General features: G+C 31.7%; 104 protein-coding genes, 1 pseudogene and 5 riboswitches (1 of these 110 running past the window's edge). Of the genes and pseudogenes, 88 read left to right on the top strand and 17 right to left on the bottom strand.

Annotated elements, in window-relative coordinates; genetic code table 11:
• The 16 genes from J2Z44_RS07325 to J2Z44_RS07255 form a co-directional block, all read left to right on the top strand.
• Positions 1-118 carry the end of a fumarate hydratase gene (locus tag J2Z44_RS07325; RefSeq protein ID WP_021285470.1) on the top strand. Its footprint begins 725 nt before the window's first position, so only the last 118 of its 843 coding nucleotides appear in the window; its start codon lies beyond the left edge, outside the window; it ends in the stop codon at positions 116-118.
• Between the two features lie 25 nt (positions 119-143).
• The gene (locus J2Z44_RS07320; protein ID WP_021285471.1) at positions 144-701 is read left to right on the top strand and encodes a Fe-S-containing hydro-lyase; all 558 of its coding nucleotides are present in this window, start codon (positions 144-146) and stop codon (positions 699-701) included.
• A gap of 170 nt (positions 702-871) precedes the next feature.
• A complete protein-coding gene (gene citD / locus J2Z44_RS07315; protein WP_021285472.1) occupies positions 872-1,135 on the top strand; it encodes a citrate lyase acyl carrier protein in 264 nt (87 codons plus the stop codon).
• A gap of 11 nt (positions 1,136-1,146) precedes the next feature.
• Positions 1,147-2,019 carry an HpcH/HpaI aldolase/citrate lyase family protein gene (locus tag J2Z44_RS07310; protein ID WP_021285473.1) on the top strand — a complete coding sequence of 291 codons (873 nt, stop codon included), beginning with the start codon at positions 1,147-1,149 and terminating at the stop codon, positions 2,017-2,019.
• Between the two features lie 167 nt (positions 2,020-2,186).
• Positions 2,187-3,725 (top strand): citrate lyase subunit alpha, encoded by a 1,539-nt coding sequence (citF, locus tag J2Z44_RS07305; RefSeq protein WP_209649455.1) that lies wholly within the window; start codon positions 2,187-2,189, stop codon positions 3,723-3,725.
• A 281-nt stretch (positions 3,726-4,006) separates the two neighbouring features.
• Positions 4,007-5,050: a [citrate (pro-3S)-lyase] ligase gene (citC, locus tag J2Z44_RS07300; protein ID WP_021285475.1), complete on the top strand. Its 1,044-nt coding sequence runs from the start codon at positions 4,007-4,009 to the stop codon at positions 5,048-5,050.
• 16 nt (positions 5,051-5,066) lie between these two features.
• Positions 5,067-5,624 carry a citrate lyase holo-[acyl-carrier protein] synthase gene (gene citX, locus J2Z44_RS07295; protein ID WP_021285476.1) on the top strand — a complete coding sequence of 186 codons (558 nt, stop codon included), beginning with the start codon at positions 5,067-5,069 and terminating at the stop codon, positions 5,622-5,624.
• A gap of 136 nt (positions 5,625-5,760) precedes the next feature.
• A complete protein-coding gene (locus J2Z44_RS07290) occupies positions 5,761-6,318 on the top strand; it encodes an RNA polymerase sigma factor (RefSeq protein WP_209649454.1) in 558 nt (185 codons plus the stop codon).
• Positions 6,319-6,334: 16 nt separating this feature from the next.
• A complete protein-coding gene (locus J2Z44_RS07285) occupies positions 6,335-7,288 on the top strand; it encodes a DUF4652 domain-containing protein (protein WP_021285478.1) in 954 nt (317 codons plus the stop codon).
• 675 nt (positions 7,289-7,963) lie between these two features.
• Positions 7,964-8,095, top strand: coding sequence for a hypothetical protein (locus J2Z44_RS21795; protein ID WP_021285479.1), 132 nt, complete (start codon positions 7,964-7,966; stop codon positions 8,093-8,095).
• Positions 8,096-8,122: 27 nt separating this feature from the next.
• On the top strand, positions 8,123-8,356 hold the full coding sequence (locus J2Z44_RS07280; protein ID WP_021285480.1) for a hypothetical protein: 234 nt from the start codon (positions 8,123-8,125) through the stop codon (positions 8,354-8,356).
• Positions 8,357-8,413: 57 nt separating this feature from the next.
• Positions 8,414-8,767, top strand: coding sequence for a hypothetical protein (locus tag J2Z44_RS07275; RefSeq protein ID WP_209649453.1), 354 nt, complete (start codon positions 8,414-8,416; stop codon positions 8,765-8,767).
• Between the two features lie 134 nt (positions 8,768-8,901).
• A complete protein-coding gene (locus J2Z44_RS07270; RefSeq protein ID WP_021285482.1) occupies positions 8,902-9,099 on the top strand; it encodes a hypothetical protein in 198 nt (65 codons plus the stop codon).
• 342 nt (positions 9,100-9,441) lie between these two features.
• Positions 9,442-10,746 carry a tetratricopeptide repeat protein gene (locus J2Z44_RS07265; protein WP_209649452.1) on the top strand — a complete coding sequence of 435 codons (1,305 nt, stop codon included), beginning with the start codon at positions 9,442-9,444 and terminating at the stop codon, positions 10,744-10,746.
• Positions 10,747-10,959: 213 nt separating this feature from the next.
• Positions 10,960-11,271, top strand: coding sequence for a thioredoxin (gene trxA, locus J2Z44_RS07260; protein ID WP_021285485.1), 312 nt, complete (start codon positions 10,960-10,962; stop codon positions 11,269-11,271).
• Positions 11,272-11,425: 154 nt separating this feature from the next.
• A complete protein-coding gene (locus J2Z44_RS07255) occupies positions 11,426-12,295 on the top strand; it encodes an NAD(P)/FAD-dependent oxidoreductase (RefSeq protein WP_209649451.1) in 870 nt (289 codons plus the stop codon).
• A gap of 402 nt (positions 12,296-12,697) precedes the next feature.
• Here J2Z44_RS07255 and J2Z44_RS21790 read toward each other — a convergent pair whose 3' ends face one another.
• Entirely contained in the window at positions 12,698-12,829 is a 132-nt protein-coding gene (locus J2Z44_RS21790; RefSeq protein ID WP_278245318.1) for a hypothetical protein, read from the bottom strand.
• Positions 12,830-12,885: 56 nt separating this feature from the next.
• Positions 12,886-13,890: a hypothetical protein gene (locus J2Z44_RS07250; RefSeq protein ID WP_021285489.1), complete on the bottom strand. Its 1,005-nt coding sequence runs from the start codon at positions 13,888-13,890 to the stop codon at positions 12,886-12,888.
• Positions 13,891-14,250: 360 nt separating this feature from the next.
• On the opposite strand from J2Z44_RS07250, the gene cdaA reads away from it, so the two are divergent.
• The 18 genes from cdaA (at position 14,251) to glmS (ending at position 33,716) form a co-directional block, all read left to right on the top strand.
• Positions 14,251-15,099: a diadenylate cyclase CdaA gene (gene cdaA, locus J2Z44_RS07245; protein WP_209649450.1), complete on the top strand. Its 849-nt coding sequence runs from the start codon at positions 14,251-14,253 to the stop codon at positions 15,097-15,099.
• A complete protein-coding gene (locus tag J2Z44_RS07240; protein ID WP_021281238.1) occupies positions 15,069-16,322 on the top strand; it encodes a CdaR family protein in 1,254 nt (417 codons plus the stop codon). The genes cdaA and J2Z44_RS07240 overlap by 31 nt, the downstream gene beginning before the upstream one ends.
• Entirely contained in the window at positions 16,312-17,913 is a 1,602-nt protein-coding gene (locus tag J2Z44_RS07235) for an NAD(P)/FAD-dependent oxidoreductase (protein WP_021281239.1), read from the top strand. Before J2Z44_RS07240 ends, J2Z44_RS07235 begins: the two co-directional genes overlap by 11 nt.
• Positions 17,914-18,292: 379 nt before the next feature.
• Complete coding sequence (gene buk, locus J2Z44_RS07230; RefSeq protein ID WP_209649449.1) at positions 18,293-19,381, top strand: butyrate kinase; 1,089 nt, start codon at positions 18,293-18,295, stop codon at positions 19,379-19,381.
• A gap of 22 nt (positions 19,382-19,403) precedes the next feature.
• The gene (gene ptb, locus J2Z44_RS07225) at positions 19,404-20,309 is read left to right on the top strand and encodes a phosphate butyryltransferase (RefSeq protein WP_021281241.1); all 906 of its coding nucleotides are present in this window, start codon (positions 19,404-19,406) and stop codon (positions 20,307-20,309) included.
• 15 nt (positions 20,310-20,324) lie between these two features.
• Positions 20,325-21,395, top strand: coding sequence for a butyrate kinase (gene buk / locus J2Z44_RS07220; protein WP_021281242.1), 1,071 nt, complete (start codon positions 20,325-20,327; stop codon positions 21,393-21,395).
• Positions 21,396-21,440: 45 nt separating this feature from the next.
• Complete coding sequence (locus J2Z44_RS07215; protein WP_021281243.1) at positions 21,441-22,118, top strand: nucleotide-binding protein; 678 nt, start codon at positions 21,441-21,443, stop codon at positions 22,116-22,118.
• A gap of 308 nt (positions 22,119-22,426) precedes the next feature.
• Complete coding sequence (locus tag J2Z44_RS07210; RefSeq protein ID WP_021281244.1) at positions 22,427-22,636, top strand: 4Fe-4S dicluster domain-containing protein; 210 nt, start codon at positions 22,427-22,429, stop codon at positions 22,634-22,636.
• An 18-nt stretch (positions 22,637-22,654) separates the two neighbouring features.
• The gene (locus J2Z44_RS07205) at positions 22,655-23,725 is read left to right on the top strand and encodes a 3-methyl-2-oxobutanoate dehydrogenase subunit VorB (protein ID WP_021281245.1); all 1,071 of its coding nucleotides are present in this window, start codon (positions 22,655-22,657) and stop codon (positions 23,723-23,725) included.
• Positions 23,725-24,474, top strand: coding sequence for a thiamine pyrophosphate-dependent enzyme (locus J2Z44_RS07200; RefSeq protein WP_021281246.1), 750 nt, complete (start codon positions 23,725-23,727; stop codon positions 24,472-24,474). The genes J2Z44_RS07205 and J2Z44_RS07200 overlap by 1 nt, the downstream gene beginning before the upstream one ends.
• 1 nt (position 24,475) lies before the next feature.
• A complete protein-coding gene (locus tag J2Z44_RS07195) occupies positions 24,476-25,006 on the top strand; it encodes a 2-oxoacid:ferredoxin oxidoreductase subunit gamma family protein (protein WP_021281247.1) in 531 nt (176 codons plus the stop codon).
• 230 nt (positions 25,007-25,236) lie between these two features.
• On the top strand, positions 25,237-25,518 hold the full coding sequence (locus J2Z44_RS07190) for a DUF1294 domain-containing protein (RefSeq protein WP_021281248.1): 282 nt from the start codon (positions 25,237-25,239) through the stop codon (positions 25,516-25,518).
• 239 nt (positions 25,519-25,757) lie between these two features.
• The gene (locus J2Z44_RS07185; RefSeq protein WP_021281249.1) at positions 25,758-26,549 is read left to right on the top strand and encodes a bactofilin family protein; all 792 of its coding nucleotides are present in this window, start codon (positions 25,758-25,760) and stop codon (positions 26,547-26,549) included.
• A gap of 191 nt (positions 26,550-26,740) precedes the next feature.
• Entirely contained in the window at positions 26,741-27,364 is a 624-nt protein-coding gene (locus J2Z44_RS07180) for a YhbD family protein (RefSeq protein ID WP_021281250.1), read from the top strand.
• Between the two features lie 254 nt (positions 27,365-27,618).
• On the top strand, positions 27,619-28,956 hold the full coding sequence (locus J2Z44_RS07175; RefSeq protein WP_021281251.1) for an MFS transporter: 1,338 nt from the start codon (positions 27,619-27,621) through the stop codon (positions 28,954-28,956).
• A gap of 61 nt (positions 28,957-29,017) precedes the next feature.
• Positions 29,018-29,371, top strand: coding sequence for a hypothetical protein (locus J2Z44_RS07170; protein WP_021281252.1), 354 nt, complete (start codon positions 29,018-29,020; stop codon positions 29,369-29,371).
• A 430-nt stretch (positions 29,372-29,801) separates the two neighbouring features.
• Positions 29,802-31,151 (top strand): phosphoglucosamine mutase, encoded by a 1,350-nt coding sequence (glmM, locus tag J2Z44_RS07165; RefSeq protein WP_021281253.1) that lies wholly within the window; start codon positions 29,802-29,804, stop codon positions 31,149-31,151.
• A gap of 738 nt (positions 31,152-31,889) precedes the next feature.
• The gene (glmS, locus tag J2Z44_RS07160) at positions 31,890-33,716 is read left to right on the top strand and encodes a glutamine--fructose-6-phosphate transaminase (isomerizing) (protein WP_021281254.1); all 1,827 of its coding nucleotides are present in this window, start codon (positions 31,890-31,892) and stop codon (positions 33,714-33,716) included.
• Between the two features lie 114 nt (positions 33,717-33,830).
• Here glmS and J2Z44_RS07155 read toward each other — a convergent pair whose 3' ends face one another.
• Entirely contained in the window at positions 33,831-34,337 is a 507-nt protein-coding gene (locus J2Z44_RS07155; protein WP_021281255.1) for a spore coat protein, read from the bottom strand.
• Between the two features lie 180 nt (positions 34,338-34,517).
• On the opposite strand from J2Z44_RS07155, the gene J2Z44_RS07150 reads away from it, so the two are divergent.
• The 3 genes from J2Z44_RS07150 (at position 34,518) to J2Z44_RS07140 (ending at position 36,543) form a co-directional block, all read left to right on the top strand.
• A complete protein-coding gene (locus J2Z44_RS07150) occupies positions 34,518-35,024 on the top strand; it encodes an RNA polymerase sigma factor (RefSeq protein ID WP_021281256.1) in 507 nt (168 codons plus the stop codon).
• Positions 35,015-35,626 carry a zf-HC2 domain-containing protein gene (locus J2Z44_RS07145; RefSeq protein WP_021281257.1) on the top strand — a complete coding sequence of 204 codons (612 nt, stop codon included), beginning with the start codon at positions 35,015-35,017 and terminating at the stop codon, positions 35,624-35,626. The genes J2Z44_RS07150 and J2Z44_RS07145 overlap by 10 nt, the downstream gene beginning before the upstream one ends.
• A gap of 158 nt (positions 35,627-35,784) precedes the next feature.
• Positions 35,785-36,543 (top strand): AAA family ATPase, encoded by a 759-nt coding sequence (locus tag J2Z44_RS07140; RefSeq protein WP_021281258.1) that lies wholly within the window; start codon positions 35,785-35,787, stop codon positions 36,541-36,543.
• A gap of 181 nt (positions 36,544-36,724) precedes the next feature.
• Here the strand turns inward: J2Z44_RS07140 and J2Z44_RS07135 are convergent, their stop codons facing one another.
• Positions 36,725-37,213 carry a C-GCAxxG-C-C family protein gene (locus J2Z44_RS07135; protein ID WP_021281259.1) on the bottom strand — a complete coding sequence of 163 codons (489 nt, stop codon included), beginning with the start codon at positions 37,211-37,213 and terminating at the stop codon, positions 36,725-36,727.
• A 428-nt stretch (positions 37,214-37,641) separates the two neighbouring features.
• Here J2Z44_RS07135 and J2Z44_RS07130 point away from each other — a divergent pair, with 428 nt between their 5' ends.
• The 8 genes from J2Z44_RS07130 (at position 37,642) to J2Z44_RS07095 (ending at position 47,203) form a co-directional block, all read left to right on the top strand.
• A complete protein-coding gene (locus J2Z44_RS07130; protein ID WP_021281260.1) occupies positions 37,642-38,592 on the top strand; it encodes a TDT family transporter in 951 nt (316 codons plus the stop codon).
• Positions 38,593-39,045: 453 nt separating this feature from the next.
• Positions 39,046-40,746, top strand: a complete 1,701-nt coding sequence (locus J2Z44_RS07125; RefSeq protein ID WP_021281261.1) for a methyl-accepting chemotaxis protein — start codon at positions 39,046-39,048, stop codon at positions 40,744-40,746.
• A gap of 248 nt (positions 40,747-40,994) precedes the next feature.
• Positions 40,995-41,798 (top strand): class I SAM-dependent methyltransferase, encoded by an 804-nt coding sequence (locus J2Z44_RS07120; protein WP_021281262.1) that lies wholly within the window; start codon positions 40,995-40,997, stop codon positions 41,796-41,798.
• A gap of 427 nt (positions 41,799-42,225) precedes the next feature.
• On the top strand, positions 42,226-42,489 hold the full coding sequence (locus J2Z44_RS07115) for a hypothetical protein (protein WP_021281263.1): 264 nt from the start codon (positions 42,226-42,228) through the stop codon (positions 42,487-42,489).
• A gap of 158 nt (positions 42,490-42,647) precedes the next feature.
• Entirely contained in the window at positions 42,648-43,370 is a 723-nt protein-coding gene (locus tag J2Z44_RS07110) for a response regulator transcription factor (RefSeq protein WP_209649448.1), read from the top strand.
• The gene (locus J2Z44_RS07105; RefSeq protein WP_209649447.1) at positions 43,360-44,376 is read left to right on the top strand and encodes a sensor histidine kinase; all 1,017 of its coding nucleotides are present in this window, start codon (positions 43,360-43,362) and stop codon (positions 44,374-44,376) included. The genes J2Z44_RS07110 and J2Z44_RS07105 overlap by 11 nt, the downstream gene beginning before the upstream one ends.
• An 87-nt stretch (positions 44,377-44,463) precedes the next feature.
• Positions 44,464-45,225 (top strand): ABC transporter ATP-binding protein, encoded by a 762-nt coding sequence (locus J2Z44_RS07100; RefSeq protein WP_021281267.1) that lies wholly within the window; start codon positions 44,464-44,466, stop codon positions 45,223-45,225.
• On the top strand, positions 45,215-47,203 hold the full coding sequence (locus J2Z44_RS07095) for an FtsX-like permease family protein (protein ID WP_021281268.1): 1,989 nt from the start codon (positions 45,215-45,217) through the stop codon (positions 47,201-47,203). The genes J2Z44_RS07100 and J2Z44_RS07095 overlap by 11 nt, the downstream gene beginning before the upstream one ends.
• Before the next feature lie 82 nt (positions 47,204-47,285).
• On the opposite strand, the pseudogene J2Z44_RS07090 reads toward J2Z44_RS07095, so the two are convergent.
• A pseudogene (locus J2Z44_RS07090) lies at positions 47,286-48,947 on the bottom strand (APC family permease).
• Between the two features lie 823 nt (positions 48,948-49,770).
• On the opposite strand from J2Z44_RS07090, the gene J2Z44_RS07085 reads away from it, so the two are divergent.
• From J2Z44_RS07085 to J2Z44_RS07035, 11 genes are all read left to right on the top strand, one after another.
• The gene (locus tag J2Z44_RS07085) at positions 49,771-50,394 is read left to right on the top strand and encodes an HAD family hydrolase (RefSeq protein WP_021281899.1); all 624 of its coding nucleotides are present in this window, start codon (positions 49,771-49,773) and stop codon (positions 50,392-50,394) included.
• 324 nt (positions 50,395-50,718) lie between these two features.
• Positions 50,719-52,062, top strand: coding sequence for a DUF5667 domain-containing protein (locus J2Z44_RS07080; protein ID WP_209649446.1), 1,344 nt, complete (start codon positions 50,719-50,721; stop codon positions 52,060-52,062).
• 1,219 nt (positions 52,063-53,281) lie between these two features.
• Positions 53,282-54,511, top strand: a complete 1,230-nt coding sequence (locus J2Z44_RS07075; protein ID WP_021283552.1) for an alpha/beta hydrolase-fold protein — start codon at positions 53,282-53,284, stop codon at positions 54,509-54,511.
• 155 nt (positions 54,512-54,666) lie between these two features.
• Positions 54,667-56,097, top strand: coding sequence for a serine hydrolase (locus J2Z44_RS07070; protein ID WP_021283553.1), 1,431 nt, complete (start codon positions 54,667-54,669; stop codon positions 56,095-56,097).
• 1 nt (position 56,098) lies between these two features.
• Entirely contained in the window at positions 56,099-57,034 is a 936-nt protein-coding gene (locus J2Z44_RS07065) for an aminoglycoside phosphotransferase family protein (protein WP_021283554.1), read from the top strand.
• Positions 57,035-57,038: 4 nt separating this feature from the next.
• Positions 57,039-57,839: a GNAT family N-acetyltransferase gene (locus J2Z44_RS07060; RefSeq protein WP_021283555.1), complete on the top strand. Its 801-nt coding sequence runs from the start codon at positions 57,039-57,041 to the stop codon at positions 57,837-57,839.
• Between the two features lie 256 nt (positions 57,840-58,095).
• Positions 58,096-59,160: a serine hydrolase domain-containing protein gene (locus tag J2Z44_RS07055; RefSeq protein WP_021283556.1), complete on the top strand. Its 1,065-nt coding sequence runs from the start codon at positions 58,096-58,098 to the stop codon at positions 59,158-59,160.
• Between the two features lie 475 nt (positions 59,161-59,635).
• Positions 59,636-60,835, top strand: coding sequence for a hypothetical protein (locus J2Z44_RS07050; RefSeq protein WP_209649445.1), 1,200 nt, complete (start codon positions 59,636-59,638; stop codon positions 60,833-60,835).
• Between the two features lie 14 nt (positions 60,836-60,849).
• Positions 60,850-61,641, top strand: a complete 792-nt coding sequence (locus tag J2Z44_RS07045) for a hypothetical protein (protein WP_021284090.1) — start codon at positions 60,850-60,852, stop codon at positions 61,639-61,641.
• Positions 61,634-62,482, top strand: coding sequence for a hypothetical protein (locus tag J2Z44_RS07040; RefSeq protein WP_021284091.1), 849 nt, complete (start codon positions 61,634-61,636; stop codon positions 62,480-62,482). The genes J2Z44_RS07045 and J2Z44_RS07040 overlap by 8 nt, the downstream gene beginning before the upstream one ends.
• 20 nt (positions 62,483-62,502) lie before the next feature.
• Positions 62,503-63,150, top strand: coding sequence for an ABC transporter ATP-binding protein (locus tag J2Z44_RS07035; protein WP_021284092.1), 648 nt, complete (start codon positions 62,503-62,505; stop codon positions 63,148-63,150).
• A gap of 176 nt (positions 63,151-63,326) precedes the next feature.
• Here the strand turns inward: J2Z44_RS07035 and J2Z44_RS07030 are convergent, their stop codons facing one another.
• Positions 63,327-63,899 (bottom strand): 5-formyltetrahydrofolate cyclo-ligase, encoded by a 573-nt coding sequence (locus J2Z44_RS07030; protein WP_021284093.1) that lies wholly within the window; start codon positions 63,897-63,899, stop codon positions 63,327-63,329.
• A gap of 503 nt (positions 63,900-64,402) precedes the next feature.
• Here J2Z44_RS07030 and J2Z44_RS07025 point away from each other — a divergent pair.
• From J2Z44_RS07025 to J2Z44_RS07010, 4 genes are all read left to right on the top strand, one after another.
• Positions 64,403-66,493, top strand: coding sequence for a methyl-accepting chemotaxis protein (locus tag J2Z44_RS07025; RefSeq protein WP_342591471.1), 2,091 nt, complete (start codon positions 64,403-64,405; stop codon positions 66,491-66,493).
• Between the two features lie 217 nt (positions 66,494-66,710).
• A riboswitch (Fluoride riboswitch) is annotated at positions 66,711-66,769 on the top strand.
• Between the two features lie 55 nt (positions 66,770-66,824).
• Complete coding sequence (locus J2Z44_RS07020; protein ID WP_021284096.1) at positions 66,825-68,009, top strand: cation:proton antiporter; 1,185 nt, start codon at positions 66,825-66,827, stop codon at positions 68,007-68,009.
• 207 nt (positions 68,010-68,216) lie between these two features.
• Positions 68,217-68,783 (top strand): TetR/AcrR family transcriptional regulator, encoded by a 567-nt coding sequence (locus tag J2Z44_RS07015; RefSeq protein ID WP_021284097.1) that lies wholly within the window; start codon positions 68,217-68,219, stop codon positions 68,781-68,783.
• A 280-nt stretch (positions 68,784-69,063) separates the two neighbouring features.
• Complete coding sequence (locus J2Z44_RS07010) at positions 69,064-71,793, top strand: YhgE/Pip domain-containing protein (RefSeq protein ID WP_021284098.1); 2,730 nt, start codon at positions 69,064-69,066, stop codon at positions 71,791-71,793.
• 143 nt (positions 71,794-71,936) lie between these two features.
• On the opposite strand, the gene J2Z44_RS07005 is transcribed toward J2Z44_RS07010, so the two are convergent.
• A complete protein-coding gene (locus J2Z44_RS07005; RefSeq protein WP_209649443.1) occupies positions 71,937-74,228 on the bottom strand; it encodes an ATP-binding protein in 2,292 nt (763 codons plus the stop codon).
• A gap of 253 nt (positions 74,229-74,481) precedes the next feature.
• Positions 74,482-74,665, top strand: a riboswitch (cobalamin riboswitch).
• A 237-nt stretch (positions 74,666-74,902) separates the two neighbouring features.
• Here J2Z44_RS07005 and J2Z44_RS07000 point away from each other — a divergent pair.
• The 24 genes from J2Z44_RS07000 to J2Z44_RS06885 all read left to right on the top strand — a co-directional run bounded on the left by J2Z44_RS07000 (position 74,903) and on the right by J2Z44_RS06885 (position 102,812).
• Positions 74,903-76,402, top strand: a complete 1,500-nt coding sequence (locus J2Z44_RS07000; protein WP_021284103.1) for a cobyric acid synthase — start codon at positions 74,903-74,905, stop codon at positions 76,400-76,402.
• Between the two features lie 31 nt (positions 76,403-76,433).
• Entirely contained in the window at positions 76,434-77,393 is a 960-nt protein-coding gene (gene cbiB, locus J2Z44_RS06995) for an adenosylcobinamide-phosphate synthase CbiB (RefSeq protein ID WP_021284104.1), read from the top strand.
• A gap of 130 nt (positions 77,394-77,523) precedes the next feature.
• Positions 77,524-77,697: riboswitch (cobalamin riboswitch) on the top strand.
• Positions 77,698-78,030: 333 nt separating this feature from the next.
• Positions 78,031-79,152: a pyridoxal phosphate-dependent aminotransferase gene (locus J2Z44_RS06990; protein ID WP_021284107.1), complete on the top strand. Its 1,122-nt coding sequence runs from the start codon at positions 78,031-78,033 to the stop codon at positions 79,150-79,152.
• A gap of 41 nt (positions 79,153-79,193) precedes the next feature.
• Entirely contained in the window at positions 79,194-79,832 is a 639-nt protein-coding gene (locus J2Z44_RS06985) for an NAD(P)-dependent oxidoreductase (protein WP_021284108.1), read from the top strand.
• Positions 79,822-80,709, top strand: a complete 888-nt coding sequence (gene hemC / locus J2Z44_RS06980; protein ID WP_021284109.1) for a hydroxymethylbilane synthase — start codon at positions 79,822-79,824, stop codon at positions 80,707-80,709. Before J2Z44_RS06985 ends, hemC begins: the two co-directional genes overlap by 11 nt.
• Entirely contained in the window at positions 80,702-82,165 is a 1,464-nt protein-coding gene (gene cobA, locus J2Z44_RS06975; RefSeq protein WP_209649442.1) for a uroporphyrinogen-III C-methyltransferase, read from the top strand. The genes hemC and cobA overlap by 8 nt, the downstream gene beginning before the upstream one ends.
• Positions 82,166-82,363: 198 nt before the next feature.
• Positions 82,364-83,332: a porphobilinogen synthase gene (gene hemB, locus J2Z44_RS06970; protein WP_021284111.1), complete on the top strand. Its 969-nt coding sequence runs from the start codon at positions 82,364-82,366 to the stop codon at positions 83,330-83,332.
• Between the two features lie 9 nt (positions 83,333-83,341).
• Positions 83,342-84,817 (top strand): cobyrinic acid a,c-diamide synthase CobB, encoded by a 1,476-nt coding sequence (locus J2Z44_RS06965; protein WP_021284112.1) that lies wholly within the window; start codon positions 83,342-83,344, stop codon positions 84,815-84,817.
• A gap of 5 nt (positions 84,818-84,822) precedes the next feature.
• The gene (locus J2Z44_RS06960) at positions 84,823-85,449 is read left to right on the top strand and encodes a precorrin-8X methylmutase (RefSeq protein ID WP_031271652.1); all 627 of its coding nucleotides are present in this window, start codon (positions 84,823-84,825) and stop codon (positions 85,447-85,449) included.
• 149 nt (positions 85,450-85,598) lie between these two features.
• Positions 85,599-86,744: a cobalt-precorrin-5B (C(1))-methyltransferase CbiD gene (gene cbiD, locus J2Z44_RS06955; RefSeq protein WP_021284114.1), complete on the top strand. Its 1,146-nt coding sequence runs from the start codon at positions 85,599-85,601 to the stop codon at positions 86,742-86,744.
• Positions 86,745-86,752: 8 nt separating this feature from the next.
• A complete protein-coding gene (gene cbiE / locus J2Z44_RS06950; protein ID WP_021284115.1) occupies positions 86,753-87,355 on the top strand; it encodes a precorrin-6y C5,15-methyltransferase (decarboxylating) subunit CbiE in 603 nt (200 codons plus the stop codon).
• A 156-nt stretch (positions 87,356-87,511) separates the two neighbouring features.
• Positions 87,512-88,078: a precorrin-6Y C5,15-methyltransferase (decarboxylating) subunit CbiT gene (gene cbiT, locus J2Z44_RS06945; protein ID WP_021284116.1), complete on the top strand. Its 567-nt coding sequence runs from the start codon at positions 87,512-87,514 to the stop codon at positions 88,076-88,078.
• A 16-nt stretch (positions 88,079-88,094) separates the two neighbouring features.
• On the top strand, positions 88,095-88,778 hold the full coding sequence (locus J2Z44_RS06940) for a cobalt-factor II C(20)-methyltransferase (protein WP_021284117.1): 684 nt from the start codon (positions 88,095-88,097) through the stop codon (positions 88,776-88,778).
• Between the two features lie 104 nt (positions 88,779-88,882).
• A complete protein-coding gene (gene cobM / locus J2Z44_RS06935; RefSeq protein ID WP_209649441.1) occupies positions 88,883-89,662 on the top strand; it encodes a precorrin-4 C(11)-methyltransferase in 780 nt (259 codons plus the stop codon).
• The gene (cbiG, locus tag J2Z44_RS06930; protein ID WP_021284119.1) at positions 89,643-90,776 is read left to right on the top strand and encodes a cobalt-precorrin 5A hydrolase; all 1,134 of its coding nucleotides are present in this window, start codon (positions 89,643-89,645) and stop codon (positions 90,774-90,776) included. The genes cobM and cbiG overlap by 20 nt, the downstream gene beginning before the upstream one ends.
• A gap of 340 nt (positions 90,777-91,116) precedes the next feature.
• Positions 91,117-91,833, top strand: coding sequence for a precorrin-3B C(17)-methyltransferase (cobJ, locus tag J2Z44_RS06925; RefSeq protein WP_209649440.1), 717 nt, complete (start codon positions 91,117-91,119; stop codon positions 91,831-91,833).
• On the top strand, positions 91,830-92,594 hold the full coding sequence (locus tag J2Z44_RS06920; RefSeq protein ID WP_021285752.1) for a cobalt-precorrin-6A reductase: 765 nt from the start codon (positions 91,830-91,832) through the stop codon (positions 92,592-92,594). The genes cobJ and J2Z44_RS06920 overlap by 4 nt, the downstream gene beginning before the upstream one ends.
• 83 nt (positions 92,595-92,677) lie before the next feature.
• The gene (locus tag J2Z44_RS06915; RefSeq protein WP_021285753.1) at positions 92,678-93,181 is read left to right on the top strand and encodes an ECF transporter S component; all 504 of its coding nucleotides are present in this window, start codon (positions 92,678-92,680) and stop codon (positions 93,179-93,181) included.
• A gap of 20 nt (positions 93,182-93,201) precedes the next feature.
• On the top strand, positions 93,202-93,999 hold the full coding sequence (locus tag J2Z44_RS06910) for a sirohydrochlorin cobaltochelatase (RefSeq protein WP_021285754.1): 798 nt from the start codon (positions 93,202-93,204) through the stop codon (positions 93,997-93,999).
• A 195-nt stretch (positions 94,000-94,194) separates the two neighbouring features.
• Entirely contained in the window at positions 94,195-95,268 is a 1,074-nt protein-coding gene (cobT, locus tag J2Z44_RS06905) for a nicotinate-nucleotide--dimethylbenzimidazole phosphoribosyltransferase (RefSeq protein ID WP_021285755.1), read from the top strand.
• Positions 95,269-95,537: 269 nt separating this feature from the next.
• Positions 95,538-95,727: riboswitch (cobalamin riboswitch) on the top strand.
• Between the two features lie 112 nt (positions 95,728-95,839).
• On the top strand, positions 95,840-98,176 hold the full coding sequence (locus tag J2Z44_RS06900) for an anaerobic ribonucleoside triphosphate reductase (RefSeq protein ID WP_021285756.1): 2,337 nt from the start codon (positions 95,840-95,842) through the stop codon (positions 98,174-98,176).
• A gap of 73 nt (positions 98,177-98,249) precedes the next feature.
• Positions 98,250-98,744: an anaerobic ribonucleoside-triphosphate reductase activating protein gene (gene nrdG / locus J2Z44_RS06895; RefSeq protein WP_021285757.1), complete on the top strand. Its 495-nt coding sequence runs from the start codon at positions 98,250-98,252 to the stop codon at positions 98,742-98,744.
• An 824-nt stretch (positions 98,745-99,568) separates the two neighbouring features.
• Entirely contained in the window at positions 99,569-101,224 is a 1,656-nt protein-coding gene (locus tag J2Z44_RS06890; protein WP_209649439.1) for an ABC transporter ATP-binding protein, read from the top strand.
• A complete protein-coding gene (locus J2Z44_RS06885; protein WP_021285760.1) occupies positions 101,208-102,812 on the top strand; it encodes an ATP-binding cassette domain-containing protein in 1,605 nt (534 codons plus the stop codon). Before J2Z44_RS06890 ends, J2Z44_RS06885 begins: the two co-directional genes overlap by 17 nt.
• Positions 102,813-103,013: 201 nt before the next feature.
• Here J2Z44_RS06885 and J2Z44_RS06880 read toward each other — a convergent pair whose 3' ends face one another.
• The 5 genes from J2Z44_RS06880 to J2Z44_RS06860 form a co-directional block, all read right to left on the bottom strand.
• Positions 103,014-103,844, bottom strand: coding sequence for an energy-coupling factor ABC transporter ATP-binding protein (locus J2Z44_RS06880; protein ID WP_021285761.1), 831 nt, complete (start codon positions 103,842-103,844; stop codon positions 103,014-103,016).
• A gap of 15 nt (positions 103,845-103,859) precedes the next feature.
• The gene (cbiQ, locus tag J2Z44_RS06875; RefSeq protein WP_021285762.1) at positions 103,860-104,627 is read right to left on the bottom strand and encodes a cobalt ECF transporter T component CbiQ; all 768 of its coding nucleotides are present in this window, start codon (positions 104,625-104,627) and stop codon (positions 103,860-103,862) included.
• Positions 104,620-104,952, bottom strand: coding sequence for an energy-coupling factor ABC transporter substrate-binding protein (locus J2Z44_RS06870; protein ID WP_021285763.1), 333 nt, complete (start codon positions 104,950-104,952; stop codon positions 104,620-104,622). The genes cbiQ and J2Z44_RS06870 overlap by 8 nt, the downstream gene beginning before the upstream one ends.
• Position 104,953: 1 nt before the next feature.
• Positions 104,954-105,694, bottom strand: a complete 741-nt coding sequence (locus J2Z44_RS06865) for an energy-coupling factor ABC transporter permease (RefSeq protein WP_021285764.1) — start codon at positions 105,692-105,694, stop codon at positions 104,954-104,956.
• 279 nt (positions 105,695-105,973) lie between these two features.
• Positions 105,974-106,165, bottom strand: a riboswitch (cobalamin riboswitch).
• Between the two features lie 528 nt (positions 106,166-106,693).
• Entirely contained in the window at positions 106,694-106,957 is a 264-nt protein-coding gene (locus J2Z44_RS06860; RefSeq protein WP_021285765.1) for a late competence development ComFB family protein, read from the bottom strand.
• Positions 106,958-107,275: 318 nt separating this feature from the next.
• Between J2Z44_RS06860 and J2Z44_RS06855 the strand changes: the two genes are divergently transcribed.
• On the top strand, positions 107,276-107,986 hold the full coding sequence (locus J2Z44_RS06855; protein ID WP_021285766.1) for a superoxide dismutase: 711 nt from the start codon (positions 107,276-107,278) through the stop codon (positions 107,984-107,986).
• A gap of 127 nt (positions 107,987-108,113) precedes the next feature.
• Here J2Z44_RS06855 and J2Z44_RS06850 read toward each other — a convergent pair whose 3' ends face one another.
• A complete protein-coding gene (locus J2Z44_RS06850) occupies positions 108,114-108,881 on the bottom strand; it encodes a SagB/ThcOx family dehydrogenase (RefSeq protein WP_021285767.1) in 768 nt (255 codons plus the stop codon).
• Between the two features lie 373 nt (positions 108,882-109,254).
• Between J2Z44_RS06850 and J2Z44_RS06845 the strand changes: the two genes are divergently transcribed.
• Together J2Z44_RS06845 and J2Z44_RS06840 are read left to right on the top strand one after the other, a co-directional pair.
• Entirely contained in the window at positions 109,255-109,689 is a 435-nt protein-coding gene (locus J2Z44_RS06845; protein ID WP_021285768.1) for a GyrI-like domain-containing protein, read from the top strand.
• An 8-nt stretch (positions 109,690-109,697) separates the two neighbouring features.
• Positions 109,698-110,093: a YkvA family protein gene (locus J2Z44_RS06840; RefSeq protein ID WP_021285769.1), complete on the top strand. Its 396-nt coding sequence runs from the start codon at positions 109,698-109,700 to the stop codon at positions 110,091-110,093.
• A 198-nt stretch (positions 110,094-110,291) separates the two neighbouring features.
• On the opposite strand, the gene J2Z44_RS06835 is transcribed toward J2Z44_RS06840, so the two are convergent.
• From J2Z44_RS06835 to J2Z44_RS06820, 4 genes are all read right to left on the bottom strand, one after another.
• Complete coding sequence (locus J2Z44_RS06835; RefSeq protein WP_209649438.1) at positions 110,292-112,793, bottom strand: DUF3298 and DUF4163 domain-containing protein; 2,502 nt, start codon at positions 112,791-112,793, stop codon at positions 110,292-110,294.
• Between the two features lie 200 nt (positions 112,794-112,993).
• A complete protein-coding gene (locus J2Z44_RS06830; protein WP_021285772.1) occupies positions 112,994-113,779 on the bottom strand; it encodes an ABC transporter permease in 786 nt (261 codons plus the stop codon).
• A gap of 1 nt (position 113,780) precedes the next feature.
• Complete coding sequence (locus tag J2Z44_RS06825) at positions 113,781-114,419, bottom strand: ABC transporter ATP-binding protein (RefSeq protein ID WP_021285773.1); 639 nt, start codon at positions 114,417-114,419, stop codon at positions 113,781-113,783.
• Positions 114,420-114,435: 16 nt separating this feature from the next.
• Positions 114,436-114,744: a PadR family transcriptional regulator gene (locus J2Z44_RS06820; protein ID WP_021285774.1), complete on the bottom strand. Its 309-nt coding sequence runs from the start codon at positions 114,742-114,744 to the stop codon at positions 114,436-114,438.
• A 308-nt stretch (positions 114,745-115,052) separates the two neighbouring features.
• Here J2Z44_RS06820 and J2Z44_RS21785 point away from each other — a divergent pair, with 308 nt between their 5' ends.
• Positions 115,053-115,184, top strand: a complete 132-nt coding sequence (locus tag J2Z44_RS21785; protein ID WP_021285775.1) for a hypothetical protein — start codon at positions 115,053-115,055, stop codon at positions 115,182-115,184.
• Positions 115,185-115,343: the final 159 nt, after the last annotated feature.

The raw sequence follows: 115,343 nt of genomic DNA, 5'->3' as shown, positions 1-115,343 counted from the left end.
TGGAAGAACAACAGCTTTAGCTGTAAATATTGAAACTTATCCAACTCACATTGCAGGACTTCCTGTAGCAGTAAATATAAATTGCCATGCTACAAGACATGCAGAAGCAGAGCTTTAATATTAAATAAGGGGGACAATAACCTATGGAAAAAAGAATAACTACACCACTTACAGCAGAAAAGGTTAAAGACTTAAAAGCTGGAGACAGTGTGCTTTTAAGTGGTACAATTTATACTGCAAGAGATGCAGCACACAAAAGATTAGTAGAATTATTAGAAAAAGGTGAAGAACTTCCAATAGATGTTAAGGACTCAGTAATTTATTACGTTGGACCAACTCCAACAAAGCCTGGAATGACTTTTGGTTCAGCTGGTCCAACTACAAGCTATAGAATGGATGCTTACACTCCACAACTATTAGAAAAAGGCTTAAAAGGAATGGTTGGAAAAGGTTTAAGATCACAGCAAGTAGTTGAGTCAATGAAAGAAAACACTGCTGTTTATTTTGCAGCTATAGGTGGAGCTGCGGCTTTAATTGGAAAGTGCGTTAAGGCTTCAGAAATGGTTGCTTATGAGGATTTAGGAGCTGAAGCAATAAGAAAGCTTCAAGTGGAAGACTTACCACTAGTTGTGGTTATAGATAGTGAAGGAAACAACCTTTACGAAATGGGAAAAGAAGCTTATCTACAAAGCAGAAAATAATAAATTTAATTAGTAGTAGTTTAATATTTGTGTAAGGATTTAGTAAACAAGGTAATCATGCCATGTAAACTAAATAATAGGCACTAAGTAGATATTTTTAAGGAAATTAACAATTACTTATAGAGGAAAACTTATAAGTAATTGAACAATTGAAATACTGAGGTGATAATATGGAAATCAATAAGATTTCAAAGGCAGGAACAGTAGAATCAAATGATATATATATTGTTATGATGCCAAACCCTGAGGGTGGAATAGAGCTTGAGCTTGAAAGTATTGTAATGAAACAATTTGGTGAAGAAATAAGAAGAGTAATCCTTGAAACTCTAGAAAATTTAGAAGTTAAAAATGCTATAGTAAAAGCACAGGACAAGGGCGCTCTTGATTACACAATTAAAGCAAGAGTAGAAACTGCTGTTAAGAGAGCACAGTAGGAGGTTTTAAAATGAAAAAATTAAGAAGAACAATGCTTTTCATGCCAGGAAACAATCCAGGGATGCTTCAAAATGCAGGAATTCTAGGTGCAGACTCTATAATTCTAGACCTTGAAGATGCGGTAAGTCTTACAGAAAAAGATAGTGCTAGAATATTAGTTAGAGAAGCTATAAAAAATGTAGATTATAGTGATGTAGAAGTAGTAGTTAGAGTTAATCCATTAACTACTGAATATGCTCGTGAGGATATAAATGTAATTGCAAGAGTAAAGCCAGATGCTCTTATGATTCCAAAAGCTACTGAAGAAGAGCTTATGGAAATTAATTCAATGCTAGATAAAATTGAAGAAGAAGAAGGCTTTGAAAAAGAAAGCATAAAACTTATACCACTAGTAGAAAGTGCTTACGGAGTAGAAAATGTTTATAACATAATTAAAGCTTCTAAAAGAATTGTAGGAATACTACTTGGTGGAGAAGACTTAACTTCTGATTTAGGAATAAAGAGAACTAAAGAAGGAGAGGAAATCTTCTACGCTAGAAATAAGGTAGCTGTAGCTTGCAAAGCAATGAAAGTAGATGCTATTGATACTCCATTTACAGATACTAATGATTTTGAAGGCTTAGAAAAGGACACAAGAAAAGCTAAGTCTCTTGGAATGACAGGAAAAGCTTCTATAAATCCAAGACAAATAGATACAATTCATTCTGTATATGCCCCAACTAAAGAGGAAATAAGACATGCAGAAAGAGTTTTAGAAGCTATGGAAGAAGCTAAAAGAGAAGGTAAGGGAGTGTTTTCTCTAGACGGAAAAATGGTAGATGCTCCAATTATCAATAGAGCTAAAACTACTATAGATCTTGCTAAAGTTCTAGGATTAATTTAGAGTAATTGAAGCTAAACTTTAGAAGATAGATATGAAGAAATTTTATGGCAGATGTGTAATTCAAGTCATATTTAAATTTAGTTGCTTTATAACTGTAAAAATTAATTACTAAATTTAAGAGCACATGTCTGATATGAATAGCAAAAATGCAAATTTGAGGTGAGATTATGAAAAACCTATTAGGAAGAGAACTTCCAGAATATATAGAAGGCTACGGAGATGTTAACCCTTTTGAAGGTGCCTTTAGTAATATGGAAAGCAAGGCAAAACAAGCTGTCATGGTTAAACCAGTAACTCCAGGAGATCAAAAGCTATATAATTCCCTTGAAGAAGTTTTAGATAAAGTAGAACTTAAAGATGGAATTACAATCTCCTTCCATCATCATTTAAGAAATGGAGATCATGTTCTTAACATGGTGGTAGATGCCATTGCAAAAAGAGGAGTTAAAGATATAACTGTAGCAGCAAGTTCCATATTTCCTGTGCATTCACCATTGGTTCAGCATATAGAAAATGGTGTTGTAACTAAAATAGTTGCTAACTATATGTCTGGTCCTGTAGCAAAGGCAGTATCCATGAGAAGATTAAAGTACCCAGCAATAATGCACACTCATGGTGGAAGAGCTAGAGCTATAGAAAGCGGAGACCTACATATCGATATAGCCTTTATTGCATCACCGACCTGTGATGAATATGGTAATATTAGTGGTCTTTTTGGAAAGTCAGCTTGTGGAGCTTTAGGCTATGCAGTGCCAGATGCAGAGTATGCAGACACTGTAGTTGCAATAACTGATAACTTAGTACCATATCCAAACTGTCCAATAGAAATAAATCAAACTTACGTTGATTATGTAGTTAAGGTTGAATCTATTGGAGATCCAAAAGGAATCGTTTCAGGAACAACTCAAATAACTAAAGACCCAATTGGGCTTAAAATAGCAAAAATGGCTACAGACGTAATGATGGCTTCTGGTCTTGTTAAAGAAGATATGTCCTTTCAAACAGGAGCAGGTGGAATATCTCTAGCTGTGGCAGCAGAACTTAGAGAAATAATGAAAAAGCAAGGTATAGTAGGAAGCTTTGCTTCAGGTGGAATCACTGGCTACTTAGTAGATATGTTCAGAGAAGGTTTATTTAGAAACCTATTTGATGTACAATGCTTTGACTTAAAAGCAGTTGAATCCTATGCATCTTCTCATAAACATATGAGAATGTCAGCTTCCATGTATGGAAACCCACACAACAAGGGAGCTTTAGTCAATAACCTTGATATAGTAATTTTAGGAGCTACAGAAATAGATACAAACTTTAACGTAAACGTAACTACAGCTTCTGATGGAACTATAATGGGAGGTTCTGGTGGACATAGTGACACTGCGGCTGGAGCTAAGCTTAGCATTATTGTAACTAAGCTTACAAAGGCAAGACTTCCAATTATAAAGGATAAGGTTACAACTGTGACTACTCCAGGTGAGAGCATAGATGTAATTGTTACTGAAAGAGGAATAGCGGTAAATCCAAGAAGACAGGATTTAATCCAAAAATTAAAAGCTACAAATCTTCCAGTAATGACTATTGAAGAGCTTAAGGAAGTAGCTGAAAAAATCACAGGAACTCCAAAAGCTATAGACTTATCTGATGAGGTTGTAGCAGTTGTAGAATACAGAGATGGAACAGTAATAGATGTAATTAAAAAACCACTATAAACTAAAAATTATAATAAACTGTCTTAGAGAAGTTAGAGATGCAATTGTTGTACTAACTTCTTCAGGACAGTTTTTTTCTTTTCATAAGGCATCTGAAAATAAAACACCATTCATGGTTAAGATTACCTTCCTGTGTTATAATATTACTAATCATTACCTATATTATGTAGTAGTGGACTTTTAATTAGAAAGTTAAAAAGTAAGTAAAAGTTCTAAGGGTGTAATATTCTTAAAGGAGTTTATTAAGAGAGTACCCGTACAAAAGTTAGGAGAGTTAGTGTATGTACAACTTAAATGTAGAAAAAGTTAACTTAAAGAATGAAAAAAATGTTGAAGAAGTTAGAAGCTTTCTAAAAAGCTTTAATTTAGATTTAGATAATGATGTGGATTATACAGTAGTTATAAGACAAGAAGAGGACATTAAGGCTACTTGTTCTAAGGCAAAATCAGTTTTTAAATGTTTTGCTATTAGTGAGGAGTTAAGAGGAGAAGGAGTTACTGCTACTTTAATAAATGCTCTAAATGATAAGTTATTTGAAGAAGGAATGTATCATAGCTTTATTTTTACAAAGCCAGAAAATCTTGAAATCTTTCAAGGGGTTGGCTATAAGGAAGTAGCTAGTGTTAGCAAGGTTACCCTTCTTGAAAATGGAGTATATAACATAGAAAGTTACTTAAACAAACTAGGGAAAAAGTATGATATTTTAGGGGAAAAGCAAAGAGCTGCTATGGTGGTAAATTGTAATCCCTTAACTTTAGGTCATCTTTATTTAATTGAAGAGGCATCAAGAAACTGCGAAGAGCTTTTAGTTTTTGTAGTAGAAGAAAATAAATCTCTATTTCCTTTTGAAGTAAGATATAAGTTAGTTAAAGAAGGAACTAGCCACCTTAGTAATGTAAAGATTATTGAGGGTGGAGAATATATAATTTCCTCAGCAACCTTTCCATCCTACTTTTTAAGAAGGAAAGATCAGGTTTTAGAAGGATATACCTCTTTAGATGCTACTATTTTTGGTAAGCATTTTGCAAATAAATTTAATATAAAGAAAAGATTCGTTGGAAATGAGCCATACTGTGAGGTAACCAGTTCTTATAATAAAGCACTGCATAAGGTACTTCCTAAGTATGGAATAGAAGTAACTGAAGTGTATAGAAAAGAGGAACTAGGGCTTCCAATTAGTGCTTCAAGGGTAAGACGACTTATAAAAGAAGATAATTTGGAGGAAGTAAAAAAAATAGTACCAAAGGTTACTTATGACTTCTTATTAACTGAGGAAGGAAGAGTTATTAGGGAGAGAATCAAGTTATCAGATTCTCCTCATTAACTAGTGATGATATATAATGAAAATAGAACACTGTAAGAAAGAAATTAAGGATTATTATATAAATTGTAAAGAGGAAGAGGTATTTAATAAACTGCTCTATGCACGTGAAGAGAGAGCAGATTTAATAAGAAATTTAAGTGAAAAGTATAAAAAAACTGTTATATGCATAAGAGCAAATTATCCAGGTTTATATAAAATAAATGAAGAGTCTATAAAGATTGTAGCCACCCTACTAGAGGAAGCTAAGGAGGTCTTTAAGGGAAGTATAACTTATGATTTATATAATATTACCTATGAAGGGCCAATCGCTATACTTATAATAGATAAGACTTCAAAGGAAGTGAAAAGGGGAGCTGTTAAAATTGAAGAACTTCATCCTCTAGGAAGGTTAGCTGATATAGATGTGTATGATGAGTTAGGAATTGGAATTAGCAGAGAAGAAGTGCAAATAGCAAGAAGACGATGCTTCCTATGTGAAAATGAAGCACACTCTTGTGTCAGAAGTAAAGCACACAGGTTAGAAGAAATAAAAGACTATATTAATAAAATAGTAGAAGGATACGGTAAGGAATAAATTAGTATTATTTTTGATTTAAGTTGATATTAACTTACAAAAATGTAGAAAAGTGAAGAATTTAAATTTTTTAATTATTTTTGTGAACTTTTATAAAGTTTGTTTCGTATTAATTATATAAAGAGGGGTACAGAGAATGGTGGGTATGAAAAGTGACATGTTACTAGAAGATATTAGGCTGGTTGATAAAGTATTACAAGGTGACATAGAAAGCTTTAATAACCTTGTAAATAAATATGAAGTTATGGTCTTAAGATTTGTATATAATATGATAAAACAAAAGGAAGCAGCAGAAGATATTACTCAAGAGGTTTTTATAACTATTTATAATAAATTAGAAATGTATGACAGAAAGCATAGTTTTTCTAATTGGATATTACAAATTTCAAAAAACAAAACTATTGATTATATTAGAAAAAACAAAAAGGTCTATGAGGGAAATATAGATGAGGCTTATGACTTGTCATCTCAGGATATGTCCCCACAAGAGAGTGCAGAATATAGAGAGGTTAAAAATAGTGTTAAAGAATATATAAAAACTCTTGAAGATACAGATAGGCAGATACTTATGCTAAGGTACACTGAAAATTTAACTTTTACAGACATAGCAGAAATATTAGGACTTACTGAATCTACTGCTAAAAGAAGATATTATAAAATAAGAGAAAACTATAAAAGCTTTTCTAAAAAGTAAGAGAGGTGAGAAAGGTATGAATTGTAATGAGTGCAAAGATAGAATTATTGAGTATATAGATGGCACCTTGTCAGAAGAAATGGATTATGAAATAAAAAAACACCTTTTAGAATGCGAAAGCTGCAGTAAATATTATGAGGAAGAAATTTTAATTGATAAAGCTTTTAATGAAGAGCTTAAACTGGAAAATATGAATTTTAATAGTTCTAGAAATAAAATTATGGCTTCAATCGACAGAGAAAAGTATAACAAGGGAGGACTTAAGATTATGAAAAGAAAAAGCAATTATGGGAAGGGTATTGCAATAGCAGCAGTATTTTTTCTTCTAGGTTTCTTAACACCAATGGCCACAAAATATTTAGGAAGTGGTGCAAATAAAGAATCAGCTTCATTACAAACAAAGCAGGCTACTGATGTTGCAAAACCAAGCAAAAATGAAAGTACTGAAAGTATAGTAAATAATGAAGTAACTAATATAACAAGTGATGCTAAAGTGCAAGATAGAGAAAAAGTAGATAAGTATGATATGACAAAAGTTCCAATGGATACAAAAATAGAGTTCAATTCTACTTGGAAGATTGCTAAAAATTTAGAAGCAACTATAGAAGGCAAAGGAAACAATGCTCAAGAAGAAGGTATAGGTACAATATTTATAAAAGATAAAGATAGTAATACAATGTATAAGTATGCTATTAAAGATGATGGAAAACAAAGCTCACCACTGTTAATAAACTGGTATGATGATGAGAATTTAATAGTTGTTAATGGTTTAGGCTATGGAACATTAATAAATGGCGTAGAAGTTCAGTTGATTAATGTGAAAACTGGAGAAGAATATTTAGTTTATAAAGTTCAAGGAAGCAATGAAAGAATTAAGTCAGTAGTAAGAGAAGGAAATCAGTTAAAAATAACAAAGGCTATGTATGATGATGCTATGAATAGCTATAAGGAACAAGTAGATACACAATAATAGTAATATAAAAGCAATTAAAACCCCGTGAAGCTAAAAAGGAAAGCTTCATGGGGTTTAATCTTAATTAGAAGTAAGTTTTAAAAGCCTTTTGTAGATAACTTCTTAGAAAAAGTCTAACTTATTTATGATAAGTTTTATTAATACTAGAAAAGTCTTAATGGAACCAAGGTAGGTTCTGACATTAGTTCTATGTAGTATAGACTTTCAGGGGTTAAAAAAATTGAATAAATTTATCCATTAGTTATAAGTTCAGTCTCCTAAAAGGTTCCTTAAATTGAGAAAGATATCCATGAATTTAATGAGATAATTTACATATTTAACCTATGGCTTCAATAAATGAGAAACGTTAATAAGGTTAAACTGAGTTGCTTTAATTTGAGTATAAAAGTAAAATTATAAATAAAAGTGTCATAAATATAAAAAATATAGGAATATAAACAACGAGGAAAAATATGCAATAAAATAATTTGGAATTACGTTGCGAAAATGTGTTTTATTAAGTATAATAATTGTATAATCTAGTGAAATTTAAATTTGCCATGTTTTTAAAGTATAATTGAAGAATTTTATTTGGGTGAGAGTTAGTTTTTTCTAAAGTTACTTTAAAAAATAAGATTGTGCATTGTTTAATTCAGTATGAAATACATTTAAGGGGTAGGCGGTTGAGGGAGAATGGGACACATAACGTTTAAGTGTTTAATTACAGTAGCTGCGATTTTGATGATTATAATAGTAGCTTTTTTAACATCGAAGGAGCATACTAAGAAAGAAAAAAATGGTCAAAAAGAAAGTATAGAAGAATAACTTTATCGGAGCTGTTGTTAAATTTTAGTGACAACAGCTCTAATTGTAGCTATCGAATTTATCTTTTGCCTTTTATCGGCCCTTGATGTTTTTGGAGCAGAGAATTTTATTTATAGTTTATCAGTATTTGTTGGGATTTTATCCTTATATCCAACTATACAAACCAGCAGAAAAATGGGGCTTAGGTATAAGAAGATTAGGGAAGTTCTAGGGGATAACTTTTACTTATATTTTAATTGTAAGGATGGCGACAAATATTAAACAATCAATTTAATAAAAAGAAATAAAATTCTCATGTATTTTTAGGGGGATCTTGGGATGAGTTTTATTATAATAATGCTAGTTTTGTTAAATTTATGGGCACTAATTACAAAGGCATCTGTAACACTTGTGTTAGTGGTAGTTGGTCTATCAATTGGTCTTTTTAGAGGTACTAGATCTGAAAAGTTTAGGGATGTATTTAACTTGCACAAATTCTCTTACAAATTAGAAAGTAAGGAAAATAAAGTGGAATTCCTAGGTGCTTTTTTAGTAAGTTTTTTAACATATCAAAGTGATTTTTTTCTCGATAAGTTTTATGTGTTAAATTTTGTTTTGTTCATAGCTTTTGGGCTATTTATGTATAGGTTTTTATTTTTTAATCTTTCAAGTTACTTTAAGAAGATGAATTAAAATTAAACTAAATAAGTTATAAGATAATATTGCTTTAACATGGGGAAATCCAGAAGTTTGAAAGTGGCTTTAAAGGCCGTAGTGAATTTAAAAAGCTCATATTGGGTTAAAAATCAAAAAGAGAGGGGTATATTATGAAAAAAGTATTATCATGTTTGGTATTTATATTCATAGCAATAGGGTGTTTTTATTTTGCGTTTCAGTATGATGTAAGTGCTGCCCTAGGAACAACTCTAACAATAGTTGGAACAATAGCTTTAGGTATAGGAATTTACAGAAGCTGGCGCTGCGGAATTTTTAAGGATGTAGTAGATATTTTATTCCACTTATAAAGTGAAATCGATTTTTGATGAAAACAAGGTTGTAGATGGAGTAATTACAATTAGATTCAAATAAAGAAAATAAAATGTTAAAATAATACCTTAATGTCTCACCTAAATATTAGGTGAGTTTTTTATTATATAAGGAATTCAACTTTTTTATCCGAAAAAGTACCTTAAATGACTTGTATTTACCGTGTTTCAGAGGTGTGCAAAAAGTGTAAGTAATCGCAAGCTATTTAAAAGAGCGTATGAAAACACGCATTTGTTCTGCGAAATTTTCAATATATCTTTTATTGTCAAAATTTGATATATTATATAAGTGAGATTTTATTATTTTTAGGTGGTGAATTTATGGAGAAAACAAAAAAGTACTATGCAAAAGCAATGGAATACTATTGTGATGGATATATTGAAAAGGCTTTGGAGTATTGTGAAAAAAGCTTATTTATATCCAGGGATTATTCACCAGCCTTAAATTTAAAAGGATTAATACACTATGTTAAAGGAAATTTAGAAGAAGCCCAAATGACTTGGAGAATTAACTATAAGCTGAACGGTGATGGAATTTCTAAAAAATATTTAGACGACAGTAAAAAGGATAAGGAAATTCTGGAACTTTTTACTCAAGGGGTAAGTTTATACAAAGAAATTAAGATTCATCAAGCCCTAGAACTATTTAAGGGATGCGAAAAATCTCATTTTAATGTACTAAACCTTTGGAATTATTTAGCTTATTGTTATATGAAGTTAGGTGAATATGATAAATGTAATCATTATATTAATGAGATTTTAAAAATAGATAAGTCTAATGATATGGCATTAAACACAAAAAAAACTTTACAAGATATTGGAGTTATAAAAAAGGAAGTTAACAGCAGAAAAATATATATGGCATGTCTTATTGGAGTTTTATTGATAGTTTTAACATTTGTTTATATTAATAGAGATATGATAAAATCATTAAATATATTAGATAAATTTACCAAAATTAAAGTAGAACAAAACAATATGAGTAGTGACAGTAATAAATCTATAGGAGGTTCTGAAAACTCTTCTAATAGGGACAATGTTAGTGAGGAATTTAAGGAAGAAGCACCTAAGCTGCATCAGGATGAAAGTAATGCAGCTAAAGAAATACAGCCATCCTTTAACTTTGAAGCAGTGCAAAGGGACTTAGAAGGCAATAACTATGAATTATTATTAAATTACTTAGAAACCTATAATAAGGAAAGTCTCAACTTAAATGAAAAAGCTTTATTAATAAGAGTTGAAGAGAAAATCAAGGCTTCTGGAGTAGACCATTTCTACAATTTAGGAATGGATGCTGTGAAAAATAATGATTATAAGCAAGGCTTGGTGAACTTTAATAAAGTATTTAAATATAGTGAGGAAAGTTACTTAAACCCCCATATGACTTATATGTTAGGCTTTTGTTATGAAAAGATCTATGATGTTGAAAATGCCAATAAGTATTATGAGCTTTACCTAAATAAATATAGTAAAGGAGACTATTTTGAGGCAGCCCTTTACAGCTTAGCTATAATAAATAAAGATATAGACAAAGAAAAATCTAAAAAATATGCAAATGTGCTGGCCAATGAGTATCGTGACTCCCAATACAATAATACAATTATTAAAAGCATAATAAATCAGTAATATTTGCTTAGTATTTTAATATAATTTTAGAACAAAATAATATTAATAAATTAGCTTTAAATAGTCCTATATAAGAATAAGTTTATATTAATAAAAAAGGATTATATGCAAAATAGAGCCATATCCTAGAGCTTTATAAACAAGGCTAATTTTCATAAATAAATGAATTTGCTCATTATTTATTTTATAATTTTACAGGAGGTATATGTTACTATGATAGAATTAAGAGATATCAACTTTAAAACTGAAATTGCTAATTTTGATAAACCAGTGGTAGTAGATTTTTGGGCTCCATGGTGTGGACCATGTAAAATGGTGGCTCCAATTGTAGAGGAACTTTCAAATGAAATGGGAGAAATCATATTTGCAAAGGTTAATGTAGATGATAATCCACTTATAGCTCAAGAATTTAGAATAGCAAGCATACCAACTCTAATGGTGTTTAAAAATGGAAATCCAGTAGAAACTATGGTAGGTTTTAAACCAAAAGAGCAATTAAAAGCGTCATTACAAAAGTACGTATAAAATATACCACCACTTAATACATTTAAGTGGTGTATTATTTTACTGATAATTAAAGTTAAGGTTATAAAGACTAAAAATACTAACATTATACATAGTGCAATTGGGAATACTAAAAATTATTTAAAGGAAAAAATATATAATAGTAGGTGAGATAATGGAAAAGAGATATGATGTAGCAATTATAGGTACAGGACCGGCGGGGCTTGAGGCAGCTATCAACTGTAAGATAAGAAATAAGAGTGTAATTATATTTGGAACAAATAATTTAAGTACTAAGCTTGCTAAAGCCCCAAGAATAGATAATTATTTAGGCTTACATGGAATAAGTGGAAATGACTTAAAGGAAAAGTTCCTAGAACATATTAATAGTATGGATATTTCCATAACGGAAGAAAGAATTAATGCAGTATATGCCATGGGAGATTATTATGCGCTTATGGTAAATGAAAAAATGTATGAGGCTACTACTTTAATTTTGGCCACTGGAATTGAGTACACTAAGCCATATATAGGAGAAGAAGAGCTTTTAGGTAGAGGTGTGGGCTATTGTGCAACCTGTGATGCACCACTTTATAAAGGAAAAGATGTAATAATTATAGCTCAAGGGGAAAGTGGAGAAGACGAAGCTAACTACGTAAAGGAAATCTGCAATAAGCTTTACTATGTACCTCTATATAAAGGGAACTATAACTTAAATGAAGGAATAGAAATTATAAAGGGAGTTCCAAAGGAAATAAGAGAACAAGGGGATAAGAGAGAAGTGATACTTTCAAATGAAACTTTGTCAGCGGATGGAGTATTTATTTTAAGAGATACCATATCTCCAAAGCAATTGGTTGCGGGTCTTGAAACAGAAGACGGACATATAAAAGTAAATAGAGACATGTCCACAAATTTAAAAGGATGCTATGCTGCAGGAGATTGCACAGGAAGACCTTATCAATATATTAAAGCAGCAGGGGAAGGCTTAGTAGCAGCTTTAAGCGCAGTTTCTTATATTGATAACTTAAGCAGAAATAAATAATATAAGGGGTTAAGACCAATATTAAAGAGAATGAAAAATAGAATTATCTATAGAAGATGCAATACATTTATTCCATTCTATAGATTATAAGAAACTAATATTTTTAAAGCATTGGGAAACAATAAACTCCTAGTGCTTTTTTTACTCTTAGACTTGAAGTTTTTAACTCTAAGATCAAAATAGGAGCTGAAACCTTTTTAGCAGGATAACTACTAAGAAAGAATATATAAGGTTTAAGAACATGTAAAAAAAATTAGCCTATAACGTCTTCAGAATAAACATAATCCAGGCAAGTAAATGAAAAATAAAAATAAAATAAAGCAAAATAAAAGCTATGATACTAAATTATCATAGCAAGGATTACAATATGAGTTTATAAAAGTGTTTTTGAGAGTAATCTATTTAGGGCATATAATTCATTACTTGAAGTCGACCAGTATTAAATCTGTTTAGCGTGTCAGGTTCAAGGGATGGTATACCTGCAAAACCAACAATAAGCAACAAACCAATTATTAATTTTTTCATAAAACTCATCTCCTCTTTCACTTCATATAGTGCCCTAATTTTTAAAAGTAATACATAAAATTTTATTATTGTTTGCTCTTTTTAAACTTTTCATAGTCTTTTAAAAAGCCCTTATGTTTAACGGCTACTTCACTATATAATTTTTTAGAATTCACATATAAAGTATCTAAGAATTCTTCCTTAGCATCTCCATTAATATTGTGAACACTCTCTGTGGCAAGGGCATATTTAGTATTTTTTAAGTAGTCATAGTACTGGTCAATTACAGCATTAAAGGATCTGTAAAGCTCTAAGGTGTCATTAGGAATCACCATGCCTTCAAGAGATTTTTTAATCGTTTCAAAAGTAGTTATATTTCTATCTATATTAGAAATTGTAAGCTCGTAACTAACTTGATTTTTTCTTGCCTTTAAAGCTTCAGGATAGTAGTCAACTTTATTATTTTGAAATAAGGTATTAAGTTCATCTATCTTTGTTATAAAACTACTGTACTGGTCAACTTTAATTTCTGCTTGTTTTAAAAGATTATTAGAGGTTCTACAGTATTTAATTGTGTTATCAAGAGCTAAGGATAATTGCTTTCCAATAGAAAAATTTATATTTTTTATATTTATCAAACTATAATAATTATTTGTGGTGTCTGCATAGGTTTTTAAATTTTCGCTGGCTTTATCTATATCCTTCCCCATAGGATTATTAACCATAGCCTCCAGTTGCTGAATTATTAAAATATTACTTTCAAGGCCTTTAACTAGGTTATCATAGTTTTCATTACTTTCTTCAGGAGCTTTTGAGGTTAAATCATTTCTTACAGCATTTAAATCTGAGTTAATAATAGGAAGTTTTTTAACTGCCTTATCCTTATCAATGGAATCTTCCGAAGTGAAATCTTTAGATTTATCATTGATTTTTTGAATTTCCGAAATTTTATTAACAAGATATCTATCATAGCCCTTATAAGCAGTTTTACTAAAAAAGCTATAGCTTAATAAAAATAAACCAATTGCAACAGTAAAAAAGGCAAGGTATTTAACACCTAATTGAAGCTTTTGTAGATTTTCAGTTTTCATGTTACTGGTTCCCCCTTTATAATCTAAGACACAAATAATTCATATGTCTAAAGTTAATTTTATATTTCTTTATATTATAATTAGTTGTAAAATATTCATGTTAAATAAATTATTACGAATATATTTATTAACACCGCTGTATTATAAATAGGGTTATTAGTGTATAATTATAATAGGCATCTTCAAAAAATAAATAAGTCAGTCTGCTCGTCTATTTTGTGCTATACTGCGTCAACAGAACCCTTTGATAGCTCCACTATCTGCGGAACCTGTTTCCTTGTCTATCACAAAATATACTCCACATCTTTGACTTGTTATTTATTTTCAGATGCCTTAGATATGGAGAAGAGGTGATACTACATGAATGAACTTAATGTAATATTTAATAGCCTAAGAGGATTCAGTTTGTATTCTCTAGTAGATATACTGGTAGTTTCTTATATATTCTATAAAGGATATAGTCTAATTAAAGAAACTAGAGCAGAACAACTTTTAAAAGGAATTATTTTAATTTTTTTATTAATACCAATAAGTGACTTTTTTAATTTAAATATGCTTCTGTGGATATTAGAGAAAACTATTACCATTGGAGTAATTGTTATAGTAATTATATTTCAGCCGGAAATTAGAAAGGCGCTAGAACACATTGGAAGAACTTCTTTTGTGGAGAAAATTATTTATGAAGATGAAGCAGTTATGCATGGAGTAATCAATGAAATTGTTAATGCGGTGGAACAATTAGCAGAAGAAAAGACAGGTGCCCTTATAGTCATTGAGCAAAAGACAGGACTAAGTGACATTATAAATACAGGGACAAAAATTGATGCGGAAGTATCTTCTGCACTGCTTCAAAATATATTCGTTGTTAATACACCCCTTCATGATGGGGCTACAATTATAAGAAATGACAGAATTATTGCTGCTGGATGTTTTTTACCTTTAACTGCTAATGATAAGTTAAATAAACAGTTGGGAACAAGGCATAGGGCAGGAATCGGAGTTACAGAAATCACTGATTGCTTAACTATAATAGTTTCAGAAGAAACAGGGGTAATTTCTTTAGCTGTTAACGGAAGACTCCTTAGAAACTATGATAAGGAGAAACTTAGAACTATATTGGTTAAAATCATGAAAAGTAGACAAAATAAGAAAATATCATTTAAAGAGAGGGTTAAAGGATGGATAAGCAAAAAAGACAAGATATCGTAATTAAAGTTTGCTGCGTCATAGTGTCTTTAGCGTTATGGATATACATTCGAACTATTGAAAATCCGATGACTACTCAAACCATTAGATATGTGCCAGTAACCATTGTAAATGAGGATGTGCTTTCAGAATCTGACTTAACGCTAATGCCAGATCAGGAATTTGCCGTTAACTTAACAGTAAAGGGGTCAAGTGCCACAGTTGATAATATAGACAAGAGCAGAGATTTTAAGTTAGTAGCCGATTTAGGAAAGTATGCACTAAAACCAGGGGAGAATAAGGTGCCTGTGGAGATTAGAGAAACCTCTACTAATATTGGAGGAAACATTACCGTAGTTAATGGTGACAGTTTAGTAGTAAAGGTAAATTTAGATAATCTTGTTTCTAAGGAATTACCCATAACTCCAAAAACAATTGGAGGAACCACAGAAGGTTTTTATGCAGATGCACCTATAATTTCTTCACCAGTTGCAGTAGTATCTGGTGCCAAAACCTATATTGATAGAGTGGCTAGTATAGCAGCAGACATTGATATAACAAATGCAAATGCAGATATAGACAAATCCACTAAATTAAAGGCTCTTGATAGTAGTGGTAAAGAGATATCAAATGTGACCATATCCCCTGACAACGTACAAGTGAAGGTTCCTGTTAAAAAGGGAAAAGCAGTAGAAATAGAAGTTAAAACTACAGGTGGAACTACCACTGGAGCAGCAATAGAAGCTATTGAAGTAAATCCTAAGAAAGTGGAGATTATAGGAAATAGTGATGCCATAAATAATATTAAATCTATTGCTACAGAGCCTATAGATTTAAGTAAAATAAGTGCAGACACAACAGTTGAAGCAAGACTTCAGCTTCCTCAAGGCGTAAGAGTCAATGGGGATGTAAATACTGTTAAGGTAAAACTTACCCTTAAAAAACCAGCACAAAAAACTTTCAAGGTTACTATTAAGTCTAATAACTTAGGAAACAACTTAGCGGCAACTCTTGATAAAACTACCGTTGAAGTAGTTTTATCTGGGGCAGATACTGAATTAAATAAAATCACACCAGAATCTTTAATAGCTGCGGTGGACTTAGCGGGTTTAGGTGAAGGTGACCATACGGTACAGGTAGTAGTTTCAGGCATACCAGCAAACATTCAAAAAGTATCGCAGTCAGTAGCTGAGGTAAAGGCTACAATTAAAAAAACAGCGGAGGTAATTAGCAATAATGCCAATTAGGATAAGTAATATAGTACTAGATATAGATGAAAATATAGAAGATTTAAAAGCAAGAACTGCAAAAAAATTAAAAGTTAGAGAAGAAGAAATAAAGGCTTTCAAAATAGTTAAGGAATCTATTGATGCAAGAAAGAAAAACTCCATTAAAATCAATTATTCTGTTGAAATAGTCTGTGACAATGAGAATAAAATAGCAACTAGAGCTAAGGACAAAGATGTAAAAATTCAGGAAAAAAACCAAGCTGCTGAATTTAAGCTTGGAAGTGAAAAAATGAATGAAAGACCAATAATTGTGGGGATGGGGCCAGCAGGGTTGTTTGCTGGCCTTCTTATGGCACAAAAAGGCTATAAACCTTTAATTATTGAACGTGGAGAAGATGTTGATAAGAGAACTGATAGCATCAACAAATTTTGGAAGGGGAGAGAGCTAAACCCACAGTCCAATGTACAATTTGGTGAAGGAGGAGCAGGAACCTTTTCTGATGGAAAACTTACCACTAGAATTAAGGATACTAGATGTGATTATGTTCTAGAGGAACTTGTAAAAGCTGGTGCGCCAGAAGAAATAGCCTATATGGGAAAACCTCATATAGGTACAGATATATTAAAGGTAGTAGTGAAGAATATAAGAGAAAAAATTAAGGCTCTAGGTGGAGAAGTAAGATTTTCAAATAAACTTGAAGATATTATAATTAAGGACAATAAGCTAAAGGAAGTTGTGATTAACGGGGAGAGGATTCCTTGCCAGAATGTAATTTTAGCTCTTGGACATAGTGCTAGAGACACCTATGAAATGCTATTTAATAGAGGGATATTCATGTCACCAAAGCCCTTTGCTATTGGTGCTCGAATAGAGCATCTTCAAAGCCTAATAGATGAAAATCAATATGGCGCTTTTGCAACCCATCCTAAGCTTAGAGCAGCAGATTACAAACTGACTTATACTAGTGAAAAGTTAAATAGATCTGTATACAGTTTTTGTATGTGCCCGGGTGGTCATGTGGTTGCAGCAGCTTCTGAAGAAAAAACAGTAGTGGTTAATGGTATGAGCTATTACAAAAGAGATGGAGCAAATGCAAACTCAGCTATAGTAGTTTCTGTATCACCAGAGGATTTTGCTTCCAATCACCCATTAGCTGGAATAGAGTTCCAAAGGCATTACGAAGGTCTTGCCTACAAGGTAGGAGGAGAAAATTACAATGCGCCCCTACAACTGGTTGGAGATTTTCTAAAGGATAAAAAATCCACAAAGCTAGGAAGTGTAAAACCAACTTATAGTCCAGATATAACCTTTGGAAAGTTATCAGAATGCTTACCTTCTTATGTAATAGACGCAATGAAGGAGGCACTACCTGTATTTAATAATAAAATAAAAGGCTTTGCAGGGACTGATGCTATTCTTACAGGAGTAGAAACAAGAACCTCTGCACCAGTAAGAATAGATAGAAACGAAAGTTTGCAAAGCATATCAGTAAGTGGACTTTACCCTTGTGGGGAAGGTGCTGGATATGCAGGAGGAATAGTATCAGCAGCAGTAGATGGCTTAAGAGTTGCTGAGGCTATAATGAGGGATTTTGCTCCAGTAAATTAATGCACATCATAAGGGGAAATATATATTTAAAGAGCTATAAGTTTTCGATTAAGTTTCGGAGGTTTATAGCTCTTTTCAGTTAGGATAAAATAAGTAATGTTTAAGAAGCTTGAATTAAAATTATGATTTTACCACAATTTCAGTAAAATGTGTACAAAAATTCACAATTAAACCGGTTTATTTTATAAACTAAATCTATAATATCCTTGATATTGATAATGATTATTTGTTAAAATGGATTTGGGGAAAGTTTAATAATATTTTGAATAGAGGGGAAGTTATTAACTTATTTAAAGTATTATTTAATGTAAATTCCAAAGTATTAAAATATGGATATTTATTCACTTAAGTTTATTTTATGATTACGGGGGTTTTTATAATGGGGGAAAAAAAGTATATACTAGCAATTAATCCAGGTTCAACATCTACAAAAATAGCAGTGTTTCAAGGGGAAACTTGCGTGGTAGATGAAAATTTATCTCACAGCGCTGAAGAAATAAAAAAGTTTGACCACATATATGAACAAAAGGATATGAGATCAGAAGTAATTCTTAAGTGGTTAGGAGATAAAAATATAAGCCTTGAGGATTTAGCTGCAGTAGTTGGTAGAGGTGGTCTTTTAAGACCAATGCCAGGTGGTACATACAAGGTTACAGAAAAAATGATAGAAGACCTTAAAGAAGGCTATCAAGGACAACACGCATCAAATCTTGGGGGAATAATAGCAAAGGAAATTGCCCAAAAGGTTAACGTTCCAGCTTATATAGTAGATCCAGTGGCTGTGGATGAAATTGAAGATGTGGCTAGAATATCTGGTCTTCCTGACATTACAAGAAGATCTTTAGTTCATGCTTTAAATGTAAAGGCAGTAACAAGAAGAGTTTGTGATAGAAGAGGATTAGAGCTTAACAATAGTAGCTTTGTTGTAGCTCATATTGGAGGAGGAATAACTGTATCTCCAGTGAAAAATGGAAGACTTTTAGATTGCAACAATGCAAATGAAGAGGGCCCACTTTCACCAGAAAGAACAGGAGGACTTCCAGTGGGAGACTTAGTAACCCTTGCTTTCAGCGGAAAGTATACGTTATCAGAACTTAAAAAGAAGATATCAGGACAAGGTGGACTTGTGGCATATCTAGGTACTAACGATGGAAGAGTAGTAGATAAGAGAATAGAAGAAGGGGACGAAAGAGCAGAATTAATCTTTAAAGCAATGGCATACCAAATTGCTAAGGAAATTGGAGCAATGGCAACTACCCTTTGTGGAAAACTCGATGCAATAATTTTAACTGGAGGCGTAGCTTATAATAAGAGAATAACTAATTGGATAAGCGAATATGTAGGTTTTATTGCCCCTATAGAATTAGTTCCAGGGGAAGATGAAATGCTTGCTCTTGCTCAAGGTGCTTTAAGAGTTGTTGAAGGCAAAGAAATAGCTAAAATATATGAAAATGAAGTTAAATTTTAACATAAGTTAAGGGGGTCAAAACATGATCAGAACATTTAAAGAAGTTGTTGAAAAAGTAAAATCTCAAAAAATGAAAACCGTTGCTGTAGCAGTGGCTCAAGATGAACCAGTGCTAGAGGCAATAAGAGATGCTAAAGCTAATGGAATAGCTAATGCAATCCTTGTAGGTGATAAAGAAGAAATAGCTAAAATTGCAGCTGGTATCGGAATGGATATCAATGAATATGAAGTTATTGATGTAAAAGATATGAATGCAGCATCACTTGAGGCTGTAAAGCTTGTTTCAAGCGGAAGAGCTGACATGATGATGAAGGGACTTGTTGATACCGCTACCTTCTTAAGAGCTGTTTTAAACAAGGAAGTAGGACTAAGAACTGGAAAACAAATGTCTCACATAGCTGTATTTGAAGTTCCAGGCTATGATAGATTACTATTCATAACTGATGCTGCTTTTAACATGTATCCAGAACTAAAAGAAAAAGTTGATATAGTTAAAAATGCAGTTCAAGTTGCTCATGCTTTAGATATAGAAGTTCCAAAGGTTGCTCCAGTATGTGCAGTTGAGGTGGTAAACCCAGCTATGCAAGCAACTTTAGATGCTGCAAATCTTTCTAAAATGAGTGAAAGAGGACAAATAAAAGGCTGTATAATAGATGGACCATTAGCACTTGATAATGCTCTTTCTGAAGAAGCTGCACACCATAAGAAAATATCAGGGCCTGTAGCAGGAAAAGCAGATATATTATTAATGGCTAATATTGAAGCAGGTAATGCAATGTATAAATGCTTAACATATACCACAAACTCTCATAGTGGTGGCTTACTTGCTGGAGCAGCTGCACCAGTTATAGTTACTTCAAGAGCAGACTCTCCAGAAACAAAAATGAATTCTATAGCTCTAGCAGCATTAGTTGCAGAGTCTAAATAATAGGGGGAACATAAGATGGCTTACAGATTATTAATTATGAATCCAGGTTCAACTTCTACAAAAATTGGTGTTTACGAGGACGATAAAGAAATCTTAATCGAAACTTTAAGACACTCTGCAGAAGAAATTGGTCAATATGCAACTATTGTAGACCAATTCGAGTTCAGAAAAAATGTTATCTTAAATGTACTAAAAGAAAAGAATTTTGATATTAAAACTTTAAGTGCAGTAGTAGGTAGAGGTGGACTTTTAAAATCTATCGAAGGCGGAACTTATGCAGTTAATGATGCAATGCTAGAAGACTTAAGAGTTGGGGTTCAAGGACAACATGCTTCAAACTTAGGTGGAATCATTGCAAATGAAATTGCTAAAGAATTAAATATACCATCATTCATCGTTGACCCAGTAGTTGTTGATGAAATGGAAGAAGTGGCTAGAGTATCAGGAATGCCAGAAATTGAAAGAAAGAGTATTTTCCATGCCTTAAACCAAAAGGCTGTTGCTAAAAGATATGCTAAAGAAAACAACAAAGATTACAATGAATTAAACTTAATAGTTGCTCACTTAGGTGGAGGAATCTCTGTTGGAGCACATAAAGCTGGAAGAGTTGTAGATGTAAATAATGCTCTAGATGGAGAAGGTCCATTCTCACCAGAGAGAAGCGGCGGAGTTCCAGTAGGAGATTTAGTAAAACTTTGCTTTAGCGGTAAGTATTCAGAAGCAGAAATTAAGAAGATGATTACTGGAAAAGGTGGAATAGTAGCTTACCTTGGAACTAACGATGCTAAGGCTGTAGATGAAAGAGCAGCTGCAGGAGATGCAGAAGCTAAGTTAATCTATGATGCAATGGGCTATCAAGTAGCTAAAGAAATAGGTAAATGTGCTGCAGTACTAAGCGGTAAGGTAGATGCAATCATTCTTACTGGTGGAATTGCATACTCTAAAAATCTTGTAAGCTATATTAAAGAAAGAGTTGATTTCATATCTCAAGTGGTAGTTTACCCAGGAGAAGATGAAATTCTTGCCCTAGCTGAAGGTGGATTAAGAGTATTAAGAGGCGAAGAGTCAGCTAAAGAATATAAATAGTACAAAATCAACTTGTTCATTATTAAATAAAAAAGGGTGATATAAATGAGTAGAATTAGGGTTTTTACAGGGCATTTTGGAAGTGGTAAGACAGAAATTGCAATAAATTATGCCATCAATTTAGCAAAGCAAGGAAAGAAAGTAGCAATTGTAGATTTAGATATAGTAAACCCTTATTTCTGCGTTAGAGATCTAAAAGATATGTTAGGAGAGTATGGCATTCGTGCCATTTCTTCTAACCCTGATTTTGTAAATGCAGAACTTATGGTAGTACCAGCTGAGGTTATATCTGTATTTAATGATAAGAGCTATGATGTAGTTTTTGATGTAGGTGGAGATGGAGCAGGAGCAGTAGCTCTTGGGCAATACAATAGATTCTTTAGGGAAGAACCTTATGATATGTATTTTGTAGTAAATCAAACTAGACCTTTTACTTCAAATGATAAGGATACTAAGGAGTATATTAGAGAAATTGAAACCTCTTCAAGACTTAAGGTAACACACCTTATTTCAAATACTAACTTATCTTATGAAACTACTGTAGAACATATATTAAAAGGTGACGAGGAAGTTTCAAAGCTTTCAAAAGAAATTGGCATTCCTCATAGCTATACAGTTTGCACTAAAGATAAGGTGGAAGAAGTTTCTGGTAAAGTACATGGAGAAATATTCCCAATAGAGATTTTCATGTTGCCACCATGGAGAAAATGGGAACAAGAGTAATGGAAAAAATTAGAATTGTTAAATATTTGCGACTAGTTTGACACTGAGGGTGTCAACTAGTAAAATAGAAGTGTACAAGCGGTATATAATTTAAATAAAAGCTTGTTAAATCTAAATTTTATATATGTATATGAAAATTCTTAAGGGATTTTAATATACTGATGTATAAATTAAGTTTTAATATAAGGCATTTTCAAAAAATAAGTAAGTCAGTATGTTTGACTTGTTATTTATTTTCAAATGCCTAAATTGCTTCGGCACTTTAACCACATGAATGACTTGTTCATTATTTAAGGAGGTAAGAAGTTATGTCAAGAGTATTCTTTAGAGAAGAAAGATGTAAAGGATGCGGTCACTGCATCGCTGTATGTCCTAAGAAAATAATCAGCTTTTCAGAAAAGCTAAACCTTAAAGGTTATCATCCAGCTACAGTAACTGAGGAAAAAATGTCAGAATGCATCGGCTGTGCTTCATGCGGCAAAATGTGCCCAGACCTTGTAATCACAGTTGAGAAATAATAAAGGAGGTAAATACCCATGTCAGAAAAAGTATTAATGAAGGGTAATGAGGCTATTGGTGAAGCTGCCATTAAAGCAGGTTGCCAATGTTTCTTTGGATATCCAATAACACCACAAACAGAAATTTCAGCTTATCTTTCAAGAAGAATGCCTAAAATAGGAAGAACATTCTTACAAGCAGAGAGTGAAGTTGCTGCTATAAACATGGTTTACGGAGCAGCTGGTACAGGAGTTAGATGTATGACATCTTCAAGTTCTCCAGGAATAAGCTTAAAAGCTGAAGGAATATCTTATATAGCAGGTGCTGAGCTACCATGTGTAATCGTAAACATAGTAAGAGGTGGCCCAGGATTAGGTGGTATTCAACCAGCACAATCTGACTATTTCCAAGCAACTAAAGGTGGAGCACACGGAGATTTCAACATGCCAGTTTACGCTCCAGCATCAATTCAAGAAATGGTTGATTTAGTTCAAGATGCTTTTGATGTAGCTGATAATTACAGAACTCCTGTTATGATTATGGGAGATGGTATGCTTGGACAAATGATGGAGCCAGTAGAGTTTAAGGAAAGAGAAGCTAAAAATCTTCCAGAAAAAACTTGGGCTGCTAATGGCTTAAAAGGAAGAAAAGAGCACAATGTAATCAACTCTTTATACCTTGCTCCAGAAGGATTAGAAAAGCATAATGAGAAGCTTCAAGCAAAATATAAAACAATAAAAGAAAATGAAGTTAAATATGAATTATTTAATTGTGATAGAGAAAATGATTTAGTAATGGTAGCTTACGGAACAACATCAAGAATATGCAAAAACGTTGTTAAGTTAGCTGAAAAAGAAGGAATAAAGCTTGGTTTAATCAGACCAATAACTTTATGGCCATTCCCAACTGAAGCATTCGAGAAAACAGTAAACAGTACTAAACTTGGATTCCTTTCAGTTGAACTTAGCTGCGGACAAATGGTTGAGGACGTAAGACTTGCTGTTGAAGGAAGAAAGCCAGTTCACTTCTTTGGAAGATCAGGTGGTATGGTTCCAAACCCAGCAGAAATACTAGAAAATGTTAAGAAAATTGTAGGAGGTGCTAAATAATGGCTATCGTATTTGAACCAACTAAAGCATTATTAGATGTACCTACCCATTACTGTCCAGGATGTACTCACGGAACAATCCACAGATTAGTGGGAGAAGTATTAGAAGAGCTAAAGGTTTTAGATAGAACTATAGGGGTTGCACCAGTTGGATGTTCAGTTTTAGCATATGACTACTTTGCTTGTGATATGTTTGAAGCAGCTCATGGAAGAGCGCCAGCAGTAGCAACAGGAATAAAAAGATCAAACCCAGATTCAGTAGTATTTACATACCAAGGAGATGGAGACCTTGCTGCAATAGGAACAGCTGAAATAGTTCATGCTGCAACTAGAGGAGAAAACATTGTTTCTATATTCGTAAATAACTGTATCTACGGAATGACTGGTGGACAAATGGCTCCAACAACACTTCCAGGACAAGTTACAGAAACTTCTCCATATGGAAGAGATGTTAAGCTTCAAGGACACCCAATAAGAGTATCTGAAATGATATCTACTTTAGATGGCGCTTGCTATGTAGAAAGAGTATCAGTTGATAGCGTTCCAAACGTAATGAAAGCTAAAAAAGCTATAAAGAAAGCTTTCCAAAATGCAATAGATGGAAAAGGTTTCTCTATGGTTGAAGTACTTTCAATCTGCCCAACTAACTGGGGATTATCACCAAACGAGTCAATGCAATGGTTAAGAGATAACATGATGCCATTCTATACTCTAGGTGTTAAAAAAGATACCACTGAGGAGGTAAAGTAATATGGCATCACAAGAAATAATCTTTGCAGGATTTGGTGGACAAGGAATATTATCCATGGGAAAATTCTTAGCTTATGCTGGAATGGATGCTAATATGAACGTTTCATGGTTACCATCTTATGGTCCAGAAATGCGTGGAGGTACTGCTAACTGTTCAGTTATACTAACTGATGATCAAGTAGGTTCTCCAATAGTAACTATGCCAACATCTGTTGTAGTTATGAATAGACCATCTCTTGATAAATTCGAAAAAGAATTAGTTAAAGGTGGATTATTAATAATAGATAGCGACCTAGTAGATAGAGAACCAGTAAGAGCTGATATAGAAATTATTAAAATACCAGCTCAAACTGAAGCTGCTAATATAGGAAGCAAACAAATAGCTAACATGGTTCTTTTAGGAGCATTGGTTGCTAAAACAAACATAGTTACTATGGAAGTTTTACTTCAATCTTTAAGAGAGCATGGAAAAGAGAAATTCTTTGAAATCAATAAAAAAGCACTAGAAATAGGAGCTTCATACGTTAAGTAATGGAATAACCCCTCATTTGAGGGGTTTATTTTGTTTAAAGGTAAGAATAACAGTAGGGTTGTACAATTGTATATTTTAAGCAAATAAATACAAAAGATTATCATATATTATAAAGTGTAATTATAAAGATTAATTAGTTAAGTAGATTAAACTAAGGGTAGTTATGGTATTATAAAGTTAAACATAATAATGCTAATTAAAATTAGGAAATGGTTGAAAGGGTTGATAGTATGGAAGATCTTTATAGAGTAATAATATATATAGGATTATTTGTGAATATTTTAGGCTTTATACTAATGTATGTGGATAAACAAAAGGCTATAAAACATCAATGGAGAATTAGTGAAAATACTCTTATGCTAGTGGCGGTGCTATTTGGTAGTTTTGGGATTTACGGAGGAATGCTTACCTTTAGACATAAAACAAAGCACTTAAAGTTTAAAATATTAGTTCCGATGTTAGTAATATTACATTTAGTTATAATAAACTACATATTCCCGCATATGATTTAAGGATAAGATATTTCTTATCCTTTTTATTTTACTTATTTTTATTTGTTTTAATTGCACCACAACAAAAGTTTCATATTTTATATCCCATATATTGCGGGGATATAAATAGGTTATTGCTAAAAGTAAGTACATAATATAGCAATATTTTCAACAAGGATTATAAAAAGTATTTACAGCGTAACAATGTTATGTTATCCTTATATTATAGTAAAACAATGTTACGCAGATGGAGGGGTATTATGATAAATAATCAGGAATTAGGTTCGTTAAAGATTTCAGGAAGTGGAGAAGCTGGTGGAGGAAGATATGAAGAAGTTTCCATCAGTGGAAGTGGCAAAATTACTGGAGATATAGAATGCAATAGCTTTAAGATAAGTGGCAGTGGAAAGGTACAAGGAAACTTATCAACTAAAGATTTTAGAATTAGTGGTAGCGGAAGTATTCTTGGTGAATTAAATTGTATAGAGGGAAAGATAAGTGGTAGTGGAAAGATAACTTCTAATGTGAAAGCAGATGATTTTAGAATTAGCGGCAGTGGTAAGATTGAGGGTGATTTTAGAGGAAAAGAATTTGGTATCTCAGGTTCGGGCACTGTACTAGGAGGAATCTACTGTGAAAAAATGAAGCTATCTGGTTCAGCAACCATTGAAAAAAGTATTGAAGCAGAAATAGTAGAGTTAAGCGGAGGCTTCAGAGTTGGGGGCATGATAAATGCAGGAGAAGCTCAAATTTATGTAGGTGGAAACTCCTATGTAGAAGAGATTGGAGCAACCAAGGTAACTGTTAGCGAAAGACCTATTAATGTTAATGGAATCATTGGCTGGATAGCGAAAACTTTTGGAAGTAATTATGGATACTTGCATGTTAAAACTATTGAGGCTGATGAAATATTCTTGGAAAATACCATAGCTGATGTAGTAAGAGGGCAGAATGTTACTATTGGTAATGGTTGTAAAATAAAGACAGTAGAATATTCAGGGGAACTAAAAGTAGAAGGAAATGCAGTAATAGAGGAAAGAATAAAAATATAGCATTAGATAATAAGTTGATATAACATTGTTACGATTGCTTTGATAAATCCCATATAAATATTCTAGGTACTACCAATACTTTTGGTGTAGTTATGTTAGGAAAAGGCAAGAAAAGTAATGGGAACTTTGTGAGAATTAGGCTAAGGGATAGAAGCAATTTATTATCTATTTTGTTATAAGGAGACGTTGTTATGGATGAAGAACTAATTTCTAAAAAGGATATATTAAACATCACAGGGATATCCTATGGACAACTTTATAGGTGGAAAAGAAAAAATCTTATTCCTGAAGAATGGTTTATTAAAAAATCTAGCTTTACAGGACAAGAGACTTATTTTCCTAAGGAAAAAATATTAGATAGAATAAATAAAATTATTTCCTTAAAAGATGATATGCCTTTAGATGACCTAGCTAATATGTTTTCAACAAAGACTCAAATGGATAATATAAATGAAGAGAAAATAATTGAAGATAAGTTAGTGTCAAAAGAAGGCTTCAAAATATATAAGGATATATATGGAGAAAAGGAAGTATACAGCTTTAAAGAAGTATTATGCATGCAAATTCTAGAAGAGCTCCTTCATAATGGTGAAGTAACTATTGAGGAAGGAAAGTTAGTCATAGAAACCATAAGAGATAACTATGAAAGCCTAAAGGAAAAAGGTGAAGTTTTTTTAGGAAGAAAGCTTGGTGTATCCATATGTATGGGGGTTATTGACAGTGGTGAATTAGTGGTGGATAATGGAATAAGAGTAATTATTAGGCTCGAAATTCCTAGGTATATTGAGGAACTAAAGCTAAAGGGGATAGTTTAAAATCTATAAGTTATCTGAAAATAAATAATAGGTTACAGATCTGAAGGATATTTTAAGTTCACAAGCAAGCTTGTGCAGATAAGGAAACAGACTCCTTAGATAGGAGAGCTATCTAAGGAGTCTGTTGACGTAGTAGAACGCAAAGTAAATCAGCGTACTGACTTATTTATTTTTTGAAGAACCTAAGGCACAAAGGAAAAAATGCATAGAAGATGCAGAGGGAGAATAAATAAAAAGGGTTTTTGGGGTGGAAAATGGAAGAAGAATTAAAAGACGAAACAGTACAAGAGAATAATTTGGGGAATGAACAAAAGAAAACTAAAGGAAATGAAAAGATAAGGCTTTGGAATAAAAACTTCTTCTTATTATGGCAAGGGCAGCTGGTATCTGTATTTGGAGATGTTATTTATTTAATAGCCTTAGATTTTTGGATTTTAGAGGTAACGGGTTCCACAGCCTTAATGGGACTTTTAAGTGCTTTAACTATGGTTCCAAGAATAGTATTAGGTCCTTTTGCTGGAGTATTTGTGGATAAGTGGGATAGAAAGAAAATAATTGTTCTTACTGATTTAATAAGAGGAATTTTTGTAACCTTTGTAGGAATTGCAGGAGTTTTTGGATTTATACAGGTTTGGATGGTATTTGTAACTGGAATAATCTCAGGGTTATGTTCAGCTTTCTTTAATCCTTCCATAGCGTCTGTAAAACCTGATATAGTTCATGAGTCAAAGCTTGTTCAAGCTAATTCAGCTACAAGTCTTGCAAGCTCTAGCATGGACATGATTGGTAATGCTATTGGTGGCTTATTATTTGTTGCCATTGGTGCACCTTATATGTTCTTATTTAATGGAATTTCTTATATTTTTTCAGCATTTACAGAAGTATTTATAAAAGTTCCAAAGATAGAGAGAAAAGGCAAGGAAGTTACCTTTAAGGAAGACTTTAAAGAAGGACTCAAATTTATGTGGGGCTTTAAAACTCTAAGAAATGTGTTTATAGCCGCCTCAGCAATAAACTTCTTTGCAAATGCTGCATTTATATTAATTTTACCTTATTTTAAAGAAACAGCTTTTTTAGGCCCAGAAAAGTATGGTTTTACTATGGCAGCCATGTCTTGTAGTATGGTATTAGGTAGTATAATATTATCAATAATAACCATAAAGAGGGAGCATAAATTTAAAATATTTTATGTATCAATACTTGTTAATGGTATATTATTTGTATCTATAGCTTTCATCAAAAGCTTCCCATTACTTGTAGGAGCATTATTTGTAGCTTCTCTAGGAAATGTAATCTTTAACACAATTTTTAATACAACTATGATGATAGTAGTGCCAAGTGAAAAAAGAGGTAAGGTTTCAGCTTTAATGGGAACCATGTCTATGGGACTTACGCCTATAGGGGCTGTCATAGGAGGAGTCTTAGGAGAAATATTACCTCTTAATATTGCTATCACTGCGTTATTTGTCTTAGCCTTTGTATTCATGTTTGGATGCGTAAATGTTAAGGGAGCTAGGGAGCTTATCGAGTATAATAAGGATGAAGAAAATATTGAAGTGCTAATAGCAAGAACTAATGGAATTTCTTCTTAGTAATTTATTATATATTACCTTCATATAATAGAAATATAGCACTATAAAATGGAGGGTTCTATTGAAGGAGGATTTAAGCAATATACTAACCTCATTCAGAAATGGTAAAATATCTATGGATAAAGCCATGAGTATGATTGATAGTTTATACAAACCATCAAAAGGTAGGGTACTATATATTTTAATTTCAGAGGAAGATAAGGAACCAACAAAAATTACTATGCCTATAAAATTTGTTTCTATGATACTAAAAAACTTTGGAAAAATCCCTAACCTTAATATAAAGGGGTTAGAAGAGTTAGATTCAGAGCAGGTATCAAAACTTATTCTTATGGCAATAGAGAAAGAAGCTATAGGGGAATTAGTAGAACTTAAGAGCTCTAATAATGAAGTAGTTAAAATTTCAATAATATAACAGAAAAACCCGCAGTTTGCGGGTTTTTCTTATGTGGGAATTTATAAAATATTATCTCAAAGACACTATAGCCTTCCGTGATAAAAGTATATCTTATTCATCTTCAAAAGGCATTAAAGAACCAAGGTATGAGTAGTGTAGAGTATAAGTCTTGGATTTGCTTCTCTATAAGCAGAATTTAAGATTTAAAGAAGAGCATAATATTTAGTATAAATTATGAGGAAAAGTCAGCGAATATTGTTTATGCATAGGTTTTATAGTATAATTTGAGATGTACGTTTGTGTAGGCATTGATGATAAGAATTTATTTTATTTATCATGAAAAACCCTTAAGGAAACCACTGTAGGTCTCAAGTATAAGCTAAGTCTTAGTTTTGGTTACTTATAAATACATAATTTATTCATAAAAATATAGAAAAGAGGTAGTGGCATGAGTAGAATGTTTGGTACTGATGGTGTAAGAGGTATCGCAAATACAGAACTAACAGTACAATTAGCATATAGTTTAGGAAGAGCAGGAGCCTTTGTTTTAACAGAAGGAGCTCACAAACCTAAAATACTAGTAGGTATGGATACAAGAATATCAGGTGATATGCTTGAAGCAGCATTGGTTTCAGGAATTTTATCTGTAGGTGCAGAAGCCGTATGTCTTGGAGTAGTTCCAACACCAGCAGTAGCTTACCTTACAAGAAAATATGGAGCAGATGCTGGGGTAGTTATTTCAGCTTCTCATAATCCAGTGGAGTACAATGGAATAAAGTTTTTTAATAAAGATGGCTTTAAATTAAGTGATGAACTAGAAGATAAAATTCAAAATATAATAGAGAGTAATTTTGAAGGGCTTCCAACTCCTACAGGTGAAATGGTAGGCAAAAAACATGTGGTTGAAAATGGCTTAGAAGAATACATTGCCTTTGCAAAATCTACTATAGACGGAGACTTATCTGGACTAAAGATAGCGATAGACTGTGCTAATGGGGCATCTTATAAATCATCTGAAGTAGCTTTGAAAGAACTTGGAGCTGAAGTTTATGCAATTCATAATAAACCAGATGGAATAAACATAAATAAGAAATGTGGATCTACCCACCCAGAAGATTTAATGAAGTTCGTAGTTGAAAATAAATGTGATTTAGGACTTGCCTTTGATGGAGATGCAGATAGATGCCTTGCTGTTGATGAAAAGGGAAACCTTATTAATGGTGATTTCATGATGTGTATTGCTGCAAAACATCTAAAGGAAATAGGTAAATTAAATCATGATACAGTAGTAGTAACTGTAATGAGTAACTTAGGTCTTGATATAGCATTGAAAGAAGAAAATATTAAGACAGTAAAAACAAAAGTTGGAGACAGATATGTTCTTGAAGAAATGCAAAAAGGAAACTTCAGCATAGGAGGAGAACAATCAGGACACGTAATATTCCTTGATTTCAACACTACAGGAGATGGCTTAGTTTCAGGATTACAGCTTGCAACAGTAGTTAAAAAATCTGGAAAAACTTTAAGTGAACTTGCGGCTATGATGACAGAACTTCCTCAAGTTCTTGTGAACGCTAAGGTTCCAAATGATAAAAAGGATATCCATATTAAGGATGAGGAAATAGCAGCAGAAATTAGAAAAATGGAAGAAAAATTAGCAGGAAGTGGTAGAGTACTAATTAGACCTTCGGGTACAGAGCCTCTAGTTAGAGTAATGCTTGAGGGAAAAGTTCAAAGTGAACTTGATGAAATGGCAACTTCCCTTGCTAAACTTATAGAAAAGAAAGCTAATAATTAAAATATAATAGAAGTTAGGGGTAAGGAGTGAATTTTCACTCCTTATTTTTATAAGTGAATATTTTAGAAAGTTATTGCAAAGGATGCAGAGGCTAATAAGATGTCTTCATATATTTTTATATACTTAGGTATTTAGAAATCATCAAGATATGCATTCATTGATAGAGGATATATGAATAATTTAAGAATATATAACATAGTATTTCCTATGTAAAAAAATAACATTGACCATTTTATAGTTTCAGAATATAATAAACTGAGGTTAAATTGAAAATTACATTAAATTTCCATTTAACTAAGCGCCAGAACTTATGAATTTCCTCACATGATAGCTTAAATATAACTTAGTTATATTTAAGGTTCATAGAAATAGGGTGATTTATGCAAAATATAGTTAAAGACTTAAGAGCATTTATACCTATGGAGAGAAGTATGTAAGTTGACGAGGATGGGGAGTATCGAATCTTCGGCGGGTGCCCCACGGTATCGCACTACCGTTAACGATTGATAAAAGCAGAAAGTGATTTCTGTGACAAAACAATCCGGTGTAAAAACCTTTATTATTCATAAATAAAATAAGTATTTTAAATGCTCTATTCATGAAATTCTGCAGTTATAGGCAATTTTGCATTTATACAAATAAAAGGCCTTATGATGTATAGATAAATCATGGAAAGATACATTTGTATTTTATTCTTTAATTTATGAATAAAATCAAATTTTGAAAGGAAGAATTTTTATGTGCGGAATAGTAGGTTATTTTGGAAAGAGAGAAGCTTCATCACTTCTTGTTGAAGGATTAAGCAAATTAGAGTACAGAGGTTATGACTCTGCTGGAGTAGCTATTTTAAATGAGGGTAAGTTAGAAGTTGTTAAATGCAAAGGAAGACTTGCTAATCTAGAAGATAAGCTTCAGCAAAAACCTGTAATTGGAAATATGGGAATTGGACACACAAGATGGGCAACTCATGGAGCGCCATCTGACGTGAACTCACATCCTCATACAAATAAAAAAGGAACTGTAAGTGTTGTTCATAATGGAATAATAGAAAACTATATTTCATTAAGAGAGTGGTTAATATCTAAAGGATATGAGTTTGTTTCTGAAACAGATACAGAAGTAATACCAAACTTAGTAGACTACTACTATGAAGGAGACTTATTAAAAGCTGTTATAAAGGCAACAGAGAAAATGGAAGGAAGTTATGCCATAGGTGTGCTTACAACTCATGAACCTGATAAGCTAGTGGCAGTTAGACATGAAAGTCCATTAGTAGTTGGACTTGGAGAAGAGGAAAACTTTATAGCTTCTGACATTCCAGCGGTATTAAATCAAACGAGAAATGTTTATCTTTTAGAAGATAAAGAGTTTGTTGTAATCACTAAAGATGGAGTTAAACTTTATAATAGATTAGAAGAAGAAATAAATAAAGAAGTATTCCACGTAACTTGGGATGCTGATGCTGCTGAAAAAGGTGGATATGAGCATTTCATGATTAAGGAAATCCATGAACAACCAAAAGCAATAAAAGATACAATGGCATCAAGAATAGCGTTAGGTCAACCTATAAACCTTGATGATATTCATATAACTAAGGAACAAATAAAGAATTTAAATAAAATATATATAGTTGCTTGTGGAACTGCTTATCATGCAGGAGTTGTTGGTAAGTATGTTATAGAAAAGCTTGCAAGAATACCAGTGGAAATTGATATAGCTTCAGAATTTAAATACAGAGATCCAATTATTGATGAAAACACATTAATGATTGTTATAAGCCAATCTGGAGAAACTGCAGATACCATGTCTGCTTTAAGACTTGCAAAATATAAAGGAGCTAGAGTAATAGCTGTAACTAACGTAGTTGGAAGCTCAGCGTCAAGAGAAGCAGACGATGTACTATACACTTGGGCAGGACCAGAAATTGCAGTTGCATCAACAAAAGCTTATGTAACTCAGCTTATAGCTATGTATATAATTGCTCTATTCTTCTCACAAGAGAAAGAAACTTTAACAAGTGAAGAAATTGAAAATATAAAAGAAGAAATGCTAAGACTTCCAGAAAAAGCTGAAGAAGTTTTAAAATATAAGGAAACAATCCAAAAATTCACTACTAAGACTTCTAAGCATAAGGATATGTTCTTCTTAGGAAGAGGTCTTGACTATGCAGTAGCAATGGAAGGATCATTAAAGCTTAAAGAAATATCATATATTCACTCAGAAGCTTATGCTGCTGGAGAACTTAAACATGGTCCAATAGCATTAATTGAAGAGGGAACTATAGTAATAACTATGGCAACTCAAGAAGAGTTATATGATAAGATGGTAAGCAATATAAAAGAGGTTTCAGCAAGAGGAGCTAAGGTGTATGCTTTTGCACAAGAAGGGCACACTGAGATAGAAAAATCAGTTAACTCTGCATCTTATATCCCAAGAGTAATGGACTTATTAGCACCAGTAATAGCTATAATTCCACTACAATTATTCTCTTACTACATGGCAATAGAAAAAGGATGCGATGTAGATAAGCCAAGAAACCTTGCAAAATCAGTAACAGTTGAATAGTTAAAAATTTAGCCTACATAAGCTCTATGAGCCTATGTAGGCTTTTAGTTTACTTTAGAAAAACACCAGTTTTACAGGTGGTCTAAATTTGATAAATATTCAAGGTAAGTGGCACTATTGTACTTTGTACATTCCTTTGCTTTCCATATATTTAAATATAGCTTCACCATGTTGTTGTTCTTCTTTTTGGATGTGATTTAATACATCACGAACTTGAGGATCTCTAAATTCAAAAATAGCAGTATTATATGCTCCTGATACATATTTTTCTGTCATTAATAAATCTGTACACATATCAGAATCAGTTAAATTAATTCCATTTGATTGAGTGGTATTCATAACTTGATTTGAACTTTGGTTTCCTGTATTTTGTTGAGAACTTTGACTTTGCTGAGAGTTTTGATTTTGTTGTTGGTTCATTTGTGGAATCGTACCATTCAATAATTGATTAATACTATTAAGGTGAGTTTTCTCAGCATTACCATTAGTATTAAATATTTCTTTTAACTGAGGATCTGTAGCTTGATTTGCATAGTTTGAATATTTTTCAATACAAATTTGTTCATGTGTTTTTTGGTCCTCTAATAACATTCTTTCTTTTTGTGATAGTGTTAAACTCATAATAAATACCTCCAATAGAATTTTTATAATATAAATTTTAAAATACTATAAAATTATCATGTGTAATATATTCAAATTTATACTTATAGTGGAATAAAGCTAATTTATTTATAAAATTATCATAAAAATTGTAACGAAACTGAAATTTTAGACACTAATGATTTGAAAGGGGGAGAAGAATTGAAGGAATTTGATGCATTGTACAGACTTCATTCAAAGGAAATATTTAAATATCTATTTTATCTAACAAATGATAATTCCTTAGCCGAGGAGTTAGTGCAAGAAACCTTTTTTCAGGCTTTTAAATCCATTCATCTCTTTCAAGGTAAATCTAAAGTAAAAACTTGGCTATATCAAATAGCAAAGCATGTGCATTATAAATATATTAAAAAGAATCCTTATACTAAGAGTGAAGAATTTAGTGAGAAGGGTGAATATGCAATAAATTACAAAACTCCTGAAATAATTTTAGAAAAGAAGGAGGAAGAGAAACTTTTGCTGAGCTTAATTATGAAGTTGAAAGAGCCATATAAACAAGTGGTTATTCTTAGAGGTTTAAATGAACTAAGTTTTAAAGAAATAGGGGAAATTTTATCACAAAGTGAGAACTGGGCAAGGATTACCTTCTTCAGGGGAAAACAAAAACTTCAGGAAATTTTAAGAGGGGAGGAAGTTAAATGGATGTAAAATGTGACGTAATAGGAGACTTACTGCCATTATATATCGATAACCTGACAAGTGAAGGTAGCAATGAATTAATAGAAGAACATCTAAATAAATGTGAGCTATGTAAGGATTTATATGATGATATGATAATGGAACTACCACATGAATGCCAAAATAATAAAGATATTTCAGATATCAGTGAAATTAAACTGATGAAAAAAATAAAAAGTAAAATTTGTACGGTTATTACTACTATTATAGTAATTTTCTCTGTATTAGGATTTATTCTAGGGGTTTATGGAAGAGTTATATTCCAAGAAGGAAATCCGGCACCTTTGATATCATCCATAATAAAGCTTGAATTTAGCAATGCCAAATACGTGAAATACTCTAATACACCTGATAGATACATTTCAGAAATTAAATCAGATGTAGAAAGCTATAAAGTTATGAAAGAATTTATGAAGGAAAAAGGATGGACTTTTAATGAGCAAATGGGTTCAGCCTTTATTTTTGAAAAAGATGGAGAGCTAATAACTATTGATACAAGACAATATACAAAAAGATATTTTCTTTGGCACATTCCTAAGGAAGAGAGCAAAGTAAAGAAAACTGGCAGGTAGTTTTTTTATTATAAATAAATCATGTATTATATATAGAAAAATAACTTATAGCGTTTTGTAAAGCAGTAGAAAATGTAAGGACACATGAGAAGTTAATTGAAACTTTAATATGCTATAATTAAGATTGTTATAGAAATAATATATTAGGAGTTATAAATATGGATATAAGCACATTGAAGCGTAATCAATTTTTAAGAAGTGTTGAACTTAAAAGAGATAATGTAGAATCCTTTTCAAAGTACCCCTACTGTTTGCCAGTAATAAAGAATCTAACAAGTTTGGAGTTTCATCCTAAAGTTACTTTTATTGTAGGGGAAAATGGCACAGGAAAGTCCACTATTTTAGAGGCTGTAGCCACTGCATATGGATTCAATCCAGAAGGGGGAACCATTAATTTTAACTTCGCATCTATGGATACGCATTCAGAATTATATAATAATATAAAGCTAATTAAAGGGGTAAAAAAGCCTGAAAATGGATTCTTTCTAAGGGCGGAGAGTTTCTATAATCTTGCAACTAATATTGATGAACTTGATAGAGAAGTGCCTGGATTAATATCTTCATATGGAGGAAAATCTCTTCATAATCAATCTCATGGAGAGTCCTTTTTTTCGGTGCTTATGAATAGATTCGGTAGCAAAGGTTTGTACATTTTGGATGAACCGGAGGCAGCATTATCTCCTGCAAGACAGATGGCTATGATATCCAGGATACATGAATTAGTGAAAGAAAGATCACAGTTTATTATAGCAACCCACTCTCCAATTATAATGGCTTATCCTGACTCCATTATATATGAAATTAAAGATGATATAAAGGTCAGAGAATATGAAGAAACAGAGCACTATCAGCTAATGAAGAGTTTCATTAATAATACAGATAAGATGATAGATATACTTATTGATGATGAGGATTAACATAGGGCTTTTGTGAAACTTTCACTACATTTCCACAGGACTATGTGTAAAATCCATATATAAATTATTTATATGTGGATTTATCCATTATTAATAGTTGAGTAATTTTAATGCTAAATTAAAGCCCTCTATAGATTTGATTTTTACTAATCTATAGAGGGTAATATTTTTTTATAAGTTTTTATTTTACTTGGATTTGTCCATCTTCTATAAGTTCGTTAGCAATCCATCTTGCAACTCTTCCTGTGATTGTAATACAGTGGTTCTTTCTTTCAGGGCTTTTAAAATTATCTCCTGCCCACTCTTTTGTGATTACTCTACAGCAAGTTGACTTGTACTCGGTTTTTATATAATCGTGAAGTCCCTTAGCTTTTTCAAACATCTTATCTTGCATAGGCTCCCCTTGAACTCTACCATACACCATACCTAAGGCCATTTGACCACCTGAAACTGCTCCACATAGACATCCAGCCTTACCCATTCCTATAGGAAAGCCACTAGCCATTTTAACTATACTTTCATCATAAGGTTTACCTAATAACTCATTGATAGTTTGTACTACTGCCTCACTGCAAAAGAATGTACCACTTCTAAAAAGCCCTTCTGCATTAGCTTGAACCATTTCAAGAATTTCTTCCTTTGTAAAGTCTTTTGTATTTATCAAATCCATTATATAATCCCCCATTTTTTCAAATATGTTAAACTAAGGCAGCTTCAAAAAGTAAGTAAGTCGGTATCCTAGCCTATTTTGTGTTATGCTGCATCAATAGAACCCTTAGATAGCGCTGCTATCCGCGGAACCTGTTTCCTTGTCTGCACAAGCAAGCTTGTGAACACAAACTTGCTCGTGAACACAAGCTTGCTTGTGAGCCCAAAATATCCTTCATATCTTTGACTTGTTACTTATTTTCAGGTACCTTACACAACTGTTATTATAGTTTATATAATTTAAGGTTACAAATAGACAAAATCTATTGATACAGCTTTAATTATTGAAAAAGGCAATAAATCGAATACGATTACATATGTTATACTATTGGCGGGGTTTGTGAAAATTTTAAAAAGTTTAAAAAGTTTTATTATAGGGGGAAAGCTTTAATGAATGAAATTTTAAAAAAGTTCCCAGTTCCAATAGTGGGACTTATGTTAGGATTGGCAGCTACAGGTAACCTTGTGCAATCCTATGGAGAAGTTTATCGTAACATATTTGGGACTGTATCAGCTTTAATACTTATTTTAATGATTGCAAAGATTATAAAGCATCCTAAGGGGGTAGCAGAAGCCTTAGATAATCCTGTGGTAGCTAGTGTCTTTCCAACCGCTACTATGGCTATAATGATATTGTCAACTTATGTTAAACCTTATGCTTCACAACTAGCTTACGCTATATGGATTATAGGATTGGCTATGCATATTGTATTAATTTTATGGTTTACGAAGAAGTTTATACTAAGTTTTAAAATTAAGCAAGTGTTTCCATCTTGGTTTATAGTTTATGTGGGGATTGTGGTAGCAAGTGTAACAGGGCCTTCTTATGCAATGGCAGCTGTAGGAAAAGTATGTTTTTGGTTTGGCTTTATAACTTACTTAATACTTTTACCAATAGTTATCTACAGGGTGTTAAAGGTTAAGGAAATGCCAGAACCAACCTTACCTACTCTTGCTATATTTGCGGCGCCAGCAAGTCTATTATTAGCTGGTTATATGAATTCATTTCAAAATAAAACTATGGCGATAGTTTGGTTTTTAATGGCATTATCTATTTTTATGTATGTAGCAGTTATTATTAAAATGTTTAGTCTTTTAAAATTAAAATTCTATCCAAGCTATTCTGGATTCACATTTCCTCTTATAATAAGTGGAATTTCAATGAAGTTAACTAACGGATTTTTAAATAAATCAGGTCAAGGTATTAGCTTTTTACAATACCTAGTAAAGTTTCAAGAGATAGTAGCAGTTGCTATAGTAATATATGTATTAATTAGATATATTCAGTTTCTTCTTCCAGAAAAAGCTGTTGTATCTGATTCAGCAAAAATATCAAAGTAAGTTTTACTTATATTTTAACATTTAAATTAAAATAAGAAAAAATTTTCTAGTATGTAATAAAAACAATAAGCTAGATGAGCTGTGGTTAATACTTATCCATAGCTTTTTTAAACCACAGAAATAATTAGTAGTTATAGAGGCTTTCTTAAGTAATAAAGTAATCACTTGCAAAGAAAGTAGAAAGAAGTATGGTCCATTGAACTGGATATAAACCATAGATAAAAAACAAGACTAATTAGTTACGACTGATTTAAAGTAAGGCTCAAGAAGTTTGGGTATTTTTACCTTAACTCTTAGTTGAATGTATCGAAAATAAGGTATAGTGATTTTACTTTAAAGCCTCTTATGTAAAGACGCTTTAAAGATGATTCCATTAATAAAAAACACTTAAGATTAAAATGTTAAAAGTTATATCTAAAGTGTAAAAGGTTAATTGTATAGGGAGGGATTTATATGACTAATAAAAAATTAAAACTAAATCTCAGGAATAAAATATTGCTAATTAACATCTCATTACTACTATTTCTTAGTATAGCAATGCTAATCCTTGTTTTCTATGAAACTACAAAAACTGTTGATGAGAGTGTTTATAGTCAGTTAAATTCTAATATTAATTTAGGATATAGCATGCTAGATAAAAAATATCCAGGACAATGGAGTATTGAAGGGGACAAGCTTTTCAAAGGTAGTATTCTCATAAGTGGAGATACTGAATTTGTGGATGAATTTAAGTCAGCTACAAATTCACCTGCTACAATATTCATGAAGGATACAAGGGTAGCTACTAACGTTTTAAAAGAGGGAAAAAGGGCCGTTGGAACTAAGGTTTCTAGTGAAGTTGCTGATGTAGTAATTAATCAAGGAAAAGACTTTATTGGTGAGGCAATTGTTGTGGACACAAAATACTTGGCAAAGTACGTACCTATTAAAGATAAGGAAGGTAAGGTCATCGGAATCTGGTTCACAGGTGTAGAAAAAGATAGTGTAAATCTAAAGATAAAGAATTTAATGTATAAGAACATTGGATTAACTTTCATAACACTTATAATAGCATTCTTAATAATTATTATTTTTGCAAATGTCATTAATAAGAATATAAAAAATATACTAGAAGTCCTGAGAAGTTTAGCTTCAGGTGACTTAAGTAAAAAGTGTTCTATAACCTCTAATGATGAGATAGGAGAAATTGCATCAGATATAAACATTATGACCGCTAGTATGAGAGAACTTATTTTAGAAATAAAAAATAAATCTGAGCAATTACATAACAATTCAATGACCCTTGCTTCTGTATCCAAGGAAATGTCTGCTTCATCAGAAAGTGTAGCAAATGCTGTTCAGGATGTTGCCCAAGGCACTGGTATGCAGGCTCTGGATTTATCAGATATTTCGGGTTTATTTAATAACTTCGGACAAGCTTTAGATCAGATTGTACATTCAATAAAAGCTATAGAAAATAATTCTACTAATATAAATATTAGAGCAACTGAAAGCAATACAAATATGGAGAGTTTAATAAATTCTGTTAATGAAATGAAAAGTTCTTTTGATAGTTTTAAATTAAAGATACTTAATCTTGGAAAAGATATAAAGCAGATTAATGAAATATCCAATGTGATAAATGGAGTTGCTAATCAAACTAACCTACTAGCGCTTAATGCAGCAATAGAGGCAGCCAGGGCAGGGGAATCGGGAAAAGGATTTTCAGTTGTAGCTGATGAAATTGGAAAGCTTGCGGGACAATCAAGAGTTTCATCTGAGTCCATTAGTGTTATGGTAGAAAATATTTCAAAAGAAACTGCCTTAATAGTAGACAATACTGAAATTATAGGAAGTAAGTTTAACAATCAACTTGAAGATATCAATAGAGTTGTAAACTCATTTAAAATCATTAATACTTCTATAGATGAAATATCACAAGAGATACGAGGGATTAGTTCCACATCAAATAATGTAAGCAATGAAAAGGAAGTTATCTTTGAAAAGGTAGAGACCTCATCTTCAATAGCTCAAGAGGTTTCTGCATCTTCAGAAGAGATAGCTGCAACAGCAGAGGAAATGAGCGCATCGTCAGAGGAAGTCGCGGCAACTGCAGATGAATTAAGTAGTATGACAAGTGAAATGTTAGACCACGCAAATAAATTTAAACTTTAACTATTATATTTTTAACCTACATATGTCTTATGACTATGTAGGTTTTTGTTGTAAAAAGAGGAATTGAATACAATTTGTGGAATATAGAGTCGTGAACTTAAAATTAATATTCTATTAGGAGGTGAATGTGTAGTATTTGGAATACTTTGAAAAGTTAGAGTGGTGTACACTTAGCAAATAGTATAGTCAACAGTATAGGAACCTAACAGTTCTGCTAATATATATGTAAAAATTGGGGGAATGAGCATATGGGAGATGTTATAAGTTTTTACGATAAGTATGATGAAGATAATAGACTAGTTTTAGATAGTTCAAGGAAAATTGAGTTTCATGTTACAACAACAATTTTAAATGACTATATTTCGAAAGAGCATAAGATCCTTGAGTTAGGAGCGGGAACAGGGGCATATTCCTTTTACTATGGAGAAAGGGGTAATTCTGTGGTTGCCACAGACTTAACACCAAAACATGTAGATATTATTGATGAAAAAATAAAAATAAGTAATACTAAAATGGACATATTAACTGCTGTAGTTGATGCCACTGATTTAAGTAGATATGAATCGGAAACCTTTGACGTGGTAACTTGTCTTGGACCAATGTATCATCTTACTAATGAAGAACAAAGAATAAAGTGTATTGAAGAATCATTAAGAGTATTAAAACCAGGGGGAACTTTAGCAATTGCGTATATCAACAAGCACTATATAATTCATGTGGTAATGGCTCACCAAAGAGAATATTTTAGTTCAACTTTTGTTGAAGAAATATTAAGCAAAGGCTATTGCAAAGAAGGTGGGGAGCAATGTTTTTATACAGTAGGCTTTTTTACAACTCCTATAGAAATTGAGGAGTTTATGAGTAGATTTAATGTTGATATTATAGATCATGTAGCAACTGATGGTATAAGCTCTTTATTAAGAAATTCTATTAATGAGCTAAATGATGAAAATTATAAATTATGGAATGACTATAGTGTAACAATGAGCAGGGAAAAAAGCCTGTTAGGAATTAGTAATCATGGATTGCTTATCTGCAGAAAAAAATTATAAGTAAGGTTTCAAATGCTGATTTTGCAGTTATTGATGGTGTTCATATTGCTGCAGAGCAAGCTGCAGCAATAGCAAGGGATGCTAATATAAAAAATCCTTATCTAATGCCTATACTGCTTAGTAAAACTGAAGAAGTAGTACTTAATGAAATATCATGGATTTTTTCGGGAGTTCGTATTCCAAGGGACTTAGAAAAATTCCAAGTTGAATAAACTTATTTACTAAAATGATTTTTCTCTTTCTTAATATATAACTTAAACTTTAAGAGTATAAGGCATATGTGATTGAAAGTAATACATTATATGTAAAAACAGTAAAGATATACTTGAAATGTATATGGATTATGTTACAATTATAATATGAAATCAAATTAAAGTTTCTAAGGGTATTAAGGGTATATTATAAGAGAGAAGAGGTGAAAATTACTATGGACATAGGACTAATGGCGGTCTTAGTTGGTTTAATTTTATACTATGGGTATAAATTTATCAAAAATAAACAAGTAATAAATTTAGTTATGGTGGTATTTTGTAGTGGTTGTGCTATGTACGGAACTAAGTACCCAATATATAACTACTTACAACAATCTGGGCAAAGAGCTGTAGATGTAAGTTTTGGAATCTGTGCAGTAACTCTACTTTTCATTGTGGCTGTAAAAGGTTTTAGTAGAAGAAATAAGGTAAGATTGTAAAGAAACATGTGGGAAAGACTTAAGGGTAAAACCTTGGGTCTTTTATTTTTATAAATTACATAAGCAATTTTATTATAAAAAAGTAAAGCCTTGAAAAGAGGATTATTAAATTTTGAAAAGAAATAAGAATAGTAACATATTGAACAGTAGGTGGTAATATGAGCAAAATATTTATAATTGAAGATAACCATAGTTTAAGAAAATTGGTCAAAGAAGAATTGGAAAGGTATAGTTATGAGGTTTATGAAACTGATAATTTTAAGAATATTTTAGAACAGGTCCAGGTTATAAAACCAGATTTAATCCTGTTAGATATAAATTTGCCTTATTATGATGGCTTTTATATATGCCGAACTATACGTAGAACTATGACAATACCAATAATTATTATTTCTTCAAGAGATACTGTGATGGATCAGGTAATGGGACTGGAGTTTGGTGCAGATGATTATATTACTAAACCATTTTCTATGGATATACTTATGGCTAAAATAAAAACAATTTTAAGAAGAGTTAATAGCGAGGAAAGAAAAAATCATGAAGAAATTCTAATTATTAATGATTGCTACACCCTAAATGAAAATAACTTAACTTTAATCTTTAGAGAGAAAACTATTGAACTTACAAAAAATGAGTTTAAAATTATTAAGATGCTGACAATAAATAAAGATAGAATAGTAAGACGTGAAGAATTGCTAAGTGAGTTATGGGATAATGATATATTTGTTGATGATAATACTTTAACTGTTAATATGACTAGAATCAAGCAAAGACTTAAGGAAGTTGGATTAGTAGATATTATAAAAACCAAACGGGGAGTAGGCTATTCTTTAGATGTATCAAACTTAAGGGTAGGACAAGTAGGTAGTTATGATGAGTAAAGATATTATTTATAATTTTGTAAAAGATAAGATACTATTTTTTCTGTTATTCTTTTTGAATACATTATTTATCCTTTTGTTTGTATATAGTACAGTAGACCATAATGTTGAGTTCTTATACCCTATGGTAATATCAACTTCATTAGTATTTGTATTTGGGATAATAGAGTTTTATAGATATTATAACTTCAATAAAAAAATTGAGAATAGGACAAATAATCCTAAGTATAAAGATATGCTACTAACAAATGAGCAAAAAAACTTAATTTCTAAAATGGAAGAGATACATGATAGTTATATGAAAGAAATTAATGATTTGAAGATTGAAAGGAATTTAAAAAATAGGCTATTAGGCCAATGGGTACATAATTTAAAAACCCCTATAACTGTTCAAGATTTAATATTTCAAAGAATTAACCAGAACTATATTACTGAGAGAGATTTGAGTTCTTTAAAAAATGAAAATAATATTATATTCAACAATCTCCAAAATCTTTTAAACTTAATACGGCTCGAAGAATTCTCCAAAGACTATATGCCCACAACTGTTAATTTATATTTTAGTATTAATAAAGTTATTAAAAGAAATAAGAATTTATTTCTATATAATAATTTGCTTCCAAAGGTTGAAGGAGATATTGATGCTGTGGTATTATCTGATGAAAAATGGAATGAGTTTATTATAGAACAAGTGGTTTCCAATGCTATAAAATACTCAGCTGAAAAGAGTTCAGCTAAGATCATTACTTTTAAAGTTGAAAGAATTAGTAAAGCTCATGTAACTTTAAAAATAATAGATGAAGGAATAGGGATTCCTAACAGTGACATAGATAGGGTTTTAGAACCCTTTTTTACTGGGGAAAATGGTAGGCTAAATAGAGATTCAACTGGAATCGGGCTATATTTATGCGCTACTATTGCAAAAAAACTTAATCATGAATTTAAAATAACATCTATGGTAGGAGAGGGAACAACTGTAAGTATACAATACCTTTTGAAAAACTAATGTAAGTTTAATGTAAGGAAAGAGTAATATAAATCGATTTTTCATATTACTTAGGAAGCTTATAATAGGAAGAAAAAGGGGGATAGTATGGTTATATTAGAAGGAAGAATGATTACTAAAGTTTATGAAAATCAAGGGAAAAATTCCACTTTCGCAGTTAATGGAGTAGATCTTAGAATAAATAAGGGAGATTTTACTGCGGTTATGGGACCTTCAGGTAGCGGGAAAACAACTTTATTAAATTTACTTAGTGGTATTGTTAGACCTAGCTCAGGGTGTATAGAATTTTTGGGAAGGGACTTAAATTCCTTGAGAAGCAGTGATCTAGCTGAAGTAAGAAGAAGGAATATGGGATTTGTTTTTCAAGACTATAACTTAATGGATAGTCTCACTCTAAAAGAAAATATTTTATTACCCATGATTTTAGAGAAAAAACCTATAAATTATATGGAGGAGGTTTGTGAAACAATAATTGATTCCATAGGAATAAAAAGTATTGAGCATAAGTATCCCTATAATGTATCTGGTGGAGAACAACAGAAAACTGCTATTGCCAGAGCTTTGGCAAATGAACCAGATATAATTTTTGCCGATGAGCCAACGGGAAATTTAGATTCAAAATCCTCTCAATCAGTTATGAAGTGTTTCCAAACTATTAATGAAGAAAGAAATAGCACTGTTTTCATGGTTACCCACGATGTGTTTGCTGCAAGCTTTTGCAGAAAGGTTATTTTTATTAAAGATGGTTGCATCCACTCTGAGATTGTAAAAAAGGGAAACAATAAAGAGTTTTTTTATGAGATACTTGATTCAATGGCAGTACTTGGGGGTGTCTCCCTTGACATTTAGAAATGTAGTGTTTAAAAACTTTAGGCATGATTTAAGAAGGTTTTTAAGCTTATTTATAAGCAATAGTGCTATGGTAATGATTTTATTTATATTGTTAGATTTAGTGTTTAACTCGGAATTTAGGGTTTATCTAGAAAAAGATAGGTCTCTAAATGCTATAACTAGCATTACTGTATTTGTGTTTTTGATTTTTTCTATCATATTCATTAGTTACAGCCAGGTTTATTTTTATAAAAATAGAAGTAAGGATTTTAGTATATTCATAACACTAGGCATGAGAAAAAGAGATTTTTATAAATTGATTTCTTTAGAAAGCTTATTTGTTTCAATAACCTCTTTAATAACTGGGTTGCTATTTGGTAGTGTTTTTACCAGGCTGTTTTTTATTTTTGCAATGAAAATATCAAAATTTAACAAAATAAATCATCACTACAACAGGATAAGTTATATAATAACTAGTCTAATATTCTTATCTATATTTTTAGTTGTATTAATAATTTCTTTCATTATATTAGAAAGATTAGAGCTCACTGAGCTAACTAAGAATAGCAAAAAGGGCGACAATATACCAGTAAATTCTATAACCTTTTTACTTTTCGGGGGTTTATTCTTAATAAGTTCTATATTACTTATAATATTAAAGGTTAAGGAGCCTTTTGAAAAAACTCTTAAGGACTACTTGTTACTTTCAATAATTTTATGCTTAGTTGGGTTATATATAATAATAGCTGAGCTTGGCAGCGGACTATTGAGATTATACAGGAACAATACAGAAAGATATTATTCCAATATTTTATTTATTAATGAAATCAGGTGTACTTTTAAAAGGAACAAGAAAATTATTTTCTCCTGTAGCATATTAGTAGCAATAATTCTATTTGGAGTAGGAGTATTTTATTCCTTTAGTAGAGCTTCAATAGAAGGAATAGAAGAGATGTATCCATATCATGTAGCTTATACCGAGGTGTTAGACATAAATAGGCTATCTAAAAATGAAATGCTAGATATTACGAAGAGTGGAACTACTAAACTACTGGAAAATAAAGCTCTTGAATTCTCAATAGCTTATACAAATATTACAAGCTATGCACATGGTAAAGAGGAAAAAGTCAATATTGCGTTAACTTCAGAAAAGAATTTTAACCAGTGTGGTTTTGATTCTTTTATTAATGAAGACTTTCATCCTAAGAAAGGTTATGGTTATTTAATTCCTATTGAAAATTATAGACTACCTAATATCATGCCTGAAGACGTGATTAAAGTCTTTAATGATAGAACTTCTTTTAATTTCAAATATACTAAAATTAGTAATCCTTTGTATTTCATAACAGTACCTAATTGCACTCTACTACTCATAGTAAGTGAGGAAGATTATGAAGATGTGATAAAGAATGCATCACCAAATCATATGGGAAGGATTAATATGTTTAGATTTCACCATTGGAAGGATACTGAAGAAGTAGTGGATAGTCTAGAATTAGCCTTGAAAAATAATAATTCCAACACAGTTAACCACTGGGGGGATTCACAAGAGAGTAACGGGGAATCCTATATGTTTTCTACTATCAAAGAGTTTAATACTAGAAAACAAAATGGAGTTTTATCAAATTTTCTCGCAGGGTTCATAAGTTCTTTGTTTTTTATAGCTAGTTCAATGATGATTTATTTAAAGTTATACACAGAGATGGAAGATGAAAGAATAAAATATAACAAACTACATAGGATTGGTGTGAAGGAGGAGGAGTTTATAAAGCTCATATATAAGAAGCTTAGTTTAATTTTTTTCTCACCTTTGATTTTTGGAGGAATACCAGCATATGCATATTTATTTATTATGTTTAACAAATTAGATTTCCCTAGAGAATTTTATTTTAACTCTTCTTATTTATTTATAGCATATGTAATTTTTCAGTTATTATATTATCTTATAGTAAGAAAAAGATATGTAAGAAATATTATATCTGTAGTAAAGCAATGAAATAGCCCAATAACAATAAAAGATACAAAAGTGTGAAAATAACTTCAGCACTTTTGTATCTTTTTATAGTAAAAAAATTACATTATTCTTCAATTAAGTATGGTATTGTAACCATAGCTATATTACGCTTTTTAAGCAGCCTAGCTTTAATAAATAAAGATGTTTGATTATGAAGCAGTTGATGCCACCATTTATCTACTACGAACTGAGGTAATACTATAGTAATCATAGTATTTTTTCCTACTTGTTTCTCAAGAGCGCAAATGTGCTTAAATAGAGTACTAGTTAAAACCCTGTAAGGAGATTTTTCTATAACAAGTAAGTTATTTAAATTAGCTGCTTTGAATTTATCTTGTAAATTGCTCTGCTACGCTGTTATAATGAATCTTTACTCTGTACATTATAAGTACAAATAGTGGAATTAGGATAAAAACTATCCATGCTCCGTGTAAAAACTTAGTTGCTCCGATAATTGCAGCTGTTGCAGCTGTAATTAAAGCACCAGTTCCATTGATAACTGCTTTATGCTTCCAACCTTCAGATTTAGAAGTTGTCCATCGTCTGAACATTCCAAACTGAGATAAGGTAAAGGAGATAAACACTCCAATAGCATATAAAGGCATTAATAAGTGTGTATTTCCATGAAAGCCTATAACTAGTAGAGAAGAAGCTAATGCTAAAAGAATTATTCCATTAGAAAAGCTAAGTCTGCTTCCACGTTTTGATAGCTGTCTTGGTAAAAATCCGTCTCTAGCTATAAATGAAAGTAACAATGGAAAATCTGCAAAAGCAGTATTTGCTGCCATAATCAGAATTAAAGCAGTGGTAAATTGAATTACCATAAACATAATTGAACCTTTACCAAAAACTTGCATAGCAATTTGAGCAATTACAGTAACTTCATGATTTGGAACGGCTTTATATAAAGTAGCTAAATAAGATAAACCACCAAAAATCATAAGAACTATAAAAGAAAGTAAGATTAAAACTGTTTTTGCTCTTTTTGTGCTGGTGCCTTAAAGTTAGGAATTCCATCGCTAACGGCTTCAACCCCTGTTAAAGCTGTACATCCAGAAGCAAAAGCTCTTAAGAATAATAAAAGAGTTATATTCCCAGTAGCCTGTGGAATATCAATGATGCTTGAAGGTGTTACCCCAAATACAAGAGTTTTTACAACACCAGTTACTATCATTATTAAAATAGAAAAAATAAATAAATAAGTTGGAACCCCAAAGAGTTTAGAAGAATCTTTAATTCCTCTTAGGTTACCAATAGTTAAAATAACAATAAAAAATAGGGTTATTAGAACTTTATGCGGCAACAGTACCGGGAAAGCTGAAGTTATAGCTGATGATCCAGCACTAGTACTTACTGCAACGGTAAGGATATAATCAATAGTTAAAGCTGATGCTGCAACTAAAGAAGGAACCGTTCCTAGATTATCCTTTGAAACTATATAAGAACCACCACCATTTGGGTAGCTGTTTATTGTTTGCATATAAGAAAATACTAGTATAAACAATAAAAGTACAATTGCGAGTGCTGCATAAAACATATTTTTATAAGCTGCTAGTCCTAATATTGGCACTAGCACCCACAATATTTCTTCTCCAGCATAAGCTACAGAAGATATAGCATCGCTTGATAGCACAGGTAATCCCCATAGTACGTTAAACTTCTCATGACTTAATTCTTCAGTTTTTAATGCTTTACCTATTAATAAAGCTTTTAATGCTTTAAGCATTTCAATCACCTCAATTTGGGCATCTGAAAATAAATAACAAGTCAAAGATGTGAAGGCTATTATGTGTTCACAAGCAAGCTTGTGCCGGCAAGGAAACAGGTTCCGCAGATAGTGGGGCTATCAAAGGGTTCTGTTGACGCAGTATAGCACAAAATAGACAAACAGATTGACTTATTTATTTTTTGAAGATGCCTTATATAAAAACCTAAAAGTTAAATTACATAGATGCTATTATATACAGTTGTTTAAGTATATTCAATTTCAATTTATGGCTTAAAAAGGCAGTTTTAAGTGACAATTGGTAGTGGCACAACTATAGCTTTAATTATATAAGAGTTTCTCTTGTTTCCTTGAGAAAGATGCAAGAATTGCAGTTTAAAATTTCATATGAAGTTATTATTACCTTTTAATCTTATATAAAAAACTCATTTGATTTATGAGAATATTTAGCTTTCAGAGAAACAAGTTTATAATGCATATGATAATGAGAAAGAATAAATTGAATTATTAACTAATTAAAGTTGCAAAAATTGAAGGCTCTAAGGAATGCTTTTAGGATGTCTTGGAGTTATAAAAGGATTGAGCAAATACTAAGGAAGATTTATTTGGATAAAATTAAATAATTTTAATAAGTCATTATAAGAAAAATCTTAAATAATAGCTTTAGCTATATGATATTATATATTATGAAAGTGAATATTTGTTAGAGATTAAGTAGGCTTATTTTTGTATAGTTTGAATAAGTTAAGTAGTGTTAAAGAAACTAAGAAGGAAAGAATTTAAGGAACAAAATATATTAGTTTAATTTAGTGAGGAGAAATATATGAGTATTGATTCAATTATTTTTGATTTAGACGGAACACTGTGGGATTCCACGGAAGTAATCATGAAAGCTTGGAACAAGGTAGTTTCAACTAATGGACAATTTAGGGAGCCTATAACTTTAAAGGAGCTACAGGGTACTATGGGACTTTTGATTAAGGATATTGGAGCAAAGCTGCTTCCACATTTAGATGAAGCTACTATAGAAAATATTATGGAGCTTTGCTGTAAGGAAGAAAAAGAGCTACTACTTAAAGAAGGTGGCACTCTTTATCCAAATCTTGAAGAAACTTTAAAAACCTTATCAGAAAAATACTCCTTATTTATAGTGAGTAATTGTCAATGTGGATACATAGAGACTTTTTTAGAATATCACAACATGGATAAATATTTTACAGATATTGAATGTGCTGGCAACACTGGTCTTGTAAAAGGAGAAAATATTAAAAAGGTTATTGAGAGAAATAATCTTAAAAGTTCAGTATATGTAGGGGATACTCAAGGGGATTGTGATGGAGCAAGAATTGCTAAGATTCCTTTTGTGTATGCTAGTTATGGTTTTGGAAAAGTTACAGATTATGATTATATAATTAAAGAAGTAGCTGATTTAATAAGTATATTTTAAAATGTTAGGAATTACTCTTCACTTAGATTAACTTATCTATCTAGGTGAAGAGCTTTTTATTGTATAGGAAATTTGAATTTTTTCACTGAAAGTAATTGGTAGTATAGCCCTGTAATCAAGAGCCTTTTTAGTAGGTCTGAAAAGTTAAAGTAGTTTTAGTTGCTCAAAAGTTAAGTTAATACAAAAAAATTCTTTATTATATTAAAATATTTAAAAATTTTAAATATAAGTAAAATTTTTTCATAATCACCCCAAATGCTATAAATATTAAAACGTATATTTATAACAATAAAATAAATAAAAATTACTGTGGGGGGAATTTAAATGAAAAAGAAAATAGTCGCATTACTACTAGCAACCTATGTAACCAGTATAGGGGGCAAGGTATATGCAAGTGAAGCTACCAATATAAACACAAATGAACAAGCAAGCAGTGAAATAGTGACACAAACAGAAACTACTGAAACTTCAAGTGAGACAACTACAGAAACTACTACACCAGCAAATGAAGTAGTTACGCAAGAGCAACAACCAACAACGGAAACTGAAGCAACTAATGGAGAACAAGAGACAACTCCAACAAGTGGACAAACTACAGAAACATCTACACCAGTAAATCAAGAAGAAATTGAAGAGTCAGCTGGAGTATTACCAACTTCAATATTTTACAAGTTAGAAATTGCTATAGAAAACCTTCAACTTGCAATTACTCAAAGTGAAGAAAAGTTAGCAGCTCTTGAAGCAAAACTAGCTACAGAGAGAGCAGCAGAAGCAGCAATTATGGTTAGTGAAGGTGAAGATGAACTTGCAAATGAGGCAGCTGCTGAATATACTGAAATGTTAGCTTCAGCTGCGCAGCATATAAATAATGCAATTGAAGCTAAAGATGAGGCTGTAAAGACTCTTGAAGCTCTTAATGAAGCATATAGTAAAAGTGAAGAAATACTAAGAACAATACTTGAGAAAGCTCCAGAAGAGTCCAAGTTAGCTATAGAAAATGCACTAAATGAGCAGGATAAAACAATTACTGCTATCAATGGATTTTATGCAGCAAAAACAGCTTTCTTTGATGCAAAGGAACAATTTAAACTAGCTCAAGAGGAATTACAAGCTGCAAGAAAAAGTGGAGATGCTGAAGCTATTAGATTAGCAGAAGAAAAAGTAAAAGCTGCAGAAACTTTAAAAAATGAACTTGAAGAATTAAAAGACCTTGCTGAAACTGCAAAAGAAGAAGTAAAACAACTAGTTGAGCAAGCAGAGAATAATGTTAAGACTGGTATGAAGCAAATTGAAAAGGCAAATGAGAAAATGAAAGAAGTAGAAGAAAAAGCTATACAAAGTGGAGAGCCTGCAAAGACAGAGGAAACAAAAGTAGAAGAGAAGGCTAAGGACGAAACTAAAATTAAAGATGAAGTTAAAAATATAGAAAAGGAAGCAAAAGAAGAATATAAGGCATCCCAAGAGAAGGAAAGAGAAGAAGCAAAAAAAGCTAGAGAAGAAGCTAGAGAAGCAGAAAAGCAAGTAAAAGAGGAAGCTAAGAAGGCAGAAGAAAAAGCTAGAGAAGAAGCAAAAAAAGCTGAAGAAAAGGCAAAAGAAGATGCTAAGAAAGCCCAAGAAAAAGCCAAAGAAGATGCTAAAAACAAAGAAAAGGGCAAAGGAAGACCATAGATATATAAAGTTCCAAACATCAATAAGTTATGAAATATTAACTTATTGGTGTTTTTTATTATGGAGGTTTTGTAACTTTTCTATTAGAAATACTGCAACTTAAACCCTTGTACTATGGGATCTTAGATTATAAATAAAAATCATAATCACGGACAAGCGGTTGAAATAGCATGAAAATACACTTTTTTATTCCGTGTTAAGTATTAGTAGCAATCAATATAACAAAGCTTAACTTACTGAATATTATAAAACATATAAATTACTATATTGACTTGTGGTAATTAAATCAATATAATTAAATTATTGGAAATGAAAGAGAGGTAAAGTAATGGTTATGATGTTATTATTCTAGTAATTTTAAAATCACATAAAATTTATAGCAGTATATTTTTAACCTTATTTTTAAATTAGGTTTATTTGCTATGGATTTAAGGCATTTTCAAAAAATAAATAAGTCAGTATGTTTGTCTATTTTTAGTTATACTGCGTCAACAGAACCCTTAGATAGCGCTACTATCTGCGGAACCTGTTTCCTTGCCGCACAAGCTTGCTTGTGAACATAAGCCTGCTTATGAACTAAAAATATCCTTCACATCTTTGACTTGTTATTTATTTTCAAATGCCTAAGATTTTAGTTATAAGGATGAACAACATCAATTACAATTCCTTTACTTTCATTATATTAAAGTAAATTATAGTTTTATAACAAAGGCTCCAACTCCATAGGGTTATACTATGATATAAGAGGAGAGAACTTCTAATTATCATGGCTTAAGGAATATTTGTATTTAGCTATAGTTAATTAATAATAAAGTGAAATTGGAGCTGTGTTGGTTTTCATCACAGCTTTTTATTATATATTTTTAATGCAATGATTTCTAAACTTATCAAATAAACTGCGGTATAGTTTACGTAAAACTATGGACTTTAAGGGCTAAACAGACTGAAATGTAGGCTTATAAATTATAGAAGATGCTATAACTTTTAGGCTATCCATAGATTTTATTAAAGTATATTTCACATGGAATTTATAATATGAGTTTATGGAATAAGTTTACTTACCATGCATTAAGTTTGTATAAATAAAAAAGGGTGTAGATGAAGAGTTGTTCATCTGCATCCTTAATTTTTTGTGAAAATGGTTGTGTATGGCTATAGGGGATGAAGCTATACACACATGGATTTAGGAAAAGAATTATTAAAACTAGGGGGAATTAAGATGAATACTGTAAAAGTAGATAGTCCAAGATTAAGAAAGTTATATGAGGATATAAAAATTAATAAAGAAGAGTCACTTCAGTTATTTTGGGAGGAAGTTAAAGAAAATGGTGCACCTCTAATAGAAGAAATAGAAGGTGATAATGAAAATTGCCTAGTTACTTTGCTTTGGAGAGAGGTAGAGCCTATAGATAACATTAGAGTTATTGGGGAGATTTTTGGCATGGATCCTGATTTTACAAAGTTCTATAGGATGGCAGGTACTGATCTGCACTTTAGATCCTGGAAAGTAAATAAAGGGGCTCATGGGGTATATATTTTTATACTCAACGGTGAAGATAATCAGGATTGGAGCGAGTTTAATTTTGTAGTAGATCCACTTAATCCACAAAGGTATGTGTGTATAGAAGATGACAAAAATCCTGAACCCTATTTACTATGCAAGGAAGAGTCTTATATAGCCTTGCCAGATTACAAAGAAAACAACTGGACCATTGAAGAACCACAGGTAAACAAGGGGAAAGTAGAAGTTATTGAGGATTTTGAAAGCAGCATTTTAAATAATAAAAGAAGAATATGGATGTATACACCAGCAAGCTATGATAAAAATTCTAACCCATGTTCATTAGCCATATTTACTGATGGTTGGCATTATGTTCACGTAACAAAAGTCATAACAATTTTAGATAAATTAATCTCAAAAGGTGAAATTTCACCAGTATGTGTTGCCTTTATTGAAGCAGTAGATAGAGATACAGAACTTACTTGCTCAGAGAAATTTTCAGACCTTGTTACAAAGGAGCTATTACCATTTATATATGAAAAATATAATGTAACTAGGCTTGCTGAAAGTACACTTATTGGTGGATTTAGTTATGGGGGACTTAATGCTTCATTTATAGGGGCAAAATATCCAGAGATATTTGGGAAAGTATTTTGCCAATCAGGAGCAATGTATTGGACTTATGAGGAAGACGAAAATCAAAAGGGCAAAATCATACAAATGTATCAAGAGGGTCACAAGTTACCGCTAGACTTTTATATGACTTTTGGAGAGTATGAAAAAGATGCAATAGTTCACTATAATGCAAATAAAGAATTTGCAAAGTTGTTAGAAGATAAAGGATATACCTATAAATATAAGGAGTTTTTAGGCTCACATACTTATATGGATCTTGATATGGAATTAGCAAATGGCTTTAAGTTTCTTTTAGGTAATAATATCCTTTAAAGATATTATAGAAGGAGGATTCTCCTGTATTCTTTAGGTGTGAGTTAAATCTCTTTCAAAAGTCGCTCCATAGAATGAGGCTGATAATTATATAATCTATGGAAAAATAAGAGGTAAGAATAAAAAATAAAACAAGTAAATAGGGGGGAGTTAATATGGAACTTAAAAACAAGATTGTAGAAAACTTAGATAAAGTTATAAAGGATTTTATGGACAATGAGACAATTCCAGGGTTAGCAGTAGGGGTAGTTTACAACAATGAAGTGATTTACACAAAAGGCTTTGGGGTTAAAAATGTTGAAACAAAGGAGCCAGTTACAGAAAAATCTCTTTTTCACGTGGCATCAGTGTCAAAGACCTTTGTTGCCACTGGAATAATGCAGTTGGTTCAACAAGGGAAAATAAACTTAGATGCACTTTTGGTAGATTATTCACCATATTTTCAGCTTCAAGACGAAAGATATAAGGAAATTACCATAAGACTGCTATTAAATCACATATCAGGAATGCCAGATGAACCAGATTATGAGTGGGATAAGCCTCAATATGATGAAGGGGCTCTAGAGAGATATGTTAGAGCACAAAAGGATAAGTCCCTTATGTGGAACCCAGGAGAAAAGTTTGCTTACAGTAACATTGCCTTTGAAATACTAGGAGATGTTATTGCAAAGGTTTCAGGAGTATCCTTTGAAGAATACATGAAAAAGAATATTTTAGATGTTTTAGATATGAAGGACAGTAATTTTAATAAACCACTAGTTTCGAAGGAATTAATAACAACTCCCCATGTTTTGGGAATTGAAGAAGGCTTTGGACCTAAAGTTAGTGAAATCTATCCTTATAATCGCTGCCATGGGCCAAGTTCTACTCTTTGTTCAAATGTAGTGGAAATGTGTAGTTATGCCATTGCAAACATGAACTATGGTGAGCTTCATGGGAAAAGAATTTTAGAAAAGGAAAGCTACTTAGAACTTTGGAGAGAACAAGCAGTTACTGGTTGGGAAGGGCATACTACAAAGGTTGGACTTTCGTGGTTTTTAGGAGAGCATAAAGGGCATAAAGTTAAATCACATAGTGGTGGGGATACAGGATACTTGAGCAACTTAATACTTTTCCCTGATAGTAATTCAGCTTTAGTAGTCATGTCAAATTCTGATTATATGTCAATGAATAGCTTAACTACTACACTTATGGATGTGGTTATAGGACTTGAACCTGAAAGGGTAAAAACTTCTCTTCCGCAGCATATAGCAAAAATAATTGTTGAAAAGGGCTATGAGGTTACATTAAAAGAGTATTGTAAAATAAAAGAACAATCTATTGATAAGTACTATGTTAATGAGAGCGGCTTTAATTCTATAGCGTATGGTCTTTTAGCTGCAAAGGCAATTAAAGAAGCAATAGAAATATTAGAAATAGGGATTATAGAGTTTCCAGAGGCTTCAAATCTTTATGATAGTTTAGGGGAAATGTATTTGGCTTATGGGAATAAGAAAAAAGCCCTAGAAAATTATAAAAAATCAGTAGAATTAAATCCTAACAACTTAAGTGGAAAGAAAGTAATAGAAGAATTAGAAGGGAAATAAAATGTTAAATTATACAGATGAGCAAGTGAAGGATATTGTTACAGAAATTTTAAAAGAGGAAGTCCATGTGATACCAGTAGGAAACCATGAGCTTAAGAGACATCTTGTGTATGTTGTAGAAAGCAAAGGTAAAATAATTGGAGTTTTTAAACTTTATTATAGAAAAAATAGATGGAATAGAGAAGTTGCAACCTTAAGATTTTTTCAACATAGGAATATTAAGGCACCAACGATTTTAAACTTAGGCAAACTTCAGGATGGTACAGAATGGTTATTTATGAGTCATATAGAAGGTGAGACTCTAAGTAAGGTAAAAGATGAAATCAGTGAGGAAAATTTAAAAGAAATATATGCTGATATAGGAAAAGAACTTGGAAAAATTCATAGTTTAGAAACCTTTGATTTCTTTGGGGATTGGGATGAATATGGAAACAGTATTGAGAATATAAAAAACTTTTCAATATATTTTGAAAAACGTGTTGGTATAATTTTTAAAGAATTATTTGATCAACATCTAGAAGAAGAACAGCTTCATAGAAAAGCTGGAGAATTATTAAAAACTATGCTTCCAATATTAGATGAGGTTAAGGAAGCTCATCTTTCCAATGGAGATTTTGGGGAGAGAAACATTCTTGTGAAGAAGGAAGCTGGACTATGGAAATTCTCAGGGCTAATAGATTTTGAACACTGCGTACCAAAGGATAGAGATTCTGAGATAATAAACTGTTACTATAGCCTATTAGAAGAAAATCCAAATTTAGCAGAAAGCTTCAAGAATGGTTATGAGCAGTATATGAGTTTTAACCCAAATCTAGAAAAGAAAAGGGCACTATATGAAATTTATAGTGGCTTAGATATTTGTAGTTGGGCAAAAATTCAAGCACCAGACTATTACTGGGAAGGAATTAAGATATTAAAAAAGTATATAAGGGGATAAAAATATGGGGATTGTAGAACTGACAAGTAAAAATCATGAAGAGGTTGTGGACCTTTTTGGGGATGAAATCACTAATTATTATTTTATTGTTGAAGACTTAGTAAGAAATAATTATAAAAAAGAAGGCTTTCGTGTGTTTGGAGAGTATGAAGAAGGTGTGTTGAAATCTATATTATTAAATAACCTTAACAACGTAACTTACTACTGTCCAGAAGATAGAAGCATTGATGCTTATGAAGAGGTATTGTGGAGATTGACCTTTTCAAAACTATCAGGTCCAAGCGATCTTATGGAAAAATTTTTACCTTATGTGAAGGTTGTAGAAGATACCATATCTTATATGGGGGTTATGAAAAATATTAAAGCTAAAAGAAGATATGAAGATTTACCAATAGGTATTATTAAAACAGAAAAGGAAGTTGCAATGCAATATGATTTGCTTATGTTAACAGAGGAATATAGGGATGTACTTCCAAGTGATAAAAGGGAATATATTGATGAGGAAATGAAAAGGATTAAGGATACCACAGACCGTACTGCTTATTTATCCATTAATGGGGAAATAGTTTCTTCCTGTTCAACAGTTAGGGAAGGAGAAAAAAGTGCTATAGTCATAGGGGTTGTAACTAATCCTAAACATAGAAACAAAGGCTATGGCAGCGAAGCTTTAATAGGACTCTTTGAAGTGTTATTGAAAGAAGGAAAGTACCCTTACTTATTTTATAATAATCCAATAGCTCGTGAGGTTTATAAAAATATAGGTATTACAGAAGTATGTCCCTGGAGAGTCACCTATGTTAAGTAGGTAAAGTGGCTCAAACCCGCATGGACACTATATCTTCTTATAAAGATAGGAAGATAACAATATATATTTTTATCTTCTTATATTGTTATCTTCCAGGGGAAATAGATTTTAAAATTCACAGGTGGTTAATTTAAGTATATAAGGGGGATGAGGATTAGCACACTCCTAAGAATAGAAAATATTTTATGGAAGGAACCTTGAAGAAAAGTTTGAAATGAATGTTTACTTCAAGTATAGATAATATGGGGGATATATAATGAAAATTGAAGAAAGAATTAAACAAATAGTTGAAACTTATGCAGCTGAGAAAGATTTTTCAGGAGCAATATTAGTTAAAAAAGCCAATGATATATTATTTAGTGGTGCATATGGATATGCTCATAAGGGGTGGAAAATAAAAAATACAGTGGATACAAAGTTTGATACTGCCTCTGTAACTAAGTTATTTACCACAGTTGGAGTATTACTATTAATTGAAAAAGGCGTCTTAAGCTTTCAAGATAGAGTTTTAGAAATACTAGATATAAAAGACACAACAATTTCAAAGGAAGTTACTATTTATCATCTCTTAACTCACACTTCAGGGATTGGTGATGATGCAGATGAAGAGGCAGGAGAAAGCTATGAGGATATTTGGAAGATTAAACCAAACTATTCTATAAGAGAGCTGGTTGATTTTTTACCACAACTTATTTATAAAGCGCCAAACTTTGAGCCGGGGAAAGGCTGTAGATATAATAATGTGGCGTTTATACTGCTTGGCTTAGTCATAGAAAAAATTACAGGACAGAAATATAGGGATTATATAAAAGAGGAAGTTTTTGAAAAAATAGGTATGACAAACTCAGGGTTTTACAGTATGGATGGCATTAATGAAAATGTAGCAGAAGGATATGCAATGGTTTGTGATGACAAGGATGAATTTATTGAGTGGAGAAAAAATATATATTCTTATCCACCAATAGGTTCTCCTGATGGAGGAGCTTTCACAACAGTTGAAGATTTAGATATCTTTATCCATAAGCTTTATAATGGGGAAGTTTTATCAAAGGAATTAACTGAGGATTTATTTACACCAAAGGTGGTTTACAGAGAATATGAAAAAGCCACTGTTAAAATGGGTTATGGTTTTGAGTTCATCTTTAGAAAAGATGAAGATGACATACTATTAATTACCAAGGATGGAGTAAATCCAGGAGTAGCTTGTAAATTTAATTACTATCCATCTGCGGATGCAACAGTAATAGTGCTTGCTAACCAAGATTGTAATGTTTGGGCAATGGCAAGGGAAATTCAAGAATTACTAGTAGGTAAATTGTAAAAATAATAACTATAAAAAATCCTTTCAGAATTTAAAGTTCTGGAAGGATTTTTTCATTAAATTTTAAAAAGTGGGAAAGTAAAAGTATATATGTAGTAGTCACGTAGAAAAATGAAACAAAGTATTGGTAGTAAATATATGAATATCATGAATTTAAACTTTATGTAATACAAAATAAAAGATTAGCCTGAGGTAAAGAACAGTATAGAAACAATAATAAATATTAATTTGTGTTAAAATATGAGGAAAAATTATACCAAAAAATGTTGCTTTCTATAAAATAGCATGGCAATAGTTAACAAAGAATGTGGAATTTGTAGCATTTTATAGATAATAACTTTATATGAATAGTAAATTATGACATATTATGCTGGGAATGTATGTTAAAATTTATTTATCGACAGGACTTTTTTTATCATAGTAATAATAGAAAATTTAATAAAGTTCTTTACAAAAGTCTATTGGAGGGGTGTTAATGAAATTCACAGTTAAAAAAATTGCTTGTCTCATGGCTGTGCTTACAACAGTTAGCGTATTTACTGGGTGTTTTAAGGAGGAAATGGGGAATAAGAAAAGTGAAAAGGGTTTAGAAGTTAGTAAAGTAGAGACTAATGAAGGCGGTAGTAGTGATGGAAGATATAAGGATGAGTTTTTAGAGAATATGAGGGTTGATGCCACAATTAAGTCCGCAGATAAAAGCTCAGCGCAAGTGCTTAGTGGCATTGCTCAAAAATTTAGTTTAGAAAATGTTGTGAAGGTGGTAATGGGAGAGGTTAATATACAAATCGAGAGAGAAGACAATAATCTAAGGTCTGGAAAATGTAATGGAAAGTCTGTGTTCGCTGATGAATACGGAAGGTTTGATATAAGTAGTAAAGTTTTTGATACTATAGGTTTAGTAGCTGCAGATTTCTGTGGTCATAATCAGATAGAGAGACCAAATAAAGAAGTGTTCCAAAAGAAAGAATTAGATTTCATGAGTAGTGTAGATGCCGTAAAGCAGTGTAAAAGAATAATGGAGGATTTAAATATTTTATATGTAGAAAATCCTGAAATATATGCTTTGGACTATGAAAACTTACAAAAAAAATATGATGAGGTTGCAAAAGAGGAGGATATTAAGGAACTAATCAAACGAGGTAAATTTTATGCAAAGGAAAAATGGGAGAAAGAAGATGAGGGTTACTATATTATATTCAAAACTAAGTTAGCAGATATACCAGTTGCATCAGTTGGGTATGAGGATAAGAAAACTTCGTATAGTGTGGCAGGCTCAGAAATAGTATTTTGGGTGAATAAAGATGGTGTAGATTCAGTTAAGGTAAATGAGAGAATATATGAAGAAACTGGTAAGCTAGGAGAGGTAAAAAACCTAATTACATACAAGGAAGCTTTAAAAAAATTAAAAAGTAAATATAAAGATATAATCTTAACAGATGAGAATATAGTTGAAGAAATATCCTTAGAATATATTCCTTGTATTAAAGAAACACAAACAATTGGGGAAGGCCGACTTGCAATAACTCAATATAATTTTAAACCTGCATGGAGGTTTAAGATAAAAAATATTTTCAAAAATGATGAGAGAAAACAACAAAGTAATGTGGTTCAAGGACCAACCTTTGAGTACATTTTTCAAAATATTGATGCGATAACAGGAGAATTTATTGAGTAAAGGAAGAAGAGTTAATGAGAAATTTTATGAATATGTTTAGCACAGACCTATATAAAGCAATAAAATCCTGGCGCTTTTTAGCAGGAGTACTGGGTACAGTTTTTGTGTACCTATTGATTATAAAACCTGAAATTGGACTTGGTTCCGATGTACTCTATTTGTATAGAATCAGCGTGGGATTTATAGGAGTATACCACTTAATGTTTATTTTAATGTGTACAATTCCATATAGTACAAGCTTTTGCATGGATTTTAATAGTAAGAATATTAAATACTCAGTAGTAAGATCAAGTGTAAGTTCATACTCTTGGTCCAAGGTACTTTCTTGTGCTATTACAGGTGGTTTAGCTTTAGCCCTTGGAACCTTAATATTTATTCTTGGTGCTAGTTTTTTTAGACCATTGGTAGATTCAACTAAGGAAATAAGTGATGCCTATTTAGCAACCACAGGTGGAGAGTTACTAAGTCAAGGTGAGTATATATTATATTTTTCAATTTATATATGCTTAAGTTTTTTAAAGGGGTTTTTATGGTCTGTAGTGGGATTATTAATATCAGCTTATATACCTAATATATTTGTGGCATTAAGCTCACCATTTATACTTGCATATGTGTATAGAGGCATTGCTGGAGCTTTCCATATTAAGTTTAATGTTGAAAGAATTTGTAATGGGGCAGTGGGAAACTTTATAGGTGGCAGCACGTGGTTAACATTAACAGTAGGTATTTTGAAAATTATAGGTATTACTTTTCTTTTAGGAATGGCATTTAATAGGAAGGTAAAGAGGAGGATTGCAAATGAATAATATAAAAATCTGTTTTTCTATAGCTACAAATAATATTAGAAAGTGGAGTGCAAATCCTCGCATTTATGTTATTTTAATTTTAATGGTTATGTTTGCATGGCACTATGTAAGTCCTTATGTAAGTGCAGCTAAAGCTCTTGGTTATAGAGTTACACCTTGGATATTTCCGCATATGATAAACTTTTCCACATTGCAAAGGTATATAATGCTAGGATTAATACTTTTATTTTGTGATGCACCCTTCATGGACAACACTCAGCCCTATGTAATCATAAGAAGTAAAAAAACAACTTGGGCAATAGGACAAATAATATATATAGCTTTAGCAACAGCAATTTATTTAATAACTTTAGTATGCTTATGCATTATAGTTCTTTTGCCTGTAATGTATTTTAGTGATGGATGGGGAAAAATATTAACCACCTTTGCAAATAGTAATGCTGGATCTCAATTTAGAATTGAGTATGTTAGTTATAGAATAGTTTCAAGCTATAGTCCTATTCAAGCAATGATACTTTCCTTGATTTTAGAATGGGTAGTAGGGATATTATTAGGTCTTGTTATGTTTGCAACAAATATGTATTTCAAAAGAGGGGTTGGGGCTATTGTAGCAATAACTATAGTGATGTTTGATACTTTTATTGATTTTGGATCTGTTTATGTTTCAAAGTTTTCACCAGTATCCTTTCCGAGGCTAGGCATTATTGATAGTTCTGGAATATCCAATAAGCCAAGTCCAGCGTATATATGCGCCTTTTTTATTATAAGTATTGCAGTGTTAATATTTATGTCTATACGTTCTATAAAAAGAAAATCACTTGAAGTTCAAAAGATGATTTAGTTGTAAATGGAGGCAAGGTTATGAGTAAGTATATTATTGAAGTTAAAAATGTTTCGAAAAAATTTCAAGACCATACAGTATTAAATGATGTGTCAGTTAACTTTCAATCAGGAAAAATCTATGGAATTATTGGAAGGAATGGTTCAGGAAAAACTGTATTATTTAAGTCCATATGTGGCTTTTTTCCTGTAACTAGCGGGGAGATTGTGGTAAATAATAAAATTGTGGGTAAAGAAATAGATATTCCCTCTGATTTAGGAATAATAATTGAAGAGCCAGGATTTTTACCTAACTATAGTGGATATAAAAATTTAAAATTCTTAAGCAATATTCATAGAAAGATAGATGATAAAGGAATTTATAGTGTACTTAAAAGAGTAGGCCTTGAAAAAGATGCTCATAAAAAGGTTGGCAAATATTCCATGGGTATGAGGCAAAGACTTGGCATTGCTCAATCTATAATGGAAAATCAATCAATTTTAATACTAGATGAGCCTATGAATGGTCTAGATAAAAGTGGAGTGGAAGATGTTAGAACTTTATTAAAGGAGCTCAGAGAAGAAGGCAAAACAATTATTATAGCAAGCCATAATTCAGAAGATATTAGAATACTATGTGATGAGGTTTATGAAATGGATGGAGGAATTTTAAGTAAATACATAGTATAATAACAGGTTAAGATACTAAAAGTAAGGGAGCGTCTACAAAATAATTATTTATCAGTTAGTATTAACAAATCCATGCATAATAAGGGTTAATTCTCTGTTGTGCATGGATTTATTAATATTTGAGTCTTTATAAACTTTAAAACAGCCTTTTTTAATTTATATGTGTAAAAATTACCCTAAAAAGTTATAAAATCCTTCTCTGTAATAATCCCATCAATTCTAACATCAAACTCATCAGCTGGTACTTTTTCATAAAGTTGAAAATCATAAGCCAGTGCAATTTTAGGAACTTGATTTTTAAGCTGAGAAAGAAATCTATCATAAAAACCAGCACCATATCCAATTCTATTTCCTTGCTTATCAAAAGCAACTCCTGGCATTAGAATAAAATCAATTTCTTCTGGAGAAGCTTCAATACAACCTTCTACAGGTTCAAGAATGTCGAAATAACCCTTTTTTAAATCCTCAAAGTTATTTATAAAGTAAACTTTCATGCCCTCCTTTTTTGAAGGAACTTTAGGTACACAAATTTTCTTACCATCTCTTAAGGCATGTTCAATAAATTTATGAGAATCAACTTCATCTTTAAAGGATACAAAGGTAAAAATCACAGAGGAATTTTTATAGTAATCAGAGTTAATTAACTTATTGAAAATTATCTCATCCCACTGGTTTCTAACTGCAATAGCTACCTCTGAACGCTTAGTAAGAACTTCTTCTCTATATTCTTTTTTTGAAATAAAAGCCATTAATTTCACCCCCATAAATAATATTATAGAACTTTTTACAGGTTTTATATACTTTAAGTTTTTACCTTGTTTTATTACAGTATACAGAGTTTATATTTTACAATGTGCTATAGGAGTAATTTAAACTTATATTATGTTTTACATTCTCACAGTAAAATTTTATAAAATATATCTAAATTGCTATATGGACAAGGTTTTTAGCACATATCAATATAATAAAAATATTATGTAATATGGAGATTTATATAGGCTTTTAGGGTGAAAAAGTTACTATGTTTATCCTGAAAAAATTTTAGAAGAACTAAGGGATAACAATGTACAAGTTAACTATTCGCCATGGTTCTATTATAGGGTTTCATGATGGAATCTGAATTTATTCGTCTTCATAAACCCTTAAGGGAACCAGGATAGGACCCATGCATAACTTAGTTTTTAACTCTGGTTCCCTATAATGAGAATTTTCATCATTTTATTATATAAAGAGGTGTATAGTCTTGAAAGGTGTGCTTACACTAAAAACTATTAAAACAAAAATTATTTTCTCCATTACTATAATGTGTTTTTTAGTATCTGTAACCATAGGAAGTGTGTTAATTTATAGAGAAAAAAGTGCTACTGAAGAGGCAGCGAAAGAAAAACTTCTACTTACAGTGGAGAAACAGGGACTTGAATATGATAAGGTTCTTACTGAAGTGGAAACTGCAACGGCAAAGCTTGAAAATGTATTTTTATCAAACTTTAATTTTAAGGATTATAATAACAATAAAGATGGTTATGTTGAAGAATTTAATAAAAGAAATGAAAACTATGTAAAAACCTTTGCTGAGACTACAAAAGGGTGCCTTGGAATTTACTTTGTTATGAATCCAGAGACCTTTGGAAAACAGCAGGGGGTATGGTATGCAGACTTGGAAAACTCTAAGAGTTTTATAAAGCAACAGTTAACAGATATTACACAATATGATAAAAGTGATATGGAGCATGTTGGTTGGTATTATGAACCTATTAAAGCCCAAAAGGGGTTGTGGATGAAGCCTTATTTTAATAAAAACATTAACCTTTATATTATATCCTACGTTATACCAGTATATATGGACAATCAGTTGTTAGGAGTAGTGGGTATAGATATTAAGTATGATAATTTATTTGGAACAGTTAAAGAACAAAGATTTTATAATACAGGATATTTAGCAATGTTAGCTAGAGATTATGACATTTTAAGCCATCCTTCACTAACCTCTAAGGATAATATAAAGAATGTTGATAGTGGAGCATATAATTCACTTGTGACATTAATGGACAAACAGTTATCAGGAACCTATGAAAGTAGTTATGATGATAATAACAAAATTATAGCCTTTAGAAGATTAATAAATGATTTTATTATTTATGCCTTTGTAGATAAAAGTGAAATTTACAATGGGGTTAGACAATCAATGAATATAGCGATTTTTATAGTAGTTATAGCATTGATAGTTGCTTCAATAGTTGCTCTAGTTATTGGAAAAATGTTAGCTAGCCCAATAACCAAGCTATCAGAAGATATTAAAGCAGTAGAACATCTGAATTTGAGGGAATCTACCTCCTTAAAGGTTTTGGACAGGAGTAAGGATGAAATAGGTATAATGAATTCCTCTATAAGAAATATGAAGGACTCTTTAAAGGGCATAATAAAAAGTATCATGGGAGTTTCAAAAGAAACTTCTCAAGAGGCTATTAATTTATCTTCTGCTGCTGAGGAAACTTCCTCATCAATACAAGAAGTAGCAAGGGCTGTAGAGCAGTTAGCCCATGGAGAAGCTAATCAAACAGAAAACACCAAAAGGTGTACAGAGAAAATGGATAATCTAGAGGAAAAAATAAAAAGTGTCTATGAGGGTTCTGTAGTGGTTCAAGATAATGCAAAAGAATCTATTAAGCTAAGTGAAGAAGGCGAAAAGAATATTAAAAACTTGGTGGATAGGTTTTCCTATGCAACAGAGGCAAATAGGTTGATGGGTGAAAATATAGAGGATTTAAGTGAAAAGTCTAAAACTGTTGAGAGTATACTAATTACTATAAATTCAATTACAGAACAAATAAATCTTCTTGCTTTAAATGCAGCTATTGAAGCAGCGAGGGCTGGAGAAGCTGGCAGAGGGTTTTCAGTGGTGGCTGAAGAAGTTAGAAAATTAGCAGCAGAAAGCAAGAGTGAAGCAACAAATATTAAGGAAATTATAAATGGAATACAAGGTAGTATTACTATGGTTAAAAGTAATATGGAAAAGTCAAAGGTTATAGCTTATGAAACAAATAGCTCTTTGGAAGAAACAAGGAAGGTTTTTGGTGCTAACGCATTAGGAGCTAAGAAAGTTTTACAGGAAACTTATAAGCTTCTGGAGGAAGTTTCAGAAGCACTAGAGGATAAAGAACAAGTGGGAGAAGCCCTAAATTATATAAATACGGTTTCTATGGAATCTTCTGCAGCAACTGAGCAGATAAGTGCTGCTATAGAACAGCAAGCAGCTATGGTTTCAAGAGTATCTAATATGGCAAATAACCTTAGTAAGATAGCTGTAGTCTTAGAAGGTGAAATAGAAAAGTTTATTATATAGTGAAAGAAATAACTATTTTATAGGATTGAAAATATATCTTTATAGGATTGAAAATATATCTTTATAGCATAAATGATCTGGAGCTTTGTTGAATAATTTTCAGCTATAATTTTAAAATGCATTTTAAAAATATAAGTGATTTATCGTGATGGAAGTTAAACTTGAAGCTTAAAACTTAACTAGACAATTTATTTTTATTGTAGTAAAATTAGCCTATAAGTTAAAAGGTGATGGAGTTCACCATAACCGCAATATGCTAATGACTCCTACAGGTAATATTTTAGGGTATACCTGTAGGATTTTTTGCGTTTTATTTGAAAGGAGAAAAACCATGGCAACCAGTTTTGGAATTATAATAATGTTAGGACTTTTAGCCAATTTAATTTTTACAAAAATAAAACTTCCAGGGCTTTTAGGAATGCTAATTCTAGGGGTTATATTAGGGCCTTATGGGTTTAATTTGTTGGAACCATCGCTTTTAAATGCATCTGCTGATTTTCGTAAAATTGCACTTATAATTATTTTATTAAGGGCAGGTATTGGAATTAGTAGAGAGGATTTAAATAAAGTAGGGAAAACTGCTATTAAGATGAGTTGTATTCCAGGTATTGTAGAAGGATTTTTTATTGCCTTTGCTTCTATAAAGTTTTTAGGATTTACCTTTATTCAAGGAGGTATACTGGGATTTATTCTAGCAGCAGTATCTCCTGCAGTGGTAGTTCCTCAGATGTTAAACTTTATGGATAGAAAAATTGGAACTAATAAAGGAATTCCAACTTTGATTTTAGCAGGAGCTTCTATTGATGATGTATTTGCAATTACAATATTTAGTACCTTTTTAGGGTTATATAGTGGAAGTCAGGTGAATATTGGAATAAAACTACTGGAGATTCCCATATCCATAATCTTAGGTATTGTAGCAGGAGCTATTATTGGATTTATAATGGTGAAAATGTTTAAAAAGCACCATATTAGAGACACTAAAAAAGTGCTATTAATAATAGGAGCTTCTATTTTACTTACTGCCATTGAAAACTTATTAAAAAATAAAATTGAAATTGCAGGACTTTTAGGGGTAATGACTATAGGTTTTATTATCCTTGAAAAAATGCCTGAAGTGGGCAGAAGGTTATCTTTAAAGTTAAATAAAATATGGATTTTTGCTGAGATACTTTTGTTTGTATTAGTGGGAGCTCAAGTTAATATTGGTGTTGCCCTTAATGCTGGAGCTGTGGGCATATTAGTTATTTCAATTGGTCTTGTCGGAAGAAGCCTTGGGGTTTTAATTTCTGTCATGGGAACGGATCTAAACTGGAAGGAAAGATTATTTTGCATTATAGCGTATATCCCAAAAGCTACAGTACAAGCAGCTATAGGAGCGATTCCTTTATCTTTAGGGGTAGCTTCAGGAGAGGTTATTTTAGCTATAGCAGTGCTGTCAATCTTAATTACAGCACCTATTGGGGCAGTTGCCATTAGTTCATCTTCCACTAAATTGCTGGAAATGGATAAGTAAGTTTAAATTTATAGACAATTAAAAAAAATTATACTAGGTAGTATTAAAAGGAAAACTGTGTTATTATAATATAAGATTTTATGTCTATAAGGTTTCAAGATGGAGTTTTACCACAACAATTCCTAAAACCTTAAAGGAATTAAATGTAGTTTTTATAAATTTTAAAGTTAACTTTAGTTCCTTATATTATAATTTGGAGTGATAAAAATGAACAAAACAAAAATGACTATATTTGAAGCTGCTATAAAAACCTTTTCTAATTCAGGCTATAATGGTACCACAATGGATCAGGTCGCAGAGGCTGCAGGAGTTGCAAAAGGAACTTTATATTATCATTTTAAAAGTAAAGAAGAAATTTTTAATTTTATAATTGAAGAGGGGCTCGGCATACTAGTAGATGAATTAAAGGAACATATTAAAGTTGTAACAGACCCCTTAGAAAAGTTAAGAATAATTTGTAAGGCACAACTTGCTATACTTTACAGAAATAAGGATTTCTTTAAAGTGTTAATGAGCCAGTTATGGGGTCAGGAAATTAGACAGGTTGAACTTAGAAATAAGCTTGGAATTTACATAGAAGAAATTAAAGTGTTTTTTCAAGAAGCTATGGATGCTGGAATTATAAGAAAAGGAAATGCTTATTTTATGGCTTATGCTTTCTTTGGAACTTTATGCTCAGCAGCAGTTTATGAAGTTATTAACATAGATAGAATAGATTTAGATGATGTAGTAGATGAATTAATTGAATATAGTCTAAGAGGATTAAAAGCTTAGTAAAAGCTCTTTGTAGGTTACAATTTTGTAGAATTATAACCTATAAAGAGCTTTTTTTATTATATGGAAATTTAACTTTGATAATTATTTTTTTGCGTTCATGGTAGAAGAAATTCGGAAAATAACAGAGAAATATGTATGTTTAATATTAGCGTAATTATTTGAAAATTAGAATATTTAGGGGCTATATAGAATTTTTATAAAAACCTATTGACTTCATATAAAAAAAGGAGTATAACTAAACTGACCAGTCAGTACAAAAATAAATGAGGTGAGGATTATGAAATTTGCCAAGATTGCCTGGAAAGATATTTCAAGTATCTTTAGAAACAGGTTTATCAGAGTCTCAGTTGTAGCAATAATAATTGTACCGCTACTGTATAGCTTACTTTATTTAGCCGCTTTCTGGGATCCTTATTCAAGGCTTAATCAGCTACCTGTAGCTTTTGTAAATCTTGATAAGGGTAGTACGAAAGATGGCGAGGCAGTAAACTACGGAAAAGATATGGTGGAAAACCTGAAAGAGAATAACGAGGTACAATGGAATTTTGTTACTCTTGAAGAGGCAAACAAGGGACTAGATAAAGACGGATATTATTCCATGTTTGTAATCCCTGAGGACTTTTCTGAGAAAGTTATCAGTGCTAAAGATGGAAAGCCACAGCAACCTTCTATAACTTATTCCTCTAATGACAAGAAAAACTTTCTTGCAGCACAAATAGGGGGAAGAGTTGAGGATAAGCTTAAGGCGGAAGTAATAGAAAACATCAGCGAAGAATATACTAAAGTTACTTTTGACAATTTATATGAACTTAAAGATGGTATGAGAAAAGCAGCTGATGGAAGTAAAGAACTTGCAGATGGAATAGGCACTTTAAATGATAAAGTACCACAGCTTTCAGACGGTGTAAACAAGCTTTATGATGGATCTACTAAACTATCTGAAGGTCTTGGAAAATTAAAAGATAGTTCTCCACAAATGGCAGATGGAGTAAATAAACTTTATGATGGTTCCTTACAACTTAAGGACGGACTAAGTTCCTTAAACCAAAATACTCCAGCTTTGACTTCAGGAGTAAATTCACTTTATGATGGAGCAAGTTCTATAGCTAATGGAATTAATTCTAAAGAAGTTGATGCTAATGGTAATCCAAAGGGATTAAAGGAAGCTATGAATAGTATTAACGGTGGAATGACCCAAATTGCTGGAAAGGTTCCAGAGTTATCAAAAGGGACATCAGCTCTTTATGAAGGAGCAGATAAATTAGCTCAAGGCATAAATACTACAGCAGTAGATGCTAATGGAAAGCCTTTAGGACTACAATATGGATTAAAGGGATTATTACAAGGAATTAAACAAACTAAAGGTGGAGTAGATCAATTAGGTGCTTCACTAGAGAGTTTAAACAATGCAATTAATGTAGGTACTAGTACTTCACCAAGTTTAGTACAAGGTGTAGGAGGAATAAACAAAGGAGTTTCTTCTTTATCAACAGCATTAAGCACTTTTAATAATGTAGTAAATAAAGGAGCAGTACCTTCAGGAAATGGAATGTCTCCAGAACAAGTAGTTGCAGCTTTAACTCAGCAGTATAGTGCAGCAACTAATGATTCTCAAAGAGCTCAAATACTAGCTCAAATGGTTGGAGTTTTAAATGCTTCTGTTAACGTAGATAAGAGTGCAACTCAGCCATCACTAAAAACTGCAGTATCAGCTTTAAATAGCAGTATTTCAGTTGACACTAAGGAAAAACCAAGTTTAAAAACAGCAGTGGCGGGTTTAAACGCAGCAGTAAATACAGGATATGATGGAAAACCTAGCTTAAAATCAGGTATGGATGCACTAGCTTCAGGAACAGAAGGATTAGTAAATGGAGCTGGAAAATTAGGTGAAGGAGCTAATCAATTAAAAGCAGGATTAGGTTCACTAAATTCTAACATACCAGCTTTAACCAATGGAATTACAGCATTAGAGCAAGGTACAGGAAAAGTTTATAAGGGCATAGACGCTTTAGGAACAGGTTCTATACAGTTAAGAGTTGGATTAGAACAATTAAAGTCAAAAATGCCACAATTAACTGAAGGAACTAATAAGCTTGCTTTAGGTTCTAATGCCTTAAGTGGCGGTTTAGGAGAACTTAAAGGAAAAATGCCAGAACTTGTTTCAGGAGTTACTCAATTATCAGATGGTTCTGTAGCATTAAATGATGGATTAAAAGAATTAAATGGTAAAATACCAGAATTAGCAGATGGAACTCAAAAACTAAATGATGGTTCTAAGGAATTAGCAGATAAGTTAAACGAAGGAGCCGATAAATTAGATAAAAACCTTATAAACAGCAGTGAAGACATGTCTAGCTTTGTATCTAAACCTATCGTTATGAAGGATGAAGCAGTTAATGCAGTTAAAGATTACGGAACAGGGTTTACACCTTATTTTATCCCATTATCTTTATGGGTTGGAGCAATAATGATGTTCTTTGTAATCTCTTCAAAGGTTGAAGACAGCATGGATGCAGGTCCAATATCAACAGTTTTTGGTAAGTATCTATCTTACGGTTTTATAGGAACTTTACAAGCAGTACTTGTTAGTGCAGTAGTTTTAACTTTAGGATTAAAGCCACAAAATGTTCCACTATATTTCTTATTTAATATATTAATGTCATTATCTTTCATTGCAATAATTCAATGTTTAATCTTTATTCTAGGGGATGCAGGAAGATTACTTGCTATAGTATTATTAATTCTACAATTAACTTCTTGTGCAGGAACTTTCCCTCTAGAAGTAGTGCCAGATTTATTTAAGGTATTAAATCCTTATATGCCATTCACTTATTGCGTATCAGCATTAAGAGAAATTATATCTGGAACTAATCTAGCATTAATAGGACATGATATGTTTGTTTTAACTTCAATTTTAGTAGTATTCCTTGTAATATCAATGATATTAAAGGAAAGAGGAGATTTACTACAAGCTAAAATGGAAGAAAGAAAAGAAATAGGTGCATAATAGAAGAGGGCAAGAAAACTTAGGTTTTCTTGCCTTTGTTTTTTGTAGTAATATAATTTTAGTAACTTCATAACTCTTATTCATAAGTGGTAATTATAACTAAAGATATAAAATTACTCATAAAATCTTATTTATAATAGACTTTACTCATCTAAATCCTCATCATTAAGGCAGGGAAGAATTATAGTAAAGCTAGTGCCCTCATCAAGCACACTATCTACAAGGATTTGGCCCTTATGGCTTTTAATAATTTGGTAGCACACATTCAAACCTAAGCCTGTACCAGTTTCTTTTGTAGTATAGAACATAGTTCCTAGCTTTTCTAGTTGCTCCTTTGACATTCCTTTTCCATTATCAGTGATTTTTATATACATTTCATTACTTTCTTCAATGTAGCCTGTTATGATTTTAAGTTTACGGTATTGAGTTCCATCCATAGCTTCCACTGCATTTTTACAGATATTTAAAACTACTTGCTTAATTTGAACTTCATCACAAAGTAAATATCTTTCCTCCTTTGAAATATCTAAAAACAGATCTATACCTTTAGTTATGGATGTATTTTCAATGGTATTTACTATTGCTTCGAACAAATCTACCATGGATATTTCTTCGAGAAGGACTTTTCTAGGTTTAGATAAAAATAGGAATTCACCTATTATTCTATTGACCTCATCTACATCCTTGTTTATTTTACTAGCATATTCTTTAATCTTTCTATCTTCAGTATTTACATCAATTAATTGGCAACGGCCTTTTATTGTGGTAAGGAAGTTTCTTGTTTCATGGACAATTCCAGCACCCATTTGACCAAGAAGAGCAAGTTTTTCTTGTTGCTGCATAGCGTGCTGCTGTTTTTTCATTTCTGTTACATCTGTATCTACACTTATGCCACCGATGATTTCACCATCAATATTTCGAATTGGAGCAGAATATATAATTAAATCAACCGTATTACCTTTAGCAGTTTTAAGAGTAGCTTCACATATATCACAAGCCTTTTCCCCAGATAGGATTAAACTAGGGTTATCCTTCCTTTCAAACATAAGGAGATCATTTAATTCATCTATATCCATACCCAAAAGCTCAGATTTGTTTATTTCAAAAATTTTTTCAGCAGCCTTATTGCATAGTACCACTTTTTTTTCTTTATCTATCATAATAATGGCATTATTTACTGCATTTAATATGGTCTCAGTTTGAAGGTGAAGGTTTTTAATTTCCTGCTCTTCCTTAGCATCTTTGATTAGAGAGATAACTCCATTATTAATTCTAGTATTTTTTATGGAGAGTTTTTTATATTCTCCATTTCCCATTCTATAGGTACGGATAAGATTTAAGGACGATGAATCACCTGATAAGACTCTATCTGAAAGAAGCTTTTCGTCAGCTTCAAGTCTTGGAAATTTATTAAGAAATTCTCCAGTAGAAAGACCTAATGCTTGGCTTTTATCGCACATGAATATTTCTTCAAATTTTTTGTTAAGGTAATTTATTTTGCTATTTTCATCATACATGAAAACACCTAGAGGTAAGGAATCTAGAACATCACTAAGGGTCTGAGAAAGATTAGTTATTTCTTTGTTTGCTTGTGTTAGACTTTCATAAGCTTCCTCTAATTCTTTATGTTTATGCTCTAAGTTATCATAGGGATAAACAACTGCACTAGCAAAGACACCTTTATACATAAAATAATAAGACATAGCCTTTAAAGTATGGGTGAAAATCAAAAGATATCCACTTAAGTTCCCTAAAATTAAACAAAAGGACTCTACAGTTATAATGGCCAGCAAGGATAAAAAAATAAATTGATAATCTAGTTCGCATTTTATTTGTAGCATATTTTTAAGTCTTATTAAAGCAAATATTGCAAGGAAGATAACTGCTATTTTTATAGAAACAGTAAAATAGCTTGAAAGTATATAAGGTGTAATTGATTTAATCATATAAGGAAGTATTGTGTATATTAAGATTATTATTAATAAAGTTATTCCAAGTATAAATAAATGAGCAAATTTGTTAGGCTTTATTTTAAGATTAAAAGTACTTAGTAAGGTAACTGATACCTGCATAAGTAGTCCAAACTGTCCTAATGCAATAGACAAGTTTAAGGGTGTTGAGCCAAAAATCATTGGAGGTATAAGATAATAGGCATGAACCGAGTTATAAATGGCTATAAGTAAAAATCCAAAGCCTAGTGTACAAATTTTCACAGGATAGTGAACAGCATTATGCCAACAGAGTGAAAAAATTCCAAGGGCAAAAAAAATAGAAAGCCCTTCAAAAATAATATGAAAAATAATTATATTTGGCTCCCAAAAGCTTTTAGTCAGATATATGATTGTTATAGAGGAAATTAGAAATAATAAATATTTCGCTAAACTCCTTTGAATTAAAGGTTTGCACAGTTTTTTATTCTGTAAGGTCAAATCCATATGTAGCCTCCTAAAAATTAAATATAAACTAAATATAGCATATATTTACAGAATATTATATAATCTAACAAAACAATTTTTACTTAGTTATTAATATTAATCATTGTATATTATTAATTAGAAATCATTATTATTTAATAAAATATATTCTATGAATTATATATCAAAACTCTTAGCTTATTTAATTAATATAGGCTTTTGAAGTTCTTAGATTATTGACTTACTAGAAGCTTAAGGCTATAATCATTATGAAAACTAAATATTTGATTTAGGTGCTTTAGAAGGAAAAATTCTAAAGTGAAAAGGGAATGTGGTTAAAATCCACAGCAGCCCCCGCTACTGTAAATGAGGACGAACCTTGTATACCACTCATATGAGGAAGGTAAGGTGTAGAAAGATTCATGAGCCAGGAGACCTGCCTAAATTTATAAAACAAGCTTTCGGAGGGAAAGAGCTATTGTTATGGAAAATATAGATGTCTTTATATTAGTAATAGTAGGGTAAGTCCTTGGGACTTACCCTTTTTATTTTGACTTATACTAAAGTTACAAGGAAATCTGAAGAGATTTCTTTAGGTGTATTACAAATAATTGGGAATTTAAAGCAGGATAATAGAAAAGTTAATGGAGAGCTTTAGTTTCCTATAAAATAATATTGAAAGTGGGGATATTTTAATGGCAAAAATTATGGTGCAAGGTACTGCATCTTCAGTAGGAAAGAGTATTTTGGTTACAGCACTTTGTAGAATATTTAAACAGGATGGATATTCAGTGTGTCCTTATAAATCTCAAAATATGTCACTTAATTCATATATAACATTAGACGGTAAGGAGATGGGAAGAGCTCAAGTTCTTCAAGCTTATGCAGCAGGACTTGAACCTGAAGTTTATATGAATCCGATTCTTCTAAAGCCTACATCAGATAAAAAGTGCCAAATTGTTTTTAATGGTGAGGTTTATGGAAATAGTGACGCAAAGGGATATCATAACTTAAAGGTTGAATTCAAAGATGAGTTAAAAAAAGGTTTTGAAGAACTTGAAAAAAACTTTGACATAATTGTAATGGAAGGTGCGGGAAGTCCAGCAGAAATAAACCTAAGAGAAAATGATATTGTAAATATGGGTATGGCTGAACTTGTGGATGCTCCAGTTGTCCTTGTAGGAGATATAGACAAAGGGGGAGTTTTTGCTTCATTAGTTGGAACCTTAATTCTTTTAAGTGAAGAAGAAAGGGCAAGAGTAAAAGGAACCATAATAAATAAATTTAGAGGTGATATTGCACTTTTAGAGCCAGGACTCAAAATGCTTGAGGATATATCTAAGAAGCAGTGCCTAGGAGTAGTACCTCATTTTACTTTAGCTTTAGAAGATGAAGATGGAGCTGTGGAACTTAATAAGCAGGTGACGGATAAAATTGATATTGCAGTGATAAAGCTTCCACATATCTCAAACTTTACGGATTTTGATGCTTTAAGTAGTGAAGAGGATGTTTCAATCAGATACATAACTAATGTACGTGAATTTAAAAATCCAGATTTGCTTATTATACCAGGAACTAAGAATACTCTTGGGGATTTACAAGCTTTAAAAATTTCAGGGCTTTCTGATAAAATTTTAGAATATAGTAAAGAAGGGGAAATCATAGGAATTTGTGGAGGGTATCAAATTCTAGGAAAAACTCTTGAGGATCCACTAGGTGTAGAAACAAACTTAAAGGTTATGGACGGTCTAGGACTTTTAGATATCAAAACAGTATTTGAAGAAAAGAAGGTTACAACTAGAGTAGAAGGAACTATAAACAGTAAAGTTATAGAGGGAATAGAAGAAAATATAGACCTTTATGGTTATGAAATTCACATGGGAAAAACAACAGTAGGTGAAGATGCCATGCCTTTAGTTAAAATTAATAAGAAGAATAATCATGTTGAAAACTACTTTGATGGAGCAATAAATAAAAAAGGAAATATACTGGGTACTTATATCCATGGAGTTTTTGATGGAGTTAATTTTAGACAGTATGTAGTAAATAAACTTAGAGCTAAAAAGGGTATAGAGGCTAAAGCCTCCATGGAATATGAAAGTCTAAGGGATAAAGAATTAGATAGACTTGCTGACATTGTTAGAAAGTCTTTAGATATGGATAAAATCTATGAAGCCATAGGAATAAAAAGATAACTTCAGTTTAGGAAGAGGTAAGGAGTATACTATGTTTAACTTTAACATTAAACTTAATATAATTTATGTAATCTTTGCAGCTCTTATAGATTTTATCATAGGAGACCCTCTATGGCTTCCTCACCCAATAATCTATATTGGAAAGCTAATATCTAAGTTAGAGAAATTCTTTAGAGGAATATGTAAGTCTGAAAAAGAACTTAAACTTTCTGGTGGACTTATTGTGGTTATTGTAGCTGCGACTACATACTTAATTCCATATATATTGCTTTATGGAGCTAGGATAAATGTTTATGTTTTCCATGCTTTAAATGTATTAATACTTTGGACTACCTTTGCGGCGAAGTCACTGTACAATGCAGGGGTGGATGTGTATAAACCTTTAATTAATGGAGATATTGAAGAAGCTAGAGTAAAGCTTTCTTATATTGTAGGAAGGGATACTAAAGAGCTTAGTGAGCACGAAATCATAAGAGCTACAGTGGAAACTGTTAGTGAGAACACTTCTGATGGGATAATTGCACCGGTGCTTTACGGAATAGTTGGAGGAGCACCTTTAGCAGTGATGTATAAAGGAATTAATACCATGGATTCAATGCTAGGGTATATGAATGAAAAATTTAGATATATAGGTTTTTTCCCGGCAAAGACAGATGATGTGTTTAATTTTATACCTGCTAGAGTTACAGGAGTTTTAATGTGCCTAATTGCACCATTTTTAGGAGGCAATATAATAGAAGCTTTTAGAATTATGATAAGAGATAGAAAAAATCACAAAAGTCCCAATTGTGCTTATCCAGAAGGAGCTACAGCAGGAGCTCTAAAAGTTCAGCTTGGAGGAACTAACTCTTATTTTGGTGAGGTTATGTACAAGCCAACTATAGGAGAACCTATTAAAAACCTAGAAGCAAATCATATTTTCCAGACAGGAAAGCTAATGTATTTAACGGAGGTGCTAATATTAATATTGGCAACGTTATGGATAGTATAAGGTTAAAACTATCTTAATAGCCTTTTCATAAGGTGATATTTTATTGAGGGGTATTATAAATTTAGTCAATAAATTCCAAGACTAAAATTGTTGACTAAACTTTGCTTTAAGGCTATAATTACCTTGAAAACTAAATATAGTATGTTTAGGTGCTTTTAAAAGAAGTGAAAAGGGAATGTGGTTAAAATCCACAGCAGCCCCCGCTACTGTAAATGAGGACGAACCTTAATAGCCACTCGTAAGAGGAAGGTGAGGTGTAGAGTGATTCATGAGCCAGGAGACCTGCCTAAATTTCAAAACAATCTTTCGGAGGGAAAGAACTATTGTTATATAAAAAATTATTTTTCGGAATTTGTAATAGTAGGTGAACCTTTCAGGTTCACCTTTTTATTTTATGCAAAAACTATATTTAAAATAGACAAACTTATGATGAAAAATGGACCTTAAGTTTTAAAGTTAAAGAATTCATAAGGATTTTCTTAGCGAAAGTTTAATTAACTCAAGATAAATCAAATTAATTTTCAAAAGGCATTAAATGAAATAAAGTAAGTTTATTGTATAGGTTATTCTTCAATTTGATTCCCTATAGGAAAAACATATAAGCCTGATATAAATTAGAAAGTTAGGAAGTGAAGTTATGAAGCATGGTGGGGATGTATATAGCGATGGATTATTAAAGGGGAAAAATTTATTAGATTATAGTTCAAATATAAATCCATTACCCATATCTAAAGATTTTTCAGCTCACATAGATGAAGCTCTAAATAAGGTTATGTTATATCCAGATGTAAAATATAGAACTTTGAAGGATAACATAATTCAATATCTTTCAGATAGTGAAGAATATTTTTCAAAAGAACATAAAAAAAGCTCTGAAAAAACTTACTTATCTAGTATTGCAAGAGAAAATATTATCGTAGGTAATGGTGCTTCAGAAGTTTTAGACCTAGTAATTGCTAGTTTAAAATCCATAACCATTGTAGTTCCTTCTTTCATTGAGTATGAGGATTTTAGTAAGAAATATGGCCTAAAGATTAACTATTCTTATCTTAATGAAAACATGGAATATGATTACAACAATATACTTTCAGCTGTAGAAGAAACAGATGGATTAATTATAGGGAATCCTAACAATCCAAATGGATGTATTATAGACTTTAGTAAGTTTAAGGCTATATTAGATAAGTGTGAGCAATGCAATAAGCTTGCCATTATAGATGAAGCTTTTATAGAATTTATTCTGGATTATGATAAAAGTCTTATTAGGTATATTGATAAATATAGCTGTTTAGTAATTGTAAGAGCAATTACTAAGTTTTATGGTATGCCAGGTATAAGATTTGGATACGGTATAACTAGGAATGAAAAGCTTCTAAGGTACTTTAGTAACAATCAAAATCCTTGGTCTGTAAATTGTTTTGCCGAACTAGCAGTAAAGTATGTACTTAAGGATGAAAAGTTTATTAATAAATCTAAGTTATGGATAGAAGACGAAAGAAGTTTTATGTATAAAAATCTTAATAACATAAATTTTATTGAAAAAGTGTACATAAGTTACGGAAATTATTTCCTTTGCAAGTTAAAATATACTAGTAGTTACAACCTTTATGAAAAGATGATGAAAAGAGGAATATTAATAAGGAATTGTGACAATTATAAGGGACTAAATGAGTATTTTATAAGGCTTGCGGTAAAAGATAGAAAATCCAATGAGACTTTAATTAAGGTATTAAAAGATATAGAAAATGAAGTGCTTTGAAATCTTAAAGGAAAAAATGTAAGTGGTAGTGAGGAAGATTTATGAAAATAGAAAACCATAATGAGGATTTTACCTTTCTTTGCTTAAACTCCAAGAAGGTGAAGGTATTAGTAGTAGGTGGTGGAACGGCAGCTTTAGTTAAGGCTAAGTCACTTTTAAAAAAAGGTTTTTTACTAGAATGCATTTCACCAGAATTTAAAAGAGAATTCTTTGATATAAATAGCAAAAACCTTAAGCTTATAAATGGAGAATTTCAGGATGGGTTTATTGAACATTATCATGTAATTGTAATATGTACAAACAATGAGATTCTGAATCAGCAAATTAGAGAACTATGTGATAAAAAGTGCAAAATTTATATTGATACCACTATGCCAGAAGAGTCTGTAGCCACCTTATGTGCAATGGAGTCCACAAGAGAAGTAGCCATTGGAGTAAGGCTTAAGGGAAAAAGTCCAAAAACCTCACAATTATTAGTAAGAAAGATTAAGGAGTATGTAACTACATATGATGATTACATTTCTTTTGTAACAAAGCTTAGAGGGAATATCAAACATAACCCTAACAAGTTGGAAATTTTAGAGTTTGTTTCTTCAGAAGACTTTTTATTCTTTTTTGAAAGAAGTTACGGTGAGGAAATATTTAATTTATTTTATGGGGGTGACAGTATTGAATTTTAAAATAGCTACAAGAAAGAGTAAGTTAGCCTTAGTGCAAACAGATTATATAATAGAGCTTGTTAAGAAATTTCATAATGTTGAATGTGAGAAAGTATTAACAGATACCTTAGGGGATCAAAGGTTAGATGTAACCCTAGATAAGATAGGCGGTAAAGGGCTGTTTATTAAAGAACTTGAAAAATCAATCTTAGAGGGGAAAGCAGATGCAGGAGTGCATAGCATGAAGGATGTACCTTATGAAATGCCAGAGGGTTTTGAAATTGCAGCCATGCCTGTAAGAGAAGATGTAAGAGATGCTTTTGTTTCCATGAATGGTGTAAAGTTTAAAGATTTAAAAACAGGAGCAAGAGTTGGAACTAGCAGTAAAAGAAGGGCATCACAACTTCAGGTTTTAAGACCAGACATTGAGGTAGTACCAATTAGAGGCAATGTTCAAACAAGAATTGATAAGATAGAACGTGAAAACTTAGATGGAATTATACTAGCAGCAGCTGGGCTTAAGAGATTAGATATGGAAAGTATTATAACAGATTATTTTGATCCGAGTGATATGGTTCCAGCTATTGGTCAGGGGGCCCTTGGCATAGAAGTTCATGAGAATTGTAGAAACCTTGAGATTTTTAAAACACTAGATAATCCTTTGGTTAGAATATGTGTTGAAGCTGAAAGAAGCTTCATGAGAGAGCTTAAAGGTGATTGTAACTGCACTATTGGAGCCTATGGAACCCTTCACGGAGATACACTTAATTTAGTAGGAATTTATGAAGTTCAAGGGAACCTTGTTAAGGATAGTGTTAGTGGAAATAAAAAAGATTATATGAAACTAGGTAAAGAGCTTGCTGAAAAAATACTTACCAGGGGGCAAGAGAATGAGTAAAGTATATTTAATTGGTGGTGGGCCAGGCAATGAAGACTTAATCACCTTAAAGGCAATAAAGGTACTGAAAAAATGTACAGCTATAATGTATGACAGACTGTCAGGAGAAGGAATTCTTAAGTACGTAAATAAGGATGCGGTGATTTATTATTGTGGTAAGGAACCAGGAAGCCACTATAAAACTCAAGATGAAATTAATGAAATGCTTATAACCTTAGCAAAACAAGGACATACAGTGGGAAGAGTAAAAGGTGGAGACCCCTACATTTTTGGTCGTGGAGGAGAAGAAGCCTTAGCACTTTTAAAGGAAAATATAGGCTTTGAAGTAGTTCCAGGGATAACCTCTCCAATTTCTGTTTTAAATTATGGCGGTATTCCAGTAACTCATAGGAAGATAGCTCAGAGTTTTCATATTTTCACAGGTAAGAGTGTAGATAAACTTAATCTAGACTTTTCTGTAATAGCAAAGCTTAAGGGTACTTTAATTTTTATGATGAGCTTTGAAAATTTAGAGAGAATTACTTCGGAGTTAATTAATAATGGCATGGATGAAAAAACTCCAGCAGCTGTTGTTATGTGGGGCACTACTGCTAAGCAAAAAAAAGCAGTTGGAAATATAGGAAATATAGGAGTTTTAGCTAGAGAACGAGGCTTAGGTAACCCAGCAATCATTGTTGTGGGTGAAGTAGTTAACTTCCAGGATAAGCTTAACTGGTTTGAGAAGAAGCCCCTTTTTGGAAGGAACATTTGTATAACTAGAACTAAAGAACAAAGTGAAGAACTAAGTGAAAAGCTAAAAGAGTTAGGTGCTGAGGTTACTGAGATTAACTCTATTAAAATAAAAGAAGCAAAGAAAAGTATAGAGCCATTTTTAGAAAGATTAGAACAGTATCAATACATAGTTATAACTAGCGTAAATGCAGCTAACAACTTTTTTGATGCCTTAATGGAAAATAATATTGATACAAGAACCATAAAGGGAAGATTTGTAACCATCGGACCAGCTAGTGACAAGGCTGTAAGGATGAGAGGAATAGTTCCATTTTTAAGTGCTAATGAGTTTGTAAGTGAAAAATTATTTGAAGTTATGGAGCCATTTTTAAAAGAGGGAGACAAAGTTCTACTTCCACGGTCTAAAAATGGAAGGCCTTATATGGTAGAGGCCTTAACTGATGCAGGTTGTGAAGTGGATGATTGTCACATATATGAAACTGTTCTTGGAGAAAATAATAATCTTGGTCAGTTTAAAGAAGTTGATACCGTAATTTTCACTAGTCCTAGTACTGTAAAGAATATGATAACTTTAGTTGGGCTAGAGGCTATAAGAGAAAAGAAGGTTATATCTATTGGGCCAATAACTTCAAAAGAATTACAAAGACAAGAGATAAGTTTTGTTCAGTGTGAGGAAAGCTGTAATGATGGAATTGTAAAACAACTTTTAAAATCTACTAATTAAGGATTTTATTAATGAAAATATAAGTTGTTTACTTTCCAGAAACTTTAAGAGCTTCAACATAGACTCAGTATATAAGCTAAGAAATAAGTAAATTTAAATTTAGTGCGTAATAAATAAAAATTATTTCAAAAGAGAACTAAGATATGAAACTATATTTATAAATATACTATTAAGTAATTATTCTAGGAGGAATTTAATATGTACAAAAGACATAGAAGATTAAGAGAGAATGCAGCAATAAGAAGTTTAGTGAGAGAAACTATACTAAACCCAAATGATTTTATATTACCAATTTTTGTTGTAGAAGGAGAGAATATTAAAAAAGAAATATCTTCTCTTAAGGGACAGTATCATTGGTCAGTAGACAGATTAGGAGAACTAGTTGAAGAAGTTAAAAAAGCTAAGGTTAAGGGAATAATGGTCTTTGGGTTACCTGATCATAAGGATGAAGTTGGAACTTCTGCCTTTGAGGAAATGGGTATAGTTCAAAGAGCTGTTAAGAAGATAAAAGAGCTTGATAGTGACATGTTTGTAGTTACTGATGTTTGTATGTGTCAATATACAAGTCATGGTCACTGTGGGGTTGTTGAGAATGGAAAGGTTCATAACGACCACAGCTTAGAATATATTGCAAAAGTAGCTTTATCACATGCAAAGGCTGGTGCAGATATGGTAGCACCGTCAGATATGATGGATGGAAGAGTAAGTGTTATAAGACAAATCTTAGATAAAAATGGATTTGAACATATATCTATTATGAGTTACAGTGCAAAATATAGCTCTGCAATGTATGGCCCATTTAGAGCAGCAGCGGATTCTTCCCCACAATTTGGAGATAGAAAAACTTATCAAATGGATCCAGCAAACTATAAGGAAGCTTTAAGAGAAGTAGAGGCAGATATAGAAGAGGGTGCAGATATAGTAATGGTTAAACCTGCTATATTCTACCTAGATATCATAAGAGCAGTAAAAGATAGATTCAATATGCCAGTGGCAGCTTACAACGTAAGCGGAGAGTACGCAATGCTTAAAGCAGCAGTAGAGTGCGGACTTTTAGATGAAAAGAATGCAACGCTTGAAATGCTTACATCAATTAAAAGAGCTGGAGCAGATATTATAATTACTTACTGTGCTATTGATGCATGTAAGTGGTTAAGTGAAATGTAAGGAAAAGTCATGAGAAGTATTATTATTTCTTCTAACAGCAGTGGTGGTGGAAAAACCACCATTTCTGTTGGACTAATGAGAGCACTTATAAAAATGGGATATGAAGTTCAGGGGTATAAGGTAGGACCAGATTACATTGACCCTGCATTTCATCAATTTATAACTAAGAAACCTTCAAGAAACTTAGATTTGTTTTTAATGGGTCAAGAAGGTGTATTGGAAGCCTATTCTAGAGGACAAGGCACCTTAGGCGTAGTAGAAGGAGTAATGGGACTTTATGATGGAAAAGGAATTGACTCCAAGTTTTCTACAGCCCATGTAGCAAAGGTTTTAAACCTACCTGTGATTTTAGTACTAAGCCCAAAAGCTCAAAGTGCTACTTTAGCTGCTGAGCTTCAAGGTATCATAAATTACTGTGATGAACATGTTCAAAAAGTAAATATTAAAGGTATTATTTTAAATAATATTTCAGAAGGATACTATAAGCTTCTAAAAACTATTGTTGAAAAAGCTACTTCTTTAAAGGTTTATGGGTACATACCAAAGGATGAAACCTTGGCATTGAAATCAAGGCATTTAGGGTTAGTACAAGCCACTGAAATTGAAGATTTAGAAAAAAAGATAGACCTTTGCAGTGACTATATAATAAAAAATGTGGATATGGAGGATCTTATACAGGACTTTTCTCAAGAAGTTATGGAGGTAAAAGAGTTACCACAATTACAAGAAAAAGTTGAGTTTCAGTGTATAGACTCCCCAGAGATTTCTTTGAAGGAAAAAAACTCACTAAATTCTAAGGTTAAAACCAATAATAAAAAGTTTAATATAGAAAATTGCAATTTAAGAATTGGAGTAGCTAAGGATAAAGCTTTTAGTTTTTACTATAGGGAAAACCTAGAACTACTCTCTGAAGCAGGAGAAATAGTGTACTTTAGCCCTCTACAGGATGAAGAAATTCCAGATGATTTGGATTTTTTATATATTGGCGGTGGCTATCCAGAAGTGTTTGTAGAGGAGTTAAGCAAAAACAAAACCATGCTTAAATCAATAAATAGTGCACTCAAAAATGGACTACCTTGCTATGCAGAATGTGGTGGACTCATGTACTTAACAGAAGGGATTAAAACTTTTGGAGAAGAGAAAATCCATGACACTGTAGGGCTTTTCAAAGGATATTCTTATCTAACAAAATCTCTACAAAATTTTGGGTATGCAAGAATTGATGTAGAGAAGGAAAATCCAATATTAAAAGTAGGTACAGCTATTAATTGTCATGAGTTTCATAAATCAAAAGTACAAGTAGAAGAGCCTCCAATTTATAAATTAGAAAAGACTACTTATGATAATGAAATAAAGAAGTGGAATTGTGGTTATGTAAAAGAAAATACTCTAGGAGCTTACGGCCATGTGCACTTTTTTAATAATATAGATTTTCTAGAGCAATTAATGAAAAAGGCTGTTGAATATAAAAAGAGTAAGGATTGATGACTATGGAATATATTAAAAATCCAATGGATATAGAAAGAGGAAGCTTTGAAATAATTGGAAGTGAAATGGCGCAGCATAACTTTAGTGAGGAAGAGCTTCTTATAGTAAAAAGAACCATACATACTACTGGAGATTTTGACTACCAAAATATAGTTCATATAAGTGAGGATGCTATTGAAAGTGCTAAGGCTCTTCTTAAAAGAGGAATCACAATTTACACAGACACTAATATGGCCCTTTCTGGAATTAACAAGGCTGCCTTAAAGAAGCTAGGTTGTGAAGTGAAATGCTATGTAGCTCATGAGGAAGTAGCAAAGATAGCTAAGGAAAGAGGAATCACCCGCTCCATGGCAGGAGTTGAGAAGGCTGTAGAAGAGGGAGTAAAGTTTTTCGTCTTTGGAAATGCACCCACAGCAATTTTCAAATTGTTAGATTTAGTGAGAGAAGGAAAAGTAAATCCTAAGTTTGTAGTTGGTGCCCCAGTTGGTTTTGTTGGAGCCAAGGAAAGCAAGGAAGAACTATTAAAGTATAATATACCAAACATAACTATAAGAGGACGTAAGGGTGGAAGTAACGTGGCTGCAGCCATTGTTAATGCAATTATGTACATGATAGTTGAAAGAGATTAACTTTAGGGAAGTTTGTTGTTTGAAAAATAAACTGTGTTAGAGGTAGGGTGTCTTTTCGTAGTCAGTGAACATAGTAGAGCAGGTTCATTAGATAATAAGATATAAAATGGCAGCTACATAAGGCATAGCGGTAAAGTTGGTGATTAAAGATGCTAGATTTATTCATTGAAGCAAATGGGAAAAAATTAAGATGTGGATTTACTACAGGTTCAGCAGCCACAGGTACTGCAAAGGCTGCTACAATGATGCTTTTTACAAATCTCCTTGGAGAAAAAATAGGGGATAAGTACAATAGTGAAGAAGTGTATAGCTTTAGGGATGGAAAACATGTAATAGATAGTATAACCTTTAATACTCCTAAAAATGTAGTTTTAAGTCTTCCAGTTATTAATGTGACTTTTGGAGAAACTTATGTAGAATGCTCCATAATTAAAGATGGAGGAGATGATCCAGATTCTACCCATGGCTTGGAGATAAGAGCTAGAGCTACTCTTATTAAAGAAGGATATGTGTTAAAAGGGGGAACTGGAGTAGGAGTAGTCTGTGGAGAGGGACTCTATATAAAAAAAGGAGAGCCAGCCATAAATCCTGTACCAAGAACCATGATTGAAAAGGAAGTTAGAGAAGTTCTTCCAAAGGGATATGGAGTGGAGATTACAATTATGGTACCAAAAGGTGAGGAAGTTGCAAAGAAGACCTTCAATCCAAGACTAAACATATTAGGGGGCATTTCTATTCTAGGTACTACAGGAATTGTAATGCCTATGTCAGAGGAGGCCTTGACGGAATCTATTAAGCTAGAGATAAGTCAAAAGCTAGCTAATGGTCATGAGGAGCTTACCTTACTCTTTGGAAACATGGGAGAAAACATGGCCAAGGAATTAAATTTAAGGGAAGAAAACATGGTAATCATATCAAACTATGTAGGTTTTGCACTAGATACCTTAATGGCTAGAAAGGTTAAGAAAATTACCCTGGTAGGCCACATAGGTAAGGTGTGTAAAATTGCAAGTGGAGCTTTTAATACTCACAGCAGAGTTTGCGATGTAAGACTAGAAACCTTAGCTTTAGAATTAGCACTTCTTGGTTATCCAACAGAATTAGTGAAAAAAATATATGAAGAAAAAACCACAGAAGGAGCAGTAAATCTTCTTGGCGAGGGTTATGAAGATTTATATGAATCCGTTGGTAAAAAGGTAAAAATGAGAATGCAGCAATACTCTTATGAAAGTATAGAAGTTGATGTGATAATGTACTCCATGAAAAGGGGAGTTCTATATGATTCAAGGAAGTGAGGAGTTTCATGGTATACATAGTAGGTCTTGGCCCAGGGCATAAGGATTATATACTGCCTAAAGCTATAGAAGTAATGAGAAACTGTGATTTAATTCTTGGGTTTAAAAGAGCCTTAGAAAGCTTAGATTTTATAGATAATGAAAAAGAGGCTAAAACTACACTTAAGGACATCATAGAAGCTTTAGAAGAAAATACTAACAAAAACATAGCTGTTGTTGCATCAGGAGATCCTAATTTTTATGGAATTACTGACTTTATAAATAGAAATTATCCGGGAGACTTAGAGGTAATCCCAGGAATTAGTTCCTACCAGTACTTAATGGGAAGAATAAATAGAAGCTGGCAGGGGGCTTATTTATCCAGTGTTCATGGACGAAATGAGGATTTTATAAGCAAAGTAAGAGAATATAAGAAGTCAATTTGGCTTACTGATAAAGAAAGAAATCCAAAAGAACTTTCTAGGCTTTTAATAGAAAGCAAAATAGAGTGCCAAATAGTAGTAGGTGAGAATCTTTCCTATGAGGATGAGAAGATAACTCAAGGTTCTCCAAATGAAGTTTTTCAAGGAAGTTATAGCAGCTTAGCTATAGTATTTATTGAATTGCTGTAAACTGGTAGAGAACTAAAGTTAAGACTTAACTTATACATGGAACTTACATTGGTTCCTTTAAGGCTTTTGAAGATGAATGAAATTCATCATGAATGAAATTAAACTTTCAGTAAAAAGCCTGTAGTATGCAGATTCACTAAGAACTGGAGTGATACTATGAGATTTATAAAAGATGAAGAATTCATCAGAGGCAATTGTCCTATGACTAAAGAAGAAATCAGAATTTTAACTATTGCAAACTTAGAACTAGAAGAAGATTTTAATCTTCTTGATATAGGGGCAGGAACAGGAAGTGTTTCCATTCAGATGGCTAAGCTTTGTCCTAAGGGAAAAGTTACGGCTATTGAAATGGATGAGGAAGCCCTAGAAGTTATTAAGGTTAATAAGGAGAAATTTCAGGCTCATAACCTTGAAGTGATTCAAGGGGAAGCCTTAGAAGTTTTACCACAAGTTCAAGGTGAATTTCACGGAATATTTGTTGGTGGCAGTGGCGGAAATATTGAAACTATAATTAAGGAATATGGGAAAAAATTAATCAAGGGAAGAAAAATGGTACTTAATTTTATAACCATTGATAATTTATATAAAGCAATGGATACCTTAAAGGAACTAAAATATAAGGTGCAGTGCATTCAGGTTGGAGTATCAAAAACCGTTGGAAACAGTTATATGATGAAGGCTCAAAACCCCATTTTTATAGTAATTGCTACAAAAGTTGGGTAAGAATTGGAGGAAGAAAATGAATAATTTAGGAACATTATATGGAATTGGAGTTGGACCAGGAGGAGAAGAATTACTTACTCTTAAAGCAATAAAAGTAATAGAAAACTGTGAAATAATCATAGCACCAAGTGCAATGGGTGGAGGAAATAGTATTGCTTATGAAACAGCAAAAAACTTTATAAAGCCACACCAAAAGGTAATAATCAGTCACTTTCCTATGGGAAAGCCTGACAAAGAAGAAAAGGTGTATGAAGCGTTCAAAACCATTGAGGAGTATTTACAGCAAGGAAAAAATGTAGGGTTTTTAACTATTGGAGATCCATTCATTTATAGTACTTATATCTATCTTTTAAAATACATAAGAGAGCAAAATTATCCTACAGAAACTGTGCCAGGAATCACTTCCTTTTGTGCTAGTGCCAGCCTTGCAGGGGAAATTCTTGTAATTGGAGATGAGCCCCTTTTAATTGTGCCAGGAAGTCAAATAGAAAGAGTAAAAGATGAAAAATATATAGTAGTTATGAAGTTTTATAACCAAGAAGAAAAAGTATTAAATTTCTTAGATAAAGAAGGTTTTAATTACTTTGCAGTAAAAAGAGCTTATAGAGAAGGTCAAGAAATTTTCCACACTAGAGAAGAAATTTTAAATAACAAGGATTATATGACTTTAATTATAGCCCACAGGAATGAAGAAATATAAGAAGATAACAAGATGGCAATATAAGAATATAAAGAGATAAGAATACAACAATATAAGAATATAGGAAGATGAAAATACCTCCTATATGGGAAAGAGGTTGAACTATGGATACTGGAAAGGTTTATTTTATTGGTGCAGGCCCTGGAGATCCAGATTTGATAACTGTAAAGGGAAGAAAACTTCTTGAGGAAGCAGAGGTAATTATTTATGCTGGTTCCTTAGTAAGTAAAGAGCATTTTAAAGGTTGTAGAGAAGATGTAAAGCTTTATGATTCAGCAGCAATGACCTTAAAGGAAGTTATAGATACAGTGATGGAGGCTAAAGAAAGTAATAAGAAAATTGTAAGACTCCACACTGGAGACCCAGCTATTTATGGAGCAATTAAAGAACAAATGGATGAACTTGATAAGCTTAATATTAACTACGAAGTTGTTCCAGGGGTAAGCTCTTTTACAGCTGCTGCTGCTTCAATTAATAAGGAATTTACACTTCCAAGTGTTTCTCAAACAGTAATCTTAACTAGAATGGAAGGAAGAACTCCTGTACCTGAAAAGGAAAATCTAGAAAGATTAGCTTCTATAGGAGCTTCCATGGCACTTTTCCTATCCGTTGGAATGATAGAAAAGGTAGTTGAGAAACTAAGAAAGGGTTATGGAAGAAATGTGCCTGTGGCTGTTATCCAAAGAGCTACTTGGGAAGATCAAAAGGTAGTTATAGGAACCTTAGATGATATTTCTAAGAAGGTTAAAGAGGCAAATATAACAAAACAAGCCCAAATATTAGTGGGTGATTTTATAGATTGTGAGTATGAAAAAAGCCTACTATATGATGAGAATTTCACCCACATGTTCAGAAAGGGCAAAAATGAAAATAGCAATAATTAGTGTTACTACCCTTGGAAATAACATAATAAATAAGCTATGCCTTGGGTTGAAAACAGAATTTCAAAATTTAAAGGTTACTGTATTTAATAGTAAGGATAAAGACTTTAATTTTAAAGACAGCTGTAAAATTGCTTTTGAAAGTAGCGATGCAGTAATCTTTATTAGTTCTACAGGGATTGCAGTGAGGGGAATTGCTCCTCATGTAGTTAATAAGAAAAGCGATCCAGCAGTAGTGGTAATAGATAGCTGTGGAAAGTATGCTATTTCTTTACTTAGTGGCCATCTCGGTGGAGCAAATAGGCTCACCACTATAATAAGTAAAATATTAAATTGTGAGGCAGTAATAACTACAGCTACTGACAACTTAGAGGTACTGGCACCAGACATGATAGCTCTTAGCAATAGCTTATATATTGAGGATATGGGCATGGCAAAAACAATTGCAGCCCTATTAGTAGAAGGAAAAAAAGTTGGATTTATTGATGAAGAAGATTTAATACCTTGCCCTAAAGGGTATTCAGAGGTTAAAGTGAAACATCTTAAAGTTAAAGGTTGTTCTATAGATTATAGTACGCCAAGTTCCAGAGTGGAACTCTTAGAACAGAATTCTCAAGAGACCGAAGAATATAAAAGCACTTCTGAAGCTGAAATTGAAGAACTTAGTGGCATTGTTGTAGTAACCTCAAAAGAATCCTTAGAGATACATGAGAGATTTAGACACCTTCCCCTGTTAAGACTTATTAGAAGAAATATTGTTTTAGGCATAGGCTGTAAAAAGGACTTTCCACAAGGGAAAATGGAGCTTGTAGTTAAGACCTTATTAAAAGATAAAAACATACATGAGAAAGCTGTGGGCACCATTGCTACAGTTTCTATAAAGAAGGAAGAACCTGCAATTTTAAGCCTAAGCAAAAACTTGGGGGTAGAAATAAATACTTTTACTCCAGAAGAAATTAAACCAATAGAACATAAGTACAAAACTAGTGACTTTGTAAGAAAAACTATTGGGGTTGGAGCAGTGTGTGAGCCTGTTATTGAGTTATGTAAAGGAAGGGTTATTCACGAAAAGGAAAGCTTTAATGGAATGACTTTAGCAATTGGGGTTATGAATTAAAGAAGGTTTAGATTAATCAAGGCATTTTCAAAAAATAAATAAGTCAGTATGTTTGTCTATTTTTAGTTATACTGCGTCAACAGAACCCTTAGATAGTGCTACTATCTGCGGAACCTGTTTCCTTGCCTAACTAAAAATATCCTTCACATCTTTGACTTGTTATTTATTTTCAAATACCTAATTTACTTTTAGAAAGCAAATTTAATGATAAGTAAATTGAAAAAGCATTTATATAGCTTTTCATTATAGAAAGTTAGGAAATCAAATATTAGAAAAAATAACATAAGTAATGATGAAAATAAAAAATACAAAATAATATTCAACGAAAAAGGAGTAAGGTATGGGAAAACTATATGTAGTTGGAATTGGTCCAGGTGGACAAGAACATATGACTTTAAAAGCAGTAGAAGCTATTAAGGAAAGTAATGTAATTGTAGGTTACAGCAAGTATATGGCCTACATAGAACATTTAATAGAAGGAAAACAAGTAGTTTCCACTGGAATGAAGGGTGAAGAAGAAAGATGCAGACAGGCACTTCAGCTTTGCAAAGATAACACTGTAGCAATTATCAGTACTGGTGAGGCAGGAATATATGGCATGGCAGGATTAATTCTTGAGATGGCCCAAGGTGAGGAAATAGAAGTAGTGCCAGGGGTAACGGCATCTTCAGCAGCAGCCTCAGTACTTGGAGCACCATTAATGCATGATAATTGCAATATAAGTCTTAGTGATTTATTAACTCCTTATGAGTTAATAAAAAAACGTATAAGAATGGCTGCAGATGGAGATTTTGTAATATCTCTTTATAATCCTAAAAGCATAGGAAGACCACACTACTTAATGGAGTGTATTAATATTATAAGGGAATATAGGAATGAAAATACTCCAGTTTCAGTGGTTAAAAATGCACTAAGACCTGGACAAGAAATTTATAATTTTATCTTAGGAAATTTTGATGATTCAGTGGTAGACATGATGTCCATAGTTATTATTGGAAATAGTAGCAGTTATTATAAAGAAGGAAAATTCCTTACTCCAAGAGGTTATAAGCTGTGATTGGATTAATCTTAGGAACTAGTGAGGGAAAGTTAATACTTAACATGCTTAATAAGTACACTGAGGATATTTTAGTGTCCACTTCTAGTACTTATGGTGGAAGCTTGCTAAGGGACTATAAATTTAAATATCTTAATGATAAGCCTCTTATAAAAGAAGAATTGAGGGCTTTACTAAAAGAAAAGGGAGTACATACTCTTATTGATGGCTCTCATCCTTATGCAAAGGAAATAACTAAAAATGCCCTTGAAGTGTGTAAAGAATTAAATATTACTTATATAAGATATGAAAGGCCATCTGTAACTGAGGAGTTTTTGCACTATGAAAATCTTTATTATATAGAGGATTATTCAGAAATTCCTAGGGTGGTCTCCTTTAGTGGTAATATACTAAACACCACAGGCAGTAGAAACATTAAAACACTAATAAATCTAAATCTAGAAAACAGAATTATTCATAGGATATTGCCTACATCTCAAGTATTAAAGGAATGTGAAGAGTTATTAGTTCCAGTTGAAGATATTATTGCAATGAAGGGACCTTTTTCAAAGGAATTAAATAAAGCCTTTATTAAGGACTATAATATAGAAGCAATTCTACTTAAAGATAGCGGAGTTGAAGGTGGAACTATAGAAAAGCTACAAGCAGCTATGGAATGTGATAAAAAGATTATTCTTATTGGAAGACCAAAGGCAGAGTATCCTGTAATCTTTAAGGATTTAAATTTATTAGAACAGTATATCTTATCAGCTTTGTTTTAATTAAGTTTTAAAATCTTAATGCATTGTGGATATCTATAATGTAAAAAATAATGTGTAGATATAAAATTATTAGGGGGAAAAAAATGAAATCAAATTTTAATACAAGAAAACTTGTGCTTTTATCTTTATTTATAGCATTGAGTTTTGTAGGAGCTAATATAAAAGTATTTGGCAGCATAGCCTTTGATTCCATGCCAGCATATTTTGCAACAATATTAATGGGACCTGTTTGTGGGGCAATTGTAGCAGTTGTGGGGCATTTATTCACATCACTTTTAAGTGGGTTTCCACTATCCTTACCAGTACACTTAATTATAGCAGTGAATATGGGAATAACTATGATTGCCACTTTTTATGCTTACAAGTTTTTAAGAAAAAATGGGTTCTTTATTGCTGCGTTAGGAGCAATGGTTGTTGGGACTTTGTTTAATGGACCAATATCTACTTTAACTTTATTACCGATTTTAGGAAACATGATTTATGGACTAATTCCAGTATTAACATTAGTTTCAGCAATAAATGTACTATTAGCTTTCATGGTTTATTATTTTATACCAAAGTCAATAAAAGAGAAGTTTGAAAACTAATTTATTAAGGAGAGAAACCAATGAACAATAAGAAAAAGGCTATATTAGTAGTAAGTTTTGGTACATCCTACGAAAATGCTTTAAAAAATTCTATAGAAGCTACAGAAAATGCAATTAAAGAGGCTTTTCCAGCTTATGAAGTAAGAAGAGCCTTTACTTCAAATATGATTATAAGAAAACTTAAAAACAGAGATAACTACTATGTAGATACAGTTCATGAAGCATTAAATAAACTTCATGAGGAAGGCTATGAAGAAGTTTATGTGCAGCCATTACATATAATTTTTGGGGAAGAATATGACAAGATTAAAGATGCTGTAAGTAGTATAAAAGAGTTAAACTACTTTAAGGTTTTAGAACTTTCTACTCCGTTGCTTTACAAAAATGAGGATTATATAAATGCTTTTGAAGCACTGAGAAAAGATATAGCTGGCTACGGTGTAGAAGAGGGCATTGTATTAATGGCTCATGGAACAGCGCATCAGGCTAATGCTTGTTATTTTCAACTACAAACTGTAGCACAAAACAGGGGATCAGGAAATGTTCATATAGCAACTGTGGAGGGATATCCAACTATAGAGGAAATAATTCCATTATTAAAGAGCAAAAATTATAAAAAGCTAAACCTAATACCTTTTATGTTAGTTTGTGGTGATCATGCAACAAATGACATGGCTTCAGAGGAAGAGGATTCTTGGAAAACTATATTAGAAGGTCAAGGTTTTGAAGTAAACTGCGTGCTTAAGGGAATCGGAGAGAGCAAAAACTTTCAGCAGCTTTATGTTAACTTGTTAAGAAATGCAATAGATAGCAAGTAATAAAGAATAAGAAAAGGTAGTTAACAACATTTAGGGAGCTTCAAGTCTACCATCTTGATTAAGGGGATGTTGACCAGCTGTATAGCTACTCTAAGTAGGAAAATCCTTTTTGTGGCAGACTAAACTGTTTTTAAAGTTGTTGAATAAAAAAACTTGTTCGTTATTTAATAGAAAATTATTATAGGAGGGGATAAAATGGAGAATTTTAAAAAGGTTATTAGTGGTATTAAGGGGTTAGATGCTAAAGCAATGAAGGAAGCATCAGAAAGAATGGACAATCTAATAAAGCCAATAGGGAGTCTTGGTAGGTTAGAAGACATTGCAATTCAGCTTTCAGGAATTACAGGGAAAATACATAATAGTGTTATAAAAGGCTGTAACGTAATAATGAGTGCAGATAATGGTATTTGGGATGAGGGAATAAGTACTTGTCCTCAGGAATTAACACAGACACAAACTTTAAACTTTACTAGGGGAATCTGTGGAATAAATGCACTATGCAGTACATCAAATATGGATATTAGAGTTGTGGATATTGGTATAAACGGGGAGATTAATCATCCACAAGTTTTAAATAAAAAGATAAGACAAGGCACCTGGAATATGTGTAAAGGTAGAGCAATGACAGAAGAGGAAGCTATAAAAGGTATTGAAGTAGGAATAGAGATTGTAGAAGCCTTAGTAAAAGAAGGTTACGAAATCCTTGGCACAGGAGAAATGGGAATCTGTAATACCAGTACAAGCAGTGCTATAATTATGGCACTAACTGGATGCTGTAGTGAAGATGCAGTTGGAATGGGAGCAGGTTTAACTAAGGAGGGCTTTGAAAAGAAAAAAAGAGCCATTGAAAAAGCTTTAGAAGTAAACAGGCCAGATAAAGAAAATCCTATTGATGTACTATCTAAAGTTGGAGGATTTGATATTGCTGGGCTTGTGGGATGCTTCCTTGGGGCAGCATACTACAGAGTTCCAATTATTGTAGACGGTATAATTTCATCTGCAGCAGCCCTAGTTGCTTGGAAGATAAACCCTCTAGTTAAAGAATATATGATTCCTTCCCATTGTGCTGTAGAAATAGGACAAAAGATAGTGATGAATAATCTTGGGTTAACTCCAATATTAAATCTTAATATGAGATTAGGAGAAGGAACAGGGTGCCCTTTAGCTCATAACATTGTAATTGCTGCTACAAGAGTAATGAATAATATGGCTACCTTTGGGGAAGCTGCCATAGAAAGCAAAAACTTTGTAGATATAAGAGAAAAGTAGATAAGAAGAAATCAGTAATTATGGCCTATATATCTTTATATGGAGTATTATAAGCTTCAGACAAGCATGATGAGTACCATTTATCTATTTGTGATCTTATTGTTGGTTCAGGGATATTATGGCAGTAGGTTTACTATTATTCTTATAAGAAATGCTGAGAGATTTGAAAGAAAAATAATAAGATGTAGATTTTATAGCTATATTTCAAATATGACTAATTTTACAACTGCTACTATATGAAGTATACTTATTTAGAAGTTATACTACATATAGTAGTGGTTTTTATATACATATAAATGACAAATTGATTTATATTAAAGAGGGGAAGCAGGTGAAACTCCTGTGCGGTGCCGCCACTGTGAATGCCTAGTTACAATTGGTTTTACTAGGAGTTTTGCTAGTAGAGTAAGTGTAACATTCAGGTTCAGCCAGAATACCTTTATATAATACTCACCCAGGCCAAAACTCTACGGTACATAGAGGGGTGACTTTTAAGTGTGTTTTTAGATATGTACCTCTGCATCTAAAGTGTGGAGTTTTTTTTATTATATTTGACAAGGGAGAGCAAAGCATGATAAATAAAATTGTTGAAATCCATAAAGATTATAAAATAATTAAAAGGGACGGACGAGTTGTAAATTTCCAAGTTGAGAAGATTGCTAGTGCAGTAGAGAGATCTTTTGCTGCATCTAAAGAAGTGCACACCTATGAGTCCTGTTTACAGATGGCAGAGGAGGTTTTTGAAACACTAATATTAAATAAGGAAAACCCTCCAACTGTAGAAGAGATTCAAGATGAAGTAGAAAATCTACTTATAAAAAAAGGATACTCTAAAACAGCAAAGTCTTATATTTTATATAGAGCTGAACGCAGTAAAGTTCGTGAAATGAACTCAAATTTAATGAAAGCCTATGAGGATATAACCTTTAAAGCCTCTAAAGACAGTGATTTAAAGAGAGAGAATGCAAATGTTAATGGAGATACTGCAATGGGCTCTATGCTTAAGTATGGCTCAGAAGGCTCAAAGCATTTTTCAGAAATGTTTATACTAAGACCAGAGCATTCAAAAGCTCATAAAAGTGGAGATATTCATATTCATGATTTAGACTTTTTAACTTTAACTACCACTTGTTGTCAAATAGATTTAATAAAGTTGTTTAAGGATGGATTTAGTACAGGACATGGAACCTTAAGGGAACCAAATGATATTGCAAGCTATTCAGCCCTTGCGTGTATAGCAATTCAATCAAATCAAAATGATCAGCATGGTGGACAAAGTATACCTAACTTTGATTATGCTCTTGCTCTAGGAGTGAAAAAAACCTATATAAAGAATTACATTAAGAATATGTGTAAGGCTTTAGAAATCATGCTAAGTATGGAAAATTCAAAGGAATTCATAAGTGAAATTAATGCAAAAATTTTAAATGAAGGAAAAGAACTTAGAATTGGACAGCATGAAGAATATTGTCAAAGAGAAAGAGAAGTATTAGTTTCAAAAGGATATAACGAAGAAGTAGTTGAGAGAGCTCAAAACTTCTCCCTAAAGGAAGCTTGGAATGAAACAGACAAAACAACTTATCAAGCAATGGAAGCTTTAATACATAATCTTAACACCATGAATTCAAGAGCAGGAGCTCAAACACCATTCTCATCCATAAACTACGGAATGGACACTTCAGAAGAAGGAAGAATGGTAGTAAAGAATTTATTGCTATCCTTAGAAAGAGGTTTAGGTAATGGAGAAACTCCTATTTTCCCTATTCATATCTTTAAAGTTAAGGAAGGAATAAATATAAATCCAAACGAGCCAAACTATGACTTATTTAAATTAGCTTGTAGAGTAAGCTCTAAAAGATTATTCCCAAATTTTGCTTTCCAAGATGCACCCTTTAATGCAAAGTACTATAAACCAGGAAAGCCTGAAACTGAAATAGCTTATATGGGATGTAGAACCAGAGTTATTGCTAATGCTTATGACCCAGAAAGTGAAATAACTTATGGAAGAGGTAATTTAAGCTTTACATCAATAAATCTACCAAGAATAGCTTTGAACTCAAAGGGAGATATTAAAGCCTTCTTTGAAAAGTTAGATGAATTAATCGACCTTTGCACACAACAGCTTCTGGAAAGATTTAAAATTCAATGCAGTAAAAAAGTTAAGAATTATCCATTCTTAATGGGACAGGGTATCTGGAAGGATAGTGATAAACTTAGTTTTGAAGATGAAATTGGGGAAGTACTAAAGCATGGTACTTTAACTATAGGTTTTATTGGGCTTGCAGAGTGCTTAGTTGCTTTAACTGGAAAACATCATGGAGAAGATGAAGAGACTAGAAAGCTAGGGCTTAAAATAGTTAGTCATATGAGAAAAAGAATGGATGACGAAGCTGAGAAAACTAAACTAAACTTCTCTCTAATAGCAACTCCAGCAGAAGGTTTATCAGGAAGATTTATAAAAATGGATAAAGAAATTTTTGGTGAAATCAAAGGGGTTACGGATAGGGAGTATTATACAAATAGCTTCCATGTACCAGTGTACTATAAGATAAATGCCTATGATAAAATTATCATAGAAGCACCATATCATGAGTTAACTAATGGAGGTCACATTACCTACGTAGAGTTAGATGGAGATGCTTCTAAGAATGTAGAAGCCTTTGAAAAAATCATTAAGACTATGCATAAATCAGGTATAGGTTATGGTTCAATTAACCACCCTGTAGATAGAGACCCTGTATGTGGCTTTAGTGGAATAATTAATGATGCATGTCCAAAGTGTGGAAGAAGCGAAGAGGATGTGCCATTTGAGAGAATTAGACGTATTACAGGATACTTAGTAGGTACTCTTGATAGATTTAATAATGCTAAGTTATCTGAAGTAAGAGATAGAGTAAAGCATAATTAAGAGAGTGAGATACTCATTGTTTTAGTTTAATAAAATTTAGGTAAAGGAAAATATAATTAAAAGGGTGAGTTTCATGAAAATAAAAGTATCTAACATAATAAATGATTCAATAGTTGATGGGCCGGGAATAAGGCTTGCAGTATTTACCCAAGGCTGTACCCACAATTGCAAAGGGTGTCACAATCCTCAAACCCATGATATAAGTGGTGGTCATCCTGTTGATATGGAGGACATAATTGAAATGGTTAATAAGAATCCCTTATTAGACGGGATAACAATTACTGGTGGAGAACCATTTTTACAAAGTAAGGAACTTTCTAGCCTAGCTAAGGAAATAAAAAAACTTGGTTTAAACGTCATGGTTTATACAGGCTATACTTGGGAAGAACTCATGAGAAGTTATGAGGTTCATGAGAGTTTTTTAAAAGAAATAGACGTATTAGTGGATGGAAGGTTTATGCCAGAGTTAAGGTCCTTAGACTTAAAATATAGAGGTTCTTCTAATCAAAGAATTATTGATGTAAAGAAAAGTCTGGAGTTTAAAATAATTAAAAAGTTTGAACTGTAAGCATCAGAATCTAAAACCTAAGGCATATAGCTCAAAGGGGTTAAAAACAATGAGATTTTTATAACATTGTGTGCATAATTTAGAGTAATGTAAAATAATATTAGCTGATTTTAAAAGTCATGAAAGTAAGATAAATTTCTTATTTTTATGACTTTTAGTTTTTTAAATATATATTTAAGCAAATCAATCTACCATTTGGAAAATTCATTCTGAGTGGTAAAAGATTCATTTTTCATGATTATGTGTTCAAATACAAAGATCCAAACTAATCAAAAATTCCCCCTTTCAATTAAAGCTCAATGATAGGTATTATGATGCTTCAATGCGAGAGTTTAATTAATTGGAAAATTAGGTCATGAGAAATATAAAATGAGTTCGTATATGTTTATAGTACAAGTTAATAAATATATGAAAAGTAACTGAAAAAGGAGTTTTGTAGTAGGATTACTATAGCAAAATATAATTATAAAGAGAAGAAGAATATATAATATAAAAATATTTTTAAAAAAGATAGAATAAAATGTCGTAATTTTAGTATAGACTAAATTTCCAAGTGTTAATATAATCAAAATATGACAGTATATAACAAGGAATAAGTTGCTAAAGATTAGGATACTATTTAAAATTATATTTTATAGATTGAATTACGAATATATGCAATATGATTTATTCTGAAATAAGAATATTTATGCTAGATTCTGTCTTTTTATAATAGTACTCTAATAAAAAAGTATGCCAGAGTGATACAAAGCAAACAAATATGCATCAAAAATAGTTTAAAATGAGTTTCATATGATGTATTTGGCTATAATGAAGGAGGATGTATGAAGAGACAAGTTAATAAATATAATAGTAAATTTTCTATGATTCTATCAAGTTTATTAATTGTTGTTAATAAAATTTTTATTAATGTATCTGCTGCTATAATTTTAGGAAGTGTGTCGGTAACTAATTATCATGTGTTCATAAAAAATATACTATTTGCACTGGGCATTATTTTGATATGTTTTGCATTAAATATTGTAGCCAAGTATATTAGAATTGCTTATATAAAAAAATATATGATTAATTTTAGAAATCAAATAATAGAAAAGATATTAAAAATGTCATATTCAGAGTATAGCAGCAGGTCTAAAGACTCATATATTTCTAATTTAATTAATGATATTAATAATATACAGCAAAATTATTTTACTAACTTTTCCGAATTAATAGTAGCTACAGGCACCTTTGTCTTTTCTATAATAATTATAACTTTATTAGATTATAGATATGGCATAGCTACTTTTGTTTTTGTATTTATATTGATGTTTATTTCTAAACTTACAGAAAAAAAAGTTATTTCATTAGAAACAGATGTATCGAATGAAAATGAAAAGGTTATGGTTGATATAGGTAATACATTTAGCGGGTTACAGATAATAAAATTAAATAATCTTGAAAATAAGTTTTTGAATAAAACTCTATTTTCCGTTAAACTTCTTGAAAAGAAGAAATTTAAAAGAGAAGTTTATAATTCTATATATGATAGAGTTTCAAACTATATTGTCTTAATTTTATATATTCTTGTTTTATATTATCTGTTTAATTTGTTAATAAATGGAGAGAGTCCTACAAAAGTAGCAATGATAATCTTTTTTACAGATCAAAGTCTTTCTTTGACAAATGTTTTTCCACTATATAATAAGCACAAATCATACAATGCAATACTTGATAAAATTTTGATTAATGATAAATATGATATAAATTCAAATAACAAAGGTACAAATAACTTTAAATTTGAAAATGATATTGTACTTAAAAATGTTAGCTATAAGCATGATGATAAAGTTATTTTAAATAAAGTAAATTTAACAGTTGAAAAAGGCAAAAAGTATTTAATTAGAGGGAAAAGTGGGGAAGGAAAGTCTACATTACTAAAAATATTGTCTAGAGCTTATGAGGATTATGAAGGTGAAATTTTTATAGACGGAATTAACTATAAAAGTGTAAGTCTAGATTCTTTTAACAACAATATATCTTTTATAACGCAAGATACTTTTTTATTTGAAGATACATTGCTTAATAATATTACCTTATATAAAAAATATACAAAAGAGCAAGTAAATCAAGCTATAGAGTTATCTGGGCTTAATAACTTGCTGAATGATGGGAAGAGTATAGATTCTATAATCCTTAATGAAAATGGCAAAAACTTATCAGGAGGCGAACGTCAAAGAATATCCATAGCTAGATCAATTATCAAAGATACAGATATTGTATTTGTTGATGAGTGTACATCAAGTTTGGATAAGGAGTTGGCACTGAATGTGGAAAATACATTATTAAATTTAGAAGCTACTGTTATGGAAATATCACATAGGACCTATGAGGAAGTATTAAATAAATATGATTATATAATAGAGCTAAATAATGGTCAGATACATCAATGGAGTCCTTCAAATAATTATATGGAGGTTCTAAATGAAAAAATATATTAGAAAAGCTTATGGATATCTATTTCTATCAATATCTATTTCTATAATATATATAATGTTAGACGTTTACGTATCTATAAATTTAGGTGAAATGATAGATGCAGCTATCCAGAAGAATAAAGTATTATTTGTGAGTAAAGCAGAATTTGCAGTTGTTTTTACAACAATTTTACTGATGTTTGAAGTAATATCAAAAATAACATATAATTTGTATAAATCAAAAGCAACAATGAATTTGAAATATAATTATATTAGTAAAATATTTGGAAAAAAGATAAATCAATTTAAAACTGAGAATAATGCCAGCTATATTTCTTCTATTACTAACGACATAGATATAATCGAAAAAGATTATATTAAAACATTGCATGATATTATAGTACTAATAATTAGATTAATAATTACTGTTGTATTAATTATGTCAATAAGTATAGAAATTTTTATTTTTATAATAGTTTTAGGGATAATAAGCACATTAATCTCTGTTATTTCATCTATACCATTAAAAAAATATAATTATAAAAGAAGCAGAGTAAATGAAGATTTAGTTGTTTATATTAGAGAAATATTAAATACATTTCATGTCATTAAATTAAATGATTTAACTAACAGAGTAAAAGAAAATTATAGTGCAAAAGCAAAAAGTGTTGAAACAGAGAATAGCAAAATTTCAAAACTAATAACTTGGAGCACAGCAATACAAAGCTTAGTATCTAATTTAGTTCTTATTGGAACATTTATTATATTGGTATATTTTATTATTGAGCAAAAAACAACAATGGGAAATGTATTTATAATAGCAAAAAATATTCAATATGTAGTTGGTCCAATTACATCTATTGCATCTTTATTACCTTGCCTTTTTTCAACAAAACCAATATTTAATAGAATGGAAGAAATTTGTAAGAATCATAGTGTTAATAATGAAAGAACAGAGTTATGCAAATTTCAAAATGAAATAAGATTAGATGATGTATTTTTTGGGTATGAAGATAAAATTGTGCTAAAAAATATAAATTTATATTTTAAAAGAAATAAAAAGTATTTGTTGGTTGGACCTAGTGGTTCTGGTAAGAGTACATTGCTAAATATGCTGAAAAAATATAACTCTCCACAACAAGGAATAATTAGTATAGATGGAATCAATTTGGATAATATTACTACAAATAGCTATTACAAGCATATTTCAGCGATTGAGCAACAGATATTTTTATTTGAAGACACATTGAAAAATAATATTACACTATATAAAAACTATACTGATGAAGAAATAAATGAGGCTATTGATATTTCAGGATTACGTAGTTTTGTAGATAACTTACCTAACAAACTAGATACCATTATATATGACAATGGAAAAAATATATCAGGTGGTGAAAAAAGTAGAATAGCTATTGCAAGAAGTATTATTATGAAGTGTGATGTATTAATATTGGACGAGGCCTTTGCTAATTTAGACTATGATACAGCTAAAAATATAGAAAATACTATATTATCAATTCCAGAACTAACCTTAATAAATGTTAGTCATGTTATATTTGATGTAAACAAATTACTATATGATGATATATATGTTATAGAGAGAAATTGAGTGGAAGTGTAGATTTAGTAGAAAGTATTATACAAGTAAAGGTGATTAGACAATTTCTATACAAATGTAGAAGAGCCTATTTTCTATGCTTTACATTATTTGTATAGTAGCAAACTAAATATGTTGTAAGAGAAAAGTATTCTGAGAGAAGGCTACGCCTAAGAATCAGAAGCAAAATGAGAGCGTGCTAAGGCACGCCTTTTATTTATCAATTAATTTTAACAGCTGGTCTTTATTTCGTGGAATAGCATGGCTATGCACTAATCCTTTAGCTTCTAAAGCCTTATAAACTTCAAATACCAAAGGTTTTTCTATAGCACCAGCTTCTATCCATTCACTGTTTTCAAAGACTTCCGCAGGAGTACCTTCACCTACTAGCTCACCATTTCTAAGGATAAATATGTAATCTGACCAAGAGTAAGCAAAGTCAATATCATGAGTTGATAAAAGTAAGGTGGTGCCAGTTTTATTAATATCATTTAGTAACTCCTCAATCATTGCACTATGCTTAGGGTCTAAGGAGGAAGTTGGTTCATCTAAGATAATTACTTCTGGTTCCATAACTAAGATATCCGCAATAGAAACCCTCTTTTTCTGACCATAACTCAAAAAATGAGTAGGCTTATGTTTATATTCAAAAACATTAGTATCTTGAAGAGCTTTATCCACTCTACGTATTACTTCAGCTTTTTCCAAGTTTAAATTCATAGCACCAAAAGAAACTTCTTGATAAACATTAGCAGAGAAGAGTTGTATATCTGGATCTTGGAACACAATGCCTATCTTTTGTCTAATTTTTTTCAATTCTTTTTGAGAATACTTAAGAGGCATGTTATTGAAGACTATTTCACCTTTAGTTGGTTTTAGTATGCCATTAAGGTGTAAAAATAGAGTAGACTTTCCAGCACCATTTATGCCTAGAAAAGAAATTTTTTTACCACGTTCAATCTTTAAATTTAAGTTATTAAGAGCTTTAGTACCATCACTATAGCTAAAGGTTAAATTATTTAATTCAATTATATAATCTTTCATAATTGGCCTCATTTCTTACAGTAAAATTGATAAAATTATAAGCAGTGATTCTATGAAAAGTATCTTTGGAATAGACAAAAATTCTTTGAAGTTATCTTCCTCAATTACATTTAAATATCCAGTGTATCCACGAGCTTCAAGAGCTGTGAAGGTATCGAAAGAACGTTTATAGGATTTAATAAAAAGATTTGAACAAAGAAGAGTTATAGACTTTATAGAACTTTTAAAATTTAAATAACCAAGCCTTGAGTTTTGAGAAATAATAATATTTGCTGATGTATTAAGTAAAATAAATATAAAATAGTATACAAGAGACATGAGCTCTATAAACAACGCTGGAACCTTAAGCTTTTTTAATGCAAGTAAAATATTGGTCATTGGAGTGGTAACTGTTAAAAAATATAAACAGCTAACTGCCCCTAAGGATTTACAAAAGATTTTCAAGGAAGCAAATAAACTTTCAGAGGTTGAGCCAATGTAAGTGTTAAAAACCTCTATGTATAACAAAGCACCAGTAGTTGAATCTAGTTTATTAATGGCTATGGTCAAAACTCCAGTAATTAAAAATGCAGTTGGAACTAATAAAAGTTTAAGGTAAAGGGAGAGGGGAACTCCCCCTTTTACAACTGCAACATAAGACATAAATAATAGTATGCCTATATAAATATATATAGAGTTACTATATATGCAGAGGAACATGGTGCTTAAGGAGAATAAAAGCTTTTCAGTTGGGTTACTGTTGCTAAGTTTTGAATTGTAAGCATAGCTATCTATGTTAAGCATTTTCGCTCCTATTGTCACGGTGACCAGACTTTTTACCTTTTCCATAGCCTAAGTAGTATCCAATTAATCCAGCTCCTAGAGCTGCTTGAAGAGCAAACAATAAGCTTTCTATTTCACCACTTGGTGGTTCCCAAATTGACGAAAACCAAGGAGTATAATCTGGATTTATTTCTGTAATCAATTCTTCTGCTTGTCCGTCTGCACCACCAAATTCTGCTCCTTTGTTAAGGAAAAGAGGAAGTACTGCAAGAAGTATAACTAGTGCAATTATAATTAAATTATTTGGAGAACCCTTATGTTTTTTATCTTTCACCATAGTTGACATATTAAACCTCCTCACTTATAACATTTAAGTCTTGCAATTCAGAGTAGTTGTAAGCTTTTATTGCTTTAAATATTAATACTGTAAGCAAGCCTTCACTAATTGCAAGAGGAATTTGAGTTACTGCAAATACTCCTAGGAACTTGATTAATGATTCTAAAAATCCTCCAGTAGCACTTGGATAAGCAACTGCAAGCTGAATAGAAGTTACCACGTAAGTTGCTAAATCTCCAAGAGTTGCAGCTAAAAATACAGCAAGCCATTGAGAACCTTTAGCTTTTACAATTAATTTGTAAGTATAATAAGCCACTAAAGAACCTACAACAGCCATAGAAAAAGTATTAGCTCCTAGGGTAGTAATTCCACCGTGGGCTAATAATAAGGCTTGGAAGATTAATACGATTAATCCAACAACACTCATAGCTGTAGGGCCAAAGAGAATTGCACCTAAACCAATTCCAGTAGGGTGAGAACAGCTACCAGTTAAGGATGGTATTTTTAGGGCAGATAAAACAAAGGTAAAAGCTGCTGCTACTGCTAATATAAACTTTAATTTTGGATTTTCTTTTAGCTTATTATTGATAGATTTTAACCCTACTACAATAAAGGGCAAAGTTATTACTCCCCAGGATATGCTCCAAAGTGGAGAAAGAAACCCCTCCATTATGTGCATGGCAAACACTGTTTTAGTCAGTGTAAGACAAAATAAAAGTGACATAAGAAAAATTCCACGTTTTTTTTGCATAATTAATGCCTCCTTGTAAATTAATTTTCGTAGTTACAACTTTAAATAGAATAGAAGTGGTAATTGAAATAAGTTTATTCTCATACAAAGGAAAGCCTTAATTTTTGCTCATTATAACTAATCATAATTAATGCAAATAAAAAAACCTAACTTTAGAAAAGTTAGGTTGCCGTATAAACATAATTATAAACAGTGGTTTTATTAAAGCTACTTTATAAATTAAATATATAAAGTAAAAATACTATTTAAGCATATTAGGCATATAAACTTTCCATGGAAGTGTATACCAAACATCAAGCAGGTCTCCTGACTTATAGATCATTGCTTATCCTAATCCTTCTCAAAATTGCTTTCAATGGTTTATTTAGGTAAGCTCCCTAATTACAGTGGCCGGACCGTTCGGGTTTTCCACCCGATTCCCTTTTAATTTCCCATATTTTTTATGGGAAAACTTAATGTACGAAATATTCTATTTAATTTTAAGTAAACTATCTAATGTGATTATAGCTTAAGGACAGTAGCAATGTCAATGTATCAAACACTACTACTAGTAAAGAGGGAAATTTCATAAACTAAAAACCAACTTACAACTACAAATTTTGACAAAGCACAAAATTATTAAATTAAATTTTTAAATAAACTATAAACTCATAATAAAATGAACCGAAATATATAATAACTAAATTAATGAATGTTAATTTGATAAATATAAATTAATCTGTAATAACTATAGATGAACCTGCAAAATAAGCTTTAAGCCGAGTTTATTTTTGGGAAAATTCAAATTAAGTAGAACGATAATTTAAAACTTGAAAAGAAAAAAACTATCTAGGAACCCCCTTCTCTAGATAGCTTTTATAAAAGTAAAGTAAAGAAAATGTAGTAAGATTTATTATTCTCGCTACATTTTCTTTATTTGTAAAAATAGTGTTTTAAAGTAAATAACATATAAATATAAGTTAAGCAGGGAAATATAAGACTACTGAAAAGAGAAGAACTCTAGCTATGATGAGGGTTTTTAGAAACTATAGAAATAGCTTTAACTAACTCTTTTATTACATCTGCACTAAATTGAATTTCAAGTTCATTAACTTTGGCATATACATTTCCAGCTTGTGTAACTACATATATTGGTTTTAAATTGTTTAGTGCAATAGCCTTAATATCTTCACAACACTTTTCACACTTGCACATGCTATCATAATCAAGTAGCACATTTTTCAAAATATTATCAACAACAATTTCCATATAATTTTTAACCATACAACCAACCACCCCTAAAATATTTATAACAATATAATTTGTTTTAAAAATAAACATTAAATAAATACTACACAATTTATAATTTTAATTATCTTCAGTATATTCTATGTATGAAGGCAATCAATCAGCACACAACTTTGTTAAAGCGAAAAATTTGTGCTAAAACTGCCAACTTATATTATTATACATTAAAATTAAAAATCCTTTAATAGAAAGTAAATAATAGTTCTGGAATTTAAAGTTTTGAATAAATTTTGTCTCTTTAGGAATAACTAAAAATGATTGTGTCAGAAGGTTAAAAGTAAAGGAGAGATGAAAATGAAGAAACACAAATTCATAGCTAAGTTGACAGTATGCTTTATAGCTCTATTGACTTTGTTAAGCTACAATGGAATTAATGTTAAGGCTGGAGATAGCGGAAATAAATATCCCTTTAAACTTCCAGCACTACCTTATAGTTATGATGCCCTAGAGCCATATATAGACACTAAAACTATGACGATTCACCATCAAAAGCATCATCAAGCTTATGTAGACAATTTAAATAAAGCTTTAGAAAATTATCCTGATTTACAAGGGAAAACTATAGAGGAGCTTCTAACAAACTTAGAAGGACTTCCCCAGGATATAAGAGAAGCAGTAAGAAATAATGGAGGAGGGCACTATAACCATAGCTTTTTCTGGGTAATCATGGGGAAGGATAAAGGTGGAGAACCTAAGGGAAAGCTTAAAGAAGATATAGTAAAAAACTTTGGATCTTTTGATAATTTTAAAAAGGAATTCAAGGATGCAGCCCTAAAAAGATTTGGTAGTGGATGGGCTTGGCTTATTAAGGATAAGGATGGGAAATTAGTAATCACATCTACACCTAATCAAGATAGTCCGATTATGGAGGGGATAACTCCAATCCTTGGTATTGATGTTTGGGAACATGCCTACTATCTAAAATATCAAAATAAAAGAGGAGACTATATTGACTCTTGGTGGAATGTAGTTAACTGGGAACAAATCGAGAAACAATATAAATAGTTAAAGCTTGAATAAATATTTAAAGTATAGAAGATTATATTAATCTAAAGAAACCCTAGCAGAAGTTTAAAATTGCTAGGGTTTTTGAATTATTTATAATTGCTTTTAAAGAGTATTATAGCTAAGTCTATTTAATAACTTTTTTACCTACAGCTGCAAGATATATGGTAAACTCATTTTCTCCATCTAATTTTAAAATATTATCAACCATATTTTGATCATATATACCAATAGCACAGGTACCAGCATTGATAGATTCACTTGCAAGATATAGATTTTGGCAAATATGGCCTACATCTATAAGAATTTTTTTGTGAGCTGTTACATCAAATTTCCACTCAGATCTATAAGGAACTGTGCTCCAAGCAAAAACAACGGAAGCTTTGGAAGCAAACTTAGGAACAAAGGGTTGTTCAAGGGTTAAGTCATTTATTTTATTTTCTATATTTTCTATTTCATAAATAAATAAAAGCTCATGCTCTAAAGGCAGATATCTATATATTCCCTGACTTAAGCCTTCTACATTTATAATAAACAAATAGGTTTCAAAAGAATGAGTAGCACCGCTACAAGGAACTGTTCTTAGTGTAAAGGTGTTATTATCAGATACTTTAGTTATTCCTTGTGTAGCCCATAAAAGATAAGAAAGTTCTTTTAAAGAAAGTGGACTATTATCGTATAACCTCACACTTCTTCTATCCTCAATACATTTAAGTATATTATTATTAGTTAATATATCTTCACTTACCTTAGGTAATTCTATTATAGTTGAGGTTTTATCATAATCCTTCACAAGTGGTGGTTGAGGTACTTCAAGAGCCCTATCAGGTTTACGATTCTTCATTGGAGTAAAATCAGTTTTTAAAAAGTCTCGATTAGCTTTAAATCTTTCCATTATTATGCCTCCATATTTTATATCAAATTAATTATTGGTATTTATAACTCCCAATTTATCTTTATAAAAGCCTTTTTATTGTAGTTTCCTATAAACTGTGAGAATTGATTAGTTTGCTTGGATTTCTAATAATAAAACATATTTTATTATTTTATAAAGTTTTAGTAGAATCTGGAGATTCACGTATAAATTTATATCTAGCTTTGCATTTCTATAGCACAGTATAAAATTATACTAAAAATAAACAAGAAAAACAGTAACATATATCACTATTTTAAATATTTATTACTTAGTACTTATCTAAAAACTATTGAAACAATGTTAAAAACTGAGTAATATTATGGTGAAGAAGTTATAGTTTGGGGAGGTAATTATGGAGATTGTTAGTAAAATTCCGCTTAAAGCCATTGGATTAAAGATAATTTGTAAAGAAGAGGAATTAGGAGTAGAGATGCCTAAGCTTTGGAGGTTATTTAAAGAAAGAATAGAGGAAGTTTCAAATAGAAGCAATTTAAATGTTATAGATATATGTCTTGAAAGAAAAGGTCAGAATTATACACAATTTATTTGTTGCGAGGTGGATAGCCTAGAAGAAATCCCAGAGGGTATGGAGGGGATTATTATTCCGGAGCAAAGATATGTCTACTTTGAACATGAAGGTAATGAGGTAGATATATGGAAATCCTTTGGAGCCATGGAGAAATGGGCAATAGACAATGGTTACTACATACATAGTTCAGAGTTCAAAATGGATTTTTCATTGTCAGAATTTAATGGAGCTCATAAATTATATTTAAAAATAGATTAGGAGAAATTATGAGTTTAATAAGTAGTGTTATAGAATTTGGAAAGAAAAAATCCAAAGAACTTAAGAGAGAAGTAGGGGCACTTTACTTTGCCTATAAAAGAAATGATGTAGCCTGGTATGCAAAGGCCTTTGCAATAATAGTTGTAGGTTATGCCATGAGTCCTATAGACTTAATCCCAGATTTTATACCTATTCTAGGATATTTAGACGACTTGATTTTAATACCACTAGGAATTACAATTGCACTGAAGCTTATTCCAAAGGAAATAATGGAGGAGTGCAGAAAAGAAGCAGAAGAATTATTTAAAAACAAGAAGATTAGCGGTTGGATAGCTGGTGGAATTATTATAGTTTTATGGTTAATTTTAATCTTATTTATAATAAATAAGTTTTATAATAAATAGATTTATAGGGTTTCAAAGTAAGAAGCTATTTTGTTATCTACCCAATTTTAGGAGAAGCAATTTTCTTAAGCTCACTTTGATAACCGAAACTAATTATGCTATATAAATTATATCGGGTAGGGTTTATGAAAAAATTAGAGAATATAATAATATGTTTAAAAAGAAGAAGGCAAGAGTTTTTAGCTCTTGCCTAATTTATTAATATAAAAAGTTACAAACTGGATGATAGGAGTTTAATAAGTCTTCTATTTCATTATAATGAATTGGTATTCTAAATAACCCATAGGACTTAGGAGTGTATTCATCAACTTGATAGAATAGTACTAACCCATTTGGTGTTAAATAGAATTGCTGATTATCGCATAGGCCTTCATAGTCACTTAAAAGTGGAACTTCATTTTCATCACATTTTTCCATAGCCATGTTGCTTAAAGTTTCCTTATAGTCACAATCAGGTTTAAATAAATCCTCAAGCTCATACTTCTCACCAGTGTCGGTATCAAAGGTTAAAGAACTAAAAATAGTGTCAGTTTTATCCATAGATAAATTAATATGGATTGAGAACACTATACAAAGAAGTCCTTTTTCCATCAATGGAATTTGATAAGAAACATCTACCTCTTTGATATCCTTCTTTTCAGGAACTAAAACTTGATTATTTAATAAAGAATTTACCTCACTGATAATAGCATCATTAATATTATTTTGTACTTCTTCATTTGGTAAATCTTTAATAACCGGATAATCGACTTTTATCTTTTCGGGTTCTAAGGTTTGATTTTGTAAATTATCACTAATATCTGTAGTAACATTTGCATTTTCGGTACCTACTGAAGGTGCAGTAGTAGTATCCGTTTCTGGTATATTAGTACCTACAGGAGCAGGTGGAGTAGTTGTATCCATAGGAGTAGTTTCCATATCTTCTATTATATCAACTTCTTCTACATCAATAGGTGCTGTTGTTGTACCGTTCATATTTGCAAGATCTTGCATATTAGCTAAATTACCCATGGTATTGCCATTTTGAGTAAGATTTGTTATATCAAACTGATTTCCAGTAGTCATATTATTTACATTAGGAAGGCCAGCTTTTTTAGAAAGGTTAGTTGTGTTGGCAGTTCCTGTATTTTTAATTAGGTCATCTTTTCTTCCTGAAAATCTTCTACCATAGCATTCAAAGTACTCAATTGATTTTAGGTCTACTCCAAAATAAGTCCAGCTAAATCCAGTCCATCTAAAACCTGAAGCAGATTTTTTGTCTACTCTTGTGAGCCAAGCCCAGAAAGAGCGTCCATTATTTAGCCAAATGTATACATATTGATATAGACAAGGCTTTATAGAACCAGGAGATACTGCTTTAACCTGTGGACCGCCCATTAAACTTTGGGAAGAAGCTTTTGATGGTGTGGTTGATGGTGGAGGTCCAGGAGGCCCAACTTGGTTTCCACTTGGTTGGTTTCCACCGCCTGGTCCGCCAGATGGGGGACCAAAAATGAAGTCAAATGGGTTCCCCATACCTCTATTAAATTTTTCAGGGCAATCTCTTCCAAAGCATTGGAAGAAATCTATTCTATTCAAACTAACTCCAAAGTATGACCACCTTCTACCAGTCCACCTAAAACCAGAAGCAGTTCTTCTGTCTACATCTAGTAGCCAAGCCCAGAAGGAAGTACCGTTTCTAAGCCAAATATATACAAATTGGAATCTACAACGTCTAATAGATTCAGGAGACACTGAAAAAGGTTGAGCGCCAAAAGCAGTAGCCTGCTTTGTTGGAGTCATAGAAGGAGGTGGGCCAGGAGGTCCAGGCATATTTCTTACTTCTGTAGCATCATCCCTTCCAAAGCATTGAAAAAAGTCAATGCTTTTTAGACTAACTCCAAAGTATGACCACCTTCTACCAGTCCATCTAAACCCAGAAGCAGTTCTGCTATCAACATCAATTAGCCAAGCCCAGAAGGAAGTACCGTTTCTAAGCCAAATGTAAACAAATTGATATCTACAACGTCTAAGAGATTCAGGAGAAACAGAAAAAGTCTCTGCACCAAAAGCTTTAGCTTGTTTTGTTGGAGTCATTGAAGGTGGAGGACCAGGTGGACCTGGAACATTTCTTAAATCCTCTGAATCATGGAAATTATCCTGTAAAAACTCAGAATCAGTTAAGTTATTTCTTCCATAGCACTCAAAATAGTCAATTCTTCTCAAATCAACCCCAAAATAAACCCATCTTCTGCCGTTCCATCTAAACCCAGAAGCGGTTCTTCTATCAACATAAGTAAGCCATGCCCAGAAGGAACGTCCATTTCTAAGCCAAATATATACAAATTGATATCTACAAGGTCTTATAGAACCAGGAGATACAGCTTGAACCTGAGGACCACCAAAAGAGCCTTGAGTTTGGAAAGAGCCACCAGACTTGCTTGGTGTCATTGATGGTGGGGGTCCAGGAGGGCCGCCAGGTCCACCAGGTCCACCACCAGGAGGACCACTAGGTGGACCCTGTTGATTAGATGGTCCAAATAGTAAATCAGTTAATGGGTTATTAAAAAAAGGTGGTAAGTAACGCTCATCATTTTCAGCTTTATGGATATAAATATCTTCATCTTCGGAATCATCAAAATCCCTGTTATTTAGAGGCACGTATGATAATTCTTCATCAGTTTCTACAGTGTAATTTAAATTAGAATTACGTACAAACATTAATATACTCCTTAGTATTATTACACAATACTATAATATACATTTCTCTTCAGATTGTGCTTTTTAATGAGTATATCCCTAGTAATTTTTGTAGGAATTTAAATCATGACTTTTATAGAATTAGAGGGTAATTAGTAATGAAGTTACGATGGCCAAGGCAACATGAATTTAGCATCACATACTTACTAAAGGATCTTAGTTTAATCTTCAAATACTAATTGATCTTCTTTATTAAAAAAGGTTTTATAGCCAAGTTGGACAAAAAGAATAACTGTTAAGGATACGCTACCTAAGATTCCTAGCATTATTGCAATTTGGTACTCTATAGCAGTGGTTGGAGCTGTTCCAGATAAAATTTGACCTGTCATCATTCCAGGGAGAAAAACAATACCCATTCCCACCATGGAGTTTATAGTTGGTAATATAGCAGAGTCGAAGGCTGCATTTACAATAGACTTTGCTGCAACCTTTGGAGTGGCACCAAGCATTAAAGCCGCCTCTACAAGAGCCTTTTGTGAAGTCATTCCATCCACAAGTCTATTGACACCTAAGGTAATGCCAGTCATGGAATTTCCTATAAGCATTCCAGCTATTGGTATAAAGTATTGAGGATTATACCAAGGAGTAATTCTAACTACAACAAAAAGAAAGTAACAAAGGCTTATAAGGGTTCCAACAGTCATAGATAAAGCAATAATTTTTTTTAGTTTTTTTGAAAGCTTAAGCTTACTCCTCTTAAAAATGTTATGGATTGAGAAAACTTCCATAGCAATTAGAACTAAGATTGTGTAAATTGGATTTGAGTTTTCAAATAAATAAACAAGGACATAGCCAGTAATAATTAGTTGAATTGTCATCCTTATAGAGGATATTAAAATTTCCTTTTCTCTAGAAATTCCTCTTTTTCTCACAATAATAAGTAGTATTACAACAAATACGTAAACAGAAATCATTTGAACTATTCCTAAATCAATAACTCCATTCATACTAGAGAACACCCCCATTTACTACTTTTCCATTGCTAATTTCAATAATGTTATCTGAAAACTTCAAAGCAATTCCTTTAGAATGAGTAACCATTATTAAAGTTTTATTATTAGCTTTAACAAAGGAGGTTAACTTACCAATAATAAGGTTTTCAGTTTCTTCATCAAGAGCTGAAGAAGGTTCGTCTAGCAGAAATACTTCTGGATTCATTAAAATAACTCTACCTAAAGCTAATCTTTGTTTTTCACCACCAGATAATTCCTCCGCATTAGCACCAAGGGGTTTTTTTAATTCCACCATTTCGAGCACCTTTTCTAGTTCACTATCCTGAGCATAAGGTTTTTCTGAAAATTTTAGCCCCATGAGTAAGTTTTCTTTTACAGTTCCAGTGAAAATAACAGGATTTTGTGAAAGCATAACAACTTTTCTTCTAAGGTCAACAGAGCTCATTGTATTTATAGGTTCATTAAAATAACAAATATTTCCACTGTCTGGGGATATTAACTTGTTTAGGTGTTGTAAAAGGGTAGTTTTACCACTACCACTAGAACCAACAATAGAAGTTATCTTACCACTAGGAATGGCAAGTTCCTCTATATTTAAGATATTTTTATACTTTACAGCTTTTAACAAAAACATAAAGTTACCTCCTTAATTATTCACTTATTTCTTTCACCATCTCAAAAGCCTTTTCTTTTAACTCTTTTAATACTTCTTCACCAGAAGGTGTGGTAGTATAATATTTTCTTATTTTGCCTCCTACATTTTTTTCTTCCTTAGATAAAAGTCCACTTGTTTCTAAGCTATGGAGGATTGGGTATAAAGTTCCAGGACTCATATCATAGCCATGATGTTTCAATTCATTAATCATCCAAGATCCAAAAAAAGCCTCTTTAGCACCATGGTGTAAAATATGTATATATATAAAACCTAAAAATAATTTTCGTGTAAGTTGATTTTTCAATACAAGCCCTCCTTTAATTATTTAATAACGATATCGGTTTACGATATTATTATATCATAGTAGCACAAATAATACAAAACCAAGGTTATCACTATTTATAAATCATTATCCAAAGACAATAAAATTTACATCGTCTATAAAATAAGAAAAGGGACAAACTATGATTACAGCAAATTTTTAAACTTAAATTCAATAGGAAATAGTATTTTAGCTTTTTAAATAAATATTTTACCTGCAAAAAAGTTAGTTACATTTATAAAAGTTTTCTAAATCTACTTATTTATCACAAAATAAAGGAGGAGAAGTTTATGAAAAATATTAATGTAGCAAGACATAGGGCAATAAGCCCACAAGCAAAACAACAAATGATAAAATTTAAGCAAGAAATGGCGGAAGACTTTCTTTGGAGAAATAAAAAGATAGAAAAGAATCAAAAATAAATAAAGTTTAAAACTCATATTTCGCTGAATGAATTTCATTCAGCGATTATTTTTTTATTGATCGTTTTTTTTTTGGATTATTTTAATTAATTAACCTTAATATTCCAAGGGGCTATTATAGACTAACCCCTTAGATAAATTAGGCTATTTTTTAAAAAT

Source organism: Clostridium punense (genome assembly GCF_017874425.1).
GTDB lineage: Bacteria > Bacillota > Clostridia > Clostridiales > Clostridiaceae > Clostridium_J > Clostridium_J punense.
The sequence above is the reverse complement of the archived record's forward strand: the minus strand, read 5'-3'. Positions and strand labels throughout refer to the sequence as shown.

What these genes read in the sequence shown, in the direction of transcription:
- J2Z44_RS07320 (WP_021285471.1), top strand. Translation starts at nt 144, where the DNA reads ATGGAAAAAAGAATAACTACACCACTTACAGCAGAAAAGGTTAAAGAC.
- citD (WP_021285472.1), top strand. Translation starts at nt 872, where the DNA reads ATGGAAATCAATAAGATTTCAAAGGCAGGAACAGTAGAATCAAATGAT.
- J2Z44_RS07310 (WP_021285473.1), top strand. Translation starts at nt 1,147, where the DNA reads ATGAAAAAATTAAGAAGAACAATGCTTTTCATGCCAGGAAACAATCCA.
- citF (WP_209649455.1), top strand. Translation starts at nt 2,187, where the DNA reads ATGAAAAACCTATTAGGAAGAGAACTTCCAGAATATATAGAAGGCTAC.
- citC (WP_021285475.1), top strand. Translation starts at nt 4,007, where the DNA reads ATGTACAACTTAAATGTAGAAAAAGTTAACTTAAAGAATGAAAAAAAT.
- citX (WP_021285476.1), top strand. Translation starts at nt 5,067, where the DNA reads ATGAAAATAGAACACTGTAAGAAAGAAATTAAGGATTATTATATAAAT.
- J2Z44_RS07290 (WP_209649454.1), top strand. Translation starts at nt 5,761, where the DNA reads ATGGTGGGTATGAAAAGTGACATGTTACTAGAAGATATTAGGCTGGTT.
- J2Z44_RS07285 (WP_021285478.1), top strand. Translation starts at nt 6,335, where the DNA reads ATGAATTGTAATGAGTGCAAAGATAGAATTATTGAGTATATAGATGGC.
- J2Z44_RS21795 (WP_021285479.1), top strand. Translation starts at nt 7,964, where the DNA reads ATGGGACACATAACGTTTAAGTGTTTAATTACAGTAGCTGCGATTTTG.
- J2Z44_RS07275 (WP_209649453.1), top strand. Translation starts at nt 8,414, where the DNA reads ATGAGTTTTATTATAATAATGCTAGTTTTGTTAAATTTATGGGCACTA.
- J2Z44_RS07270 (WP_021285482.1), top strand. Translation starts at nt 8,902, where the DNA reads ATGAAAAAAGTATTATCATGTTTGGTATTTATATTCATAGCAATAGGG.
- J2Z44_RS07265 (WP_209649452.1), top strand. Translation starts at nt 9,442, where the DNA reads ATGGAGAAAACAAAAAAGTACTATGCAAAAGCAATGGAATACTATTGT.
- trxA (WP_021285485.1), top strand. Translation starts at nt 10,960, where the DNA reads ATGATAGAATTAAGAGATATCAACTTTAAAACTGAAATTGCTAATTTT.
- J2Z44_RS07255 (WP_209649451.1), top strand. Translation starts at nt 11,426, where the DNA reads ATGGAAAAGAGATATGATGTAGCAATTATAGGTACAGGACCGGCGGGG.
- J2Z44_RS21790 (WP_278245318.1), bottom strand. Translation starts at nt 12,829, where the DNA reads ATGAGTTTTATGAAAAAATTAATAATTGGTTTGTTGCTTATTGTTGGT.
- J2Z44_RS07250 (WP_021285489.1), bottom strand. Translation starts at nt 13,890, where the DNA reads ATGAAAACTGAAAATCTACAAAAGCTTCAATTAGGTGTTAAATACCTT.
- cdaA (WP_209649450.1), top strand. Translation starts at nt 14,251, where the DNA reads ATGAATGAACTTAATGTAATATTTAATAGCCTAAGAGGATTCAGTTTG.
- J2Z44_RS07240 (WP_021281238.1), top strand. Translation starts at nt 15,069, where the DNA reads ATGGATAAGCAAAAAAGACAAGATATCGTAATTAAAGTTTGCTGCGTC.
- J2Z44_RS07235 (WP_021281239.1), top strand. Translation starts at nt 16,312, where the DNA reads ATGCCAATTAGGATAAGTAATATAGTACTAGATATAGATGAAAATATA.
- buk (WP_209649449.1), top strand. Translation starts at nt 18,293, where the DNA reads ATGGGGGAAAAAAAGTATATACTAGCAATTAATCCAGGTTCAACATCT.
- ptb (WP_021281241.1), top strand. Translation starts at nt 19,404, where the DNA reads ATGATCAGAACATTTAAAGAAGTTGTTGAAAAAGTAAAATCTCAAAAA.
- buk (WP_021281242.1), top strand. Translation starts at nt 20,325, where the DNA reads ATGGCTTACAGATTATTAATTATGAATCCAGGTTCAACTTCTACAAAA.
- J2Z44_RS07215 (WP_021281243.1), top strand. Translation starts at nt 21,441, where the DNA reads ATGAGTAGAATTAGGGTTTTTACAGGGCATTTTGGAAGTGGTAAGACA.
- J2Z44_RS07210 (WP_021281244.1), top strand. Translation starts at nt 22,427, where the DNA reads ATGTCAAGAGTATTCTTTAGAGAAGAAAGATGTAAAGGATGCGGTCAC.
- J2Z44_RS07205 (WP_021281245.1), top strand. Translation starts at nt 22,655, where the DNA reads ATGTCAGAAAAAGTATTAATGAAGGGTAATGAGGCTATTGGTGAAGCT.
- J2Z44_RS07200 (WP_021281246.1), top strand. Translation starts at nt 23,725, where the DNA reads ATGGCTATCGTATTTGAACCAACTAAAGCATTATTAGATGTACCTACC.
- J2Z44_RS07195 (WP_021281247.1), top strand. Translation starts at nt 24,476, where the DNA reads ATGGCATCACAAGAAATAATCTTTGCAGGATTTGGTGGACAAGGAATA.
- J2Z44_RS07190 (WP_021281248.1), top strand. Translation starts at nt 25,237, where the DNA reads ATGGAAGATCTTTATAGAGTAATAATATATATAGGATTATTTGTGAAT.
- J2Z44_RS07185 (WP_021281249.1), top strand. Translation starts at nt 25,758, where the DNA reads ATGATAAATAATCAGGAATTAGGTTCGTTAAAGATTTCAGGAAGTGGA.
- J2Z44_RS07180 (WP_021281250.1), top strand. Translation starts at nt 26,741, where the DNA reads ATGGATGAAGAACTAATTTCTAAAAAGGATATATTAAACATCACAGGG.
- J2Z44_RS07175 (WP_021281251.1), top strand. Translation starts at nt 27,619, where the DNA reads ATGGAAGAAGAATTAAAAGACGAAACAGTACAAGAGAATAATTTGGGG.
- glmM (WP_021281253.1), top strand. Translation starts at nt 29,802, where the DNA reads ATGAGTAGAATGTTTGGTACTGATGGTGTAAGAGGTATCGCAAATACA.
- glmS (WP_021281254.1), top strand. Translation starts at nt 31,890, where the DNA reads ATGTGCGGAATAGTAGGTTATTTTGGAAAGAGAGAAGCTTCATCACTT.
- J2Z44_RS07155 (WP_021281255.1), bottom strand. Translation starts at nt 34,337, where the DNA reads ATGAGTTTAACACTATCACAAAAAGAAAGAATGTTATTAGAGGACCAA.
- J2Z44_RS07145 (WP_021281257.1), top strand. Translation starts at nt 35,015, where the DNA reads ATGGATGTAAAATGTGACGTAATAGGAGACTTACTGCCATTATATATC.
- J2Z44_RS07140 (WP_021281258.1), top strand. Translation starts at nt 35,785, where the DNA reads ATGGATATAAGCACATTGAAGCGTAATCAATTTTTAAGAAGTGTTGAA.
- J2Z44_RS07135 (WP_021281259.1), bottom strand. Translation starts at nt 37,213, where the DNA reads ATGGATTTGATAAATACAAAAGACTTTACAAAGGAAGAAATTCTTGAA.
- J2Z44_RS07130 (WP_021281260.1), top strand. Translation starts at nt 37,642, where the DNA reads ATGAATGAAATTTTAAAAAAGTTCCCAGTTCCAATAGTGGGACTTATG.
- J2Z44_RS07125 (WP_021281261.1), top strand. Translation starts at nt 39,046, where the DNA reads ATGACTAATAAAAAATTAAAACTAAATCTCAGGAATAAAATATTGCTA.
- J2Z44_RS07120 (WP_021281262.1), top strand. Translation starts at nt 40,995, where the DNA reads ATGGGAGATGTTATAAGTTTTTACGATAAGTATGATGAAGATAATAGA.
- J2Z44_RS07115 (WP_021281263.1), top strand. Translation starts at nt 42,226, where the DNA reads ATGGACATAGGACTAATGGCGGTCTTAGTTGGTTTAATTTTATACTAT.
- J2Z44_RS07110 (WP_209649448.1), top strand. Translation starts at nt 42,648, where the DNA reads ATGAGCAAAATATTTATAATTGAAGATAACCATAGTTTAAGAAAATTG.
- J2Z44_RS07105 (WP_209649447.1), top strand. Translation starts at nt 43,360, where the DNA reads ATGATGAGTAAAGATATTATTTATAATTTTGTAAAAGATAAGATACTA.
- J2Z44_RS07100 (WP_021281267.1), top strand. Translation starts at nt 44,464, where the DNA reads ATGGTTATATTAGAAGGAAGAATGATTACTAAAGTTTATGAAAATCAA.
- J2Z44_RS07085 (WP_021281899.1), top strand. Translation starts at nt 49,771, where the DNA reads ATGAGTATTGATTCAATTATTTTTGATTTAGACGGAACACTGTGGGAT.
- J2Z44_RS07080 (WP_209649446.1), top strand. Translation starts at nt 50,719, where the DNA reads ATGAAAAAGAAAATAGTCGCATTACTACTAGCAACCTATGTAACCAGT.
- J2Z44_RS07075 (WP_021283552.1), top strand. Translation starts at nt 53,282, where the DNA reads ATGAATACTGTAAAAGTAGATAGTCCAAGATTAAGAAAGTTATATGAG.
- J2Z44_RS07070 (WP_021283553.1), top strand. Translation starts at nt 54,667, where the DNA reads ATGGAACTTAAAAACAAGATTGTAGAAAACTTAGATAAAGTTATAAAG.
- J2Z44_RS07065 (WP_021283554.1), top strand. Translation starts at nt 56,099, where the DNA reads ATGTTAAATTATACAGATGAGCAAGTGAAGGATATTGTTACAGAAATT.
- J2Z44_RS07060 (WP_021283555.1), top strand. Translation starts at nt 57,039, where the DNA reads ATGGGGATTGTAGAACTGACAAGTAAAAATCATGAAGAGGTTGTGGAC.
- J2Z44_RS07055 (WP_021283556.1), top strand. Translation starts at nt 58,096, where the DNA reads ATGAAAATTGAAGAAAGAATTAAACAAATAGTTGAAACTTATGCAGCT.
- J2Z44_RS07050 (WP_209649445.1), top strand. Translation starts at nt 59,636, where the DNA reads ATGAAATTCACAGTTAAAAAAATTGCTTGTCTCATGGCTGTGCTTACA.
- J2Z44_RS07045 (WP_021284090.1), top strand. Translation starts at nt 60,850, where the DNA reads ATGAGAAATTTTATGAATATGTTTAGCACAGACCTATATAAAGCAATA.
- J2Z44_RS07040 (WP_021284091.1), top strand. Translation starts at nt 61,634, where the DNA reads ATGAATAATATAAAAATCTGTTTTTCTATAGCTACAAATAATATTAGA.
- J2Z44_RS07035 (WP_021284092.1), top strand. Translation starts at nt 62,503, where the DNA reads ATGAGTAAGTATATTATTGAAGTTAAAAATGTTTCGAAAAAATTTCAA.
- J2Z44_RS07030 (WP_021284093.1), bottom strand. Translation starts at nt 63,899, where the DNA reads ATGGCTTTTATTTCAAAAAAAGAATATAGAGAAGAAGTTCTTACTAAG.
- J2Z44_RS07020 (WP_021284096.1), top strand. Translation starts at nt 66,825, where the DNA reads ATGGCAACCAGTTTTGGAATTATAATAATGTTAGGACTTTTAGCCAAT.
- J2Z44_RS07015 (WP_021284097.1), top strand. Translation starts at nt 68,217, where the DNA reads ATGAACAAAACAAAAATGACTATATTTGAAGCTGCTATAAAAACCTTT.
- J2Z44_RS07010 (WP_021284098.1), top strand. Translation starts at nt 69,064, where the DNA reads ATGAAATTTGCCAAGATTGCCTGGAAAGATATTTCAAGTATCTTTAGA.
- J2Z44_RS07005 (WP_209649443.1), bottom strand. Translation starts at nt 74,228, where the DNA reads ATGGATTTGACCTTACAGAATAAAAAACTGTGCAAACCTTTAATTCAA.
- J2Z44_RS07000 (WP_021284103.1), top strand. Translation starts at nt 74,903, where the DNA reads ATGGCAAAAATTATGGTGCAAGGTACTGCATCTTCAGTAGGAAAGAGT.
- cbiB (WP_021284104.1), top strand. Translation starts at nt 76,434, where the DNA reads ATGTTTAACTTTAACATTAAACTTAATATAATTTATGTAATCTTTGCA.
- J2Z44_RS06990 (WP_021284107.1), top strand. Translation starts at nt 78,031, where the DNA reads ATGAAGCATGGTGGGGATGTATATAGCGATGGATTATTAAAGGGGAAA.
- J2Z44_RS06985 (WP_021284108.1), top strand. Translation starts at nt 79,194, where the DNA reads ATGAAAATAGAAAACCATAATGAGGATTTTACCTTTCTTTGCTTAAAC.
- cobA (WP_209649442.1), top strand. Translation starts at nt 80,702, where the DNA reads ATGAGTAAAGTATATTTAATTGGTGGTGGGCCAGGCAATGAAGACTTA.
- hemB (WP_021284111.1), top strand. Translation starts at nt 82,364, where the DNA reads ATGTACAAAAGACATAGAAGATTAAGAGAGAATGCAGCAATAAGAAGT.
- J2Z44_RS06965 (WP_021284112.1), top strand. Translation starts at nt 83,342, where the DNA reads ATGAGAAGTATTATTATTTCTTCTAACAGCAGTGGTGGTGGAAAAACC.
- J2Z44_RS06960 (WP_031271652.1), top strand. Translation starts at nt 84,823, where the DNA reads ATGGAATATATTAAAAATCCAATGGATATAGAAAGAGGAAGCTTTGAA.
- cbiD (WP_021284114.1), top strand. Translation starts at nt 85,599, where the DNA reads ATGCTAGATTTATTCATTGAAGCAAATGGGAAAAAATTAAGATGTGGA.
- cbiE (WP_021284115.1), top strand. Translation starts at nt 86,753, where the DNA reads ATGGTATACATAGTAGGTCTTGGCCCAGGGCATAAGGATTATATACTG.
- cbiT (WP_021284116.1), top strand. Translation starts at nt 87,512, where the DNA reads ATGAGATTTATAAAAGATGAAGAATTCATCAGAGGCAATTGTCCTATG.
- J2Z44_RS06940 (WP_021284117.1), top strand. Translation starts at nt 88,095, where the DNA reads ATGAATAATTTAGGAACATTATATGGAATTGGAGTTGGACCAGGAGGA.
- cobM (WP_209649441.1), top strand. Translation starts at nt 88,883, where the DNA reads ATGGATACTGGAAAGGTTTATTTTATTGGTGCAGGCCCTGGAGATCCA.
- cbiG (WP_021284119.1), top strand. Translation starts at nt 89,643, where the DNA reads ATGAAAATAGCAATAATTAGTGTTACTACCCTTGGAAATAACATAATA.
- cobJ (WP_209649440.1), top strand. Translation starts at nt 91,117, where the DNA reads ATGGGAAAACTATATGTAGTTGGAATTGGTCCAGGTGGACAAGAACAT.
- J2Z44_RS06915 (WP_021285753.1), top strand. Translation starts at nt 92,678, where the DNA reads ATGAAATCAAATTTTAATACAAGAAAACTTGTGCTTTTATCTTTATTT.
- J2Z44_RS06910 (WP_021285754.1), top strand. Translation starts at nt 93,202, where the DNA reads ATGAACAATAAGAAAAAGGCTATATTAGTAGTAAGTTTTGGTACATCC.
- cobT (WP_021285755.1), top strand. Translation starts at nt 94,195, where the DNA reads ATGGAGAATTTTAAAAAGGTTATTAGTGGTATTAAGGGGTTAGATGCT.
- J2Z44_RS06900 (WP_021285756.1), top strand. Translation starts at nt 95,840, where the DNA reads ATGATAAATAAAATTGTTGAAATCCATAAAGATTATAAAATAATTAAA.
- nrdG (WP_021285757.1), top strand. Translation starts at nt 98,250, where the DNA reads ATGAAAATAAAAGTATCTAACATAATAAATGATTCAATAGTTGATGGG.
- J2Z44_RS06890 (WP_209649439.1), top strand. Translation starts at nt 99,569, where the DNA reads ATGAAGAGACAAGTTAATAAATATAATAGTAAATTTTCTATGATTCTA.
- J2Z44_RS06885 (WP_021285760.1), top strand. Translation starts at nt 101,208, where the DNA reads ATGAAAAAATATATTAGAAAAGCTTATGGATATCTATTTCTATCAATA.
- J2Z44_RS06880 (WP_021285761.1), bottom strand. Translation starts at nt 103,844, where the DNA reads ATGAAAGATTATATAATTGAATTAAATAATTTAACCTTTAGCTATAGT.
- cbiQ (WP_021285762.1), bottom strand. Translation starts at nt 104,627, where the DNA reads ATGCTTAACATAGATAGCTATGCTTACAATTCAAAACTTAGCAACAGT.
- J2Z44_RS06870 (WP_021285763.1), bottom strand. Translation starts at nt 104,952, where the DNA reads ATGTCAACTATGGTGAAAGATAAAAAACATAAGGGTTCTCCAAATAAT.
- J2Z44_RS06865 (WP_021285764.1), bottom strand. Translation starts at nt 105,694, where the DNA reads ATGCAAAAAAAACGTGGAATTTTTCTTATGTCACTTTTATTTTGTCTT.
- J2Z44_RS06860 (WP_021285765.1), bottom strand. Translation starts at nt 106,957, where the DNA reads ATGGTTAAAAATTATATGGAAATTGTTGTTGATAATATTTTGAAAAAT.
- J2Z44_RS06855 (WP_021285766.1), top strand. Translation starts at nt 107,276, where the DNA reads ATGAAGAAACACAAATTCATAGCTAAGTTGACAGTATGCTTTATAGCT.
- J2Z44_RS06850 (WP_021285767.1), bottom strand. Translation starts at nt 108,881, where the DNA reads ATGGAAAGATTTAAAGCTAATCGAGACTTTTTAAAAACTGATTTTACT.
- J2Z44_RS06845 (WP_021285768.1), top strand. Translation starts at nt 109,255, where the DNA reads ATGGAGATTGTTAGTAAAATTCCGCTTAAAGCCATTGGATTAAAGATA.
- J2Z44_RS06840 (WP_021285769.1), top strand. Translation starts at nt 109,698, where the DNA reads ATGAGTTTAATAAGTAGTGTTATAGAATTTGGAAAGAAAAAATCCAAA.
- J2Z44_RS06835 (WP_209649438.1), bottom strand. Translation starts at nt 112,793, where the DNA reads ATGTTTGTACGTAATTCTAATTTAAATTACACTGTAGAAACTGATGAA.
- J2Z44_RS06830 (WP_021285772.1), bottom strand. Translation starts at nt 113,779, where the DNA reads ATGAATGGAGTTATTGATTTAGGAATAGTTCAAATGATTTCTGTTTAC.
- J2Z44_RS06825 (WP_021285773.1), bottom strand. Translation starts at nt 114,419, where the DNA reads ATGTTTTTGTTAAAAGCTGTAAAGTATAAAAATATCTTAAATATAGAG.
- J2Z44_RS21785 (WP_021285775.1), top strand. Translation starts at nt 115,053, where the DNA reads ATGAAAAATATTAATGTAGCAAGACATAGGGCAATAAGCCCACAAGCA.